The organism is Heliorestis acidaminivorans, assembly GCF_008933955.1.
Classification (GTDB): domain Bacteria; phylum Bacillota; class Desulfitobacteriia; order Heliobacteriales; family Heliobacteriaceae; genus Heliorestis; species Heliorestis acidaminivorans.
In genome coordinates, this window is the sequence record NZ_WBXO01000004.1 from 1 (window position 1) to 115,343 (window position 115,343).

General features: G+C 40.1%; 118 protein-coding genes, 4 tRNA genes, 1 rRNA gene and 1 other annotated feature (1 of these 124 running past the window's edge). Of the genes, 91 read left to right on the forward strand and 32 right to left on the reverse strand.

Going from position 1 to position 115,343, the window contains the following annotated elements:
• The 34 genes from F9B85_RS06180 to F9B85_RS06340 all read left to right on the forward strand — a co-directional run.
• Positions 1-126: ribosomal RNA gene (locus tag F9B85_RS06180) — 23S ribosomal RNA — on the forward strand; the annotation flags it as partial.
• Positions 127-449: 323 nt separating this feature from the next.
• Complete coding sequence (pxpB, locus tag F9B85_RS06185; RefSeq protein WP_207707059.1) at positions 450-1,199, forward strand: 5-oxoprolinase subunit PxpB; 750 nt, start codon at positions 450-452, stop codon at positions 1,197-1,199.
• Positions 1,189-2,319: a 5-oxoprolinase subunit C family protein gene (locus F9B85_RS06190; RefSeq protein WP_151619527.1), complete on the forward strand. Its 1,131-nt coding sequence runs from the start codon at positions 1,189-1,191 to the stop codon at positions 2,317-2,319. The genes pxpB and F9B85_RS06190 overlap by 11 nt, the downstream gene beginning before the upstream one ends.
• Positions 2,320-2,346: 27 nt before the next feature.
• The gene (locus F9B85_RS06195; RefSeq protein ID WP_151619528.1) at positions 2,347-3,105 is read left to right on the forward strand and encodes a LamB/YcsF family protein; all 759 of its coding nucleotides are present in this window, start codon (positions 2,347-2,349) and stop codon (positions 3,103-3,105) included.
• A 108-nt stretch (positions 3,106-3,213) separates the two neighbouring features.
• A complete protein-coding gene (locus tag F9B85_RS06200) occupies positions 3,214-3,705 on the forward strand; it encodes a hypothetical protein (protein WP_151619529.1) in 492 nt (163 codons plus the stop codon).
• Between the two features lie 280 nt (positions 3,706-3,985).
• Entirely contained in the window at positions 3,986-4,630 is a 645-nt protein-coding gene (locus tag F9B85_RS06205) for a DUF3793 family protein (protein WP_170270237.1), read from the forward strand.
• A 225-nt stretch (positions 4,631-4,855) separates the two neighbouring features.
• Positions 4,856-5,752: a pyridoxal 5'-phosphate synthase lyase subunit PdxS gene (pdxS, locus tag F9B85_RS06210; RefSeq protein WP_151619531.1), complete on the forward strand. Its 897-nt coding sequence runs from the start codon at positions 4,856-4,858 to the stop codon at positions 5,750-5,752.
• Between the two features lie 5 nt (positions 5,753-5,757).
• Positions 5,758-6,339 (forward strand): pyridoxal 5'-phosphate synthase glutaminase subunit PdxT, encoded by a 582-nt coding sequence (gene pdxT / locus F9B85_RS06215; protein WP_151619532.1) that lies wholly within the window; start codon positions 5,758-5,760, stop codon positions 6,337-6,339.
• A 105-nt stretch (positions 6,340-6,444) separates the two neighbouring features.
• Entirely contained in the window at positions 6,445-7,377 is a 933-nt protein-coding gene (locus tag F9B85_RS06220; RefSeq protein ID WP_151619533.1) for an alpha/beta fold hydrolase, read from the forward strand.
• Between the two features lie 55 nt (positions 7,378-7,432).
• Positions 7,433-7,637: a binding site (T-box leader), on the forward strand.
• Between the two features lie 107 nt (positions 7,638-7,744).
• Positions 7,745-8,908, forward strand: coding sequence for a pyridoxal-phosphate-dependent aminotransferase family protein (locus F9B85_RS06225; protein WP_151619534.1), 1,164 nt, complete (start codon positions 7,745-7,747; stop codon positions 8,906-8,908).
• Positions 8,909-8,912: 4 nt separating this feature from the next.
• Positions 8,913-10,493 carry a phosphoglycerate dehydrogenase gene (serA, locus tag F9B85_RS06230; protein ID WP_151619535.1) on the forward strand — a complete coding sequence of 527 codons (1,581 nt, stop codon included), beginning with the start codon at positions 8,913-8,915 and terminating at the stop codon, positions 10,491-10,493.
• A 111-nt stretch (positions 10,494-10,604) separates the two neighbouring features.
• Positions 10,605-11,879, forward strand: coding sequence for a serine--tRNA ligase (serS, locus tag F9B85_RS06235; RefSeq protein ID WP_151619536.1), 1,275 nt, complete (start codon positions 10,605-10,607; stop codon positions 11,877-11,879).
• Positions 11,880-12,076: 197 nt separating this feature from the next.
• Positions 12,077-13,219, forward strand: a complete 1,143-nt coding sequence (locus F9B85_RS06240; protein WP_170270238.1) for a PAS domain-containing sensor histidine kinase — start codon at positions 12,077-12,079, stop codon at positions 13,217-13,219.
• A gap of 141 nt (positions 13,220-13,360) precedes the next feature.
• Positions 13,361-13,450 (forward strand) — tRNA-Ser (locus tag F9B85_RS06245).
• A 230-nt stretch (positions 13,451-13,680) separates the two neighbouring features.
• Positions 13,681-14,037, forward strand: a complete 357-nt coding sequence (locus tag F9B85_RS06250; protein WP_151619538.1) for a hypothetical protein — start codon at positions 13,681-13,683, stop codon at positions 14,035-14,037.
• A 151-nt stretch (positions 14,038-14,188) separates the two neighbouring features.
• Positions 14,189-14,608, forward strand: coding sequence for an Hpt domain-containing protein (locus tag F9B85_RS06255; protein WP_151619539.1), 420 nt, complete (start codon positions 14,189-14,191; stop codon positions 14,606-14,608).
• 60 nt (positions 14,609-14,668) lie between these two features.
• On the forward strand, positions 14,669-15,655 hold the full coding sequence (locus tag F9B85_RS06260; RefSeq protein WP_151619540.1) for a diguanylate cyclase domain-containing protein: 987 nt from the start codon (positions 14,669-14,671) through the stop codon (positions 15,653-15,655).
• 233 nt (positions 15,656-15,888) lie between these two features.
• The gene (locus F9B85_RS14335; protein WP_170270240.1) at positions 15,889-16,029 is read left to right on the forward strand and encodes a hypothetical protein; all 141 of its coding nucleotides are present in this window, start codon (positions 15,889-15,891) and stop codon (positions 16,027-16,029) included.
• A gap of 224 nt (positions 16,030-16,253) precedes the next feature.
• Complete coding sequence (locus F9B85_RS06265; RefSeq protein ID WP_151619541.1) at positions 16,254-16,697, forward strand: HutP family protein; 444 nt, start codon at positions 16,254-16,256, stop codon at positions 16,695-16,697.
• A 224-nt stretch (positions 16,698-16,921) separates the two neighbouring features.
• On the forward strand, positions 16,922-17,239 hold the full coding sequence (locus F9B85_RS06270) for a P-II family nitrogen regulator (protein WP_151619542.1): 318 nt from the start codon (positions 16,922-16,924) through the stop codon (positions 17,237-17,239).
• A gap of 1 nt (position 17,240) precedes the next feature.
• Positions 17,241-17,624 (forward strand): P-II family nitrogen regulator, encoded by a 384-nt coding sequence (locus F9B85_RS06275; protein WP_151619543.1) that lies wholly within the window; start codon positions 17,241-17,243, stop codon positions 17,622-17,624.
• Positions 17,625-17,655: 31 nt separating this feature from the next.
• Positions 17,656-18,510, forward strand: a complete 855-nt coding sequence (nifH, locus tag F9B85_RS06280; RefSeq protein WP_151619544.1) for a nitrogenase iron protein — start codon at positions 17,656-17,658, stop codon at positions 18,508-18,510.
• Between the two features lie 78 nt (positions 18,511-18,588).
• Positions 18,589-20,001: a nitrogenase molybdenum-iron protein alpha chain gene (nifD, locus tag F9B85_RS06285; protein ID WP_170270306.1), complete on the forward strand. Its 1,413-nt coding sequence runs from the start codon at positions 18,589-18,591 to the stop codon at positions 19,999-20,001.
• A 3-nt stretch (positions 20,002-20,004) separates the two neighbouring features.
• Complete coding sequence (gene nifK / locus F9B85_RS06290; RefSeq protein ID WP_151619546.1) at positions 20,005-21,453, forward strand: nitrogenase molybdenum-iron protein subunit beta; 1,449 nt, start codon at positions 20,005-20,007, stop codon at positions 21,451-21,453.
• Between the two features lie 149 nt (positions 21,454-21,602).
• Positions 21,603-22,961 carry a nitrogenase iron-molybdenum cofactor biosynthesis protein NifE gene (gene nifE, locus F9B85_RS06295; protein ID WP_151619547.1) on the forward strand — a complete coding sequence of 453 codons (1,359 nt, stop codon included), beginning with the start codon at positions 21,603-21,605 and terminating at the stop codon, positions 22,959-22,961.
• Positions 22,958-24,247 (forward strand): nitrogenase iron-molybdenum cofactor biosynthesis protein NifN, encoded by a 1,290-nt coding sequence (gene nifN, locus F9B85_RS06300; RefSeq protein WP_243138096.1) that lies wholly within the window; start codon positions 22,958-22,960, stop codon positions 24,245-24,247. Before nifE ends, nifN begins: the two co-directional genes overlap by 4 nt.
• 20 nt (positions 24,248-24,267) lie before the next feature.
• Positions 24,268-24,651, forward strand: a complete 384-nt coding sequence (nifX, locus tag F9B85_RS06305) for a nitrogen fixation protein NifX (protein WP_151619548.1) — start codon at positions 24,268-24,270, stop codon at positions 24,649-24,651.
• Complete coding sequence (fdxB, locus tag F9B85_RS06310; protein ID WP_151619549.1) at positions 24,648-24,917, forward strand: ferredoxin III, nif-specific; 270 nt, start codon at positions 24,648-24,650, stop codon at positions 24,915-24,917. The genes nifX and fdxB overlap by 4 nt, the downstream gene beginning before the upstream one ends.
• 95 nt (positions 24,918-25,012) lie before the next feature.
• Positions 25,013-25,849, forward strand: coding sequence for a radical SAM protein (locus tag F9B85_RS06315; RefSeq protein ID WP_151619550.1), 837 nt, complete (start codon positions 25,013-25,015; stop codon positions 25,847-25,849).
• Positions 25,850-25,866: 17 nt separating this feature from the next.
• A complete protein-coding gene (locus F9B85_RS06320) occupies positions 25,867-27,048 on the forward strand; it encodes a homocitrate synthase/isopropylmalate synthase family protein (protein ID WP_243138097.1) in 1,182 nt (393 codons plus the stop codon).
• Between the two features lie 286 nt (positions 27,049-27,334).
• Complete coding sequence (locus tag F9B85_RS06325; protein ID WP_207707060.1) at positions 27,335-28,057, forward strand: Crp/Fnr family transcriptional regulator; 723 nt, start codon at positions 27,335-27,337, stop codon at positions 28,055-28,057.
• 111 nt (positions 28,058-28,168) lie between these two features.
• Complete coding sequence (gene cooS / locus F9B85_RS06330) at positions 28,169-30,094, forward strand: anaerobic carbon-monoxide dehydrogenase catalytic subunit (protein ID WP_151619551.1); 1,926 nt, start codon at positions 28,169-28,171, stop codon at positions 30,092-30,094.
• Positions 30,095-30,135: 41 nt separating this feature from the next.
• Positions 30,136-30,933: an ATP-binding protein gene (locus F9B85_RS06335; protein WP_151619552.1), complete on the forward strand. Its 798-nt coding sequence runs from the start codon at positions 30,136-30,138 to the stop codon at positions 30,931-30,933.
• A gap of 226 nt (positions 30,934-31,159) precedes the next feature.
• Positions 31,160-31,236: transfer RNA gene (locus tag F9B85_RS06340), tRNA-Arg, on the forward strand.
• Between the two features lie 96 nt (positions 31,237-31,332).
• On the opposite strand, the gene F9B85_RS06345 is transcribed toward F9B85_RS06340, so the two are convergent.
• Positions 31,333-33,504, reverse strand: coding sequence for an ATP-binding protein (locus F9B85_RS06345; RefSeq protein WP_170270242.1), 2,172 nt, complete (start codon positions 33,502-33,504; stop codon positions 31,333-31,335).
• A 215-nt stretch (positions 33,505-33,719) separates the two neighbouring features.
• On the opposite strand from F9B85_RS06345, the gene F9B85_RS06350 reads away from it, so the two are divergent.
• The 3 genes from F9B85_RS06350 (at position 33,720) to F9B85_RS06360 (ending at position 34,465) form a co-directional block, all read left to right on the forward strand.
• A tRNA-Arg gene (locus F9B85_RS06350) sits at positions 33,720-33,796 on the forward strand.
• A 63-nt stretch (positions 33,797-33,859) separates the two neighbouring features.
• Entirely contained in the window at positions 33,860-34,339 is a 480-nt protein-coding gene (gene tadA, locus F9B85_RS06355; protein ID WP_207707061.1) for a tRNA adenosine(34) deaminase TadA, read from the forward strand.
• A gap of 34 nt (positions 34,340-34,373) precedes the next feature.
• Positions 34,374-34,465 (forward strand) — tRNA-Ser (locus tag F9B85_RS06360).
• Positions 34,466-34,913: 448 nt separating this feature from the next.
• Here the strand turns inward: F9B85_RS06360 and F9B85_RS06365 are convergent.
• Positions 34,914-35,738: a hypothetical protein gene (locus F9B85_RS06365; RefSeq protein WP_151619554.1), complete on the reverse strand. Its 825-nt coding sequence runs from the start codon at positions 35,736-35,738 to the stop codon at positions 34,914-34,916.
• Between the two features lie 362 nt (positions 35,739-36,100).
• Here F9B85_RS06365 and F9B85_RS14340 point away from each other — a divergent pair, with 362 nt between their 5' ends.
• A complete protein-coding gene (locus F9B85_RS14340; RefSeq protein ID WP_170270244.1) occupies positions 36,101-36,241 on the forward strand; it encodes a hypothetical protein in 141 nt (46 codons plus the stop codon).
• Positions 36,242-36,353: 112 nt separating this feature from the next.
• Entirely contained in the window at positions 36,354-36,521 is a 168-nt protein-coding gene (locus F9B85_RS14345) for a hypothetical protein (RefSeq protein ID WP_170270246.1), read from the forward strand.
• Positions 36,522-36,639: 118 nt separating this feature from the next.
• Here the strand turns inward: F9B85_RS14345 and F9B85_RS14350 are convergent, their stop codons facing one another.
• On the reverse strand, positions 36,640-36,927 hold the full coding sequence (locus tag F9B85_RS14350; RefSeq protein ID WP_170270248.1) for a hypothetical protein: 288 nt from the start codon (positions 36,925-36,927) through the stop codon (positions 36,640-36,642).
• On the opposite strand from F9B85_RS14350, the gene F9B85_RS14355 reads away from it, so the two are divergent.
• Positions 36,914-37,054, forward strand: a complete 141-nt coding sequence (locus F9B85_RS14355; protein WP_170270250.1) for a hypothetical protein — start codon at positions 36,914-36,916, stop codon at positions 37,052-37,054. The genes F9B85_RS14350 and F9B85_RS14355 overlap by 14 nt on opposite strands.
• 178 nt (positions 37,055-37,232) lie before the next feature.
• Here the strand turns inward: F9B85_RS14355 and uvsE are convergent, their stop codons facing one another.
• Positions 37,233-38,096, reverse strand: a complete 864-nt coding sequence (gene uvsE, locus F9B85_RS06375) for a UV DNA damage repair endonuclease UvsE (RefSeq protein WP_170270252.1) — start codon at positions 38,094-38,096, stop codon at positions 37,233-37,235.
• A gap of 320 nt (positions 38,097-38,416) precedes the next feature.
• On the opposite strand from uvsE, the gene F9B85_RS14360 reads away from it, so the two are divergent.
• The 3 genes from F9B85_RS14360 (at position 38,417) to F9B85_RS06390 (ending at position 39,628) form a co-directional block, all read left to right on the forward strand.
• A complete protein-coding gene (locus F9B85_RS14360; protein ID WP_170270253.1) occupies positions 38,417-38,557 on the forward strand; it encodes a hypothetical protein in 141 nt (46 codons plus the stop codon).
• 391 nt (positions 38,558-38,948) lie between these two features.
• Positions 38,949-39,236 (forward strand): AbrB/MazE/SpoVT family DNA-binding domain-containing protein, encoded by a 288-nt coding sequence (locus F9B85_RS06385; protein WP_243138098.1) that lies wholly within the window; start codon positions 38,949-38,951, stop codon positions 39,234-39,236.
• The gene (locus F9B85_RS06390) at positions 39,236-39,628 is read left to right on the forward strand and encodes a type II toxin-antitoxin system PemK/MazF family toxin (RefSeq protein WP_151619556.1); all 393 of its coding nucleotides are present in this window, start codon (positions 39,236-39,238) and stop codon (positions 39,626-39,628) included. The genes F9B85_RS06385 and F9B85_RS06390 overlap by 1 nt, the downstream gene beginning before the upstream one ends.
• Positions 39,629-39,897: 269 nt before the next feature.
• Here the strand turns inward: F9B85_RS06390 and F9B85_RS06395 are convergent, their stop codons facing one another.
• The 5 genes from F9B85_RS06395 to F9B85_RS06410 all read right to left on the reverse strand — a co-directional run bounded on the left by F9B85_RS06395 (position 39,898) and on the right by F9B85_RS06410 (position 42,613).
• Positions 39,898-40,152, reverse strand: coding sequence for a hypothetical protein (locus tag F9B85_RS06395; protein ID WP_151619557.1), 255 nt, complete (start codon positions 40,150-40,152; stop codon positions 39,898-39,900).
• A 9-nt stretch (positions 40,153-40,161) separates the two neighbouring features.
• Entirely contained in the window at positions 40,162-40,314 is a 153-nt protein-coding gene (locus F9B85_RS14365) for a hypothetical protein (RefSeq protein ID WP_170270255.1), read from the reverse strand.
• The gene (locus F9B85_RS06400) at positions 40,311-41,102 is read right to left on the reverse strand and encodes a copper amine oxidase N-terminal domain-containing protein (RefSeq protein WP_151619558.1); all 792 of its coding nucleotides are present in this window, start codon (positions 41,100-41,102) and stop codon (positions 40,311-40,313) included. The genes F9B85_RS14365 and F9B85_RS06400 overlap by 4 nt, the downstream gene beginning before the upstream one ends.
• Before the next feature lie 296 nt (positions 41,103-41,398).
• Positions 41,399-41,662, reverse strand: a complete 264-nt coding sequence (locus F9B85_RS06405; RefSeq protein ID WP_151619559.1) for a hypothetical protein — start codon at positions 41,660-41,662, stop codon at positions 41,399-41,401.
• 9 nt (positions 41,663-41,671) lie between these two features.
• Complete coding sequence (locus tag F9B85_RS06410; protein ID WP_170270257.1) at positions 41,672-42,613, reverse strand: copper amine oxidase N-terminal domain-containing protein; 942 nt, start codon at positions 42,611-42,613, stop codon at positions 41,672-41,674.
• Positions 42,614-42,960: 347 nt separating this feature from the next.
• Between F9B85_RS06410 and F9B85_RS06415 the strand changes: the two genes are divergently transcribed.
• The 5 genes from F9B85_RS06415 to F9B85_RS06435 all read left to right on the forward strand — a co-directional run bounded on the left by F9B85_RS06415 (position 42,961) and on the right by F9B85_RS06435 (position 48,089).
• A complete protein-coding gene (locus tag F9B85_RS06415; RefSeq protein ID WP_151619561.1) occupies positions 42,961-43,134 on the forward strand; it encodes a helix-turn-helix domain-containing protein in 174 nt (57 codons plus the stop codon).
• Between the two features lie 1,183 nt (positions 43,135-44,317).
• Positions 44,318-45,064: a hypothetical protein gene (locus F9B85_RS06420; protein WP_151619562.1), complete on the forward strand. Its 747-nt coding sequence runs from the start codon at positions 44,318-44,320 to the stop codon at positions 45,062-45,064.
• 87 nt (positions 45,065-45,151) lie between these two features.
• Positions 45,152-45,859 (forward strand): WG repeat-containing protein, encoded by a 708-nt coding sequence (locus tag F9B85_RS06425; protein ID WP_170270259.1) that lies wholly within the window; start codon positions 45,152-45,154, stop codon positions 45,857-45,859.
• 38 nt (positions 45,860-45,897) lie between these two features.
• A complete protein-coding gene (locus F9B85_RS06430; protein ID WP_151619564.1) occupies positions 45,898-46,320 on the forward strand; it encodes a WG repeat-containing protein in 423 nt (140 codons plus the stop codon).
• A 536-nt stretch (positions 46,321-46,856) separates the two neighbouring features.
• Entirely contained in the window at positions 46,857-48,089 is a 1,233-nt protein-coding gene (locus tag F9B85_RS06435; RefSeq protein WP_151619565.1) for a type I restriction enzyme HsdR N-terminal domain-containing protein, read from the forward strand.
• Positions 48,090-48,193: 104 nt separating this feature from the next.
• Here F9B85_RS06435 and F9B85_RS06440 read toward each other — a convergent pair whose 3' ends face one another.
• Positions 48,194-48,724 carry an apurinic/apyrimidinic endonuclease family protein gene (locus tag F9B85_RS06440; protein WP_151619566.1) on the reverse strand — a complete coding sequence of 177 codons (531 nt, stop codon included), beginning with the start codon at positions 48,722-48,724 and terminating at the stop codon, positions 48,194-48,196.
• Between the two features lie 77 nt (positions 48,725-48,801).
• Between F9B85_RS06440 and F9B85_RS06445 the strand changes: the two genes are divergently transcribed.
• Complete coding sequence (locus F9B85_RS06445) at positions 48,802-49,020, forward strand: hypothetical protein (protein WP_151619567.1); 219 nt, start codon at positions 48,802-48,804, stop codon at positions 49,018-49,020.
• A 219-nt stretch (positions 49,021-49,239) separates the two neighbouring features.
• On the forward strand, positions 49,240-50,079 hold the full coding sequence (locus F9B85_RS06450; RefSeq protein ID WP_151619568.1) for an SH3 domain-containing protein: 840 nt from the start codon (positions 49,240-49,242) through the stop codon (positions 50,077-50,079).
• A 68-nt stretch (positions 50,080-50,147) separates the two neighbouring features.
• Here F9B85_RS06450 and F9B85_RS06455 read toward each other — a convergent pair whose 3' ends face one another.
• Positions 50,148-50,570 (reverse strand): Rossmann-fold NAD(P)-binding domain-containing protein, encoded by a 423-nt coding sequence (locus F9B85_RS06455; RefSeq protein WP_151619569.1) that lies wholly within the window; start codon positions 50,568-50,570, stop codon positions 50,148-50,150.
• Between the two features lie 70 nt (positions 50,571-50,640).
• Between F9B85_RS06455 and F9B85_RS06460 the strand changes: the two genes are divergently transcribed.
• Positions 50,641-51,606, forward strand: a complete 966-nt coding sequence (locus F9B85_RS06460) for a hypothetical protein (protein WP_151619570.1) — start codon at positions 50,641-50,643, stop codon at positions 51,604-51,606.
• 101 nt (positions 51,607-51,707) lie between these two features.
• Here F9B85_RS06460 and ppc read toward each other — a convergent pair whose 3' ends face one another.
• Positions 51,708-54,449 (reverse strand): phosphoenolpyruvate carboxylase, encoded by a 2,742-nt coding sequence (gene ppc / locus F9B85_RS06465; RefSeq protein ID WP_151619571.1) that lies wholly within the window; start codon positions 54,447-54,449, stop codon positions 51,708-51,710.
• Positions 54,450-54,658: 209 nt separating this feature from the next.
• Between ppc and F9B85_RS06470 the strand changes: the two genes are divergently transcribed.
• Positions 54,659-56,404 (forward strand): ABC transporter ATP-binding protein, encoded by a 1,746-nt coding sequence (locus F9B85_RS06470; RefSeq protein WP_151619572.1) that lies wholly within the window; start codon positions 54,659-54,661, stop codon positions 56,402-56,404.
• 96 nt (positions 56,405-56,500) lie between these two features.
• Here F9B85_RS06470 and gdhA read toward each other — a convergent pair whose 3' ends face one another.
• Positions 56,501-57,847: an NADP-specific glutamate dehydrogenase gene (gdhA, locus tag F9B85_RS06475; RefSeq protein WP_207707071.1), complete on the reverse strand. Its 1,347-nt coding sequence runs from the start codon at positions 57,845-57,847 to the stop codon at positions 56,501-56,503.
• A gap of 225 nt (positions 57,848-58,072) precedes the next feature.
• Between gdhA and F9B85_RS06480 the strand changes: the two genes are divergently transcribed.
• Complete coding sequence (locus tag F9B85_RS06480) at positions 58,073-59,149, forward strand: LysM peptidoglycan-binding domain-containing protein (protein ID WP_151619574.1); 1,077 nt, start codon at positions 58,073-58,075, stop codon at positions 59,147-59,149.
• Positions 59,150-59,252: 103 nt separating this feature from the next.
• Positions 59,253-59,498, forward strand: coding sequence for a DUF2642 domain-containing protein (locus F9B85_RS06485; RefSeq protein ID WP_151619575.1), 246 nt, complete (start codon positions 59,253-59,255; stop codon positions 59,496-59,498).
• A 120-nt stretch (positions 59,499-59,618) separates the two neighbouring features.
• Here F9B85_RS06485 and F9B85_RS06490 read toward each other — a convergent pair whose 3' ends face one another.
• The 3 genes from F9B85_RS06490 to F9B85_RS06500 form a co-directional block, all read right to left on the reverse strand.
• Positions 59,619-61,694: a methyl-accepting chemotaxis protein gene (locus F9B85_RS06490; RefSeq protein WP_151619576.1), complete on the reverse strand. Its 2,076-nt coding sequence runs from the start codon at positions 61,692-61,694 to the stop codon at positions 59,619-59,621.
• Between the two features lie 181 nt (positions 61,695-61,875).
• Complete coding sequence (locus tag F9B85_RS06495; RefSeq protein WP_151619577.1) at positions 61,876-63,108, reverse strand: LL-diaminopimelate aminotransferase; 1,233 nt, start codon at positions 63,106-63,108, stop codon at positions 61,876-61,878.
• A gap of 191 nt (positions 63,109-63,299) precedes the next feature.
• The gene (locus F9B85_RS06500; protein ID WP_170270261.1) at positions 63,300-64,556 is read right to left on the reverse strand and encodes a threonine/serine exporter family protein; all 1,257 of its coding nucleotides are present in this window, start codon (positions 64,554-64,556) and stop codon (positions 63,300-63,302) included.
• A 280-nt stretch (positions 64,557-64,836) separates the two neighbouring features.
• On the opposite strand from F9B85_RS06500, the gene F9B85_RS06505 reads away from it, so the two are divergent.
• The 3 genes from F9B85_RS06505 to F9B85_RS06515 all read left to right on the forward strand — a co-directional run bounded on the left by F9B85_RS06505 (position 64,837) and on the right by F9B85_RS06515 (position 70,564).
• Complete coding sequence (locus F9B85_RS06505; protein ID WP_151619579.1) at positions 64,837-65,340, forward strand: cation:proton antiporter regulatory subunit; 504 nt, start codon at positions 64,837-64,839, stop codon at positions 65,338-65,340.
• Positions 65,341-65,343: 3 nt separating this feature from the next.
• On the forward strand, positions 65,344-66,522 hold the full coding sequence (locus F9B85_RS06510; RefSeq protein WP_151619770.1) for a cation:proton antiporter: 1,179 nt from the start codon (positions 65,344-65,346) through the stop codon (positions 66,520-66,522).
• Between the two features lie 211 nt (positions 66,523-66,733).
• A complete protein-coding gene (locus tag F9B85_RS06515; RefSeq protein ID WP_151619580.1) occupies positions 66,734-70,564 on the forward strand; it encodes a dynamin family protein in 3,831 nt (1,276 codons plus the stop codon).
• Between the two features lie 246 nt (positions 70,565-70,810).
• On the opposite strand, the gene F9B85_RS06525 is transcribed toward F9B85_RS06515, so the two are convergent.
• The 4 genes from F9B85_RS06525 to F9B85_RS06540 all read right to left on the reverse strand — a co-directional run bounded on the left by F9B85_RS06525 (position 70,811) and on the right by F9B85_RS06540 (position 76,544).
• Positions 70,811-71,614, reverse strand: coding sequence for a flagellin N-terminal helical domain-containing protein (locus tag F9B85_RS06525; RefSeq protein WP_151619581.1), 804 nt, complete (start codon positions 71,612-71,614; stop codon positions 70,811-70,813).
• Positions 71,615-71,751: 137 nt separating this feature from the next.
• The gene (locus tag F9B85_RS06530) at positions 71,752-73,749 is read right to left on the reverse strand and encodes an NADH-dependent [FeFe] hydrogenase, group A6 (RefSeq protein ID WP_243138100.1); all 1,998 of its coding nucleotides are present in this window, start codon (positions 73,747-73,749) and stop codon (positions 71,752-71,754) included.
• Positions 73,750-73,909: 160 nt separating this feature from the next.
• Positions 73,910-75,832, reverse strand: a complete 1,923-nt coding sequence (locus F9B85_RS06535; protein WP_423245052.1) for an NADH-ubiquinone oxidoreductase-F iron-sulfur binding region domain-containing protein — start codon at positions 75,830-75,832, stop codon at positions 73,910-73,912.
• 31 nt (positions 75,833-75,863) lie between these two features.
• On the reverse strand, positions 75,864-76,544 hold the full coding sequence (locus F9B85_RS06540; protein WP_151619583.1) for an NADH-quinone oxidoreductase subunit NuoE family protein: 681 nt from the start codon (positions 76,542-76,544) through the stop codon (positions 75,864-75,866).
• 351 nt (positions 76,545-76,895) lie between these two features.
• Between F9B85_RS06540 and F9B85_RS06545 the strand changes: the two genes are divergently transcribed.
• Positions 76,896-77,294, forward strand: a complete 399-nt coding sequence (locus tag F9B85_RS06545) for a hypothetical protein (protein WP_151619584.1) — start codon at positions 76,896-76,898, stop codon at positions 77,292-77,294.
• Positions 77,295-77,413: 119 nt separating this feature from the next.
• Here F9B85_RS06545 and F9B85_RS06550 read toward each other — a convergent pair whose 3' ends face one another.
• Positions 77,414-77,635: a DUF1540 domain-containing protein gene (locus F9B85_RS06550; RefSeq protein WP_341474382.1), complete on the reverse strand. Its 222-nt coding sequence runs from the start codon at positions 77,633-77,635 to the stop codon at positions 77,414-77,416.
• Positions 77,636-77,855: 220 nt separating this feature from the next.
• On the opposite strand from F9B85_RS06550, the gene F9B85_RS06555 reads away from it, so the two are divergent.
• Together F9B85_RS06555 and F9B85_RS06560 are read left to right on the forward strand one after the other, a co-directional pair.
• Positions 77,856-79,022 carry a DNA-methyltransferase gene (locus F9B85_RS06555; RefSeq protein WP_151619586.1) on the forward strand — a complete coding sequence of 389 codons (1,167 nt, stop codon included), beginning with the start codon at positions 77,856-77,858 and terminating at the stop codon, positions 79,020-79,022.
• A gap of 193 nt (positions 79,023-79,215) precedes the next feature.
• Positions 79,216-80,976: an RNA-binding domain-containing protein gene (locus F9B85_RS06560; RefSeq protein ID WP_151619587.1), complete on the forward strand. Its 1,761-nt coding sequence runs from the start codon at positions 79,216-79,218 to the stop codon at positions 80,974-80,976.
• A 267-nt stretch (positions 80,977-81,243) separates the two neighbouring features.
• On the opposite strand, the gene F9B85_RS06565 is transcribed toward F9B85_RS06560, so the two are convergent.
• The 3 genes from F9B85_RS06565 to F9B85_RS06575 all read right to left on the reverse strand — a co-directional run bounded on the left by F9B85_RS06565 (position 81,244) and on the right by F9B85_RS06575 (position 82,701).
• Positions 81,244-81,927, reverse strand: coding sequence for a hypothetical protein (locus F9B85_RS06565; protein WP_151619588.1), 684 nt, complete (start codon positions 81,925-81,927; stop codon positions 81,244-81,246).
• 103 nt (positions 81,928-82,030) lie between these two features.
• Positions 82,031-82,264: a hypothetical protein gene (locus F9B85_RS06570; RefSeq protein WP_151619589.1), complete on the reverse strand. Its 234-nt coding sequence runs from the start codon at positions 82,262-82,264 to the stop codon at positions 82,031-82,033.
• Positions 82,261-82,701, reverse strand: coding sequence for a cache domain-containing protein (locus tag F9B85_RS06575; RefSeq protein WP_151619590.1), 441 nt, complete (start codon positions 82,699-82,701; stop codon positions 82,261-82,263). Before F9B85_RS06575 ends, F9B85_RS06570 begins: the two co-directional genes overlap by 4 nt.
• A gap of 298 nt (positions 82,702-82,999) precedes the next feature.
• Between F9B85_RS06575 and F9B85_RS06580 the strand changes: the two genes are divergently transcribed.
• From F9B85_RS06580 to F9B85_RS14890, 20 genes are all read left to right on the forward strand, one after another.
• A complete protein-coding gene (locus tag F9B85_RS06580; RefSeq protein ID WP_151619591.1) occupies positions 83,000-83,977 on the forward strand; it encodes an arsenic resistance protein in 978 nt (325 codons plus the stop codon).
• 107 nt (positions 83,978-84,084) lie between these two features.
• Complete coding sequence (locus F9B85_RS06585; RefSeq protein ID WP_151619592.1) at positions 84,085-84,990, forward strand: exopolyphosphatase; 906 nt, start codon at positions 84,085-84,087, stop codon at positions 84,988-84,990.
• A gap of 104 nt (positions 84,991-85,094) precedes the next feature.
• Positions 85,095-85,556: a hypothetical protein gene (locus tag F9B85_RS06590; RefSeq protein WP_243138101.1), complete on the forward strand. Its 462-nt coding sequence runs from the start codon at positions 85,095-85,097 to the stop codon at positions 85,554-85,556.
• Between the two features lie 412 nt (positions 85,557-85,968).
• Positions 85,969-87,765 (forward strand): flagellin N-terminal helical domain-containing protein, encoded by a 1,797-nt coding sequence (locus F9B85_RS06595; RefSeq protein ID WP_151619593.1) that lies wholly within the window; start codon positions 85,969-85,971, stop codon positions 87,763-87,765.
• Between the two features lie 103 nt (positions 87,766-87,868).
• Positions 87,869-89,806 carry a motility associated factor glycosyltransferase family protein gene (locus tag F9B85_RS06600; protein WP_170270263.1) on the forward strand — a complete coding sequence of 646 codons (1,938 nt, stop codon included), beginning with the start codon at positions 87,869-87,871 and terminating at the stop codon, positions 89,804-89,806.
• Between the two features lie 171 nt (positions 89,807-89,977).
• Positions 89,978-90,967, forward strand: coding sequence for a UDP-N-acetylglucosamine 4,6-dehydratase (inverting) (pseB, locus tag F9B85_RS06605; protein WP_151619595.1), 990 nt, complete (start codon positions 89,978-89,980; stop codon positions 90,965-90,967).
• An 83-nt stretch (positions 90,968-91,050) separates the two neighbouring features.
• Positions 91,051-91,236, forward strand: a complete 186-nt coding sequence (locus F9B85_RS15025) for a hypothetical protein (RefSeq protein WP_207707073.1) — start codon at positions 91,051-91,053, stop codon at positions 91,234-91,236.
• Positions 91,237-91,407: 171 nt separating this feature from the next.
• Complete coding sequence (gene pseC, locus F9B85_RS06615; RefSeq protein ID WP_151619596.1) at positions 91,408-92,562, forward strand: UDP-4-amino-4,6-dideoxy-N-acetyl-beta-L-altrosamine transaminase; 1,155 nt, start codon at positions 91,408-91,410, stop codon at positions 92,560-92,562.
• 50 nt (positions 92,563-92,612) lie between these two features.
• On the forward strand, positions 92,613-93,323 hold the full coding sequence (locus F9B85_RS06620) for a cytidylyltransferase domain-containing protein (protein WP_279237741.1): 711 nt from the start codon (positions 92,613-92,615) through the stop codon (positions 93,321-93,323).
• 20 nt (positions 93,324-93,343) lie between these two features.
• Positions 93,344-93,967 carry a pseudaminic acid biosynthesis-associated methylase gene (locus F9B85_RS06625; protein ID WP_151619598.1) on the forward strand — a complete coding sequence of 208 codons (624 nt, stop codon included), beginning with the start codon at positions 93,344-93,346 and terminating at the stop codon, positions 93,965-93,967.
• Positions 93,968-93,980: 13 nt separating this feature from the next.
• Positions 93,981-95,129, forward strand: coding sequence for an N-acetyl sugar amidotransferase (locus tag F9B85_RS06630; protein ID WP_151619599.1), 1,149 nt, complete (start codon positions 93,981-93,983; stop codon positions 95,127-95,129).
• 110 nt (positions 95,130-95,239) lie between these two features.
• Positions 95,240-95,728, forward strand: coding sequence for a class I SAM-dependent methyltransferase (locus tag F9B85_RS06635; RefSeq protein ID WP_151619600.1), 489 nt, complete (start codon positions 95,240-95,242; stop codon positions 95,726-95,728).
• Between the two features lie 16 nt (positions 95,729-95,744).
• Complete coding sequence (locus F9B85_RS06640) at positions 95,745-95,924, forward strand: hypothetical protein (RefSeq protein ID WP_151619601.1); 180 nt, start codon at positions 95,745-95,747, stop codon at positions 95,922-95,924.
• A gap of 68 nt (positions 95,925-95,992) precedes the next feature.
• Positions 95,993-96,607, forward strand: coding sequence for an imidazole glycerol phosphate synthase subunit HisH (gene hisH, locus F9B85_RS06645; RefSeq protein WP_243138103.1), 615 nt, complete (start codon positions 95,993-95,995; stop codon positions 96,605-96,607).
• An 8-nt stretch (positions 96,608-96,615) separates the two neighbouring features.
• Entirely contained in the window at positions 96,616-97,392 is a 777-nt protein-coding gene (gene wbuZ, locus F9B85_RS06650; RefSeq protein WP_151619602.1) for a glycosyl amidation-associated protein WbuZ, read from the forward strand.
• Positions 97,393-97,406: 14 nt separating this feature from the next.
• Positions 97,407-98,516: a UDP-2,4-diacetamido-2,4,6-trideoxy-beta-L-altropyranose hydrolase gene (pseG, locus tag F9B85_RS06655; protein WP_151619603.1), complete on the forward strand. Its 1,110-nt coding sequence runs from the start codon at positions 97,407-97,409 to the stop codon at positions 98,514-98,516.
• Positions 98,517-98,553: 37 nt separating this feature from the next.
• Entirely contained in the window at positions 98,554-99,111 is a 558-nt protein-coding gene (gene pseH / locus F9B85_RS06660; RefSeq protein WP_151619604.1) for a UDP-4-amino-4,6-dideoxy-N-acetyl-beta-L-altrosamine N-acetyltransferase, read from the forward strand.
• Between the two features lie 90 nt (positions 99,112-99,201).
• Complete coding sequence (pseI, locus tag F9B85_RS06665) at positions 99,202-100,242, forward strand: pseudaminic acid synthase (RefSeq protein ID WP_151619605.1); 1,041 nt, start codon at positions 99,202-99,204, stop codon at positions 100,240-100,242.
• 462 nt (positions 100,243-100,704) lie between these two features.
• Positions 100,705-100,902, forward strand: coding sequence for a flagellar export chaperone FliS (locus tag F9B85_RS14885; RefSeq protein ID WP_207707063.1), 198 nt, complete (start codon positions 100,705-100,707; stop codon positions 100,900-100,902).
• A 37-nt stretch (positions 100,903-100,939) separates the two neighbouring features.
• Positions 100,940-101,071 carry a flagellar export chaperone FliS gene (locus F9B85_RS14890; RefSeq protein ID WP_279237736.1) on the forward strand — a complete coding sequence of 44 codons (132 nt, stop codon included), beginning with the start codon at positions 100,940-100,942 and terminating at the stop codon, positions 101,069-101,071.
• Between the two features lie 370 nt (positions 101,072-101,441).
• On the opposite strand, the gene F9B85_RS06675 is transcribed toward F9B85_RS14890, so the two are convergent.
• Positions 101,442-101,852, reverse strand: a complete 411-nt coding sequence (locus tag F9B85_RS06675; protein WP_151619606.1) for a hypothetical protein — start codon at positions 101,850-101,852, stop codon at positions 101,442-101,444.
• Positions 101,853-102,689: 837 nt separating this feature from the next.
• On the opposite strand from F9B85_RS06675, the gene F9B85_RS06680 reads away from it, so the two are divergent.
• From F9B85_RS06680 to F9B85_RS06690, 3 genes are all read left to right on the forward strand, one after another.
• On the forward strand, positions 102,690-102,971 hold the full coding sequence (locus tag F9B85_RS06680; protein ID WP_151619607.1) for a flagellar export chaperone FliS: 282 nt from the start codon (positions 102,690-102,692) through the stop codon (positions 102,969-102,971).
• Positions 102,972-103,168: 197 nt separating this feature from the next.
• Positions 103,169-104,044 carry a HipA domain-containing protein gene (locus tag F9B85_RS06685; protein ID WP_151619608.1) on the forward strand — a complete coding sequence of 292 codons (876 nt, stop codon included), beginning with the start codon at positions 103,169-103,171 and terminating at the stop codon, positions 104,042-104,044.
• 8 nt (positions 104,045-104,052) lie between these two features.
• Positions 104,053-104,814: an HIRAN domain-containing protein gene (locus F9B85_RS06690; RefSeq protein ID WP_170270266.1), complete on the forward strand. Its 762-nt coding sequence runs from the start codon at positions 104,053-104,055 to the stop codon at positions 104,812-104,814.
• 354 nt (positions 104,815-105,168) lie between these two features.
• Here F9B85_RS06690 and F9B85_RS06695 read toward each other — a convergent pair whose 3' ends face one another.
• Positions 105,169-106,077 (reverse strand): DUF4351 domain-containing protein, encoded by a 909-nt coding sequence (locus F9B85_RS06695; protein WP_151619610.1) that lies wholly within the window; start codon positions 106,075-106,077, stop codon positions 105,169-105,171.
• A gap of 30 nt (positions 106,078-106,107) precedes the next feature.
• Positions 106,108-106,344 (reverse strand): DUF4351 domain-containing protein, encoded by a 237-nt coding sequence (locus tag F9B85_RS06700; protein ID WP_151619611.1) that lies wholly within the window; start codon positions 106,342-106,344, stop codon positions 106,108-106,110.
• 297 nt (positions 106,345-106,641) lie between these two features.
• On the opposite strand from F9B85_RS06700, the gene F9B85_RS06705 reads away from it, so the two are divergent.
• Positions 106,642-107,982 (forward strand): ATP-binding protein, encoded by a 1,341-nt coding sequence (locus F9B85_RS06705; RefSeq protein ID WP_151619612.1) that lies wholly within the window; start codon positions 106,642-106,644, stop codon positions 107,980-107,982.
• A gap of 49 nt (positions 107,983-108,031) precedes the next feature.
• Here the strand turns inward: F9B85_RS06705 and F9B85_RS06710 are convergent, their stop codons facing one another.
• Positions 108,032-108,532 carry a nitroreductase family protein gene (locus F9B85_RS06710; RefSeq protein WP_151619613.1) on the reverse strand — a complete coding sequence of 167 codons (501 nt, stop codon included), beginning with the start codon at positions 108,530-108,532 and terminating at the stop codon, positions 108,032-108,034.
• Between the two features lie 397 nt (positions 108,533-108,929).
• On the opposite strand from F9B85_RS06710, the gene F9B85_RS06715 reads away from it, so the two are divergent.
• Positions 108,930-109,322, forward strand: coding sequence for a flagellar protein FlaG (locus tag F9B85_RS06715; protein ID WP_170270268.1), 393 nt, complete (start codon positions 108,930-108,932; stop codon positions 109,320-109,322).
• 12 nt (positions 109,323-109,334) lie between these two features.
• Here F9B85_RS06715 and msrB read toward each other — a convergent pair whose 3' ends face one another.
• On the reverse strand, positions 109,335-109,784 hold the full coding sequence (gene msrB / locus F9B85_RS06720) for a peptide-methionine (R)-S-oxide reductase MsrB (RefSeq protein ID WP_151619615.1): 450 nt from the start codon (positions 109,782-109,784) through the stop codon (positions 109,335-109,337).
• A gap of 259 nt (positions 109,785-110,043) precedes the next feature.
• On the opposite strand from msrB, the gene F9B85_RS06725 reads away from it, so the two are divergent.
• From F9B85_RS06725 to F9B85_RS06735, 3 genes are all read left to right on the forward strand, one after another.
• A complete protein-coding gene (locus F9B85_RS06725; RefSeq protein WP_151619616.1) occupies positions 110,044-110,400 on the forward strand; it encodes a hypothetical protein in 357 nt (118 codons plus the stop codon).
• Positions 110,351-111,877 (forward strand): DEAD/DEAH box helicase, encoded by a 1,527-nt coding sequence (locus F9B85_RS06730; protein WP_151619617.1) that lies wholly within the window; start codon positions 110,351-110,353, stop codon positions 111,875-111,877. The genes F9B85_RS06725 and F9B85_RS06730 overlap by 50 nt, the downstream gene beginning before the upstream one ends.
• Positions 111,878-111,962: 85 nt before the next feature.
• Positions 111,963-112,490, forward strand: a complete 528-nt coding sequence (locus F9B85_RS06735) for an NERD domain-containing protein (protein ID WP_170270270.1) — start codon at positions 111,963-111,965, stop codon at positions 112,488-112,490.
• A gap of 161 nt (positions 112,491-112,651) precedes the next feature.
• Here F9B85_RS06735 and hepT read toward each other — a convergent pair whose 3' ends face one another.
• Together hepT and mntA are read right to left on the reverse strand one after the other, a co-directional pair.
• Positions 112,652-113,080 (reverse strand): type VII toxin-antitoxin system HepT family RNase toxin, encoded by a 429-nt coding sequence (gene hepT / locus F9B85_RS06740; protein WP_151619619.1) that lies wholly within the window; start codon positions 113,078-113,080, stop codon positions 112,652-112,654.
• A 5-nt stretch (positions 113,081-113,085) separates the two neighbouring features.
• Positions 113,086-113,499, reverse strand: a complete 414-nt coding sequence (mntA, locus tag F9B85_RS06745) for a type VII toxin-antitoxin system MntA family adenylyltransferase antitoxin (RefSeq protein ID WP_151619620.1) — start codon at positions 113,497-113,499, stop codon at positions 113,086-113,088.
• A gap of 151 nt (positions 113,500-113,650) precedes the next feature.
• Here mntA and F9B85_RS06750 point away from each other — a divergent pair, with 151 nt between their 5' ends.
• The 3 genes from F9B85_RS06750 (at position 113,651) to F9B85_RS06760 (ending at position 115,025) form a co-directional block, all read left to right on the forward strand.
• Entirely contained in the window at positions 113,651-114,190 is a 540-nt protein-coding gene (locus tag F9B85_RS06750) for a nucleotidyltransferase substrate binding protein (RefSeq protein ID WP_243138104.1), read from the forward strand.
• A complete protein-coding gene (locus tag F9B85_RS06755; RefSeq protein WP_151619621.1) occupies positions 114,187-114,489 on the forward strand; it encodes a nucleotidyltransferase domain-containing protein in 303 nt (100 codons plus the stop codon). The genes F9B85_RS06750 and F9B85_RS06755 overlap by 4 nt, the downstream gene beginning before the upstream one ends.
• Before the next feature lie 179 nt (positions 114,490-114,668).
• Positions 114,669-115,025 carry a GlpM family protein gene (locus F9B85_RS06760; protein WP_170270272.1) on the forward strand — a complete coding sequence of 119 codons (357 nt, stop codon included), beginning with the start codon at positions 114,669-114,671 and terminating at the stop codon, positions 115,023-115,025.
• A 212-nt stretch (positions 115,026-115,237) separates the two neighbouring features.
• Here F9B85_RS06760 and F9B85_RS06765 read toward each other — a convergent pair whose 3' ends face one another.
• Positions 115,238-115,343: the 3' end of a hypothetical protein gene (locus tag F9B85_RS06765; protein ID WP_151619623.1), read on the reverse strand. It continues 635 nt past the right edge of the window; the window shows 106 of its 741 coding nt (coding positions 636-741); the start codon falls outside the window, past its right edge — the gene reads right to left on this strand; the stop codon is at positions 115,238-115,240.

Sequence of the window (115,343 nt, forward strand, 5' to 3'; positions counted from 1 at the left end):
AAAGATGAGACTTCCCACTACGTAAGTAGGTAAGACCCCAGGAAGATGACCTGGTTGATCGGCTCGAGATGGAAGCGCTGTGAGGCGTGTAGTTGACGAGTACGAATCGGTCGAGGACTTAACCTACTCTATTACATCGCAATATTGTGCAGGAATTGTGTGGGGGTCAGACCCCAAGACAATTTCCAAACAATTGACAGGAAACTGTCTAACAATTCTCTGTGTAGTTTTCAGGGTGCAAACCTGCTAGAAACTTCTTTTACATGACTTTTTAGATTATGCTATAATTGAATTTAATAACCTAAAGAATCAAAAGACCTTACAGCTTAATAAGCGCTGTAAGGTCTTTTCTATCTGTAAGGTCTTTTTTTTATATAAACAGAGCATAACCATAAATAGCTATGAACAGCTGTTTATAGCCTTGGTATGACTGGCAAAAGGAAAGAAAAATGAGCTATAAAGAAGATAGTAAAGAAAAAGAAAAACCTAAAATAGTAGCTATGGGCGATAGTGCTTGGGTTGTACAATGGACAGAAAAAATATCACCACAAATCAACAGGGAAGTACAAAAAGCAGGAGAAAAAATAAAAAAACTAAATCCTCCTTGGCTAATTGAAGTTGTTCCAACCTTTGCTTCTCTCACTGTCTATTATGATTTTCTTGAGGTTGACAGTGAACATGTAAAAGTTTTTTTAGAAGAGCAGATAAAAAATCTTGGAAAAAGCCAAATAAAAGAAAGGCAAGAATGGATCATTCCTGTTTGTTACGGTGGTCTCTATGGACCTGAACTAAAGAATATAAGTAGAGAAAAAAAGCTTACAGTAGAAGAAGTTATAGAACTGCATAGTCAAAAGCTTTACACCGTTTATATGCTAGGCTTTATTCCAGGATTTTGCTATCTTGGAGATGTAGATGATGCTATCGCTTCACCTCGCCTAGCAGTTCCGCGCACTACAGTACCTGCAGGATCTGTAGGAATTGCAGGAAAGCAAACTGGTGTTTATCCCCTAAAGGCACCAGGCGGGTGGCAAATCATTGGACAGACGCCTGTCGAACTTTACAACCCAGAAAAAAAAGATCCTGTATCTATAAAAGCTGGAGACTTGGTCCGCTTTCAAGCTATATCAGAAGAGGATTTTATCAAGATGCTTAAAGATAAAAGTGGACCCTATAAGGTGAGTAAAAAAAATGACAATTGAAGTGCTACGAGCTGGAATTTTTACAACCATACAAGATAAAGGTCGCTACGGTTACCAAGGAGCAGGAATACCTGTAGCAGGTGCTATGGATCTTTTTGCTTTACAAGTGGCTAATCGACTTGTGGGTAATGATCTTAATAAAGGTGCTTTAGAAATGACCTTGCAAGGACCGACATTGAAATTTCACAAAACAACTATGATCGCCATAACTGGTGCTGATATGACAGCCACTATAGAAGGTAAACCTTTGCCGCAATGGGTTAATATCCCCATCCCAAAAGGAAGTATTATTAATTTTGGCCCTGTACAAAAAGGTTGCCGAACTTATCTTGCTATATCAAATGGTTTTAACTTACCTTCAAAAATGGGCAGTACATCAACTTATGTTCGAGGTGCTATTGGCGGCTTTCAAGGTAGAGCTCTAAAAAAAGGAGATATCCTGCCACTTCATGACTATAGTGATATTAAAGGAATAGGTCTTCGAGCTCTTGATCCAAGAGAGACACCACAGTATACATCTAATCTAGAAATTGAAGTAATTGAGGGACCACAAAAAGAATACTTTACTGACGAGGCTTGGCAAATATTTTTATCTCAACCATATAGCCTAACTACAGAAGCTAACCGAATGGGTTACCCCTTAGAACCTCTAAACCATAAAGCATTAACCAGAAAAATAAAAAAAGAAATGCTTTCAGATGCCACCGCCTTAGGTGCAATTCAAGTACCGCCTCATGGAAAACCTATCATATTGATGGCCGATCGCCAAACCACAGGTGGCTATCCTAAGATAGCTACTGTTATTTCTGCACATATGACTAGATTAGCCCAAGCTCAACCTCAACCTAACCATATAATTACCTTCATCAAAAGTGACCTAAAAAGAGCTCATCAATTAGCACGAGAACAGCAGAAAGTAATTGAAGAAAAAATATTAACTGGTGAAAAAGGCAAAAATGCTTGGCTAGAACAAGCTTTATTACAACGAGGACAAGTAAAGGCACAATTTAAGCAAATAAAAGATTCTGTGGAAGATATTTATGAAGTTTCTTGGACAAAAGAAAGAGTCATATCTAAGGAAGCTGTCTCTTATCCAGAACAATTTATATTCATGAATTAAGCAAAAGAAAGGATGAGCAAAAAGCATATGCAGATTGATTTAAACTGCGATCTAGGAGAAAGCTATGGCATCTACAAAATAGGCTCTGATCAAGCTATGATGCCACTCGTATCATCAGTCAACATTGCTTGTGGTTTTCACGGTGGTGACCCTAACACAATGGCCGAAACTGTTGAAATAGCTCTACAGTACGGCAAAGCTATGGGAGCTCATCCTGGCTATCAGGATCTCAATGGTTTTGGAAGACGTAATATGGATATAAAAGCAACGGAAGTATCGAATCTGATCACCTATCAAGTAGGGGCCTTAGAAGCATTTGTACGTTCTGCTGGTGGTAAATTGCGTCATGTAAAGCCCCATGGAGCTTTATACAATCAGGCGGCTGTAGACTTTACACTAGCTGATGCTATTGTCAGAGCAATCAAAAAGTTAAATCCTCAACTAATTCTTTACGGTCTTTCGGGTTCTGAACTTTGCAAAGCAGGAAAACAACAGGGCCTAAAAGTAGTGCAAGAAGCTTTTATCGATCGAAGATATAAGGAAGACGGTACTTTAACACCGAGAGATCACGATCAAGCAGTCATTCATGATCCAGAAGAAGCGCTACAACAGGCACTTTCCATTATCGAAAACAAAGCAGTACAAACTATAGAAGGGATCTGGATTCCTTTAGAAGCCGAAAGCTTATGTCTTCATGGCGACAATATAAAAGCTGTAGATCTAGCAGAATTTTTGCATAGAAAATTATTAGAAAAAAATATTATGATTTTGCCTCCTTCTATATAAGGTAGGCTTTTTTTATGACAAAAAACTCTGAGCCAAGCACCTTTAAGCTTTATTAGGAATACATTACCACTGAAATGAAACCCAAGTCTTGGTAAGGAGTGAAGTACATTGGATTGGTGGATGACACCTGCGTACCGTCCTATGATGTGTGATCACTTACGGAACATGATTGGTGAAACCATGCGTGCTGAAGTGAGACATCCAGGAGGTATGCGCACCTACACAGGTCGCCTAGTCTCAGTTGGTGACGATTTTATTGAATTAGAAATGGATGATGTGGCAGACGATAGACCTAGGGCTTATGATGTAGAAGCATCAGCAGTAGAAAGTGAGCCAGAGCAGATTTATCCAATGGAATCAGGAGAATATGATGATACAACCGGTTCTGTTGGGCAAATGGGACTAACCCCTTTAGATGAAAGATCTTATGGCTCTGTTGAATCATACGGTCAAGAAGATACAGTAGAAGGTCAACAATTTTATGGCGCTGGTCCCTTTTCACGTCTTCTCGTACCTCTAGCTTTGTTATCAACACTTTATACTTTTCCACGTCGCCGCCCTTATCCACGTCCACGTCGTCCTCGCCGCTATTACTGGTAAGAAAAAAAGTAAAAAAATAATAAAAAAATAATGTAATTGAGCACACCGCTTTAACGCCTTTTATGGCCAAAGGCGGTGTTTTTATTATTTGTATAGTTAAACAGTTAAACATTAGGCTTACCAAATAATTCATTAAATCGAATCCTGATAGGTTGTATAACTTTTCCTTGCTTGCAGAATCCTGAAAAAAAGTTTGTTGACAAGAAGAAAGGATCGACATACAATAAAAATGAAAGTGATATTCAATATCAACAAAATTCACAGTGAGGAGGTAGGCGAGATGGCTCCTACTGTTATAAATTGGAGAGAAAGCCTCCGTGATAAAAAATCAGCACAAGCAAGATTTGAAAAGTGGCTATTTGTGAATCTATCTAAAGTATTAATAGGAGGAAAAACAGGTGAATTGATTCGGTTCAAAGCACCTTTTTTTCAAAAAACTTTAGCGGAAACTTTGCGAGACGGACAGAGCTTAGCTGACCAATGGGGAATACAAATGATGGTGCTTAGACAATGTAACAACTGCGCTCACGTCATTTTTTACAGTGAAGATCGTTTAGAAGAAGCTTTAGAAGAAGCAAGAAAAACACCTCTACTAGAGAGACTTAATTATCATGCAGACATTAAGGGGAAAAATTTTTTAGAACAATTAAGTTTAAAATGGCAGATAGAAGGTACTATTCCTCACGAGATTGGAATTGCTGCTGGCTATCCACTTAAAGATATTCTTGGTTTTATGGGTCTTCTATCTTTGCCGCTAAAAAAAGTATGTGGTTGGCAGATTTACGGTGATGTAGAAACTTCGATGAAAATAAAAACACGATATGATCAAGCTCAGAAGCTGGCTATGGATTACCTAGGTGTAGATCACTCTGTTTTTCAGCGAGATGAATTTTGCAATCATGAAGGAACGTGCTTACCACAATAAAGAAATAGATCAATAAAATATATATTGAGGACAAAAAATAGAAGAGCCTTCAACTAGAAGGCTCTTTTTATAATACCTTGACAGACCTTGTTACCTTATGAAGGTTAGTGTAGAATATCTAGGTAGTCGTGGATAGACTATTATGTAAAGTATCATAAGGGCATCCCCGGGCGCGGGAGGCCAGATGGGAGCCCAAACACTCGCACGGGGAGGAAGGAATAAAAAATGACAAACTCACAAGCTGAAAAAGGAACTTGGACTGTAAAGAAAGGTCTCGCTGACATGTTAAAAGGTGGCGTGATCATGGATGTAACGACACCAGAACAAGCAAAAATCGCTGAAGAAGCAGGCGCTTGCGCTGTTATGGCTTTAGAAAGAGTACCTGCCGATATACGTGCCGCTGGTGGCGTTGCTCGTATGGCAGATCCTACTGTTGTATTGCGTATTATGGATGCAGTAACTATTCCAGTTATGGCTAAAGCACGTATTGGTCATTTTGTAGAAGCACAAGTGTTGGAGTCACTAGGTGCAGACTACATTGACGAATCTGAAGTGCTCACACCTGCTGATGATCTCTTCCATATCAACAAAAACGACTTCAAAGTTCCTTTTGTTTGTGGAGCTCGTAACCTTGGAGAAGCACTGCGTCGTATTGGCGAAGGCGCCGCTATGATCAGAACTAAAGGTGAACCTGGTACAGGCAATGTGGTCGAAGCTGTTCGCCACGCACGTCAAGTACTCAGTGATATTCGCAAGCTCGTTAACATGCCAGAAGAAGAAATGATGTCTTTTGCTAGAGACATTGGTGCACCTTTCGAGCTCGTACGTCAAGTAGCCAAAGAAGGTAAACTGCCTGTAGTAAACTTTGCTGCTGGTGGTATTGCTACTCCTGCTGATGCCGCACTCATGATGCAAATCGGTGTAGACGGTGTCTTCGTTGGATCTGGTATTTTCAAATCAGGTGACCCTGTACGTCGCGCCAAAGCCATTGTAGCGGCTACAACGCACTACAATGATCCTAAAGTGATTGCTGAAGTTTCTAGAGACTTAGGCGAGCCTATGGTTGGTATTGAGATTCCAACTATTCCTGCTGAACAACGGATGCAAGAGCGAGGCTGGTAAAAGCCATGAAGGTAAAAATTGGCGTATTAGCCATGCAAGGTGCATTTGTAGACCATGAAAAAGCTCTACAAATGCTCGATTGCGAAACGATGCAAATTCGTACTGTTGAACAGTTAAATCAAGTTCAAGGCTTAATCATTCCTGGTGGTGAAAGTACTACTATTGGCAAACTAATGGATCAATTTGGATTGATCGACGCAATTCAAGAACGATCTAGTCAAGGCATGCCGATCTGGGGAACTTGTGCCGGAATGATTCTATTAGCCAAAGAAATTGAAGCTTCTGATCAGTTAAGACTTGGACTAATGGATATAAAAGTTCGACGCAATGCTTTTGGCCGTCAAGTAGACTCTTTTGAAGTACCTCTTGATATGAAAGAAATTGGCGACGAACCTTTTCCAGCAGTCTTTATCAGAGCACCTTATATCTCAGAAAAAAATGATCAAGTAAAAGTACTAGCTACTCATGAAGAAAAAACGGTTGCTGTCCGTCAGGGACATTTACTAGCCGCCGCTTTTCACCCTGAGTTAACGGACGATAGTCGCATGCACCAGTACTTTCTTGACATGGTACAGCGAAGTCTGTAAAATTCTGAGAAAGGTCATAGTTTTTCAATAATTACGATATCATTGTTGTGACAGCTTTCCAGTCTAAAGACAAGAGCAAATGTGTCGACTTGGTGGTGGGAACTTATGGGCATATATAGAGGAAATGGTGTAGAGCTATATTACGAACTCCATGGATCTCATGATGGCCCTGTCCTTGTTTTTACGCATGGAGCAGGATGGGATCATGAGCAATGGACTCCGCAGATCGAAGAATTTTCTAAGGACTTTCGTGTCCTGGTCTGGGATGTTCGCAGTCATGGTCGATCTTCTTGCTCTATCGAACCACTAGATGGGAAAGTCTTTAGCCAAGATCTAATCAACTTGTTAGATCATCTAGAGATCGACAAAGCTATATTAATAGGCTGTTCTATGGGTGGTCATATTTCATTACGCACAGCTGTAGAGCGGCCTGACAAAGTAGCGGCTGTTGTTGCTATGGGAACGCCTGTGACTAGTGCTTTCAACTGGCACAATCGGTTAAATCGCTGTGTCAAAGAACGATGCCTTCGCAAACTGACCATGGAATTTATCGATATGTCACTCCAATCTTTTTCCTTTTTTGCTTATGGCTTATCGATGCGTCTGCTCTCTATGGATACGCTGGCCAAAATGCATGCTAAAGGTTTAAGTATCATTAGTCCTCAATTGAGGGAATACTTTTACCGAGTAACAGTAAAGCATGAGAAAGAACAATGGATTCGTATTTTTAATGCTGTATCGCGCATGGAACTACTCGAAGATCTTCCTAAGGTCTCCTGTCCCACCATGGTGATCGAAGGAGATGCTGAGTGGATGATGCGCAGACAACATCGCTTTATATGCGATTGTATAGAAGGAACAGTTCATCGCCTAGTGAGCAGTGCAGGTCATGCGGCTAATCTAGATAATCCAGAGAAAGTTAACTACTTTCTTCGGGAATTCTTTACGCACTGTGCTTTTTCACCGACAGACAAGGCTGATGAGTGCCCTGTAACAGATACTTTACCAAGAGTAAACTGGCGTACCTGTCAGACTTAGATAGGTCTTGCCAAGCATATAAAGCTATGGTAGAATTCACACAAATCTAAAAATTTTAGTAGTGATGAAGGGGAAAAGTAATCAGGTCAAGGGTACAGAAAGTTGGCGGTTATGATGCGAGCCAAACCTGTAACTGATGAATTTCCGCCCTGGATGCTGACGATGACGAATCGTCCGGTCATGTCCGTTACGCATGGATGAGTGGACTTTCGAGAGGAAGTCAAGCAGGGTGGTAACGCGGGTAGCCTCTCGTCCCTGACCAAAGTGTCAGTGACGGGAGGTTTTTATGTTTCAGCCCATATTGTATACAAAGACTGTATACAATGTATTCAGGACCGCTGGATATCCTAAGGAGGAGAAAAGACGTATGTATGAAAAAGAATACCTCATGTTACCGGGGCCTACTCCTGTACCGCCTCGCGTATTGAGGGCCTTATCGGAGCCTCTAATCAACCACAGAGGTCCTTCCTTCAAAAAGTTAATTGAAGATGTGACAGAAGGCATCAGGTATGTCTACCAGACAAAACATGATGTGCTTATCCTCCCTGCTTCCGGCACAGGTGGTATGGAAGCCTCTATTGTTAACTTCCTTTCACCAGGTGATAAAGTTTTAGCACTCTCCATCGGCGCTTTTGGCGATCGCTATGCAACAATTGCTAAAAACTACGGTTGTATCGTTGATAAAGTAGATTTTGAATGGGGAACGGCTATTGACTTAGACGTAGTCAAAGCACAGCTTGATGCTGACGTCAATCAAGAATATAAAGCTATTTTAGTAACCCACAATGAAACATCAACAGGCGTTTGCAACGATTTGGAAGGTCTCGGTAATATTCGAGGCGATCACCCTGCCTTACTGCTCGTTGACTCTGTATCTGGTCTAGGTGTAATGGATGTAAGACCTGATGAGTGGGGTCTAGATGTAGTAGTAACAGCGGCACAAAAAGGCTTCATGATACCTCCAGGTCTCGCCTTCATCTCTGTTAGTCCTAAAGCTTGGGAAGCTTATGCAGAATCGAAAGCTCCTAAGTTTTACTGGGATCTCGGTTCAGCTAAGAAATTCTTAGAAAAAGGCCAGACACCAGTAACACCAGCTCTTCCTCAATATACAGGCCTTCGTGAAGCTCTTAAGATTTTCCAAGAAAAAGGCATGGATTACATGTTTGCCAAACAGTTATATCTTCGTGATATGACTCGTGCGGCAGTTAAAGCATTAGGTCTCAAGCCACTAGCTGAAGATGCCATCTCCTCTGCCGCAGTTACAGCAGTCTGGGCACCAGATGGTATTGAAGCTAAAGCTATCAATAAAAAAATGCGCGAAGAGTACAATGTCGTTCTTGCCGGTGGACAAAAGCAACTAGAGAACAAAATCTTCCGCATCGGTCACCTCGGTTATGTACAGCACCTGGACATTCTTGCTACCATCGGAGCCTTAGAAATGTGCCTCCAAGAGCTCGGTTATCCTGTAGTACTTGGTCAAGGTACAAAAGCTGTTCAAGAAGTCATCATGTCTAGAAAGGGGATCATTTAATTATATGCGCGTACTTGTTTGCGATCCAATTTCACAGCTAGGAATCGACGTTTTTCAAGCTGCAGGCAACATTGAAGTCGATGTCAAACTTAAGCAGACTGAAGACGAAATAGTCAACATAGTAGCAGATTACGAAGCGATTATCGTTCGTTCAGAAACAAAAATCACCAAAAAAATCATTGAAGCGGCCGACAAATTGAAAGTAATCGGTCGAGCTGGCGTCGGTGTAGACAACATTGACGTAGAAGCGGCCACACAAAAAGGTGTAGTTGTTGTCAATGCACCAGAAGGCAACACTATTGCGGCGGCAGAACTAACGATCGGTCACATCGTCGCTTTGGCCCGTAACATTGCACCAGCTAATGATGCCCTCAAAGGTGGAGCTTGGGCGCGTAGCAAATACACCGGCATGGAATTAAAAGGTAAAAAACTGGGCATCCTTGGAATGGGTAAGATCGGTTCGGAAGTAGCCAAAAGAGCAAGAGCTTTTGATATGATCGTTTATGCCTATGACCCCTATGTTTCGGAAGAACGTGCTCGTAACATTGGCGTACAAGTTAAAGATCTTGATACAGTCATTCGAGAATCAGACATCATCTCCATTCATATGCCCAAAACAAAAGACACTTATCGTCTTCTAAATGCCGAAAAAATTGCCATGATGAAAGACGGTGTCTATCTCGTTAACTGTGCTCGCGGCGGTATTATTGATGAAGAAGCGCTATACGAAGCATTAGTATCAGGAAAAGTAGCTAAAGCTGGTCTTGATGTCTTTGAAAAAGAACCAATGACAGAAAGCCCTCTTTTTGGCTTAGAGAATGTTCTCGTAACACCACACCTTGGCGCTTCCACCAAAGAAGCACAAGTGAACGTAGCTGTAGACGTAGCCCATGATATAGTTAGAGTACTTCGTGGCGAAGCTGTCAGTGCGGCAGTTAACATTCCAGCAGTAAAGCCTGAATTGATGGATATCTTCAGACCTTATCTTGACTTGGTAGAAAGACTAGGTCGTTTCTTAGGTCAAGTTACAGCAGGTAGCGTTGAGAAAATCACCATTGCTTATGCTGGAGATTTAGCTCAATACAATGTGAACCCACTTACTACAACCATCTTAAAAGGACTATTACGTCCTACCTTACAAGATGCTGTAAACTATGTAAATGCACCTTTTGTAGCCAAAGCTAGAGGCATCAAAGTTACAGAAACGAAGACTGTCGACATGGACGACTACGCCAACCTTATTACTGTTGAAGTAGTTACTAGCCAGGGATCGAAAAAAGTTTCTGGTACAATCATGCAGAAAGAACCTCGTTTTGTACGCATCGACGACTTTAGTCTAGACATGGCACCAATCGGCCATATGCTCGTAATGCCTCACATTGATAAGCCTCGCATCATTGGTAGAACAGGTACTATCATTGGAGAGCATAACGTGAACATTGCAGGTATGCACTTAGGTCGTAAAGAGCTAGGTGGACCAGCTATCGCGATCTTAAACATCGATGGCAACGTTCCCGAAGAAGCTGTTAGTGAGCTCAAAAAGATTGATGGCGTCCAAGACGTAAAGTACGTCAATCTAAAATAACTTATTATCTACATCACTATTTACAGGGGTGCTTAGGCACCCCTGATTGCTACCCTACGATGGGTCGATCTACCTTTTAACCCTTATTGTGAAAGGGGGCCCCACTCTCCATTGCTCGATCTAAAATACGTACGTTCCCATCCTGAAACTGTTCAAGAGGCACTGAACCGAAGAGGAACTGATCTATCACTAGAGGGCTTTTTGGACTTGGACAAGCAACGTCGCACAATGCTTGTAGAAGTAGAAGCACTGAAAGCGAAGCGCAATCAGGTATCAGAAGAAATTGCTCGCAAGAAAAAAGCAAAAGAAGATGCCGAAGAGATGATTCTGGCCATGCGCCAGGTCGGTGACCAAATCAAAGAACTGGACGAAAAAGTTAATTCCATTGAAGAGGAAATGAAAAAAACCCTCTACTTCATCCCCAATATTCCTCATGGCTCTGTTCCAACAGGTACATCAGAAGCAGAAAACGTTACTGTAAGAACTTGGGGAACACCTAGAAGCTTTGATTTTCCCGTGCAAGCTCACTGGGATTTAGGTGAAGCACTGAATATCCTAGACTTTCAGCGAGGTGCCAAAATAACAGGAGCTCGTTTTACAGTTTACAAAGGTTTAGGTGCACGGCTAGAGCGGTCTTTGATTAGCTTTATGCTCGATCAGCACAATAAGGAAGGTTATGAAGAAATCCTTCCACCTGTAATTGTTAACAAGCAATCCATGTTAGGGACAGGCCAACTTCCCAAATTTGAAGAAGATATGTTTCATCTAGAGAATACGGACTACTACTTAATTCCAACAGCAGAAGTACCCGTTACAAATCTCTATATGAATGATATTCTCAGCATGGAACAGCTACCTATACATCATTGTGCCTACTCAGCCTGTTTCCGAGCCGAAGCTGGTGCCGCAGGTCGTGACACAAGAGGATTAATTCGTCAGCACCAATTTAACAAAGTAGAGTTAGTTAAGTTTACAGCACCTGATAGCTCTTACGAAGAACTAGAAAAACTGACGCAGAATGCAGAGAAAATTCTACAGCTTTTACAACTCCCCTACCGCGTAGTTTCACTCTGCACTGGCGATCTTGGTTTTTCTGCCGCAAAAACCTATGATATAGAAGTCTGGCTTCCAGGCTATGAAACTTATCGAGAAATATCTTCTTGCTCTAACTTCGAAGACTTCCAAGCACGGAGAGCTAACATTCGTTTTCGTGCCACACCCAAAAGCAAGCCCGAATATGTTCATACCTTAAATGGTTCAGGTCTTGCTATTGGACGCACAGTCGCCGCAATTTTAGAAAACTATCAGCAAGCGGATGGATCTATTGTGATTCCAGAAGTATTGCGTCCTTATATGGGTGTCGACAAAATCAGTCTCGCAAAATAATATAAAAAAAAGAGCCAGCTACATGCCTACAGGCATGGCTCTTTTTTTTATAGAGCAGGAAAAGTTAACATAAACAGAGAAGTTATATTTAAAATATATCATATAAATAGAAGAGTCATATCCTATTACTGATGAATAAAATAGATATCTGTAAGACAAGAAGAAAGATTTCAAAGCATTCAACGAGGTGTGATGAAATGAAGGATGAGACTAAAAACGATAGTACCAAAAAGCACGTACCTTTTGAACTTTTCAAACACAGCCAAAAACGTTTTTACTCTGTAATAGAGAAAATACCTGTTGGCGTTTGTATTACTAACGAAAAAGGTTTTTTCGAATACGTGAATTCTGCTTATTGCAAGATTTACGGATACGAAAAAGAGGAGCTTTTATGGAAGCACTTTACTATCGTTGTGCCCGAAGAGCGGCAGTCCTTATTAAATGAGCTTCATGACAAGTTTCTTACGTTAGGAAGCGAAGTGCGCAATGAATGGCAAGTAAGGCGCAAAAACGGAGAACTAATAACCATCTTAGCCGATGCCACTTTGTACACAGATATTGACAATCGTCCTCGCAAAGCAACTTTTGTGATCGATATTACAGAACGCAAAGAAATGGAAGAGAACTTACGAATTGCCAAGGAAGCGGCGGAGAAAGCGAGTCGTTTCAAGTCAACTTTTATCTCTTTTATGAGTCACGAGTTGCGTACACCTCTTAATGCTATCTTAGGCTATGCCCAAATGATGGAAGAAGATGCCGAGAGTGAAGAACAAAAAAGAAATAGCCAAGAGATTGTAAAAGCAGGCTGGCACTTACTTGAATTGATTAATGATATTCTTGATCTAGCCAGCATTGAATCAGGTAAAATCGATCTTAATCAAGAAAAAGTTATTTTAGATAATATCGTTATGGAAAGCATACAGCTCATCTTACCAATGGCTGATAAGCGAGGCCTTAAAATTCATTATCTTGACCCTAATTGCATAGAAATAATAGTTGACCCTATTCGTCTCAAACAAGCACTAGTTAATTTTCTATCTAATGCTGTCAAATATAATAAAGAAGAGGGCACTATAACCATACAGTGTAAACAAAAAGAGAAAACAGTTTGGATTGCTGTTAGTGATACAGGAATTGGTATTGAAGAAAAGGAAAAAGAAAATATCTTTGATTCTTTTTATCGTCTTAGTACAAAAAATACCCATATAGAAGGAACAGGCATAGGTTTATCTATTGTAAAATCTCTCGTAGAAACGATGGGTGGTACAGTTGGTGTGGAAAGTAAATTAGGCGAGGGAAGTACCTTTTGGATTGAAATACCAAGAATTCCAGAATGCTAAAAGCTTTGGTAGGAAGATGAATCATTGCCATTGAAATCAGAAAAAAGGGCTAGATAAAGACTTGCAAAGAACAATTGATTGTATTATAATTATCAAGTCTTAGCGAGATAGAGTAGTCTAGTAGCTCTCGCTATTTATTCTGGAGAGGTGTCCGAGCGGTTGAAGGAGGCGGTCTTGAAAACCGTTGAGCCTTTGCGGGTTCCGTGGGTTCGAATCCCACCCTCTCCGCCACTTAAAAACCTTGAACTAGCAGGGTTTTTTGACTGAAAAATAGAACTGAGCAATCACATAATATACGTAGAATATTAACAAACCGTTGGTCATAAAAAGGCTGTAAAATACCTTTTTAAGTCCAACGGTTTTTTGCTTTTCTATTGAATTACCTCACCTCATCCTGATAAAAAGTTATAACAAGGATATGTAAGAAAGTGAAGAAAAAAGAGACTTAATGAGCTCACGGAGTGAAGACAGCATGGGTAACACAGATGGCACTGTACGGGGACATAGCCAGTCCCTTCGGTTTAGGAATTAAAACAGAAGAGCCATCCAATAGTAAGTTGCAAATCGAAATAGCGCCTAGTTTAGAAATAACTATTCAAAGTGCTCATGGTATAAAATGGAAGGATGTACAAGGCTACGAGATTATCCAAGTATCTCGACAAGGAAAAACAACAAGCACCCATCTAAATAATCAAGAATTCGATCTTCTTACAACTACTAAGCAAGAAGAAACAGAACTTGCTAATGATCAAATAGCACCAGAACTACACGAGCAGAGCAATCAAGAAAGAACCTTAGAAGAAATAGCACACTTCTAAGGTTCTTTCGACTATTTATACATGGAACATAAAAAAGCACCTTATCATATTAAGAGCAGGATTTTCCTGACCCTAAGAGAAATATCTAAATACCTAATAAAAAGAACTTTTGGATAGTCTCGAAAAGGTTTCAAAAAGATGGTGAGAATAAATGACTGACAAGAACAAATTGCCAATCAAGGCCATAGATTTGCAGGTCTTGTTAAAAATCGTAGATGATATGGATGAAGAAAGCGCTACTCACCTACTCTTACGCTTATTTGAAATTTACTTACAAGAAACACCTCGCAGAATCAACAGCATGAAAGAAGCGATCAAGCACTCAGATAAAGATCAATTAAGAAACTCAGCTCATGTTCTGAAATCGAGCAGTGCCATGTTAGGAGCAATTGAAGCATCCACTTACAGTTCGGAACTAGAAAAAATAGGACGAAACGTTGGTTCTACAGAAAAGGCAACAGAGTTACTCTTACTACTAGAAAAAGAGTGCGAACAAGTCATGGCAGAACTAAGAGCATTGATGCATAAAAATTCAAATGTCCTTTACAGCATAGAGCAAAGAAAAGATTAAAAAAACTAGAGAAAAATAGATATGAGGCTTCGAAGGATATAGGGGAAGGGGAATGCTCTAATGCAAAAAACAGAGAATGCAATCCTCATTATCGATGACGCTGAAGATATTCGATTTTTATTACAAGAACTATTAAAACGCGAAAACTACAAAACTATAGTAGTCCACTCTGCACAAGAAGGGATCTCCATATTGGAAGAAAAGGCTCAGAAAATTAATTTAATACTAATGGACGTGCTTATGCCTGATATGAACGGCATAGAAGCATGTCAAAAGATTAAGTCTCAACGGAAATGGCGAGATATACCTGTCATCATGGTGACGGCCCTTAACGATATGGAGGAACTAGACCGTGCTTTTTCTGTTGGCGCTATTGATTACATTACCAAGCCTATCAAGAAACGAGAACTTCTAGCACGCATACGCTCAGCTTTAGCCTTAAAAAAAGAAATGGATCAACGAAAAGCCCGTGAAATAGAGCTTTTATCTGTCAACGGTTTATTAGAAGATGCAGTAGAAAAGCTAAAGTCACTCTCTTCCCTTGACGGTTTAACAGAACTACCAAACCGGCGCAGATTTGACGAATATCTTGAAAAAGAATGGAAAAGAGCTGTTCGTAACGGTACAAAGATATCGCTTATTATGTTAGATATCGATTATTTTAAAGCTTATAATGACAGCAAAGGACATTTATCTGGTGATGAATGCCTTAAAAAAATAGCTCATGCCCTAAAGCAAACAGTACAGCGCTCCGCAGATCTAGTCTGTCGTTATGGCGGAGAAGAATTTGCCGTCATCTTACCAGAAACAGAATTAGCCGGTGCTGAACAACTAGCCGAAAAAATGCGAAAACATATCGAGCATTTGCAAATCGAGCACAGCTCATCACCGCTAGGAGAAGTAGTTACAATTAGCGTAGGAGTAGCAACCGAGAAACCAGAAACATACCTTACCTGGGAAGAACTAATCTTTCGGGCTGACCAAGCTTTATATAAAGCAAAGGGAGCAGGGCGCAACACAGTGATTACTGCTACTGAAATCAATTAGTCTTGATGAGCTTTTTTTTATTTGGGGAAAGCTAAGTCAACCTAGCGCGTCTGAAGGAGGGAGAGGCTATAGAACTACTAGGACAGATCTTATCACTACTCATTGTCTTAGCCACTGTCTTTTGGCTCTTACTATTTACCACAGATCGATCTTCAAGAGTTATTTTAGCGTTTTCCTGCGGTTTCCTCCTCGCTCTCGGGACGACGGAACCTTATATCTACCAGCTTTGGGGCATGCAAATCATTGCACCTCTCTTTGCTGGATGGGCTGTTGCTTATGCTTGGATTTTTCCTAAAACCATCTTCTTTGGAGCGTTATTCTACTATCTTACCGTAGCCATAGAAAAAAGCATTGAAGGGCAGAGAGATAAATAATTTGAAAATGTAAGAGAAAAAGAGATAATAGCCATAAGATGGCATAAAATCCACAATAATCAACCCATATTGCCTTATTGGGGAAGTGACCGCAAGGGCACCCATGATGTATCGTAAGAGCATAACAAGTGAGACAAATGAGCTAGATGGCAAAGACGCCATCTTGAAGCGAAAGGTGCTTCAAGATGGCGTTTTTTTATATTTGCGCAGAGGGAGGGAGAAGCATGGTGGAGCACCAGCGCGAGATCAACAAAATACCCTCTATAGAGCGCGCGGCCTTGATTCTAGCCATGACAGAGACAAGAGATAAAGAAAAGAAACTGAGACACCACTACGTTGAAAGATACGGCTTCTCCTGTGTAGTAACAGAAGTTGGCGGTATCGTAACAACACTACAGAACACGGGAAAGCTAGTTAACTCTGTTTTAGCCGCCGCAATTAATGGTAAAGTCATTGAGAACATACCAGAGCAAATTAACGCTCTACTTCATGCCACCTCAAATGCTTGCAAATGTGTTTGCATGGATTCAACACACAATGCAAGCTTAGCCTTAAAAATAAGCGTAATCTCCGATGGTCGGTGGGTTGCAGTAGCTATCTTCGGAAAGCTTTCGCAACATCACATGACGGAGCACCTTCGAGTAGGCATGGGCTATATGCACTTATAAGTAAAAGGGACTCTTAGATGGCAATGCTGCCATCACGCCTTTACGAAAGAAAGCCTTCGTAAAAAGTGTGAACAACAGCAGTGTGCGTTCTGGGGAGTCCTTTTTTTAGTACCTTGGAAAGGGGGTGATGCCCAGTAAAACTATCCCAGACGTCGGACTCGTCAGAAGAACGAGCAAGTTCACTCAAAAAAATGATGAGAGATTAAAAGGAGGAGTAGGGTCTTATGAAAATGATTCGTGCAATCATCAGGCCTGAACGGGCAGAAGCAGTAGCTGAGGCACTTTCAGAAGAGGGTCTGAACTCTCTCACGAAAATGCACGTCTTCGGACGGGGTAAGACAAAAGGCATGCGCATCGGAGACGTTGTTTATGATGAGTTCCCCAAAGTATTGCTACTCATGGTCGTTGAAGACGAGGTAGTCGAGAAAGCAGTTGACACCATCGTCAAAACATCTAAGACAGGCGCCATGGGCGACGGCAAAATCTTTGTCACTTCCGTTGACGAGGCTTACACCGTAAGAACGGGGGAAAGGGGGCTCTAGTATGAAGGAAATAACTGCTTTCATCAGGCGCCACCAGGTACCTGCAACAAAGAAGGCTTTAGAAGAAGCCGGTTTTGCCGCTCTAACCATACAGAGTGTTGAGGGTCGCGGTAAGCAAAAAGGAATCGGCGGCTGGGCCGCTGAGGTAGACCCCGAGCTCAACACTTTAGAAGCAACCATGCAAGCGATGGAACCGGAAATAAAATGGATTCCCAAAAGAATGATTTCCCTTATCGTACAAGACGACCAAGTTGCAAGCGCCGTTGATGCGATTATTGTAGCTAACAAAACAGGTCACATCGGAGACGGTAAGATTTTCGTATCAACCATAGAAGAAGCTCTTCGTGTACGGACAGAAGAAAAAGGTGCTGCAGCAGTCAGCTAAGGACTAAGAAGGACATAAAGGAGGATTGGCCATGCGTCAAATAGCCATTTACGGAAAAGGTGGAATTGGTAAATCCACTACAACCCAAAACACGGTTTCTGCATTGGCAGAGATGGGTAAGAAAGTGATGATCGTCGGTTGTGACCCCAAGGCAGATTCGACGAGGCTAATCCTTAACGCTAAAGCTCAGGCAACGGTTATGGATCTCGCTCGTGAAAAAGGTACTGTCGAAGACCTAGAGCTAGAAGATGTATTGCTCACTGGTTACGCCGACATTCGCTGTGCTGAATCTGGCGGTCCTGAACCTGGTGTAGGTTGTGCCGGTCGTGGTGTTATCACCGCCATTAACTTCCTCGAAGAAAACGGTGCTTACACACCTGACTTAGACTACGTTTTCTATGACGTCTTAGGCGACGTTGTTTGCGGTGGCTTTGCTATGCCAATTCGTGAAAACAAAGCCCAAGAAATCTATATCGTTACCTCCGGTGAAATGATGGCCATGTACGCGGCCAACAACATCGCCAAAGGTATCTTAAAGTATGCAACTTCCGGCAAAGTTCGCTTAGCAGGTCTCATCTGTAACAGCCGCAAAACAGATAAAGAATATGAACTTATCGATGAGCTCGCCAAACGTCTAGGCACTCAGATGATTCACTTTATTCCTCGTGACAATCAGGTTCAAAGAGCGGAACTTCGTCGTCAAACAGTCATTGAGTACTCGGCAGATCACCCACAAGCTGATGAGTACAGAGCATTGGCTAAGAAAATCGACGAAAACAAAAACCTGGTTATCCCAACGCCACTTACTGTCGACGAGCTCGAAGAACTACTTCTTGCTTACGGCATCTTAGAAGACGAAGAAACAGCGGCAGCCAAATTGGCTTAAGGCTAAGAAAAGCCTAAGTAATTTTTATAGAGAAATGGGGTGTGGCCTGTGAGTGAACAACCAAAAGTCAGTCGGGAGATGGTCGATGATGTACTATCGGCTTACCCGGAAAAAGCAAAAAAAATGAGGGCCAAACACATTGTCGTCAAGGATGAAGGCTGCACCACCTGTGCGATAAAGTCTAACTCCAAGTCGATTCCCGGTGTTATGACAGCCCGCGGTTGCGCTTATGCCGGATCAAAAGGTGTTGTCTTTGGTCCAGTAAAAGATATGATTCATATCTCCCATGGTCCAGTTGGTTGCGGTTACTATTCCTGGTCCACCCGACGGAACCTGGCTACTGGTGAAAGAGGGGTCGACAACTTCGTCCCCTTCCAATTCACCTCTGATTTCACCGAAAATGACATCGTCTATGGCGGTGACAAAAAGCTAGAAACACTAATCAGAGAGATCAAAGAACTTTTCCCTAAAGTGAAAGGTATCTCCATTCAGTCAGAGTGTCCAGTCGGTTTGATCGGTGACGACATTGAATCGGTCGCAAGAAAGATGAGCAAAGAGTTTGACATGCCTGTCGTACCTGTGCGCTGTGAAGGCTTCCGTGGGATTAGCCAATCTTTAGGTCACCACATTGCCAACGACGCCATCCGCGACCACATGATCGGAAAAGTAGAAAGAAAAGATGTCGGTCCCTACGATATCGCCTTAATTGGTGACTACAACATCGGTGGTGACGCTTGGGCATCGAAAAAAATTCTAGAAGAAATGGGCCTCAACGTAACAAACATCTGGACTGGTGACGGTACAGCAGAAATGTTACAAACAGCCCATCAAGTTAAGATGAACCTAATTCACTGCTACCGCAGTATGAACTATATCTGCAAACACCTCGAAGAAGAGTACGGCATCCCTTGGATGGAGTTTAACTTCTTTGGACCATCTAAAATCGAAGAGTCCATCCTAGCAATTGCTGAACGCTTCGACGAAAAGATTATGAAAAACGCCAGAGCCGTTATAGCTAAGTACAAACCAGAGATGGAAAAAGTAGTTGAACAATACCGTCCACGCTTAGAAGGCAAGAAAGTTATGCTCTACGTCGGTGGTTTAAGACCTCGACACATCATTGGAGCATACGAAGACTTAGGCATGGAAGTTATCGGCACAGGCTATGAATTTGCCCACAAAGATGACTACGAACGTACAATTCCAGAGATGGGCAACGCCACAGTCATTTACGATGACGTAACAGCCTACGAATTCGAAGAATTCGTCAAACGCCTCAAGCCAGACTTGATTGGTTCAGGTATCAAAGAAAAATATGTCTTTGAGAAAATGGCCGTACCTTTCCGTCAGATGCATTCTTGGGATTATTCCGGTCCCTACCACGGATACGATGGCTTCCCCATCTTTGCTCGTGACATGGATATGGCTATCAACAGTCCAACCTGGGCTTTATCGAAAGCGCCCTGGAAAAAAAGTGCAAAGGAGGTGTAGCCCATGAGCATTGAATCCGCTTGCTGTAACAACAGCTGTGATAACAATACTATTTCCGAATGGATAAAATCGGATGAGTACAAAGAGAAAAACTTTAGCCGCGAAGCATTGACGATTAACCCCGCCAAAGCTTGCCAGCCTCTAGGCGCGATGCTCTGTGCCCTTGGCATTGAAGGCTGCCTTCCCTTTGTACATGGCTCTCAAGGTTGTGCCGCTTACTTCCGTAACAACTTGAGCCGCCACCTCCGCGAACCCGTACCAACTGTCTCTGACTCCATGACTGAAGATGCCGCCGTATTTGGTGGGCAAGCCAACATGATTGATGGTCTGAAAAATGCCCATGCCCTTTACCATCCAGCCATGATGGCAGTTTTCACCACCTGCATGGCCGAAGTTATCGGTGATGACCTAAAAGCCTTCATCACTAATGCCCGCAGCCAAGGTGCTATACCTGAAGACTTTCCCATCGCATTTGCCCACACGCCTAGCTTCGTAGGCTCTCATATTACAGGCTGGGATAACATGTTCAAAGGATTACTTCAATCCTTAGCAGATCCTCGCCACGGTAAATGGACAAACGGACGCCTCTATATCGTACCTGGCTTTGATGCCTATCCAGCTAACTTACGTGAATATCGTCGTCTCGTAAACGCCATGGGCATACCAGTAACCATTCTTCCTGATGCTAGTGAACCCATGGATGCTCCTCACACAGGAGAATATGAACTTTATCCAGGCGGCACGCCCATGTCCGAACTTGCTGATGCCTTGAACGCTTCTGGCTTCATCTTCATGCAGAAGTATTCAACGCTCAACAGCTTCAAGTTCGTTAAGAATGTTCAGAAGATCAACACTGAAGTCGTCACTATGCCTATTGGCATTAAGAACACAGATAACTTCTTGATGGCGCTCACCGAAATGACAGGAAAAGCCATCCCAGCTGAGCTTGAAAGAGAGCGCGGTCGTGCAGTTGACGCCGCTACTGACGCTCATCAATATATTCACGGTCGCCGCTTTGCCCTCTTTGGCGATCCTGACTTGCTCCTTGGTGTTACAGGATTCTTGCTCGAAATGGGTGGTATCCCTGTACACATCGTCTGTACCAACGGCAATGCCAAATTCCAGAAAGAAATGCAAGCACTCTTAGCAACCAGTCCTTTTGGAACAGAAGGCAAAGTTTACATTGGTAAAGACCTCTGGCACTTACACTCTCTCCTCATGACAGAGCCTGTTGACATGCTCATTGGAGATTCCCACGGCAAATACTTGGCCAAAGATGCCGGCATCCCCTTGGCCCGCGTAGGATTCCCACTTACAGACCGTGTCAACTTACACCGCTCTCCAATCGTTGGCTACCAAGGTGCTATCAACTTAATCAGCTTGATTGCCAACACCTTCATTGAAGAGCTAGATAGAACTTGCCCTGACGAAAGATTCGAACTGCTCCGCTAAAAAAGCCACTCACTCATCATTTCGATACAGGGACCTTACTCGACCTCGCTGTTTCTCCCTATAAGGGAACCCGGCACCCTCATAAGGAGAACAGCGGGTCACCCGGTCCCCCAACCATAAAGAGTAGAAGAGAAAAAGGGGGGATACCGATGTTTGTCAATTTATCAAAACTACATCTCAAAGAAGAATGTCCCCTAGAAGACAAAGGGGCACCAAAGCTTTGCATGAAAGCACTGCCTGGCGAAGGAGCTGAAAGAAGCTGTGCCTTCGACGGAGCTAGAGTGGTACTAATGCCTATTACTGATGCGGCTCACATCGTTCATGGTCCCATAGCTTGTGCCGGAAACTCTTGGGACAACAGAGGTGCTCGTTCTTCCGGTCCTCAGCTCTATCGTCGAGGACTTACGACAGACCTGAACGAGATGGACGTCGTTTACGGTGGTGAGAAAAAACTCACCCAGGCCATCATTGAAGTTGCTTATACACACCAACCCAAAGCCATCTTCGTCTATGCTACCTGCGTATCGGCGCTCATCGGTGATGACATTGATGTAGCTTGTCAAGAAGCGCAAAAAGAAGTTTCCGTACCCGTAATTGCCGTCAATGCTCCCGGTTTTATGGGCGACAAAAATATTGGTAACCGAGTATCGGGAGAAGTACTGCTCCAACAAATTATCGGAAAAGAAGAGCCTGAAGAAGACCACCCCTTCGCCATCAACTTTATTGGTGAATACAACATCGCTGGAGACTTATGGGGGATATTACCTTCCTTAGATGCGCTAGGCATCAAACTTCTCTCTTCTATCAGCGGCGACGCTCGCTTTGATGATATTAAAAAAGCTCATCGAGCTAAACTTAACGTCTTAGTTTGTTCCAAAAGCTTAACCAACCTAGTCAAAAAAATGGAAGACAAATGGGGGATGCCTTACATAGAAGGATCTTTCTATGGCATCCACGACACCAGCGCAACATTAAGAGCTATTGCCCAAAAGCTAGGAGACCAAGACCTTATCGAAAGAACAGAACAGCATATTCAAGAACAGGAAGAAAAGACTCGTCAACTGATTGATAGATACAAGCAAAAACTTGCCGGAAAACAAGCCGTTTTATTTACAGGCGGCGTCAAAACCTGGTCTATGGTTACAACTTTGAAAGAATTGGGTATTGAAGTTCTTGCCGGTGGGACACAGAACTCTACGCCAGAAGACTTCCTGCGCATGAAAGCCCTCATGAATCCAGAAGCAGATATCATTGAGGACACCAGCGCCGCTGGCTTTTTAACACTTATTGCAGAGAAAAAGCCTGACTTAATCGTCGCTGGCGGAAAAACCAAATATCTGGCCCATAAGACAAGAACACCCTTTTTAGATATTAATCACGGCCGTAGCTTGCCCTATGCAGGTTACCGAGGCATGGTCACTTTTGCAGAAGCCGTTCACCGTACCGTATTCAGCCCCGTCTGGGAAAAGCTCCGTCAATCTTTTCCACCAGGAGGTGAAGCAAGGTGAAAGCTCCGATCAAGATAAAACAGCGCCATTATAGTGGCAATCCCCAGAAAAACAGTCCTGCACTCGGTGCCACCATCGCCTACATGGGCGTTGACGGCCTGCTAGCACTTTTGCACGGCTCACAAGGTTGCTCCACCTTTATAAGGTTACAACTCTCCCGTCACTTCAAAGAGCCTATTCCGCTAAACTCCACCGCTCTTTTGGAAGATACAGCCATCTTCGGTGGTTGGGATCATCTTAAGAAAGGCATTGCCAAAGGGGCCGATAAATTTAAGCCAAGAATTATTGGCGTCATGAGCTCTGGTCTAACGGAAACATTTGGTGATGACATGGTCAGTGCTTTATCTGCCATGAGACAAGAAAGAACAGACCTAGCTAAACTACCGGTTGTACTAACACGAACAGCCGACTATGTAGGCTCACTGCAGGAAGGCTACCAGCTAGCAACTTTATCACTACTTAATACCTTGTCTGTACAAAAAGTACCAGAAGAAGCCCAGACAGTCGCACTTTTCCCAGGAGCTCACTTCAGTCCAGCCGATGTAGAAGAACTGAAAGAAATCTTAGCACTCTTCGGCTTAAAAGCCTTAGTATTGCCAGATATCTCAACATCTCTAGACGGTCACTCTGAATTAGAGCCAGCCCCTGTAGTCCAAGGTGGCATTACACTAGAAGAGATTCAATTGATTCCAAGCGCTGTAGCCGCATTCTCTTTTGGCAAGAGCATGAATGTTGTCGGTGAAAAGCTGAAAGAAATGCACGGAATCGAGCACTTCAATATTACAACCCTAACAGGAATAGAAGCAGTTGATTCTTTCTACCTCAAACTTTCGCAAATATCTGGCAAAGCCATACCAACACAGCTTCTTCGTCAGCGCAGTCGTCTTCTAGACACCTTAGCAGACTATCACGATCAACTAGCTGAAAAGCGAGTCTCTGTTGCTTTAGAATCAGATCACCTTCTCGCCCTGACTTCCTGCCTGACAGAAGTAGGTTCTCATATCAACATAGCCTTATCAGCTACACCATTGCCAGAAAAGCACATTCCAGAAGGTCTCCCCTTTGCCGTCGGAGACTTAGAACACCTCGAAGAAAGAGCGGCTGGCAGTCACTTGATTATTGCTAACTCTAATGCACGTCAAGTAGCCGGTCCTTGGAAAATACCACACCTGCGAGCAGGTTTGCCTGTATTTGATCGGGCTGGTGTTCCTCAGAAAGTGTGGATTGGTTATCGAGGAACGCAACGATTCATTTTTGATGTTCTGAACACCATGACGACTCATTAACGAGTGGAGGTGTACTTAATATGCGCGTAGCATTTGCATCGAGCAACCTAAAAAGCGTAGATGCCCACTTTGGCCTGGCAGAATCTTTCATCATCTATGATGTAACAGCCGACAAGATAGAGCAACTTGGTGTAACCGTTTGCCCTCCAGGAGAGGCTGGCGATGAAGACAAAGTGGAAAGCAAACTTAACCTGATCAAAGACTGTTCAGTCGTCTATTGCACACAAATCGGTGGCCCTGCCGCCGCCAGACTAGTACAAAAAAGTATTCACCCTCTTAAAGTACCTGAAGGAAGACCAATCCAAGAGGAACTAGAGCGTCTGCAGATTTTACTAGCTACCAACCCACCACCTTGGTTAGCCAAAAAAATGAAGAAAGAGCAGAAGGAGGCCTCAGCTCAATGAGCAAGTACGTAACAGGTTTAACTTATGGAGGCCAAGAATGGACCCCAAAATTTGTTCAAGAAATAGACCCCATGAAATGCATGGGCTGTGGGCGATGTGTAAAAGTTTGTGCCCAAGAATCCTTAGGAATTGAAATGTTTGAAGATGAAGATGACATGCAACGTATGGTTGCCATTATCTCCAATAAAGACGCTTGCTCAGGCTGTCAGGCTTGTGGCCGTGTCTGTGTCAAGCGCTGTCATACCTTTGAGCCAAAGTTAGCATAGAGCTTTGCGTTGTAATTAGTTTGCTTAGAAAAATTTTCTACCTAAAAAATTACAGATTTAATTTATAGATTTGACTAGAAAGAGAGGTGAAAAACATGGGATGTCAAGGTGGATCCTGTGATTCGAAAAAAAATCAATCCTTAGAGAATCATCCCTGTTTTTCCCCTCAGGGGCATGGAAAAACAGGTCGAATCCACTTACCAGTAGCACCGGGTTGTAATATTTCCTGTGGTTACTGTGTACGCAAGTTCGACTGTGCCAATGAATCTAGACCAGGTGTAACGAGCCGAGTTATCAATCCAGAACAAGCGCTTTGGCGTGTAGAAAAAGCACTATCTGGTCCTCTCGGAGATGCTCTAGCCGTGGTAGGTATTGCAGGGCCCGGAGAGCCTTTAGCTAATCCCCATACTTATGAGACTCTGCGGCTAGTAAAAGAAAAATATCCCCATATGATGCTCTGTGTTAGTTCTAATGGCCTCTTGCTATCAGAAAAAGTAGAAGAACTAAAAGAAATCGGCATTAGCCATATAACAGTAACGCTTAACAGCTTGCGTGCTGAAACGGGAGAGCAAATCTACCCTTACGTCTTCTGGCAAGGTAAGAAATTAACAGGTCAAGAAGGAGCAGGTCTGCTCATCGAAAAGCAACTACAAGGCATCGAAGAAGCCTCCAAATTAGGCTTGCTCGTCAAAGTAAATACCGTTGTCATACCTGGTATCAATGACGGACAAATAGAGGAAATTGCATTAAAAGTAAAAAGTCTAGGAGCGGCCGTACTTAACTTAATGCCCCTCATTAATCAAGGAATTTTTGCCGACTTAGAACCACCGTCGGTGCTGGAAATGACCAAACATCGTCACAAAGTGTCAGCAATTTTACCGCAAATTGCGCACTGTCGCCAGTGTAGAGCCGATGCCATAGGACTTATCTAAGAGTGGAGGTGAAGGCGGTGCATCGCCTTAATAATAATAAGATTGCTTTAATGGATACAACACTACGTGATGGCGATCAAGCCGCAGGTGTTGCCTTTCGCAGAAAAGAAAAAGAAATTATCGCCAGAGCTCTAGCCGAAGTGGGTGCTCAAGAAATTGAAGTAGGCATCCCGGCGATGGGACCTGAAGAAGTAGAATCTATCAAAGCACTTGTAAAATTGAACCTCCCTCTACGAGTGTCTACCTGGAATCGCTCTGTAATCAGTGATCTAGAAGCAAGTTTGCGCAGTGGCGTAACGGCTGTAGCTATTTCCATCCCTGCTTCAGATCAACAAATTGCTCGCAAGCTCTGTCAATCCAGAGAGTGGGCACTTGAGAAGCTAGGGCAAGCCATCTACTGGGCTAAAGCTAGAGGACTTTATGTAACAGTAGGTCTAGAAGATGCTAGTCGAGCCGACCTTGATCATCTGCTAGCCATTGGAAAAGAAGCAGAACGGTTAAAAGTAGATCGCCTACGCTTTGCCGATACCCTAGGCATCTTAGAACCGATAGGAACTTATAAAATCTTCTCACAACTAGCTAAGGAAATAGCCATACCTCTAGAAATACACGGGCATAACGATCTAGGCATGGCAACAGCTAACTCCGTCGCCGCTATACAAGGTGGCGCTGTAGCGGCAAGCGTAACACTCTGTGGTCTTGGCGAGCGAACAGGCAACGCTCCTCTTGAAGAAGTGGCTATTGCATTAGCTCAAAGCTGTCACATCGATTGTGGCATCAACTTTGAAAAGCTACCTTCGCTTTGTAGGCTAGTCAGCAAAATAACTCGTCGTCCCATTGCCTATCACAAACCAGTCATTGGACGCTATGCCTTTACCCATTCCTCTTCTATTCACGTTGATGGTTTTCAAAAAGATCGAGCTAATTACGAAAGCTATCCACCGGAAAAAGTAGGACGCCGTCATCGCATCGCCCTAGGTAAATATAGCGGTCGCAAAGCTTTAGAGTCAGTCCTCGCCGAAGAAGGAATCAAAGTGTCAGAAAGAGAGCTTGATCTTCTACTACTGCAGGTTAGAGAGGCAAGCGAAGAGATAAAAAGGCCACTGCGACGCAGTGATATACTTGCTCTTTTGCCCTCTTCTGCCCTTGCTTTTAGCAAGTCAACAGATACAAGAGGAAATGAGCCTTGCTTTAATTAACAGGAGTCTTGCAGTTATATAATGGCAATAGGGTTGTAATGACGCCGTTCGCTAAGGGCTTCATGGCTGTTCGCTCACTATGTCATTACAACCAGCTTATGCCTTCAAGTGCAAGAGTCGTCCTATAATTAATTGAAGATAAATTAATAAAAAACCATGAAAAGAACCCTAGCTAGCTAAGCTAAAGAATCAGCTTAGCTAGCTAGGGTTCTTTTATTTTTTTCGTAAAAGTTATAGACTACAGAAAATAAAAGCTAAACTAGGTACGTACCAAGAGGTGATGAAGATGGGCAAAGAAGCAAAATATGAGAAAAAAGAAGAAAAAAAAGATGAGAAAAAAGAGCAGTCAGTAACGAAAATGCATAGCTTACCTCTATTTGAGCAACTGCCAGAAGAGATTCTGACAAAGTACCTGAAGCAGTGGAATCGCCAAAAGGTAAGCAAAAAAGAAGTTCTCTTCTCCCCAGATAATGAAAATGACTTAATCTATCTTATCTTACAAGGTCGCCTTCGCGTCTACCTCAGTTACCCTAACGGCAAAGAATTTACCCTTACCATCTTAGAGCAAGGAGATATCTACAGCGGCCATACGCGCGCCTTCGGATTAGCTCTAGAAGATACAGAAGTTGCTTTAATCCCTAGAAAAGCCTTTCGCAAGCTATTGATGGAAGTGCCCGCTTTTTCTCTAGTACTTCTATCTGTCCTTGGAGACTCCCTCAAAAATGCTTTTAATATAATTGAGGATCTGGCTTTTCGAGATGTACAGACTCGTCTATTAAAATTTCTAATCAACGAAGGCGAACGAAAAGGTGTCCAAACCTTAGAAGGCATAGAAGTGTCTTTCGACTTAACACACGAAGAAATAGCTTCATTAATAGGAACAACACGTCAAACAGTAAGTCTTCTTTTTAACAGTCTACAAAAAGAAGGTCTCCTTCATCACGGCAAAGGCAAGGTATTAATAAAAGACCTTGAGCAATTAAAGCACCTTACCACAAAGATAGAATAAGTAATAGTATTCACAACGTCGGCTTGCTGACATAAAAAAGCCTCTATTTATGGTAAATTTTCAGACAAATAAATGTTATTGAGTTTATCATAAATAAGGGAGGGCTTTGAAATGTCTAAATTGCGTGACATTCAAGACGTATCGATCGATCAGGGCGTACAAGAGTTACTAGAAAAAGCACGCCGAGAAGGAGTGGACACAGCTTTTGACAGAGCCGATCAGATGTCTACCTGTGGTTTTGGCTCTACAGGCGTCTGCTGTCGTCACTGTTTAGAAGGACCTTGTCGCATTGCACCGAATGGCAAAGGTCCGCAACGTGGTATCTGTGGTGCTGACGTACACACTATTGTAGCTCGGAATTTTCTCAGCCATCTCACAGAAGGTGCTGCTGGTCACGCGGAACACGGTCGAGAAGTAGCCTTAACACTATTAGAAGCGGCAGAAGGAACAGCACCCTACGAGATAAAAGACCAAGGCAAGTTACTCAAAGTAGCACAAGATCTAAAAATCGATATCACAAACAAAGAACCTAAGGAAATTGCCAAAGAAGTAGCACTCAAAGCCTTAGAAGACTTCTCCAAGCAAAAAGGAATCATGAACTGGGTAGAGCTAAGAGCCCACAAAGACTCCTTAGCGACTTGGAATGAACTAGGCGTCACTCCTGTCAATGCCCACTTAGAAATCTCCAAATCAGTAGCTCGTTCTGCCATGGGCTGTGATGCCGATCCCCTCAACCTCGTCTTAGGCGGAATCACCATGGGGCTAGTCGATGGTTATGCTGGCTTGCACCTCTCTACAGACTTACAAGATATTCTTTTTGGCACTCCGAAAGCTGTCAAAGCTCAGTACGCCATGGGTGTACTGAAAGAAGATATGATCAACATTGCTGTTCACGGTCACGTTCCCATGCTTTCAGAAAAAGTAGTAGAATGGGCGCGCAAGCTAAACAGCGAAGCCAAAGAAGTAGGAGCAAAAGGAATTAATATTGTGGGAGTTTGTTGTACCGGTAACGAACTGCTCATGCGCCAGGGCGTCTCTGTCGCTTCTAGCTTTTCCAGTCAAGAGCTAGTAATTGTTTCAGGCGTCTTAGAAGCAATGGTTGTCGATATTCAATGCGTCATGCCTGGCATTCAAGCAGTAGCAGAATGTTATCACACCGATATTATTACAACCTTGCCCTATGTAAAAATTCCTGGAGCTAGCCATATAGAATTCCATCCTGAAGATGCTGATGAAGCGGCGCAAGCAATCGTGCGCAAAGCTATTGGCAACTTCACCAAAAGAGATCCAGCCAAAATAGCTATCCCCCAGGAAACAGTAGAAGCTTACGCAGGCTTTTCAACAGAACAAGTAGTAGAAGCCTTAGCTCTTATCAATCAAGAAGATCCACTACAACCACTCATCGAAGCAATTACAAGCGGCAAAATCCGTGGCGTCGCCGCTATTGTCGGTTGTACTAACCCGAAGGAAAAGCAGGATATTGGCAACGTAACAGTAGCCAAAGAATTGCTAAAAAACAATGTCCTCGTTGTAGCTACAGGCTGTGCCGCTCACTCACTAGCTAAACATAATTTGATGAATCCTCAAGGTTTAGCTTATTGTGGAGAAGAATTGCGCCAAGTCTTAGAAGGCATTGGACAAGCGGCAGGCTTACCGAGCTTACCACCAGTTTTACACATGGGAAGCTGTGTCGATAACTCTCGCCCAGCTGACTTATTAACAGCAATAGCTAACAAATTAGGCCTGCCTATTCGTAGCCTACCAGTAGTAGGTAGCTGTCCCGAGACCCACAGCCCCAAAGCACTTTCAATCGGAACTTTCTTCATTGCCCATGGTGTTGACGTTCATGTAGGCGTAAGCCCTCAGGTATCTGGTTCTTCTGTAGTTACAGAAATGCTTTGCGGTGACAAGGTATCAGAAGGCGTTACAGCGGAAAAAGTATTTGGAGGAAAACTAATCTACGAAACTGATCCAGTCAAAGGAGCGCAACTTCTGCTCGAGCGCATCGATAGCAAGCGAGCGGCCTTAGGGATCTAAGGACTGAATAAGGATCTGGAAGCTTTAAGGTGGTTGAGAAGATGGGCAAAAAAGGCTTAAAAATTGCCATCTCTGGCAAAGGTGGCGTAGGAAAAACGACAGTAGCATCCCTGCTCTGTCATCTTTTTGCCAGAGATGGTCGCAAAGTACTAGCAGTTGATGCCGATCCTGATGCGAACCTAGGCATGGCTTTGGGCTTTAGCCCTCAAGCTTTAGCCGGTACAAGAACAATTGCGCAGGACAAGGCGCTAATCAAAGAAAGAACAGGCGCTGAACCAGGCAGTTCTGGACAATGGTTTAGCCTAAATCCTACGGTTGAAGACATTCCTGAAAATTATGTAACAACGGAACGAGGCATTAAGCTTTTGCAGATGGGAGCAATTGTAAGTGGCGGTTCTGGTTGTGTCTGCCCGGAAAGCAATTTTCTACGCACATTGCTAAGCCATCTAGTCTTAGAAGATGAAGATACTTTAGTAGTAGATATGGAAGCAGGGCTAGAACATCTAGGACGAGGAACAGCTCGCGGTGTAGAAGCTTTTATCGTCGTAGTTGAACCAGGTCAGAGAAGCTTTGCGACAGCCAAAACAGTAGTCAAACTAGCAGAAGATCTAGGAGTAAAAGAAGTCTATGCTGTAGCAAGCAAAGCTCGGGAAGAAGATCGCAATATTATTAAGGAAGCTTTAGGTGATATTCCTGTTCTTGGCTTTATCCCCTATTCACCTAAAGCTATCGATGCAGACTTGAAGGGCATTCCGCTTTTTGATAGTGCGCCGGAAATAGTAGCAGAGGCAGAAAAGATTGTTAAAGAGTTAGAAGCGAGAATTGGCAAAGAGATCTGAATTAGAATTAGATAAGATAGTAACAAGATTCTTGCAGTTGCTGTTATATAATGGGGTTGTAATGACGCCGTTCGCTAAGGGGCGAGAAGGAGTAGCTACACTCCTTCTCTTGCCCATTAGTTGCTTCAATTACCATGAATCTATAGCATTTTTATAGTTGCAATTAAGAGCAAAGTAAGCTATAATAACATTTGTCGTTGAAAAAGACAGAACAAATTTTCACAATGCGCCCGTAGCTCAGCTGGATAGAGTAACTGACTACGAATCAGCAGGTCGGGAGTTCGAATCTCTCCGGGCGCGCCATCTAAAACAATGTAAGCCTCGCAAGTTCTTGCGAGGCTTTTTTGCGACCTTTTATCTTTCCTTTATATTATTGAAGTATAACTTTTCTTTTACACACTAGGATTCTTTAGCAAAATGCTCTGTTGGATAGTCGATTGTTAACCACTTAGAAAGCATTTCTTGTAACTTCTGTAGACTTACAGGCTTGCTTAGATAATCATCCATGCCAGCTTGAAGACATTTTTCGCGGTCGCCAGGCATAGCTAGCGCTGTTAAAGCAATGATGGGAATACTTTTTCTATCTTTTATTTCTCTTGCGCGAATGACTTTAGAGGCAGTAAAACCGTCCATTTCAGGCATTTGACAATCCATAAGAATAATAGAAAAATGATTAGACTGTAAAGCTTTTATAGCTTCTAAGCCGTTATTTACTAGCTGGACATTCAGATAGCCTAGTTTTTTCAATTGAGAAAGGATAACTAGCTGATTTACGGCATTATCTTCTACCAATAAAATTGAAGCATTTTTGCGTACTTCTGATTGAGTCATAGGCAAGGGGTTTATTACCAATTGTAATGAAGAAGAAGTGCAAGCTTTTTGGTCAGAACAGAGAAAAGGAATAGCAACCCAGAAGCAAGAACCTTTGCCCACTCTGCTTTCAAAGCCAATAGTACCGCCCATTAGTTCAACTAATCTTTGCACAATAGATAAACCAAGACCAGTGCCTTCAAACTTTCGTGAGTTGGTACTGTCGACTTGACTGAAAGGCTTAAAGAGACGCTCCTTCGATTCCTCTGCAATACCTATACCTGTATCAATAACTTCAAAACGAGCAAGTACTTCTTTGGAATTTATTTTCTCGATGGATAGTGTAGTAGTTACAGCTCCCTGGTTAGTGAACTTAACAGCATTACCCACAAGATTGAGTAAGATCTGGCTCAAGCGAGCGGCATCGCCTTCAACAACAATATGGGCCTCTTGATCATACTCTGTACGCAAAGCAATACCTTTTTGGACAGCAGAGCTATCTAAAATTTTTACAACCTGGATCAAGGGCATGGGAAGAGCAAAAGCATGGCTTTCTAACTGAAGCACACCTGCTTCCATTTTGGAAAAGTCGAGGATGTCTTTGATGACGTTTAAGAGAACATGGGCAGAGTCACGAATTGTATCTACATAGACTTGTTGCTCAGCTTGCAAAGAAGTAGTTAACAGCAAATCAGTCATGCCCACAATACCATTTAAAGGCGTTCGAATCTCATGGCTCATATTAGCTAGAAAATGACTTTTGGCTTCATTAGCTACTTCGGCGGCTTCCTTGGCTCGCAATAATTCATCTTTACTGCGCCTGCGTGTCTGCTCCCGTCTAATATCGTTAATAGCAAGCGTTAGCATATCTGTTACAGCTTTTAGAGTTTCAACTTCATGCTCTGTCCATTTATAAGGTTTGGGTGCATCAAAACAGACTAAGCCTAGCAAGTTTTTAGAGTAGATCATAGGTGCATCTAAAAGAGCTCGCGTCTGTCCGGCTTTCATTTGCTCTCTTAGAGGGTTCATGCGTTCATCTTGAGTGATATCATCAATATAAAGAGGCATACATTGACGAAGAGCTTCCAAATATGCTGTAGCTTTTTTCAAATCAGCATGTAAGCCTTCGAGGTTAATCATATTAGGTGGGGGAAACGATTTTATGACTCTTAATATTCCTGATTCGTCAATTGTTGAGTAAGATACTCGAAAGTCAGGAAAAGCATTATGGAGATGCTCTAAGACATGATCGATGACTTCCTTTTCCGAGGTCTGGCTACTCAAGTTTTTAGAGATGTTATAGAGCAGTTTCCAGCGACTGCGAGATTGAAGTAATTCCTTTTCTTCTTTTTTTTGTGCTGTTACATCCCGATACTGCCACATGTGGCCTCTATAATCATTCTGAACAAAAACAGGTATATAATCTCTTTCTAAAATTCTACCGTCCAGAAAATAGAGTTCCTCACAGGTAACAGTTTTCTGATTCAACAACAACTCTTCGATCCGCTTAGAAAAAGCAGTAGCATCGATAAGCAGATCTTTCACAAACTCAATTGCTTGGGCACAATCAAAGCCTATTAATTGCTCGGGCGGGACAGAAATACGAAAAATATCGCAAAAAGCTTGATTTACAAGGGATATTTTTCGGTGTTCATCTTCTACTAAAACGGCAGATTGGAGGTTTTCAATTAAACTGCTCAAACGTGACGCATTAGTTTGGAAATCATCACTCGAGTAAAGTGAGGGTGCTTTGTAGGACATAAAGATCACCTGCAGTAAAAAAAATTTCCACACTATTGCAAAAAGGTCTATTAGAAACATTATATTTACTTTTCGCTTTTTTTGAACAGTATCCCTGCAAAAAAAAGATAACATTTGCTAAGATGCCAAATTTTCACTAATTGACTTATACCATTCTTTTTGCTATACTAGCTTTTGCGATTGAGCCATATTCTTAGGCTCTTAGCAATAATAATGCGCCCGTAGCTCAGCTGGATAGAGTAACTGACTACGAATCAGCAGGTCGGGAGTTCGAATCTCTCCGGGCGCGCCATATTTTTTACTAGATCTTCTAATAGGGTGTCATAGGATGCTCGGAGCTTGAGGAAGTCGAATTATGGATTATATCACTGACGATTATAAGTTTATGGGCCTAGCCATTGAAGAAGGAAAGATAGCACAGTCCAAAGGTGAAGTTCCTATTGGTGCTATACTTGTGCAAGATGGTCAGGTAATCGGTCGTGGTCATAATCTTAGGGAGACTGATCTTAACCCTGTAGCTCACGCGGAGATTCTGGCTATCCAAGATGGCGCTACTAGGCTTAAGAAGTGGCGACTGACAGGTAGTACGCTCTATGTAACAGTTGAACCTTGCCCTATGTGTGCCGGAGCTATAGTTTTGGCTCGCATATCAAGAGTTGTTTTTGCTGTTATGGATCCTAAGGGTGGCGCAGGTGGTACTTGCTTCAACATTCTCGAAAGCCCCTGGACGAATCATCGTGTAGAAGTTACTTCCGGTGTGCGAGAAGATGAAGTGCGAGAGTTGATGCAGACTTTTTTTCGCGATTTGCGAGAGAAGCGTGGTAGGAAGAAGTAAGGGCTAGGTTTTAAGGTTATTTTTTGCTTATAATGGAGAGATGGCTGAGCTGGTCGAAGGCGCTCGACTCGAAATCGAGTAGGCGGTAACCCCGTCTCCAGGGTTCGAATCCCTGTCTCTCCGCCATACATATAATAATATCAGGGGTTAGACGTCTTGCGTCTAACCCTTTTGTTTTATCACGAAAGGCGAGAAAATCTTTTCTGATAACAAAATGAAAACAATATTTTGGCTGTTTTCATGCCTAAAAGTTAATTGTAAAAAGTTTTTCTGGGGATACGAATCATTTTTCCGATTCTTACAGTAGGAAGACGAAGATGTAGTTACAGTGCAATTTTCAATGCAAGAGAATAAGGCTGACAAAGTAATCGCTGAATTATTAACGATCTAAAAAAAGTATACTAGTGACAAATAGCTATACTTAGGACTGAATGATAGAAGCCCTACTTATTGTGCAGGGCTTCTTTTTTGTTGCGTAGGTATACCAAAGTAAGCAGGTATACCTGTTTTTCTTTACCGTCAGAACAAACCACAATAAAAAAAGTAAGGGAGGAAAATCCTCCCTGAAATCGGTCTAAGGGTGTTCGAACTCATATTCCTTTTCTCCATCATGCTCATACCAATAATGACTTCCTGTGAATTCCTCGCCTTCAATAACGTGTACCGCGAGCACTACTGTAAAATAGTCATATAGTTCATTTTTAGCAAAACCCTCTTCCCACATCAATTTCTGTAACTTCATCCAGTAGCTATATTCAACTTCTTCGATTGTTGGGGAGAATGGATCTTTGCGTTTATTGTCCACGTTGTATACCAGATTAGTTAGCAAGTAGTGGCGATCAGGGACGTATGAAACTATAGTCTGTGCATCTGTTACTGCATTGTTAGATGACATCTTATCAGATAATACATCTAGGTGCCATTGACTAAATGTTTGAAACAGCTCGCCACTTCTTAGTGTAATATGCGTGACGATAGGATCATCATGGTTTTCGATTACTACTCCACTTGGCGATTCCCAGCTTTCATAGAAATGCCTGTAGAATGGGAAGCCTTGCCATCTCGGAATGTGTGCTGGAAGTGTATTGAGTATTGGCTCTTCTAAATACTCTGCTTTTTCCAGTATTTCAACCAATCGTAAATATTCTTGCCAATACGAGTCTCCATCTTCAGACCATGCTGTTACCGCAGGTACTATAACGTGAGTTGGTACTTCCATCTCGATACTTCCGTCAGCATTCCTTATTACCCTTTCCATTAGAAAGTCATAGGGTGGTGCGTCTGATTCTAAATGCATTGCTGTTGCGTAAGCAGTGTTAGTGATTGTAAATGATGTTGTCAATAGTAAAGCTATCGCCAGTAAAAGAGATAAGCCCCTACGTTTAATTTTTTTACTCATAAAATTTTCCCCCTTTCTAATAAAAGTAGGATTAACTAGCTCCTCAGGTGCTCCTCTATGTACTCTTCATTTTTCTCGCTTTTTTTCCTGCACCCTACGTTCTGCCTAGTGGTGATTAACACAACATAGAAATTTATAGCTCCGTATGCTTTCTTTATTATCTTTTAGGTATCATCTGAATTGATGGGGAAAGTACTTTCTTTTTACTTCTTAATTATTAGTACACTACATGACTTTTATTGCCCTAAAAAAGATTATGTAAAAAAAGCACATGCAAATGGTTTTGTCGTAAACTTTACGATATGGTGTATAGAAAATAAGTGGTTGTAATAAGATTAAATAGGAAGAGGGGGTGGAAAATTATGACTATAAATCTTCGCTCAATTTACGAAAGATATTGGGATGACTTAAGCAAACGATTAAGCGACTACTCAAAAGAAGAGCTTGAAGCTGATTCGGAGACCACCTTTTATGGGGTGGTCTTTCTTTTTTTGAATGAATGAGCAACAGGAAATAACAAGGTAAAATGTTATAGTGGGGATATTGGCTAAAAGAATAATCAAGAAACTCCCCAACATTGACTATCCTAAAAGGGAAGAGGGTGCAATCCGATATTTGCACATTCCTTTTTGGGGAGAAGAGAATCGAGACTACTACGTCTGGGAGTTAAGACCTGAACTAAAGGAAGCTATAGAACTACTTAATGATAAGAAACCAGAAAAAATATATACATATACGAAACTGCCTCAGGAAATTGGCTGCAATCGCTATAATAAAAATTGACCATTAGAAGAAAAAACGCTAGAAAAAAGTTTACCACCCTGACCATCTAACCTGCCAAGCTGGAGTTGACGAGACAACTCCAGCGCGATAGGCTACTGTTTACATCATTGGAGATTATTTATAGAGGTAGGATCACGTTGATTGACAATATGGTTATAGACACAGGTGCAGCCAAAACAGTTATTTCCAGAATGCCGTTGATGACATTGATCTTCGAGTAGAGATGGGAGATCATATATTTACTTACTATGGAATTGGTGGCAAAGAACATGCTTTCAGGAAGCAAATCGAGTTCATTAATGTAGGCTCTCATCAACGGAAAGACTATGAGGTTGACTTTAGTGGGAATATGAAGGCATTTAGGGTTTATTGGGGATAAGGAGGCGATTTCAATGGCAGTTTCCAAGAAAAGTCCTCCTGAACTAAAAGGAGAAGTAGCTAAAAAACTGTCCGATTATCTTAAGAAGCCGAGTAAGAAAAAAGAACTTATCGAAAAGTACAGTAAATACTCTGATGCATTTACTAAAAAATAGAGCTCGTTGACAGCCAAGTAAATCATCAGCTTTGGCTGTTTGTTTTATAAAAAGATATGATAGATAGTGGTGCTATGACAGATAGTAAGGTAGTTATGACAATCTAAAGAAGTTTGCAATGATACTAGAGTTTGCTAGATTATCGATGAGATACATTATCACAACGGCATAGACAAGCTTACTGCGACCGTAGCCGCAAAAGAGCCTGCTCTTTTTCTTTTGCTTCAATCATAACATCGACATCTACATTAGCGAACAAAGTCAGGACTTCTTGCCAATCTTCTAACGTAATGAAGTCAGCATGTTTTCGATCCCTGTTATGGTCACGACCAGAACTTATATGTATTTTTGGTCTTTTTGTTCCCCAGGTTGCCAATAGGTCCGGCAAAAGCTTTTCCAGAGCTACCGATGAAGGATTGCAGTGTTCGTGGTGCAAATCGACAACAACAGGGATACCTGTTCTTTTGGAAATCAACAGGACATCTTCTGCCGTATATACCTTGTCATCATTTTCAATACGAAGATAAGAGAGTATCTCTGGAGAAAGCTTCTTGGCCCTTTCTACAAAGCGGTCCATAGAAGCTTTTTTGTCTCCATAAACACCTCCAAGATGAATGATCATGTCAGTGCCACCACACAATTTAAGCAAGGTAGCATGGTAGGACAAGTCAGCTATGGCATCTTCAACGACAGTACTTCTAGGAGAATTTAAGATTGTATACTGGCCTGGATGCATGGACAAGCGCATACCGGAGTCAAGCACTTCCTTGCGGATTGCTTCTGTAAGCTGTAAAAGCCTTTCTTCCTCATACCAGCTCCAAGTGAGTTCTCGCTTAGAAGCAAAGGGAATGAGATCAGAAGACATGCGAAAGACCAAGATATCTCTTTCTATATTCCAGCGAATCATGGTCAAAGTGGTGCTTAAATTGTGCAATGCCAATTCCCGCAGATAAGCGATCCCTTTGCTTTGGTAGGTTGCCCAGCGACATGTTTTTAGAGCAGGTAGTTGAGTATTCAAGCAAGCATAGCCAAGTCGAATCAATTGTATCAGTCCTTTGTTTTGTCTGCGATTGTCTCGTCATCTCCTGCTTAGCAGGTTTGATGGTCAGGGTGGTCAATTTTTATTATAGCGATTGCAGGCTATGGTGATATGATGATTATGAGTATGGAAACCTATAAAAGAAAGCTTGCCCAGGCTGAGCTTTATCAAAAGCTTGTCGGAGGCAGAAAGACAGAATAGCTATATCTCTAAGGAGCTATACGCTGAAAAAACAGCTAGTAATCTGCTAGCAAGAATAGAAATATCAAGGGCTCTGGGGTTTTCACCTCAGAGCCCTTTTTTTAATTTAGTGTTCAAACAGGATGGTAGGCCCAGTCGGCCTTGCCATGGAAGTTCGCCCACGATTCGCCCATTGCCCACAAATAGGTGTCGTTCTTGTCTTTGAATGCTACAACTGTGGGGATGTAGCCGTTGAGGAAGCCTTGGCCGGTGATGGGGGATGAGAGGTCTGTTTCTCCTTCGCCTTCTCACTCTGCGAATACGCTATTAGGAAAAAGTAGGACAAGGGCCGGCTGAACTTCCACTTCCGGTCCTCCCTTTCGCCGGTTACATCCGGTCAATGTGATTTGACCATGGTCTTCTGCTTCCTGTGCTAAAGATTCAGCATGTTGGGCAACAGAAGGTAGAGGTGGGATGCCTATATTAGAAGTAGTTAAAAATACAGGATTAACAGAAGAAGAGAAACTAAAATAGACACAGACAAAAAACGTGCGAACTGGAGTAAACAACAAAAAAAGCCAGTTTGCACGTTTTCTTTTGAAAAAATCAGAATCTGCCTACGAACGGCGTATATACTATGTATATACGAGAATCCGAAAGGGTGGTATACTAAACATGGAAGAATCGAATCCGAAAAAGGGAGTGAAGACGATGACAACAACAACAACCGTTCAAAAATGGGGAAACAGCTTGGCCGTTCGTATTCCTAGAGACGTTGCTGATAGAATTGAAATTAAACAAGGCACTGAATTAGAATTGACTGTTTTTGATGATAAAGAGTTAATATTGGTTCCGATAAAGCGACGCAAGAAGTATTCTTTGGAAGAATTGGTATCAAAAATTACACCTGAGAATCGTCATAATTATATTGACTCTGATAGAGAGGGACGTGAATTGATTTAATGGGGCAAACACCAGAAAGAGGGGATCTTGTCCTAATTAATCTAAACCCACAGGCTGGTCATGAACAGATGGGTAGGCGAGCCGCGATTGTTCTTTCTCCAAAAATGTTTAATGATGCAACGGGATTCGCAGTAATTTGCCCAATTACAAATCAAAAAAAAGGTTATCCCTATGAAGTCGATTTGCCAACGCACGGCATACCTGTTCCTGGTGGAGAGCCTGTAACTGGCACGATACTCGTGGATCAAGAACGAACATTAGATTGGCAAGCCCGACGAATTAGAATTCTGCGTTCCATCGAATCTGACCCAATTAAGCAAGATGAGTACGATAAAATTATGATTGAAATTGTGGATGATTGCCTTGCTAAAATAGCAACGTTTTTATCCTAAATCTTTTAAAACGAGAAATACATAATGTAGAAGCATCTAGGCTCGTGTAAAATGACCACCCTGGGGCTAGCATTCTATGATGTAGCAAGTGCTGTGTCTCTAACTGCGTAAACATTTAGTTTAGGTAATCATCAAAAATGCGATTCCCCATATAGCTATATATCTAAGGAGCAATACACTGAAAAAACAGCTAGTAATCTGCTAGCAAGAATAGAAATATTAAGGGCTCTGGGGTTTTTTGCCACAGAGCCCTTTTTGCATTTTAGTGTTCAAACAGGACGGTAGGTCCAGTCGGCCCCGCCGTGGAAGTTCATCCACGATTCGCCTATTGCCCAATGGTAGGTGTTGTTTTTATCGCCGTATGATGTAATTGTCGGGATGTAGCCGTTGAGGTAGGGTTGGCCGGTGATGGGGGATGTGAGGTCTAAATCATAATCATCGTCGCCCTCTGCAAAGCATAAAGTTGGTAACGTGAGAAGCAATAGCAAAAATATAAATAAAGCAGTAACTGAATATTTCTTCATTCTGTACACCTACTTAAAAGTAACCGTATATGTGCCATCTCTAAAAGAAACAGAAATACTTCCATTATATAATGAGCCTACAAGATCAGAGCTTGCAGTACCTGAAAACATTTTACCATCATAAATAAAATTATTTTCACGAGTATCTCTTGCGGGGCTCATCCCCGTCCTGCCCACCACACAAACTTCTCACCAGTGTACATGATCATGAAGGTTGAACCTTCCGCCCATTCAAAACCTCGTACAATCAAGGCTGCCTGTTGAGTTGCTGGTTCTACATAGTAAAGAATATTTTCTTGAGGGATACCCCATAGTTGTATATATTTGGCTACGTCTACCATATGACCGCCATTTGGACTCTCCATGATAACATCGGGATGTGTATGCTTACTGATAGTTAGTGACGTCGGTTGCGGCGATGGCTTTTTGGTTTTTGCAGGCACATCTTTCCAAGTGACAATGGTTACTTCTTGGGTGTTAGGATTGAAGAAAGCCGCTCCCCCAAGTGCTTGGGCTACGGTACGCATGGGAACGAAGATCCGATTGTTTCTGTTTTCTGGTGCAACTCGGTCTTCGGTAAAAATCCCTGCCGACTGAACAATTTTACTTCCCACCTTAAAATAAACCCCGTCTTTTCCTCCACCAGAATCTGTCCTGTTAATGGTAGCTCCTTGTCCATCTCTGTCTGCTCGAATACCTGATTCATCTACGTTCATCGCATAGGCCGTAAACCTTACAGGCATCATAGTGCGACCATTTTCAATGTAGGGAGCAACATCCATTGTCCTCTTTTCACCGTTGATGGTGTACTCTGTGCTACCGATTTTGAACTTGCTGACTATGAGCTGATTAGAAGGCGTTTGTCCAGCCATAGCCGCTACGTTGCTATAAGAGATTGAAAAAATAGTTAGCATAAGACCCAGGAGCACGACAACAATAAGTTTTTTCAAAACAATAAACCTCCATATTTTTAATCATCTCGAAAAGTAAGTAAAGTTAAATTCTAGAAAAGCGTTGACGAATCCTACTTTTTGCATGTTTCTTGCTGGTAGTTTTATTCCTTTGTTAAAAAGTACAAACCAAAAAATCTCGGGGCTAAAGAGTGTATTTTATTTTTCTACATTGCAAATCAGTATATTTTTCCTTAGTAAAACACCCCGTCTCTACTCAACTTTTTGATAACATTGAAAAAACCTCCCTTTTTGCGGGGAGGTTTTTCTGTATCTTATGCTTTTAGATTTTCTTGTTACCGAAGATAAAGGAGTTGATTGTAATCCGAACTTCCGTACCAATCTGCCCATGCTTCTGCCATTAGGTAATACTGGGTATTGTTAATATCCCCAAACTTGAAGGATGTAGGGATGTAACCGTTGAGGTACTCACGGCCGTTGATGGGGGAGCCTGTTCCCGTGTCGTTATCTTGATCTCCTTCGGCAAAGCATAAGCTAGGAAACACGATAAACGAAATTAACAACAATAAAGCTAAAAATATTATCTTTCTTTTTTTCATACACATTACCTACTTTTCAGTAAGAGTGTAAGTGCCACTTTTAAAGGAATAGTGGTACTGTTTGTTAAAAACTCCTGAGATCAGCTCTGCTGTTGCTGTACCGGCAAACATTTTGCCATTATAGATAAAATTATTTTCACGTACGTCCTGTGAAGGGCTCATCCCCGGTCCTGCAAACCACACAAACTTCTCCCCAGTGTACATAATCATGAAAGTTGAACCTTCCGCCCCATGAAAACCACGTACAATCAATGCTGCCTGCTGGGTTGCCGGTTCTACATAGTAAAGAATATTTTCTTGAGGAATACCCCATAGTTGTAGATATTTGGCTACGTCTACCATATGACCGCCATTTGGACTCTCCATGATAACATCAGGATGTGTATGCTTACTGATAGTTAGTGAAGTCGGTTGTGGCGTTGGCTTTTTGGTTTTCTCAGGAATTTCTTTCCAAGTGACGATGGTTACTTCTTGAGTGTTAGGATTGAAGAAAGCTGCTCCCCCAAGTGCTTGAGCTACGGTACGCATGGGAACGAAGATCCGATTGTTTCTGTTTTCTGGTGCAACTCGGTCTTCGGTACCAATGTTAGAGGAAACTACCATTTTGCTCCCAACAGTAAACCTTACACCCTCTAGACCTCCCGCCTTGTCATAGCGCTGAATAACGGCCCCCTTTCCATCGTTAAGTGGTCTAATACCCGATTCGTCTACGTTCATCGCATAGGCCGTAAACCTTACAGGCATCATAGTGCGACCATTTTCAATGTAGGGAACAACATCCATTGTCCTCTTTTCACCGTTGATGGTGTACTCTGTGCTACCGATTTTGAACTTGCTAACGATGAGCTGATTAGAAGGGGTTTGCCCAGCCATAGCCGTTACATTGCTATAAGAGATTGAAAAAATAGTTAGCATAAGACCCAAGAATAAGACAAGAATATGTTTTTTCAAAATATTAAACCTCCATATTTTTAATCCTCTCAAAAAGTAAGTAAAGTTAAATTCTAGAAAAGCGTTGACGAATCCTACTTTTTGCATATTTTTCGCTGGTATTTTTAATCTTTTATTAAAAAGTACAAACCAAAAAAGTTTGGGGCTGAAGAGTGTATTTTATTTTTCTACATTGCAAATCAATATATTTTTCCTTAGTAAAACACCCGTCTCTACCCAACTTTATGATAACATTGAAAAAACTGTTTATGATAATTTAAAAATAGGCCAGCGTGGTCATTGAAAAACCGGCCAACAATGATAACCTACTTGAGGATTGATTATGTCATCAAGTGGGGGTCTGGAGAATGATCATGATAGATATGATGCAAAAGATTTTAATGATGTACACTCACGAAGGTAAGTCGTACAGAGAAATATCCAGAATAACAGGTGTGCATCGAGAAACAGTTGGCAAATACATACGGCAATATGAAGAAAGAAGACAGCAAATTCCAAATGATATATTTATTCAAACATAATCCATGGATCTAATAACCTTTTGCGGTTAACATTCGGATCGATGGCTTCGGCAAGAAAAGCACCTGTTAACGGATTGTATCCTCTGGGATTGATCCCTTGGTAAACAAATACAGCATTAAGGATGTTATGGGCTGATGCAGCAAAAATCCTCGTTCATCGCAGTGTTGTAATACGTTTTGATTGTATCGGTTATTGTTATTTTAACACTTGAAGGATTTGACGGCTTACTATCAACGTTAGAATAGCGGTGTAAACCAATGCTTCTACGACTTCTTCTTTTGCTGATGAGATGGTATAGGAACTCTTTAATTCTTTCATAACCCAATTCAATAGTCATCTGGCGTTGTAAAGTTGTGCTGTATCTTCTGCCGTTATACACTCTATAGGAATATTGGTTACATAGAAGTGATACTCTTTTGTTTCATCATTTCGAATGCCGATTAAACGCATCGGTTGCGCTGATTCTTTTAGTTTTTTGGCATCTTTGCTTGCTTTCTGCGGCTCACCTCTGGGGAAAGAAAATATGCAATCTGATAAAAAAGTTCAGAACCTTACAATATTCGACAGGATTTTCTATTTGGAAATGGTATAATTTTATATACACTGAATGAGAAAACCAGCCTGTGGTTGTTCCTAGCAACCATACGGCTGGTTTATACTTTTTATGCAAGAGATCCGCGCAACAAGAGGATGCTTTATATGAGCTTATACCTTGGGTTTTTGTAAAGACATCTACTTTAGAAAATCTTATTTATGCCTGCCATGAGTGTAATAGCACTAAACTCCATCGATTACCTAAAATAGTCTACTTCAACAAACTTTTACAACGGGATGCTTCTAACAGAGAATTTATATCGAGTTATCCTGAGCAGATACCTAACTGGACAGAACGTGTGGAGAGATGGGTGAAGAACTATCACCAGGCATCGGAGCAGTTGAGTACGGGTTGGGGGCCATGATGAAAGGTAATAGTGGTAACTTCATATTTTACACTAGTAGTTTCGTTTAAATAGGTGGAGCTAGTTGCATGGGCCTAAAAATGATGGCAAAAAATCGTCTATTCTCTAAATATTTGTTGAATAAAGTAAAATATACATAATCAAAGTTCACCTTGTTCCTATTGGTTTAGAGCTTTTATATTTTTGTTTCTATTCACTGTCTAAAAGATTAAGGAGAAGTTGTATGACTCAAAAAATAAGGATACTTACTATTATTGTTGTCATGGTTTTAATTACAACTGGATGCTCTGAAAAAAAAGATATATTCAATGATGAAGAGGATAGAGTTATTACCACTGAAAGTGACAATAGAAATGAATTAGAAGATAAAACACTGCCAGAAGAAAAAACAATAACCGCTAAAGATGATTCAAACACTTTGCCATATGATTATTACTATGACGATGATGCTATGCAAGGAGATTCATATGATATTCTAATGGGTAATTTCAATTATCCAATGCCCGCCTATAGTGATAAAGAAATTTCCGCGTACGTTTCAGCTAGAGACCAATACATTATTCGAATAAATGGTACAACAGATGTAATTAAGCTTTATGAAAGTTTTATTAATAGTAATCCAAATCATATTCAGCCTTATGAAGCAAAAGCTTATGGTGAACGAGCGATAGAGTTTTTAAATATTAGAAGGTATGGTCCATCAGGCTATGAATGGTTTATTAATGATTATTATGTAGCGATGGGTTCTTATCATTTGGAACCAAGACTAAATGACTTAGCAGAATTAGGGCAACACTATTTAAATGCTATGTCTAATTATTTTTCGAATCACTCAGAAGGATTGGCTAAAAATGATCAATCCCTAATAAATCGTGGTTTAGCATCCAAACAAGAAGCATTAAATTATCTCAATCAAATTACTGATTATATTGATATGTTGAATGAAGAATATGGTGTCAAAGATAATTAAAGAAAGTAAAAAACTATTTCTCTACGGTTTGTTATCAATCAAGTGTATTATGCATAGCTGTCTGAATACTGGATGGAGGTGTTTGTGTTGAGAGATTGTAGCAATAGAGTTTTCTCTAATAAGATAAACAGATTAAAGGTATGTAAATCTACTGAAATAAAAAGAAAACGCACTACTTGGGCTAATAGTTTTAAATTTTTTGCATATGTAAGCCTTCTTGCACTTTTAGCTATTTTAATGGTTGGCTGTGGTTCTGATACAACCATCGGTAAAGAGGAAAGCCACGACCAAAAAAAAATCACCTTAATTCCTTATTATATAGATGGCAAATGGGGTTATATAAATAAAAACGGTGAGTTTGTTATTAAACCTCAATTTGACTATGCTGCTTATTTCTCAGAAGGTACTGCTCTAATAGAATCTGATGGCAAATGGGGCTTTATAGATGAAAGTGGTAAAGTTATTGTTACGCCACAGTATGATAAACCGGTAACAGTTAATGATGGCATTGTTGGTTTTTCTGAGGGGCTAGCCAAGGTGAGACAGGGCGATAAACATGGCTTTATAAACAAAAACGGTGATATTGTAATACCTTTACAATATCGTAAAGCCTATAATTTTGCTGATGGCCTAGCACTTGTTGAAGTTAATGATAAGTGGGGTTTTATTGATAAAAGTGGTGACTTTGTTATACAACCAAAATATTTAAGAGCAAGTTCATTTTCCGAAGGGTTAGCATTAGTTAATGAAGATGGTAAAAGGTTTTATATTAACACCAAAGGGGAAAAAAATTAACAGTTGCAAAATATCTATCCTTAGGAGGTCGTGTTGGTATGAACTCGGGTAGTTTTCACGATGGTCTTGCTTACGCTTACATACAAGGTTATTTTAATGAAGAATATGGATACATAGACAAAAATGGAAAAATGGTTATAACAGTAAATAAAATAAGTGCTAGGGAAGCATATAAGAATTTTGATTTTCTTAAAGATTTTAATGAAGGATTAGCGGCTGTAAAGACAAATGCCCAGGTGGGAGAAAATGTAGAAAGCACTGCCGATGAGTATGGTGAACACTGGGGATATATTGACAAAAATGGAGTTGTCGTTATTGCTCCAATTTTTGATTTAGCAAAAAACTTTAGAAATGGTATAGCAGAAGTTAAAATCGGTCGAGAGTTTAAGTACATTGATACCGAAGGGAACTTTATCGACTTTGATAACTTAGTTAAAGCTAACTTAAATCGAGGATCTTAAGGAGAAGATCGAAAGTGAGGTTTTTCGCAAAGGAATAACCCAAACTTTTTTCTTTGATACATACATATCTATGTTAGTAGAACACCCAAAACGAATGAGCAAACGAGGTGTCGGGACTTGCAACAACAAAAAATATTACTGTCAGCTACATGCAGGATACATTCTAGACTGTGTAAAAGAGCAGTTTGACAATATGACCTATAGTCCCGAAGAAATAGAGATTAAATGGGAATAGATCTTTAGAGCAAATTCCTGCTTTGAAGTCATATCATCAAGGCCATTAGCAGATATAAAAAGTGATCCAATAGTTTCTGTAGCAGAAAACATTGTATCTCGCGGTTATCCGACTCGTGCCCCATACTCTTTAGAAAAGTATTTTGCCAAGAGAAATCTCTTCATTTCGATAAAAAAGATAATCAAAACGAGTCAGCCAGAGTAATTTGATAGAACGACGAAGAAGGCACACTAACGGCACGTTACGTATAATTGCCTTAGTATAACACTGACCAAATAGAGATTACTGAGAGGAAGAAGACATGCTTATTGACATAGACAAAGACCTATATGAGAAGCCTAAACTGTACCTAAGAAATGGTCAAGAATGCCTATTGGACCCTATTAGACAGAAATTTATTCAAGCGAACCCAGAAGAAATAGTGAGGCAACGAGTTATTCAGTTTCTGATAAACGAAATGAGCGTTCCCTTAAATATGATCGATACAGAGGTTCAATTAAGCAAATATAAAAAAGGTGCAAAAGGGCGAATGGATATTGTTGTTTATGGTGTAACGGAGTCAAACTTAGTTGAGCCTGTTCTAATAGTCGAATGTAAAGCAGAAGATGTACCATTAACAGATAAAGTGTTTAGCCAAGTATTTAATTATGATGAAATAGTTCTTGCCGATACGGTAGCGGTAACAGATGGAAATTACATAGTATTTAGCTCATGGGATCATGAAGATAAAAAATATAAAGGATTAGAAAAGCTTCTTCAATATCAAGACTTACTTAAAAAAGGCTCTATTCCATTGGCTAAAATAGAGCAAGTACCATGGGAAAGACCAAAATTTGAAGATTTACAAACGGACGAAGTAATCGAAGATTTTTATATGCAAGGATACATTGGAGAAGATACGGATCAAGAATTATATAGTTTCATCATTAACTTAGCATGTTGCCTACAAGATGATTCGGAACGACTAGAAGATTTGAATATTAATGGCATAAAGTTCATTCAAGATGGAGGATTAAGATATACAAGTTATGGAGATGCCAGTGGAGGAAACTTTCCAGGAATTTACCGATTCTTCATACTGGAACAAAACGGTAGTAACCAAATAGTAAGCATTAACATTTTTGCAGTTGGAAAATTTGAAAAAGATCCGACTTATGGAACCAGAAAAGGACAAACAGTTCTTTTTGTAGCCATAGATGATTTTGAAAAAAGCCATGCATCTTTACATTTAAGCATTGATAGGCATGTTGAGGTGAATGGTCACAAATATAAAATATATCATGATGGAAGTTTGACAGCAGGAAGATTAGGTCGGGCCAAAAATAGAGACGTTATAGAATATGTGAAGAAGCATGCCCCATGGCTTCTAGACATTGAAAATAGAATATATTTGGGAGAGATAGATAATTCAAAAGAAATCAGAATTAACAATGGAGATATTAAAAAATTTCTAGGAAGAATCATTGAATATTCTTTTATTAGAGATGATTTTAGAAAAAGCATGATAAAGAAAAATAAGGGACTATATCCTTAGAAAACATAGAGTGCGTGGTTGTTACAGATAGTAAGGTAGTAATGACAATCTAAAGAAGTTTGCAATAATAATAGAGTTTGCTAGATTATCGATGAGATACATTATCACAACGGCATAGACAAGCTTACTGAGACCGTAGCCGCAAAAGAGAGTATCTCTGGAGAAAGCTTCTTGGCCCTTTCTACAAAGCGGTCCATAGAAGCTTTTTTGTCTCCATAAACACCTCCAATATGAATGATCATGTCAGTGCCACCACACAACTTAAGCAAGGTAGCATGGTAGGACAAGTCAGCTATGGCATCTTCAACGACAGTACTTCTAGGAGAATTTAAGACTGTATACTGGCCTGGATGCATGGACAAGCGCATACCGGAGTCAAGCACTTCCTTGCGAATTGCTTCTGTAAGCTGTAAAAGCCTTTCTTCCTCATACAAGCTCCAAGTGAGTTCTCGCTTAGAAGCAAAGGGAATGAGATCAGAAGACATGCGAAAGACCAAGATATCTCTTTCTATATTCCAGCGAATCATGGTCAAAGTGGTGCTTAAATTGTGCAATGCCAATTCCCGCAGATAGGCGATCCCTTTGCTTTGGTAAATTGTATCAGTCCTTTGTTTTGTATGCTGTTGTCTTGTCATCTCCAGCTTAGCAGGTTTGATGGTCAGGGTGGTCAATTTTTATTATAGCGATTGCAGGCTATGGTGATATGATAATTATGAGTATGGAAACGAAACCTATAAAAGAAAGTTTGCCCAGGCTGAGCTTTATCAAAAGCTTGCGGAGGAAGAAAATGAAAAAATTTGAGTATAAGTGTGTTTTTATACTTGGACTAGGTGAAAGAACAACCAGAATATTAAATGAATATGGTCAAAGTGGTTGGGAATTAGTTGCAACAAGTTGGGTATGGCATTATTTCAAAAGAGAAATAAATTAACAACATACTTAACAGAAGGCAGTCATGCGCAACATACCTGACTATGTAAAAAGAGACGTTAGTGTTCGAACAGTGTTCAACTGTGGCAAGGTTGAAAGATTCAGGTACAACCTCTATACTGAAAACAGAATTATGCATTATAGACTCTAGAAAAAGAGCTTGATGAAAAAAGTTACAAAGTAGTGCTGTTAGAATTCTACAAAAAAGAGGGGAACTATTGTGATACCGAAACAAAGGCTTACTACTATCAACAGACCGTGGGTTTACTCAGTCATTCTTTTCTTTATTCTTACTTTTGTAATGTCCGGATGTTCATCTTCGGAAACGGTAAAAGAAGAATCTACAGAAGCATCTCCTGTTGAAGTGGTTGAAACAACAAATTCAGCGCAGGCAGGTGATAGTTCGGCCGGAGAAGAAAAAATAATTTCTAAGCCTGCCGTAATCGTAGCAGGTGTCGTCAACCTGCGTACCCAACCTGAGAAAGAATCTCCAGCATTAGGTCAATTGGTTATCGGAGATCCCCTTACTGTTCAAGCTAGTGTTCAAAATGAAGCAGGGGAGACTTGGTATCGAGTGACCCATGCTTCTCAAGAAGCCTTTGTTCGCAGTGACTTGATTAATCTTTTGGAAGAGCTGTCAACAATCAAGTGGAGCAATGAACAGTTTATCGCATTTGCGAAAGAAGCAGATAAGCGAATTCACATCATTGAATATCGCGATTTCCCTGATTACCTACGGGATGCAAAAATGGTACCGAAAAAGTTTAGGACTCGCGAATCAGTCGAACAGCATATGGGCCACCACTGGAAAGACTCTATTGTTCAAGCCTACTGGCAAGATGTCCAACAGAATCCTGATGGAAGTGGTTATGGACGTGGAGGTGTGATTTCTATTTTGGATGTCCCCAACAATGAACTGAAGGTAAAACACTTGAATGATCAAGAAGTTCAGATCACTTGGGAATACTATTGGTATGACACAGAGCGTGAAACCATGGAACGACGCTTGCTTTTGACAGATAAGGGGTGGCGAGTGACAGGAGTTGTTCAATTCCAATAAAATGACTCTAACTCGTTCGAGGCACTTTTCTCATAGGCACTAGCCTAGAACATCTTGATTAAAGTCAACTATCGATCCAAGCCTTGCTCTGCAATAGCTTGAATCTGCTCACTCCCGTATATCTCAATCCCCGAAGTATCCTTTTGCGCAATTCTATACATAGCTGTAGCAACTGCCTTAGCTTCAATGGCCCATTTGTTCAAGAAAGAGCTTTTGTTTGGTGATAAGAGCCTCTGGAATACAATACCGGCCATTCGCTCACCCAATCGAAATTCCTTACGCTTTCCTAACAGCAATGCAGGCTGTAGAATGGAGATTTTGGCGTAAGGAATTTTTTTTAATTGTTCTTCAAGATCGGCTTTCATTCTGGAATACCAGAAAAGAGACTGCTGATTAGCATTCATGGAGCTGACGACCAAGAAGTGATTTGCGCCTTTTTCCAAAGCTAATCTAGCGAATGTCAAAGGATACTCTACATCGATTCTATACATAGCCTCTTTGGTTAGCCATATATTTGTCATCCTTTTCTTACAGAGTTTCATACATAGGAGGTTATTAGCCATGAGACTAAGGGAGCAAAGAAAGTTTTTGCCTTTCTTAGGGCGCTTTACAACAATCCATCTGATCACCTATGGTGTAATCGGTGCGTTGTTTCTACTTGTACAAGGACTCATGCCAGAGGCCAAGCGGGTGGTACTAGACTTTTTTATGCCCTATAGATCTTTAGATCTGATAGTTCTAGCATCTCAAATCTTGCGTGGCGCTATAATGGCGCTCGTCTTATATCCCTTTTATGATCTTATCGTAAAAAATGAACATCGTGGACTTATACTCTTTAGTGTACTCTGGGGGCTGGCTATATTGGGATCTCTTGAACCTTTGCCTGGTTCGATAGAAGGCTTCATCTATACAAAAACTACCTTCTTAGAGCACTTTGTCGTACTAGTTGTCACGGCTTTGCAGTTTATTCTTTTTACTTGGCTTTTTCTTCGCTGGGAGGATAAAAGTGAAGGTCTAAGTTCAAGAGTTGCTTTTCGTGGAAATGGTATAGGGGGCTATATAAGACGTTATACGCTAGTACATGTTACGATATACTGGATCGTTGGTATGCTTTTTTATCAGATCGCAGGTTATGAAGAGTTAATGTCTCAGATGGACGTTTTCCAACATTATCGGTCCCTTGATAATTTCATTATGGTTTTTGTCGTCTTTTTTGGACAGATTGCTCGAGGTGCATTGATTGCTTTCTTGCTCTATCCGTTTTATAAGGTCTTTGTGAGAAAAGAGCATGGTTGGTTACTGCTTTTTGGATTGCTTTTCGGTTTGAAAGTGTTGGGTTCACCAATATTTATCATTGAAAGCATAGAGTTTTTCACAGCGGTAGACTCCTTGTCAGAAGTTATGGAAATGCTGACGATTGGTGTTCCTGAAATCTTGGCCCAGAGTTTTTTTATCTCGATTTTATTTTTTTGGTGGGAGAGAAAGCGGCTTAGAAATGGAGGTGTCTTTTTCAGCAAGCTTAGTTAGGTCAAAACACAAGGGGGGACGGTTCTTCTAAGCACTAAAAGTGCACAGAAGAACCGTCCCCATTGTGTTCTTGCGAAGATCCGTCCCCATTGTGTCATCTGTCAACCTGTATTACCGACTCCTGCCGCAATACCACTTATGGTGAGCAAGACATCTGTAAAGAGGTCGTCGTCATCTTCTACGTGTTCACGCATTTCTTTGATCAATTCTACTTGAATGAAGTTTAAGGGATAGATATAGCTGTTTCTTCTTTCGACCCATTCAACAATATTCGGAGAATGTTCAGGGCATTTCTCTTTCGTAATTTTCGCTACAATTTCTTGGGTTAGTTTAAACTCCGTTATAATATCGTTAAAAACTTCATCAGCAATCTTTTCGTCTTTTACTAATTTCTTATATTCCATCGCTGTGGTTAAGTCTGCTTTGGTTAGTGCAATTTGTAAATTTTGAATCACTGCACGGAAAAAAGGCCACTTTTCATACATCTCTTCTAACAGTTTCATGTTGGCTTCTGATTCTTTTGCAAAGCTTGCTAATCCCGTTCCTGCGGCATACCAAGCGGCGAAAAATTGCCGTGTTTGCGTCCAAGCAAAAACCCAAGGAATAGCCCGTAAATCTTCAAAGCGAGCGCTGTTTTTACGAGCCATGGGACGAGAGCCGATCTTTAATTCACCTAGCTCCATTAAGGGAGTTGCTTGCTTAAAGTACTTTAAAAAGTTTTTATTATGGAAAACGAGGGATTGATATTTTTTTAAGGACTTCCTCGTTATTTGCTCCATCGCTTTTTCCCATACTTCTGATTGCTGACTGCTATTTTGCTGATCTTTAGTGATCGCACCCTTCAATAAGGCAGTAACAGCTTGTTCTAAGTTTAAGTAAGCTATATCGGGTTTCAAATAACGGGAAGAAAGCACTTCTCCCTGCTCTGTAATCTTCACGCTCTTTCCTAAGATTTCTGGTGGCTGAGACATAATGCTTTTATTCAAAGGCAAAGCGCCTCGACCTATAGTTCCGCCTCGACCATGGAAAAATTTAAGAGAAATAGACTGTTCTTTGGCAATTCGATAAATTTCTTGCTGTGCTTTGTACAGTCGCCAATGGGCCGTTAATGTACCACCATCTTTACTACCGTCAGAATAGCCCAGCATGATTTCTTGGTGATTGTTGCGCGCTTGCAATTGCTTGCGATAAATATCCATCTCAAAAAGACTTTTCATCATCGCTGGTCCAGCAAGTAAATCATCGATCGTTTCTAAGAGCGGTGCAACGTTGATATCGCTTTCCACTTCGCCGCTTGGTAAAAGGCGATAAATACCCGCTTCCTTAGCAAGCACTAACACTTCAAGTACATCACTAACCGATTGGGCTTTACTAATTAGATATACTTCAATTGCCCGTTTCCCATACTCCTGATGTGCTCTACGTATCAAGCGAAAAACATTCAACATTTCTTCTGTTGCCTCTGAATAACTAGCATGTATGATTACTAAAGATCTAGGATCACTTAAAACTTTTTTTAATAATTCGATTTTTTCATGCTCCTCAAGGTCTGCGTAATTTTCTTTAACAGCCACTCTTTGGAGCAATTCTGTAATAGCCGCTTCATGTTCGCCGCTATGATTGCGCACATCTAGCGATAGGAGGTGGAAACCAAATAACTGAACTTGACGAATGATTTTGGATAACATTTTCATTTCATATTCCACTGGATGATGCTGTTTCACACTTTCCCTAATGGACAATAAGTCATCTAGCATTTCTTCTGGCGATTGATAACCAATGCTTGGTTCTCCAATATTTCTAAGCCTTTCAAGTATAATGGCTAATTTCCGGCGATATATTTCCGGTTGCACGGGCCATTTTTTCTTGTCCTTTAAATATAAGGCTTCTTCTTTTTTTACCTTCTCTTGAAACTCATTGCTGACTTCCACACGGTTCGTCGAATGACTGAACCTTCTCATTAACTCTACTAAGGCTTTGTCGTATTTTTTTAACACTAGTTCTCTTTGTTTTAATAAGGTTCGAGCTGTAATAGTTGACGTTACATTGGGATTTCCATCGCGGTCGCCGCCAATCCAGGAACCGAAGCGTAAAAAGTTAGGAACTCTTACCTCTTGTCGCCCGTAAATGGCTTCTAGCTCTTTTTCTAAATCCTGATGAACGTCAGGTATAATATCGAATAAAGTTTCTTCAAAATAACGAAGACCCTGTCTTACTTCATCCATTACTGTAGGTTTCATGTAATGAAGTTCGTCTGTTTGCCATAAAGCGGCTATTTCGTTAAACAAACTCTGATCTAGTTTCCTTAAATCTTTCGCCGGGATCATAGGTTGATCTAAAGATTGAAGGAGCGATAATATCCTTTTTTTAATATCGAGCACTGTTCGTCTTGATGCTTCTGTCGGATGGGCTGTAATTACTAATTCGAAAGATAAACGATTTAATACTTGTTGAATAGTATCTTTAGAGATTTTATTTTCCTTAATCGTATGAATAGCGCTCTCGATCGTGTCAGGATGTTTTTCAAGTTCTTCATTAAGTCTCAGTTCTCGGTTTTTGCGAATGAGATGGTATTCTTCGGCTATATTGATTAGACGCAAATGGATCGAAAAAGCACGAATCACCTGCTGTCGTAAGGGAGGCTTTAGTTGACTAACTTCCTCTTTTAATGCTTTATATAAGCTTTCAGAGTAATTGCTTTCTAATGTTGCAGTTATTTCTCTAATTTTATTTATCTGTTGCAATAAAGATTTACCGCCATGATGTTCTAAGATTTGGTCCAGCACTCGCCTTAGTTTTTCTAAGTCCTGTTGTAACTGCATAGAACAAGTATTCATCTCCATTATGACCACCTATCTTTCGTGCAAATAGTGTCCATGATAGAACAAGGACAAGAGCTCGACTATATCATTCGACGCGAAGTAGGCCACTCCTCTAAATGTGCGAAATTGTAAAGTCTAATGCTTTTATCATTCAGTTACTTCCAAAATGAAACTCCTGTATAATTGAACTACATTCTCTTTTACATAGAGTACGAATATAGGAGCAACCCATGGAAATAATAAAAAAACTTAACGACTTATTAGATAGGCAAGAAAAAAAGCAATACATACTGTTATTTCTGCTCATGCTTATCTCTGCAGGGCTTGAAGTATTTGGGCTTAGCATGATCATTCCCTTTATCAATCTTGTCATCAATCCTTCCTATATGGAAGAACAGCCTTTTGTATATCAGCTTTATGAGCTTCTTAACTTTGAATCTTACCAAGCCTTTTTAATTACAGCCACTTTTGCTTTGTTAAGCATTTTTATCTTCAAAAACTTTTTTCTCTATTCCATGTACTCTTTCAAGTACCGATTGACCAACAATCAGCAGGCCATCATAGCCAGTCGCTTATATAGCACCTATCTTAAGCGACCTTATACTTTTTTCTTAAATCGAAATTCGGCTGAGTTATTACGTAATACGAACGAAGAAGTGGGCTTAGCTTTCACAAGAGTCATTCAACCTTTTCTAATTCTTGCTACAGAAACACTAGTCTTACTGGCCATTGCCTTTCTACTGCTTACTATCGAACCGGCTATCACAGCGACGGCCATACTTGTGCTTGGCACTTTTGTATTCCTTTTCTTTACCTTTCAACGTAAGAAAATGAATCAATTAGCGCAAGAACAACGGAATTTAAGAAAAGAAAAAGTAAAGTGGCTCAAGCAAGGCTTTGAAGGTGGCAAAGAAATTAAAGTAAATGGCAAGGAGAAGTTCTTTATTGAAGCATTTCAGAACCAGGCCATCCCATTTGCGCAGATTAATCGCTATTTCCAAGTAATTCGAGAAGTGCCCAAACTATTCATTGAGTCACTTGTTGTAGTCACCATCTTGCTAATTACTGCTCTAGTTATTCTCCAAGGCGATACTTCGCAAAGTCTCTTACCGACGCTAGCTCTTTACAGCATGGCCGCTTTTCGACTGATGCCTTCGATACAAAAAATTGCCGGTTCTATGACTCAAATAAAAAACGGTATGCCTTCCCTAGAAACGATACATAGTGAGCTAGTGGAGTTAGAAGATGAAAAAAAGGAAAAAAGCGAAAGCAACTTATCTATAGCCAAGGCCAAAAAGCCTACTAATAATAAATTCTGCCAGGCTATTGAATTAAAAAATATTTACTTCCGCTATCCTAATGTAAAGGAATATAACATTAATAATGTGAGTCTTACCATTCCCCTTGGTAAATCGGTGGCTTTTATTGGTCCTTCCGGTGCAGGAAAAACAACACTAGTAGATATCATCCTTGGCCTACTCCAACCTGAAAAAGGCCAAGTAAGGATTGATGGGATGGATATTCATCAAAATCTAGCACAATGGCAACAAAAGATTGGCTATATACCGCAATCTATCTATCTTTCCGATGATACAATTCGTAACAACGTTGCTTTTGGCTTTGAAGTGGAGCAAATTGATGATGAAGCCCTTTGGCAAGCTTTAGATGGGGCTCAACTAAAAAGTTTCGTGGAAAAATTACCACTGGGACTAGACACCATAGTAGGTGAAAGAGGTGTCCGTTTATCAGGTGGGCAGAGGCAACGTATTGGCATCGCCAGAGCGCTCTATCACAATCCAGAGATTCTTTTTCTCGATGAAGCTACTTCTTCTTTGGATTCGGAGACAGAAAAAGGTGTTATGGAAGCCATTGAAGGTTTGCGAGGAGAAAAAACTTTGATCATCATTGCCCACCGCTTGAGCACCATTGAGCATTGCGATCTTGTCTATGAGATTCGGGATGGGCAGTTGGTTTAACTGGTGAGTTTAAGGGTAAAAACACAAAGGGACGGTGTTTTCTGTGTTCGTTAGTGAACACGGAGGAACCGTCCCTTTGTGTTATCTTTGTGTTATTTATACCACACCTTGAGCCAGCATGGCATTGGCAACTTTTTTGAAGCCTGCAATATTGGATCCCACAACCAAATTGTCAGGGTAGCCGTATTCTTCAGCCGCTTTTACACTGTCCTTGTAGATATTTTTCATGATCATCTGAAGCTTTAGATCTACTTCTTCAAAAGTCCAAGCATAGCGCATACCGTTTTGAGCCATTTCTAGAGCCGATACGGCAACACCACCAGCGTTAGCCGCTTTGGCTGGTCCGTAAAGGATGTTGTTCTCGAGATATACTGCCATGGCCTCTAGTGTAGAAGGCATATTAGCTCCTTCCCCAAGAGCTTTCATGCCCTTTGCTACTAAGAGCTTGGCTGATTCTTCATCAATTTCATTTTGTGTAGCACAAGGTAGGGCAATGTCGCAAGGAATAGACCAGATACCTTTCCAATCTTCTTGGTATTGAGCATGGGGGTGTTCATTGACGTATTCGCTGATGCGCTTTTTCTCAACTTCTTTAATTCTTTTGACGGTCTCGAGCTTGATACCTTCAGGATCATAGATATAACCGCCAGAATCACTACAAGCAACAACCTTGGCGCCTTTTTCCATAGCTTTTTCTATGGCATAGATAGCCACGTTACCGGAGCCAGAGACGATGACGGTACTACCTTTGAAGCTGAGTCCTTTGGCTCTAAGCATTTCTTCCATAAAGTATACAGTGCCGTAGCCGGTCGCTTCTTTGCGGCCTAAGCTTCCGCCATAGCCAATACCTTTTCCAGTAAGCACACCGGCTTCGTAAGCGCCGCGAATGCGCTTATATTGGCCGAACATATAACCAACTTCTTGAGCACCTACACCAATATCTCCTGCAGGGACATCTATATCAGGGCCAAGATATTTGTAAAGCTCTGTCATAAAGCTTTGTACAAAGCGCATGATTTCCAAGTCTGATTTGCCTTTTGGGTCGAAGTCGGAACCGCCTTTACCGCCACCAATAGGTTGTCCAGTCAAAGCGTTTTTGAAAATTTGTTCAAAGCCTAAGAACTTAATAATACTACTGTTGACAGAAGGATGAAAACGGATGCCACCTTTATAAGGGCCAATGGCGCTGTTAAACTGAACGCGAAAACCGCGGTTTACTTGTACCTGCCCTTGATCATCAACCCAAGGAACACGGAAGATGATAAGTCTTTCCGGCTCTACAATTCTTTCTAGAATGCCTGCTTTTATGTATTCAGGGTGTTTGTCAAGGACAGGGACAAGGGAATGCAATAATTCTTTTACAGCTTGCTGAAACTCTGGTTCATGAGCGTTGTTTTTTTTCACTTTTTCAAAAACGAGTTCTACATAAGCTTTTGCTTCCAATTGCACTTTCAAAGGGACCTCCTTTAATGTGAGCGTATTTCATATAGTAGTGAGGAAAGTGAGCGCAAGCTCATTGTGTACATTATACTGTATATTTAATTTTTTTCCCCTATAAAATTATCCGATAGATGCCACATCATATCTAAAGCTCAAGGTGCTAGTAAAAAAGTTAGAACCCCTTTTCTCCTCCTCTGAATAATATAGAGCCGTAAGGAGGAGAAGTGGATGCCTATTGCCCAAGGAACTTATTTCTTATATACGGTCCTACCTGGTGATACTCTTTATTCCATTGGCTTGAGATTCGGCAGTTCTGTAGGCCCGTTGGAACAGTTAAATGCAATTTACCCGCCTTTTACAGATCCGGGGCTGATATTTCCTGGTCAATTGTTGATTGTACCTTATGGTTATAATCCTGCCTCACAGACTTTTCTTTTTGTTAGGCCTGGCGATAGCCTCTATCGCATCGCCAATCAATTCTCTACTTCCGTAGAAAACTTAGTTTCATTAAATCCTCAGATTGATAATCCTGCCTTAATATATCCTAATGAATTAGTAAAGCTCCCTGCTCAGATATATATTGTATCTCCTAGTGATTCTCTATTTAATATCGGAAGACAACTTGGTGTCTCCATAGATGCATTGATTCGAGCAAACCGAGGCCGTCCAGGGTTCTCAGCAGATGTACTCTATCCTGGCTATGGGTTGATTATCCCACGATTTGAGCCCGTAATAGAACCTCAGAGTCCCTTGGATCAACTGGCAGACTTGTTGCCCAATCAAGTTGGCTTTACCTGGTACTACAGTGGCTTCGCTGAATATGGCCATGTCATGACTTTGCAGGCTATTGAGAGAGAAGAAAATCAGTACATTTATCGTGTAACAGGAGAAGTCGATGATCCTTCTGGCGGTGAAGTTGTGGGACGGGATTTTAGTTTGTCCCTTCAATATGTAATTAATGGGGAGTCATTATTACAGATCAAGAGGGAAGAAGCGATGTTGGACTCGCCCTTTGATCGCTTAGAACTGATTCGGCTTCCCCTTCAGCAGGGAAATCGTTGGAGACAAGAAGTGACAGATCGTCTAGGTCAGACATTCATTCTAGACTCAATCATTGAAGACGTTCGAGAGGATCGAGGGGCTAGGGTTTATACTGTTCGATACAATCAGATCGGTAGCGATTACTATGAGTTGCGGGAGATTAAAGAGGGAATTGGAGTTCTGTCTTTTGAGAAGTTGCTTACCTTGGGTGACCAACAGTTTCCAGTAGGGTATTTTCTCTATGAAGATATGTCGGGGCTGTGATTACCCTTTGCGTTTTACATTACAAGCACCTATACACACAATGTGCCATATATTGAACTTGTGAATCAAGATAAGGAGTCTTTTGGGGGAGTGGGTAAAAGAAATGCATAACCATGGCATAAATCAGCATAAAGAATCAAAGAGACCTATGCAAGTTGTAGTGGTAGAGCCTTATGTATATAGAGCTCTTCATAGCTTTATGTCCAAAAGAATACTCGTGGAAACGTCACGGGGCACAGTAAATGGAATTGTTGTTGATATAAAGCCCGATCATGTTGTAGTGCAAGATCGTGATTCTACGTTTTTTGTTCGTTTGCGTGAAGTTATTTGGGTTATGCCCATAGAGTGAACAGGGATAGCAACATTATAGTTGTTAGCGAAGACGGTATGTAAGGGTTAGGCAGAATCTGTCTAACCCTTTTTGTTGCATTATAATGGTTTTTTAGAACTTGGCTTTCTGTCTTTTTTATCAATACTTAAATTGGGATAAGAAGGCTTTCAGCTCACTTGCCGTTAGTACATTTTGTTTCGTCTTTTTAGCAATTTCTCTCGTCGAAATTGTGGTAGTGTTGCTTTTGTCCACGATTTTTTCAATACCTGCCATGCCAGTGCTTGAGGTTTGAGCAATTTCGTTCATTGCTTGGGCAATGTTGTGTATGGCAAGATTGATCTCTTCAACAGTACCATTGAATTCTTCCATCAGGGAATTATTTCGTTCCGATTCTTCGCTGTATTGCTCACTTACATCAATGAGGCGTTGGTAATCGGCAAAAACTTTTTCATCCATGAATTGGATTAACTGTGCTGAGCTTTGGGATAGCTCTTTGACCGAGCCATTGGCTGTCTCTACAATTCGTTGAATATCTGTAGCTGTATTGGAAGATTCTTCTGCAAGCTTGCGTATCTCATCAGCAACGACAGCAAAACCTCTCCCAGCTTCTCCCGCTCTCGCCGCTTCGATAGCCGCATTAAGGGCTAATAAATTGGTTTGTGCAGTGATCTGCAAGATTGCCTCGGTTAGTCTGTTTATCTGTGCAACCTTTTGCGCTTCTACCATGGCTGATTCCACTTGTTTCTTAACAGTGCTGTGGATTAGTCGAGCCTCTTTCGTGGCAATTTCCGTTTCTTGCTGTATAAGTTCTGCATTTTTTCGAATTTCCTGCGACAACTGGGCGCTTTCACCAACTCTGTTTTTCACGGTCCTTACCGTATTCTCTATTTCTTGAACTGATGCTGTAACTTCTTCTGTTGCCGCCGCCGATGCTTCCATCATTGCTGAAAGATCTTCTGTTGTTGTGGAAGTTTCTTCTGTATGCTCTTTAATTGTGCAGAGCAATTCATTGACGGTGCCTGCATTCGAAACAACGCTTTCTGATAAGTCTTTAAGTTGAACGGTCATGCCTTTAAGCTGTTGCTGTGTAGTGAGTATGGCTCTAGCAATAGAACCGACTTCATCGTTCCGTTCGCTAACTTTTTCAATTTCCTTATCTTCTCTTAGATCAAACTGGGCCATGCGCTCGATCATTGCAGTAACTTTCACAATCGGTGTTGAAATTCTCTGCCCTACAACATAAGCAATGAAAATACTAATGCCTATTCCTGCGAGAGTTAGGAAAATCAAGAAATAGGTCAAGCTATTCAGAGAAGAAAAAACTTCCCCTTTAGGTGTTGTAATAACTAGAATGCTTCCATTAGAAGAAAGATGCGAAAAGCTGGCTATTTTTGTAACATCATCAAAGTGCCATTCTACCATGCCAGCACTTTCATCACGAAAAGTATCACAGACAAAGGCAAAATAACCATCGGCAATTTCTTCAAAATTGTCATCGAGTGTAAAATGTTCACTTACTGCGAAATCTAGATTTTTGTTTAATAAGAAAGCATCGCCTGTCTCATAAACGCGAATGGCAAGAACGTGATTCCGTATTCGTTCAAAGTCCATCTCAATGGCTACTATTGCAACTAATTTATCATCTACATAAATAGGTTTTGTAAATTGAATGACTTCGGTGTCAACCAGTTCATCGATATAAGAATCTGACCACTGACCTTCTTTACCCAGTTTATGTAAGTTATCTGTGAGTAAAGAAACCGTTTCTTTTCGCTCATCAAGAAAATTTCGTACCGTTAAATGCTCGCCCATTCGTGCATAACCTATGCCATGAATAGCATCACCTGGTGTAAACTCAGGTGAGAAAAAGATGTAGGCGTTTCGAAATCCTTCTATATTCATGGTTCTTTCACGAATCATTCCGTCAAGAAGAGACAATCGTTCCGTTAGATAATCTGGCTCTGTACTTAGACTTGATAAGTTAAGATTGACCAAAGCAATGTTAACAAGGTCGCTAGCACCTTTTTCTACTTCAAGAAAAAGGGAATTGAGGGCGTTACTGTGATGGTCTGTTAGGTAGAACATTTTTTCTTCTGCTTCTGCGTATATCACGTCTATGCTCTTAAGGATAGCAATGGCTCCCACGAGAAGAGCAATGATAGTTACACATGCAGTAATTGCTACAATAATTTTATGACCTATACTTCTTAGCAAGCAAATCCCCCTTTTTTTTCGCTAATACTCACTGGAGCTAGTTATATATTACAACAAAAGACGCTTTAATTACATTAATTTTTTTTGTATTTTTATGGATATGCTTGGAAAAAAGGGACGGTTCTCTGTGTTCGCTATCGACACAGAAGAACCGTCCCTTTGTGTTGGCTTTGTGTTGTTGTTACATTTTTGTGCGGATTCTCTCTAAGGCTTTTTCTGTATTTTCTCTTGTTCCAAAGGCTGTCAGGCGGAAGTAGCCTTCGCCACTAGCACCAAAGCCTGCGCCAGGTGTACCGACTACATTGGCTTGATTCAAGAGTTTATCGAAGAAGTCCCAAGAGCTTAGTTGATCAGGCGTTTTGAGCCAGATATAGGGAGCATTGACACCGCCAAAGACTTTATAGCCAGCGTTAATCAGACCTTCGCGAATGAGCTTAGCATTGTCCATGTAGTAGCGGACGTTGGCCTGAATTTCTTTTTTCCCTGCTTCTGAGTAAATGGCGGCAGCGGCCGCTTGTACTGGATAGGACACACCATTGAATTTCGTCGTCTGTCTTCTCAGCCAGAGACTGTTCAAGCTGTGGGCATTGCCTTGAGAATCGTAAGCTTTTACTTCTTTGGGCACTATTGTGTAGGCGCAACGAGTACCTGTAAAGCCAGCTGTCTTGGAGTAACTGCGGAACTCGACAGCCACTTCGCGAGCACCTTCCACTTCGTAGATACTGCGAGGGATATTGTCTTCTTGGATAAACGCTTCATAGGCGGCGTCATAAAGAATGAGCGCTTTATTTTCTCGAGCATAATCTACCCATTGCTTTAACTCATCCTTCGTCAAGGTCATGCCTGTTGGGTTGTTCGGGAAGCAGAGATAGATCATGTCTACTTTAGTTGTTGGCAACTGAGGCTTCATGCCGTTTTCTTCTGTGCAAGGCAGATAGACGATGCCATCGAATTGGCCTTTGTTATCATTGAAAAGACCTGTACGGCCAGCCATGACGTTGCTATCTACATAAACAGGATAGACAGGGTCTGTCACAGCAATTATATTGTTAACGCCTAGAATATCAGGGAAGTTAGCTGTGTCTGTTTTGGCACCGTCGCTGATGAACACTTCGTCAGCCGTTAATTCTACACCGAGCGGTTTAAAATCATTTTCAATAATTTTTTCGCTGAGAAACTCGTAGCCTTGCTCAGGGCCATAGCCTCTGAACGTTTGGGCGTGCCCCATTTCATCGACAGCAGTTTTCATTGCTTCCACAACTGCAGGTGATAGAGGACGGGTCACGTCACCAATGCCTAAGCGAATGATATCAGCCTCTGGGTTGTCTGTTTTAAACTGATTGACTCTGCGAGCAATCTCCGAAAAAAGGTAACTGCCAGGCAGTTTCAAGTAATTCTCGTTAATCAATGCCATGTCTTTTCAAAACCCCTTCTCTAAAGAATTTGTCTCCACTATGATATATTTTCCAAGAATGAATGTCGAGTATGTATGGGTAAGTATACATGGATACTTTGTACATACTTACCGCTTTGTTTACAGGAACTTTTCTCTAAGAAAAAAGGACCTCGCCCAAAATACTTGGCGAGGTCGCTTCAATAATTCACCTAAAAAGACTTACTTTGCTTATCAACAACAGGACAGTCTTTCTTGGGCTTGAAAAATAAATTATTCACGAACTTTCTAAAAAAGATGGTGGCAATAGCGGCAGAAAAGCCGATAGCTAATATGATCGCGATACCTTGCGTCAAAGGCTCAATATAGCCTGCAAGATCACCAACAACAAGCAGGCTCATAGATTTATAAAACCACAGACCTGGTAATAAAGGCACAAAACCAGCAACAATGAAAGCTGTAGTAGGTATTTTGCAGATGCGAGCCGATAATTCACTGGTAATGGCGACGGCTAAAGCGCCAAAGAAGACAGAAGCAGTAAGGCTAAAGCCAATTTTACTAAAGAACAAAAAGGTGACCAGTCCAAAAAGGGAAGCAAAGGCCGTAAAAACAAGTGATTTCATCGGTGATTTCAAAAAGATATTAAAAAGTAGAGCAATCATAATGGCTAGAACAGCCGCTTTCAAGGGATTCACGGCCATCAAGGATGAATAGCCTTCTTGAAAAGGCACTTTAGAAAACGATAAGACAATGCCGACACCGCTAAAAAGTGCGGCCGTTAAGCCAGCGGCCTCTAAGCCTCGTAAAGCACCACTCGTTAAATCACCAGATGAAAGATCTCGTACAGCGTTGACCATTTGAATACTGGGAATGGCAATGAGCATTAATCCGACGATAACTGGTGCAATATTAAAAGGTATTACCTTGTAGAGCAAAACGGCTAGGGTCGCCCCAATCATACCGATTGCCATCTCTTTGAAAAAAAGCACTTGCTCTACTTTGATGGCCCGAATGATAAGAAAAGTTATAACAACGACTATAAAAGCCATGATAGCCTCTAAAGCGCCACTATTGTTTAATAAAGCAATCAACCCGCCATTAATCCCTGCAATAATCGTAGTGAGGCCATAAGAAATAGTGCTAGAGCTTCCCTCAATTTGCCTTAACTGTTTATTGGCTTCTTCGAGGGAAACTTGTTTGTGGCTAACTTTTCTAGATAGATCATTTAATGAAGTGATTTTCTCAAGATCTAGATCTCTTTCTCTAATTCTTCTAAAGTGGCTTTTTTGTTCCTCTTCGTCATCATAGTAAGTTAACATAACGACAGAAGTAGTTGCATAAGCTTCTAGCTTTTTCATACCAAAAGCACAACCGCAACGTTCCATACTTTCTTCAATGCGGTATGTTTCAGCACCTGATTGCAAGAGAAGTCGCCCAAGCTCCATAACAAATTCAACTTTTTTATTCATGACCATCAGTCTTTCTTTTTCAATACTCTTCTCTTTATAACATAGGGAGAAGAAAAAAACATCCTATCAAGTGATAAGTAATTGATGGCTTTAGGACCAGTTTTTGCTTTCATGAGAAAAAGCATTTTAGTAGGGGTTTTTTTATCAAGAAACAGTGAAAAAAGGACTTTTCACTTCCAAGAAATTTCCAATGAAGAAGTGCTCAATAATGATATAATAAAGCTAGAAGAGAATTTGGATTCTATGCATTTTTCAAATCAGAGAAAATGGAGGAATTTATATGCAAGTGAATATAACAGACTTGCCGGGAGTTGGAAAGAAGATATCCTTTGTCAATGCTAATAACAAAAAGATGGTGTTGATTATTCACCATACAGGAAAAAGAGAGTTATATTTCTTTGAAGATGATGATGACGATGCAATTTTTTGTTTTGAATTAACATCAGAAGAAACAAAACTACTAGCATCACAGCTTCTAGGGGCAACCTTCGAGCCCTTAGAGACCGAAAAGCTAGAACGGGTCAATATGGCTCGCAACCAATATCTCGTTGAGTGGATTGATGTAGCGAAGCATTCCAGACTTGCTGGTATGAAGGTAAGTGATTTTAGAAAAAGAATCCCTGAAGGTGTTACGTTGATTGGTATTTTCCGTCATGATGATTTAATGGTTCATCCTGAACCAGATGCGATATTGGAAACTACCGATACAATTATGGTCGTAGGTAAAAGAGAATCTATGCAAAATTTTGTTGGGCAATGCAAAGGGAAGGGTAAGGTAAATTAGTTGATGGTGCTTCCTGAATTATTATCGGCTGGTCTTATTCTTTTGCTCTTATTCATATCGGGATTTGTAGGGCTAAGGATGAAAATTCCCAATGTCGTTTTTTTTATCTTAATAGGCATTCTCCTTGGCGGCTTGATTACAGATAGTCACTTGATTCACTTTGCTGGTGAGATAGGAATTGTTCTGTTATTTTTTATGTTGGGAATGGAATTTCCTATTAAGCAACTCATGTCTGTAGCGAAAAAAGTGTTAAAAGCAGGTGTGCTAGATGTAATGTTAAGCTTTGGAGTCACTACAGGAATTTGCTTATTCATGGGCCTAGATCTAATAGCTTCCTTGATTATTGGTGGTGTAGCTTATGCTACAAGCTCATCAATTACGGCAAAATTACTAGAAAGTTCTAAGCGAATGGCGAACCCTGAGTCGGAATTTATGTTAGGATTGCTAATCTTTGAAGATCTAGTAGCGCCGATTTTAGTAGCTGTATTAGTTGGATTAACACTGGGAACGGCTATTACTGTTTCTTCTATGTCTTTGTTAGTTCTAAAAGTGGTAGCTCTAATCGCTGGAGCAATACTATTAGGGGTATTTGTATTTAGTAAGCTAGGTTCGTTTTTTGACCGCTATATGCAAGAAGATATTTTTCTTCTTTTTGTCATTGGTCTGGCCTTGGCTTACGGCGGATTAGCTCTTTACTTAGATCTTTCTGAAGTACTGGGAGCTTTTTTAGCTGGCATTATGCTGGCTGAAGTACGGAGAACTCATGAGTTAGAAGAGATGGTTGTTCGTACTAGAGATTTATTGTTGCCACTGTTTTTCTTGTACTTCGGCACAATAATTAATTTCAACGAAGGAGTTCCCATGGTTTCTCTCTTACTTATTCTGCTCGCTTGGTCAATTGTAGCAAAAATAGTAGTAGGCTTTTGGGGTGGACAATGGTATGGTCTATCAAAAAAAGTTTCCCTTAGAGCAGGTCTTTCCTTTACGCAACGAGGAGAATTCTCCATTATTATTGCGGCATTAGCAGTTGGTACGATACAAGCTTTTAGTAGTATCTTTATCTTGATATCTGCAATGATTGGAATCATATTGTTCCAAATGGCACCGATGCTCGCCAATAAAGTATATGGCCGCCCAAAAGGTAAAGGCAAAATAAGTATCCCTAGTGGTAGTGCTTCATAATGCCTGTGTCTATGCTTTACACAATTAATAAGCTAACCCTAATAGGCCAAAGCAACTCGTTCAATCAAGAGCGAGGTGCTGGGCCTTTTTATGTAATGTTAAATTTTTACTGCTTTTTAATATGACTGTTATGGTATGATTAATATGGTTTTAGAAAAAACCTGCTTCAAGCTTGGTTGTTCACAATAATAGTTAAGTAGGTGTTCGTAAAATGTCTGCTTCCCACCAATCATCCCTTCAAGAGTTAAAAGCTACTCTTCTTGAATTAACAGATAAGTTTAAGCAAGCTGGTGACGAAACTGGAGTCTACAGAATGAAGGGGCTAACTAATAAGCTCCAAGAAAAGCAGATGAATATTGCTTTCTGTGGACACATATCTAGTGGCAAGTCAGCTTTACTTAACAAATTATTAGGCTACGATTGGTTACCTACTAGCCCGATTCCTTCAAGTGCTAACATTGTTACGATTCATAGAGGAAAAGCAGGAGCTATGATCAATAGCTCCATAGAGCTCAATCCCGAAAAGGAACTTCCTCTCATCCATCAATATTGTCTAGATAATCAAAAAGCTCAGTCCATAGAATTGACACTTCCCCATCAACTAGAGGCACCAGGTCTTGTTCTTATTGATACACCAGGCATTGACTCAGCAGAAAAAGCCAAAAAGTTAGCAGAAGAAGAGGCGATTGTTACTGCTGATGTAGTCGTCTATGTAATGGACTACAACCATGTACAATCAGAAATTAACTTTACTTTCGCTAAGAAGATGAAAGAGCAAGGGAAAATACTCCTGCTCCTAGTCCATCAGATAGACAAGCATTGCGATTTTGAATTAGATTTTTCCTACTTTAAAAGTTCCTCACGAGCCGGTTTTGCCGCCTGGGACGTCCATCCCGAAGGAATTTTCTACACTACCTTAAATGATGACCAGCATGAAGAAAACCAAGTGCCCCTCTTGCAATCAGCTTTGATATCCTTTTCTCAAAATAGAGAAACCTTATTGCCCACAACTATCTACAATTCAGCTAAGCAACTGGTTGGTGAGCACTGCGCCCGTCAAGGGGCTAAGCAAGCACAGTTACGTCAAAAATGGCAAGAAATAATTGAGGAAACAGAAGACTTAGAAGAGGCTTTAGCTAGTTATAATACATTGCAAGAACAGTATGTAAAACTGCAAAGCCGCACAGAAGGTTTGCAAGCAGAACTAGAGCGCGAAATAATTCAAGTTATCGAAAACGCGCGCATCACTCCCTATACAACGACCGAGTTAGCCCAAGAGTACCTAGTTAGTCGCCAGCCGGGCTTTAAGGTAGGTTTCTTATTTACAGCAGAAAAAACCAAAAAAGAAATAGAGCGGCGCTTAGAAGCTTTAACTGCCGACTTTGCTCAGCATGTATCGACGCAGTTAGAATGGCATCTCCGCGGTCTGCTTGTTAAAGTGCCTGAAAACTACGGCATTTCTGATAGCGATTATCTGCAAGAAGCTAATGCTTTTGCTATTGCTTGGGATAGTAACTTAATTGCTAGTGCCGTAAAAGCAGGTGCTCTAGCTAACAGCGAATACATCCATAACTTCACCCATGATGTAGCTGGAGAAATAAAAAGACTCTATCGGCGAGAAGCTTTAGCCCTAGCGGAAAAGGCTGTCAATCTAACGAAAAAAGAAAGTGAGCAAGAACTTGCTCAGTTGCAGGACCGCCTGCAACCACTTACGTCTTTAGTTGAAGCATTGCGCAGTCTAGAAAAAATGGATCAAAACGAACGGCATTATCAGACCCAATTAATTAAGCTTATAGAAGATAAGCTAGCTTCTGCTGTTGAACTTCAGGAACTGATTCCTGCGCTTAAAGATAATAAGCAAGAAGCTGAGAATGCTTCAATAAGTTTAGGCCAAGCCATTAGTAAATCAGCTCAAGCTCTTGAAGATAGAAAGGCTGATAAGTCAACCAACGCCTCAGCAGTAGCTGTTAGCGCAGAATCAGTTGCCCAGATACCTGCTGAATCAGCACAAACTTCTTCTTACGCTTCATCTATTGCCGCACCTGCCCCCACAGCATTACAGCAGATGGGAGCAAAACTGCGTAGCTTTGCGCAGTCTATTGAAAACTTGTCGGGCTTTGCCCATATGGCTCAGGCTATGGGACAAAGAGCAGAGCGTTTAGAAGAAAATATTTTTACAGTGGCTTTATTCGGTGCTTTCAGTGCTGGCAAATCTTCTGTAGCTAACGCTTTGCTAGGACAATTTGTATTACCTGTATCACCAAACCCTACGACAGCGGCAATTAACAAGATTCTTCCTCCCACTAAGTCTTATCCTCACGGCACAGTGCGCGTTCAACTAAAAACAAAAGCCGACATGGAAAGCGATGTACTCCATTCCCTGCGAGCCTGTGGCTTAGAAGCGACAACTTTGGAAGAAGCCTTAGAGTTACTTACTCAATTATCACCTAGTCAAGTTCACCCTACGGCCAAGCCTCATTATTCTTTCTTACAAGCCCTTGCTAAAGGGTTACCTCATGTAGAAGGACACCTAGGTAGCATTCAAACTATTAAGTTAGTAGACTTTAACGACTATGTAGCTAGTGAAGAAAAAGCTTGTTTTGTTGAATGGATTGAGCTTTACTACAGTTGCCCTTTGACAGATCGAGGTATTATGCTAGTCGATACACCAGGAGCAGACTCTATCAATGCTCGTCATACGGGAGTGGCTTTTGAGTATATCAAAAACGCTGATGCCCTACTTTTTGTCACTTACTATAACAGCGCTTTTTCCCATGCCGATCGGGATTTTCTCTTTCAGCTAGGTCGTGTAAAAGATACCTTTGCCTTAGACAAGATGTTTTTCCTCGTCAACGCCGTTGATCTAGCTAAGACAGAAGAGGAACTTAATGAAGTATTAAGGCATGTAGAAGATCGAGTGAGCGAATGTGGTATTAAAGAACCGCGCATTTTCCCTATTTCCAGCCAGACTGCTTTACTTGCCCGCTTAGAATATCTAGATGCATTAACAGCAACATTAGAGAAAACTTATCGACAGAGAATAAGTTCTCTGCGTAGTGCCCAAAAAGCCACTGCAAGAGAAGGTGAGCCCAGCTATCAGGAAGGGTTGAGACTATCAGGCTTTGAGGCCTTTGAGGAAGCTTTTTTCCACTTTACATTAGAAGAGCTTACAGCAGTAGCTGTGCAAGCAGGCGAAAACGACTTGGCTCGCTGTCTCAGTGCATTAGATGAAGTTATTGCTACAGCTCACACCGACGCTTCTTCTAGGCGTATCAAAAAAGCGACTTATGAAGCTTCACGAACTCAATTACATCGTCTGATTCAAGGAATAGAGAGCAAAGCCGAAAGTAACTTCTTACAGCAGGAGCTAGAAGAGCTTGTCTATTACTTGAAGCAACGCCTTTTCTTCCGTTTTGGCGATCTTTTTAACCGTTACTTTAATCCAGCAGTATTGCAAAATGACAGTGGAGCAATTACCAAAGGGGCAATGCACCATTCTCTAGAAAGTTTGATCAAGACAATAGAACAAGAACTAGCCCAAGAATTACGAGCTACTTCTTTGCGCTTAGAAAAATTTCTCAACGGGCGAGCAGAACATCTACAGAGCAAACTTGCTGAATTAGTGCGTCAGGAAGCTCACCAACTACAGCTGTCGCAAAGAGAAGTTGCCACTATAACTACACCAGAATTCCCACTTAACAGGCTCAGTACCAGCAGTAACTCGCTTGTCCCTCTCCTTTCTATGATCAAAAGCCCCAAAGATTTTTTTGAAGGATCTGGTCGTGCTCGGTTACGAGAGGCCTTAGAAAAGCAACTACAAGCGCCAGTAGACGACTACTTAAGGGAAGGGCGAGATTTACTTTACAGTATCTATGAACCCGCCTTAGAGAGAAGTCTCAATAAAATAAGTACAGAAGCTTTGCAAGCTGTAGATGATTATTATGAAAGCCTCACAGCGGCTTTAGAATTAACTTTCGATCTAGAAGAAGTAGAAGCCCTGCGTACTAAACTAGGCAGAATTCAGCTTGAACAAGCTAATTAAATCTATAGCTTATAGAGCTCTATAATGAAAAAAAATAAACCGGCAAAGCCTTTTTTCTAGGCCATTCTGAATCTATGAGCCGTATTACGGAAGACTTTGTACAACGTAAGTTTAAGGAAGTAATTATCTATCAAAAGCCAGAATGAGCAGAGCAAAGCCCATCTCACAAAAAAATGAGATGGGCTTTTTGGTTCTGTAATACTATTCGATTCTACTATCGGAGGCTTAAGTCTTAGGGGAAAAGGACTAAACGAGGAGAGATAAATTTGACCCCATCGTCTTACTCTTTGTCGCCATGGTCATGATGGCAGAATAGAGAGTAATACCGCTTTGCTTAAAAAGCATAATCTCTTTAGCCATGTCGGCATCGCGAATTCTAGACTCGCTTGCTTGCTGTTGATAAGCCGCATTTTGACTGTTTTGCTGAGCCTGTTCTAGACGGTTTTCCAAAGCTCCTACGTCAGAACGAGTCGAGGAAAGGTTACGGATGGCTTGATCCATATCAGCAATAGCAGAACTAGCGTTAGCTTGAGTCGATACATCAATATTAGCACCAAGACCTGCTACGGAAGTATCGGAAATAGTTATATCTATAGTTTGCCCACTGTTGGCACCAGCTTGGATTTGACTATTTTGTAAAGTGCCATCGTTAGTAGGAATAGTGTTAAATTGAGTCTGATTAGCGTTAGTATTAAGTTGGTCTTTTAATTGATTTATCTCGTTTTGTATGTTCGAGCGATCAGAGTCAGATAGTGTGCCGTTAGAAGCTTGAATAGATAGCTCCCGCATACGTTGCATTATAGAATGACTACTATCCATAGCACCCTCAGAGGTACGCAACATAGATATGCCATCTTGAATATTACTGCTTGCTTGATTTAACCCGCGAACTTGGCCAGAGATTTTTTCGGCAATCGCTAAGCCCGCGGGATTATCACCTGCTCTGTTGATCTGCAATGCAGAGCTTAAGCGTTCTTGTGAATTTCCCATTGACTGTAAAGATTTGTAGTAAGAGCTTGTTACATTATTAGAGATTCCGCCAATTGCCATCAAAATCACCACCTGTTCAGATTAATCTATAGTTACATTTTACGCAAAGTGGTAAAAAAGTACAATAGACTTAGGTCCTAAGTATTCAAAAAAATACTCTCCGATCCGACAGCGTCAGTCACTCCTAAAAAATATTCCTAACTCCACCGATTCCTAGCCCTATAAGCAGTATGCAAAACTTTATGAGCTTTCTCACTGCCGGGGTGGTCAAGATAGGTTTTGTAGAGATTCTGTATCGTAGCGTTCTCATGGCTGTTGCGTAGTTTTTTGCTGTAATCAATATTGTAAAGGGCATCGGAACGGTTATGGCGATAATCAAGAGAAATCTTGCGGTGGTCGCGACCACCTAAGACAGGTTGACCGCCGCCGCCGACACAACCGCCAGGGCAGGCCATGATTTCTACGTAGTCGATTTTTTCTCCGGCGATGATAGCTTCTAAGATTTGACGAGCATTACCGGTGCCGTGAGCGACAGCAACTTTGATCTCATGATCGCCTAAGCGCACCTTAGATATCTTCAAGCCTGATTGTCCGCGAATCTCGCGAAACTCTACAGTCTGCTCGCGCACTTCTTCTTGTGGTGAATTTTCTACCTTTTTGCCACCTGTCATAGCCCAGTAAGCGGTGCGCAGTGCCGCTTCCATAACGCCACCTGTAGCACCGAAAATTGTACCAGCGCCAGTGTATTCTCCGAGGGGCGAATCATATTCACTGTCTGGCAGTTTAGCAAAATCGATACCAGCTTGGCGAATCATCATAGCTAATTCACGAGTCGTTAGAACATAGTCAATATGAGGCCTTTTACCATCGCTATGTTCGGGCCTAGCGGCTTCATACTTTTTGGCTGTGCAAGGCATGATGGCTACAGAAAAGAGCCTTTCTGGATCGATGTCGCGCTTTTTCCCATGATAGAAGCGAGTTAAAGCTCCGAACATGGACATTGGTGATTTACATGTGGACAAATTGGGGATAAATTGTGGATAAAAATGCTCGCAAAACTTAATCCAGCCAGGGCAACAGGAAGTAAGAAAAGGCAAGCGACCTTCTTCAAAGCGTCCAATGAATTCATGGGCCTCTTCCATAATTGTTAAGTCAGCGGCAAAGTCCGTAGCAAAGACTTGATCAAAACCGAGCCTGCGCAGGGCAGTAACCATTTTACCTGTTACGACAGTACCGACAGGTAGGCCAAATTCTTCACCTAAAGTAACTTGAATAGATGGTGCTGTCTGTACAACTACGTGATTGCGAGGGTCTTCTAAGATTTCCCAGATAGGGCTCATGCTTTCTTTGTCTGTCAGAGAACCGACAGGGCAGGCGATAACACATTGACCGCACATGATGCAGGCTACTTCACCAAGATCACGCATAAAAGCAGGGGCGATGACAGTTTCAAAGCCTCTGTTTTGTGCTGAATAGACGTGACATTGTTGCATTTTCGAGCAAATTGCTTCACAGCGGCGACAGTGAATGCATTTGTTGTAGTCACGCTGAATAGCTGGATTGTTGTCGTGAATCTCGTAGCGCCGCACTTCGCCAGTAGGCTCAATATCGCGAATGGCCAGATCGTCGGCCACATTTTGCAGTTCGCAGTTTAAGTTGCGGTTACAAGTCGTGCATTCCCGATGATGATTAGAGAGAAGCAATTCTACTGTTCTTTTACGAGCTTTGCGCACTCGTGCTGTGTTGGTGCGCACAATTAAGCCATCGACTGAAGGGTAGACGCAGGATGCTTGCAAAGTTCTTTGTCCTTCGATCTCCACCAGACAGACGCGACAAGCGCCAATTTCGTTAATATCTTTAAGGTAACAAAGGCTAGGGATATTGATGCCAATGTTCCGTGCCGCTTCTAGCAAGGAAAGGCCTTTTTCTACTTCTACTGTGATGCCATCGATTTGGAGAGTTACCATTTCTTTGGGCTCAGCAGGCTCTTTACTTTGCTCTGCTGTGCCTGGTAGAGTCTGTGCTCTTTTTGACGCACTTTCCTTAGAGTTAGCTGATATACTACCATCCGAGGCAGTTGCCATACTCGCCTCCATACCGGCCTGCTCTTTTTCCCTTCTTGCTTGAACAGTTGAATTGTTTTGCCTTTCCTCGTCTGAAGTCGTTATAAGAGCATTTTTATTGCGTTTCTGCATTTTTTGCCTCCTTTGACATAGGAACTTGAACGAACTTACGAACTTAAAAGGGTGAACTTAAGGGGCGAACTTAGTTATTAAGTCAGCGATTAAGTCCCTCGATTAACTTAGCAATTAAGTCAGTACTTAAGTCAGCACTTAACTTAACTTATCTACTAAATTAGCGACGTAAAATCGCTTTGGGAGGACATTTTTCCACACATATACCGCAGTTAGTGCAGATATCAGGATCGATTAGGAAAGGCTTAACTTTTCGTTCACCGGAGATAGCTTTTACAGGGCAATGCTTGGTGCAGATGCTACAACTAATACATTTTTCTTGATCGATTTCATGACGACTTAAAGCTTTGCAGACACCAGCGGGGCAACGTTTATCTTGAATATGAGTGATAAATTCTTCACGAAAATAATGGAGCGTACTTAAGACAGGGTTAGGCGCTGTTTGCCCAAGACCACAGAGAGAGGCTTCTTGTATATCGTGACCAAGTTCTTCTAAGATCTCTAAATCTTCTAGCTTACCATTACCTTCTGTAATCCTATTAACAATCTCCAAAAGACGCTTCGTGCCAATGCGGCAAGGTGTACATTTGCCACAAGATTCATCTTGCGTAAACTCTAGATAAAAACGGGCAATATCGACCATGCAGTCGCTTTCGTCCATGACGATCAGACCGCCCGAACCCATCATAGAACCTATCTCCGTTAGACTCTCGTAGTCGATTGGTTTATCGAGATGCTCTGCAGGGAGGCAACCACCAGAAGGACCGCCTGTTTGAATAGCTTTAAAAGACTTTCCTTGGGGAATACCGCCGCCGATCTCGTAGACAATAGTGCGTAAAGTAGTACCCATAGGCACTTCAATTAAGCCAGTGTTATTGATTTTGCCAGCAAGCGAAAAAATCTTCGTACCTTTACTACCTTCTGTGCCTATGCTAGCGTACCACTGAGGACCTTGCAAAATAATCTGCGGAATGTTGGCGTAAGTTTCCACGTTATTCAAAAGCGTTGGCTTGTCCCAAAGTCCCTGCACTGCTGGGTAGGGAGGACGTGATCTAGGTTCGCCACGCTGTCCTGTGACCGAACGAAGTAAGGCTGTTTCTTCGCCGCAGACAAAAGCGCCAGCTCCGAGGCGAATCTCCACAGTAAAGTTAAAGCCTGAGCCTAAAATATTTTCCCCCAGCAGTCCTTTTTGCGTAGCTTCTTCGATAGCTTTTTCTAATCTAGCCACGGCAATAGGGTACTCTGCGCGCACATAGATATAGCCTTCACTAGCCCCGACAGCATAACCAGCAATAGCCATTGCTTCTAAGACCGCGTGAGGGTCGCCTTCTAAGATACTGCGATCCATAAAAGCGCCAGGATCGCCTTCATCAGCATTACAGACTACGTATTTGTAATCTTGTTTTACAGCCGCTGTAAAAGCCCACTTACGTCCCGTAAGGAAGCCAGCGCCGCCACGACCACGCAGTTCGGAGTCGCGAACAGTTTTGACAACTTCAGAGGGCGTCATTTCCATAAGCACTTTCGCCAGAGCACGATAGCCATCGCGAGCAATGTATTCATCCATTTTTTCAGGATTGATTATGCCGCAATTGCGAAGGGCAATGCGAGTCTGGGGATGAAAGAATTTGTTTTCATCCATTGTTTCCGTTATTTCATGAGTAGTTGGGTTTTTGTAGAGCAGTCTTTGTACGGCCTGGCCTTTTTCGATATGGTTATCAAAAATATCCTGCACATCTTCAGGTTGAATGCGACAATAGAAGTAAGCGCCAGGATGGATAACTACAACAGGGCCAAGTTCACAAAAGCCAAAACAGCCTGTTTTGACGATTTCTACTTTATCTGCCAAGTGGCGCTTGTTTATTTCTTCGAGAAGTTGCTCTTTTACTTTTTGGCTGTTACTAGATAAGCAACCAGTGCCAGCACAGACCATGATGCTGTGGTTATAAGGCGAGGAGGCAAGAGCTTCTGCTTTTTCTTGAGAAGTTCTATCATCACCAAAAGCACCAAGGCGCAAAGATAGGTAAGGCATGGTTTTTTCTTTAATGCTATTCAAATCTTCGAGAGATTGGATTTTTTGCAAAGTCATCGGCACACCCCTTTGCTATAGAATCTTAGACTTTTGTTTCCTGCTTTTTGGCTAGCAAGGTAACAGACTCATCTTCTAACTTAGCAACTTCTAAATCCTTTGCTGGCTCTGAGTCTTTTAGATTGACTTGTTGAGAGTCTTTTTGATTGTCCTGTTGTGGAGTCTGATCTAAGCTTTTATAAGAAGCCAATATGGCAGGTATATCTTCTTTTTTTACACGACCGAAAATTTTATCGTTAATGGCTAGGACGGGTGCTAAGCCGCATGCGCCAATACAGCGACTACCGTCTAAGGTAAAAAGGCCGTCTTCCGTTGTTTCCTTCACATCAATGGAGAGCTCTTTTTTGATGACATCGACAATATCTTGAGCGCCTTTGACGTAACAGGCTGTGCCAAGGCAGACTGAGATGGTGTATTTGCCTTTGGGCTCTGTAGAAAAAAGACTGTAGAAGCTAACGACACCGGCAACTTCGCTGACAGGAAGGTCTAGGCGAACAGCTATATAGCGTTGAACTTCTTCAGGTAGATAGCCGACGATCTCCTGACTTCGTTGTAAAACCCGAATTAACTGGCCTGGTTGATCTCCGTATTCATCGATAACTTCATCGATTTGCGCTTTTTGCTTTTTGTCGCTGATGAGGCCGTCTAAGTCCTGGGGAAGTGCTATTTCCACATCAGCTACTTCGAGTTCTTTGGAAAGACCCATGAGCATACCTCCTTAGTGCGTGGTTAGGTATTGTTCATCTTATGATTATTTAAGGGCTACTTATTGATGAATAGCAAATATAGGTAGTGAGAATAAAAAAGTAATTAATCGCTTGTAAGATCTTTTCGCTATATGGTCAACTTTTCCTCTTGATTAAAAGAATATTCCCGCAAGGGCATGGGTGGGGAGGAAAAAAAGAGGCTAGAAGAGAGTCTGCTGACAAATAGCTAGACTATAATCTGAATATAACACTTGTCTATTAGCATGGAGAAGCTTAGAATAAAAAGTAGAATATTGAGCATTATTTTCTCATTTGAGCTCCTAGAGATTTTTTAAGAAGAAGGTGATAAGGTGGAATCATTACTTAAAGAACTTCTAGAAGTCGTAAAATCTATAGACAAGCGTGTAGGTTCTATAGAAAATCGTTTGGATTCTATGGAGAAGAGAATGGACTCCATGGAGAAACGAATGGACTCCATGGAGAAACGAATGGACTCCATGGAGAAACGAATGGACTCCATGGAAAAGCGAATGGACTCCATAGAGAAGCGCCAAGAGGAAATGTATCAAGTCTTAAGAGCTGTAGAAGATAATGGCAAGGTAAATGGTGCTGAAATCAAGAAAATATCCGAACGACTTGACCGCATAGAAGGTAAAGTAAGCAAACAAGATCGTATGATTACAACATTAGGAATTCGCTCTATAGAACATGAAAGTGAAATCTTTGAGCTTCGCACTAAGCAGTCATAACATATCATATCGCCACGAATATAAACTAAGAAGATGAGAACTCCCAATTCGCATATTTTTTGCGATATTGGGAGTTTTTTAAAACTCTAAAAGGAGAGTCAGAGGCTTAAAAAGCTCATTCACCTAATTGAAACCTTGGGAACGAAAGTTTCACAAGCTGTATCGTCGGAAACACTAGTTATATAATTAGGAAACTGCGACCGTACCTGAACCGTAGAGGCCTTGCAGTGTTCCTTTTCATTATAATAGCACTCTTCGACGTTGCATTTAATCGTAGACAAGGCTGGACCTCCTACCATATTATTGCTAAGCCTATTTTGACCTATCGTAAAACTTTTCATGTCTTCTTTTCCATGCCGTTGTATGCTTTAGAATGTCCTAAGTTGTTACAGATAATCTAATATAGGTTGGATTAGGATAAGGCGTCTATATAAAATAGTCCTAGCCTCAAAAATACCAACCGTCCGAGAATATGTTAAAATAAATACAATAAAGCTACAAAGCTACTAAGACTATAGAAGCAAGAATATACAAAGAGCGACGGAAGAGGTAGGGCTAGACATGGAAGCTAAGACGGGAGCTACAACAGAAGCTACGATAGAAGCAACGACGGAAACTACAACGCAGGAAGAAAAATCAAAAAAAAGAGCCCGTAGAAACAGAACCCTCTTCCTAACAGAAGAGGATAGAATACGACTTAAGCCTAAGCTGATTACGGACAAGCCAGAGGAAAAGCTCAGTGCAGATCTGCCACAAGGCACTATCAATGGCGATTGCCTAGAATGGGCAGAAGTGTTGCCGAGCAAATCGGTGGACTTGCTTTTTTTAGATCCTCCTTATAATTTAAGCAAAAACTTTAATGGCAGAAACTTTGCCAAGACTGATGTGAATACATATTCAAAATGGCTAGACAACGTTGTTAGAACTCTTAATCATTTACTTAAAGACTCTGCCTCCATCTACATCTGTGGAGATTGGTACTCCTCAACATCGATTTACGAAGTAGCTTCCGAACATTTTTATGTACAAAATCGAATCACCTGGGAGCGGGAAAAAGGCAGAGGTGCTTTAGGTAACTGGAAAAACTCCAGCGAAGACATCTGGTTTTGCACCAAGTCCAAAAACTACACTTTTAATGTAGATAAAGTTAAACTTCGCCGTAAAGTCATTGCTCCTTATAAAGAAAACGGCAAGCCAAAGGACTGGCAAGATACAGAGACAGGCAAGTTTCGTGATACGCACCCTTCCAACCTGTGGACTGATATAACTATACCTTTCTGGTCCATGCCGGAAAACACCGATCATCCAACACAAAAAAGCGAAAAACTGCTGGCCAAAATCATTCTAGCCAGCAGTAATCAGGGTGACTTCGTTCTAGACCCTTTTGTAGGCAGTGGCACTACATCAGTGGTAGCAAAAAAGCTTGGCAGGCGCTATCTTGGCATTGAGCTTGACGCAGAGTATGCCATGCTAACCGAGCGCAGGCTAGAACTAGCCGAGTTAGACCAAGAAATCCAAGGCTATCAAGAGGGCGTCTTCTGGGAGCGCAATAGCTTGTCTTTGCAAGGTAAAGGCGATAAAGAGAAAAGTAAGAGAATAAAGAGTAGCGACGATAATAGTAATAACAGCGATAGCGATGATAAGGTCAGAGATAATAGCAATAAAAATAACAGCAAAGGTAAGCGTAACAGCAAAACTAAAAGAGTAGAGCTAGCCTTATTCGAATAAATCTGCTTGGTGATTTTATTTGTAGTCCTTTGGTGAAAGAGCTTTCTTCAAGGGACTATTTTTTTCAGGATTTAATACCATGCTCTTACTGTTATTTAATTCTGAATAGGTAAGGGATAAAAGAGTCTTACAGTTGTCAAGAAAGCTATCTTAATGTTAAAATATACCAAAAAACATAAAAAGGGGTGATAAAGTGAAGCTTGAAGAACTTCAAAAATTACTAGATGGAGAAGAATGGACAAACTTGGAGTTTAAAGAAGCGAAGAACCAAGTGCCTAACGATGTTTGGAAAACTGTAAGTGCTTTTTCAAATACAGAGGGCGGTCATATCATTTTTGGCGTAAAAGAGATAGATAATAAATTCGAAATAACAGGCGTACAAAATTTAGAAAAAATACAAAATGACTTTCTATCAACATTACGAGGGAAAAAATTTAACATAGCATTATCAGCTAAGCCAGAACGTTTAGAATATGAAGGTAAAAAAATATTGGTTTTTTATGTTCCACCTATGCCAAGACAGACAAAACCAATTTATTATGGCGATAATCCTAACAATACTTATTTGCGCTTAGCAAGTGGAGACTATCGTTGTTCTGATGAAGAAATTAAACGCATGATGAGAGAAGCATCAGAGCAGTCAAGTGATACAATAATCCTAGAAGGTTACGATATTAATGATATAGATGAATCTACGGTCCTTAAGTACCGTAATTATCTTTCTTCATACGATGCTACTTCACCATTACTCGGTCTGTCACTAGATGCTTTTTATAGAAGATTGGGAATTTGGAGAAAAGATCGTATCAATAGTCAAGAAGGGCTCACCTTAGCAGGACTATTGCTATTTGGAAAGTCCGAAGCCATACAAGAAAAACTTCCTTCTTATGAAATACAGTATTACTATCAAAAAGCGCCCCGTTGGGGAGATGAGCCCCGTTGGGATGATAGACTGATATGTCAAGAAAACTTAATTGAAACATTTCTGTCACTGATGGAGCGAATTAAGCGACATCATGACTCTCCTTTTTATATGCCCACAATGCAAAGGCAAGCAGAAACACCGGTGATTGTTGCGATACGTGAAGCTTTGGTAAATCTAATCATCCATCAAGATTACTTTGAACGTAAAATTGCACAGATACGCCACTCACCCCAGTCTATAGAGCTAATAAATCCTGGCGCTTCACAAATAACAGATACAGACGATCTTTATGAAGGTAACCTTACAGCTCCAAGGAATCCAATAATCGCAAAAGTTTTTCGTATTGTTGGCTGGGCTGAGCTAGCCGGAACTGGATTATTAAAGATATTTCGAAATTGGCAACAAATGAACTTTGAACTTCCCAAAATAGAAAATGATCTTAGACGCCATCAATTTAGAATTACATTAAACCAACAACACCTAATAGACGAAGAGGATAAATTGTGGGTCTCTCGATTTGCTGAACTGAATGACCAAGAGAAACTTATACTTGTAGCAACCAGAAAATATGGCTTTGTTACGAACAGCCAAATTCGTATACTATTAGGCATTCAAGATACACTATCAGTTAGCCAAATGCTTTCTAAGCTAAGCACGCCAGAGAAACCTTATCTTACAAAAATAGGAACAAAAGGACCTACTGTTAGATATGAGCTTAGCAATGGTATCGACACAATGGACAATGTTTTGAAAGAAAGTACAACGAGTAAGATAGATGGTTACGCAATAAACCATCAATTAGATTCAAAACACATTCAAATATTAAGATTTTGTACAGAACCTAAATCTCGTTCTGAGATTATGAATTGGCTCGGCCATAAAGACAGAAGTTCTTTTGTTGGGAAATATCTAAAAATTTTATTGGAAAAAGAATTATTAAAAATGACACATCCAGAAAGTCCAAAGCATAGTAGTCAAAAATACTATACTAACCCTGGAAGTTTATCAGATATATTAGAGATGAAGTAGCAAGCAACCCTACAAGCAACCCTACAAGCAACCCTACAAGCAACCCTACAAGCAACCCTATAAGAAACTCTTCAGCAATCGACTAGTAATAAAAGAAACCTTCACTCACAAATCTAACAAATAAGCGAGGAACTGCCTAGACTCTTCCGGATTGATCTTAGCTCCGTATTCAAGAGATAAGACGAGCTCATAACCGGCAGAGAGTTGGGCAGTTCCTCTTGTATTTCTGCTAACACAATGATGTTGGATGCGCCTATATTGTAGTAGTTACAACGGCAAGGGCCTTCTCAAGTTGATATTAACTTCAGCTGTACTACCTATGCTTTGTAAGTAAGCTTTTGCTTGTGCTTCTTGTTGGAGGTCTAAGTAAAGATAATTTACTTGGCTAGTGAACAGCAACTCTTGCAGATCTTCGGGGAACATTTTTTTGATGGATGCTGCATAGTTAGAGCCATCTTCGGGCTCTCGGTAAGTGAGCAGTTCGTAAGCTCCCAGATTATTTTCAGCAAAAGTCATCACTGTCGGAACAGCGCCTGTACCACTAATCTTAGTGAAGAAGCCATTTTCAAAACTAAACCAACCGACACTAGCGACAGTGTAAACGGTTACCTTCTTGTTGTTGTCCTTTTTCTCTATGCCAAGAATCATATGTCCTTCTGTAAGATAGTCACCAGCGAAATAATTTTTTCCCTGCTCTTTGATAGCATTGCTGATAGCAGATTCAAGGGCTTCAGGATTTTCGATAGAGAAGTGCTTATAGACTTTCCCAGCATTGTAAGGGATAAGTAAGGCTGGATTATTTGTAGCAGAGTGATTGATAGGGCTTCTTAAATTGTCATTCATAAAGAAACTGCCGACTATAAGCAAAAGCAAGATGCCTAGAAAAGGTAGGGTCGTTCTTTTTCTAAATTTCGCAACAATCTCTCTGTGACTTTCTCTCTGATTATCCATGCTGTAGTTCCTTTCGAAAAAAAGTGGAATAGCCGATAGGTCGAACTCTGCTCTTATTATATCCCTATCAGAAGCTGAAACCAAGTTTTCAATCGAAAAGGCTTTAAACCTTAAACTTACTTACCATACTACTTAACTCATCAGCAATTTTGGCTTGTGCTAGAGCGGCTTCGCTTATTTGGATGCTTGCTTGTGTAGTGTGATCAACACCTTTAGCAATTTCGGAAGTACCGATAGTTGCTTGTTCTGTCATAGTAGCTACTGAGTCTATGTTTTTTGATATTTTTTGAATTGCTGTTAATACTTCAGCGCTCTTATTGCTCGTATGGTCAGTCATTTTTGATAATTTGTCCCTGCTACATTAGCTTTGTCTAAAAAAATACTTCCCTGGTTAATGACAGTATCAACAACTGCAGGAGATGCTGTAGTGCCAGTAGCTCGTTGACCATCACGAATTACGTTAGTAGTTACTCTAGTAGCTTCTTGAAAAATTGTTACAGTGCCGCCGCTAAGTTCGGCAATAGCGTCGACCATTTCTTCGTTGCCGTTAACGAGGTAGTCGCCTTTGTAGAGCCCGTCTTCTCGAATGGCCCAAGGTCCAGGCCAGCGCTGATCCAAATAAGCATAGCCTAACTGCAAATTAGATTTTGCTTTTTCCAGAAAAGCTTCTTCGCCTTCAGCCTTCATAAAGATAATAGAAATAGTGCCGACAAGGGATAAACTTACAAACAATAATAGCACCGTAAAAAGTATTAACTTGCCCTTCAGTTTCATTGCTTTAACCTTCTCTTTCGTAAGAAAATGGATATAGTTCTTTCTCTTGCTAACTTAGTGATGAGGAAAAAATGAATAAATATTCCGATAAGTATATCATTTAGTTTCGAAAAAAACACTATAAATTTTCTTTAACAATACTGAGAAGAAGGATAAGCGTAAAAACTATTTTCCTATGTGTAATAAATTCTATTTGTTATAATTTAAGGAGCATAAGGAGCATAAGGAGCATTAACGTTATTACTTACTATGTAACATTAAGCTGGTAAAAAGAAAATATAGAAGCAGGGTATAAAAAATGTCCATTTTCGAAAAACTGCAACCTTTATTTATCTTGTTAGCCATTATGGCAGGCCTTATCCTTGGGGAATTGACAACTATAGCCTTGCCTTTAGAACAAATCATCTTGGCTTTACTGCTTTCGCTTATCTATAGCATCTTTTTGCAGATTCCCATCAAAGAAATAGGTCAGGCTTTTAAGAACATAACTTTTACCGGCACAAGCTTAGCTATTAACTTTATCGTCACGCCTCTCCTAGCCTTTACACTAGGCTATCTATTCTTGCTAGATTCCTTAGAGTTACGCATTGGCTTACTTATGCTACTTGTTACGCCTTGTACAGACTGGTATCTGCTGTTTACAGCCTTAGCGCGTGGCAATCTTGCTTTAGCGGCTTCTATCTTGCCCTTGAATCTGATTCTGCAGTTATTGCTCTTGCCTTTTTACCTACTACTTTTTGTCGGAGAATTGCAAGCTATAGATAGTGCTATTTTGTTGCAGAACATATTATTAACCTTGTTGCTTCCTTTAATAGGCGCTTTTTTGACGCAAAAGGTTATAGCTTCCTTGAAGAAGCAAGAGTGGTTTGCGGAGACGATTAAGCCTAAGCTAGGTTATAGTCAACTGGCTTTACTTGCTTTAGCTGTTTTGGCAATGTTCATGCATCAAGGGAATCTGCTCCTAGAGAACTATGCACTAATTCTTCAACTGCTCTGGCCTTTGTTGCTCTTCTTCGTAATTATCTTTTTGTTAGGTCAAGTAGTCGGTAAGGCGATGAAATTTTCCTATCCTGATCGAGTGAGTTTGAATATGACAACCTTAGCTAGGAACTCGCCTGTCGCTTTGGCTATTGCACTTACTGCTTTTGCTGACATGCCCTTGATAGCTCTAACTCTGGTTATCGCGCCCTTGATCGAAATTCCTGTCCTAGCGGCGGTGTCGCAGGTTTTGTTATGGATGAAAAAGAAAGAAGAAAGTGCATATTATCAAGAATAGTGCTACAGTAGGGTTCAAAAAGTTACCATTTTTGCAGTATAATTAACTCCAAAGAAAGCATAAAAATTAGCAATACTGTGAGTCGGTATAAGAAAGGTGGAGCTTTTATGAGATTACTAACCCGCTCTGATTTTGACGGACTGGCCTGCGCTGTCTTATTGAAGCAAGCTGGCATTATCACATCCCGTAAGTTTGTCCATCCTAAAGACATGCAAGACGGTATTATTGAAGTAAACGAGAACGATGTAATTGCCAACGTCCCTTACGTACCAGGTTGCGGCCTCTGGTTCGATCACCATGTGAGCGAAGCTTATCGCGGTTCTTTAGACTATGAATTCGAAGGCGCTTCAGAGCCTGAAAAAAGTTGTGCCCGTGTCATCTACAACTACTACGGCGGTGCTGAGAAGTTTCCTAACTTAGGGGAGTTTGTTGCCGCTGTCGACAAGGCAGATAGTGCTGATTTTACAATTGATGAGATTCTTAACCCCACAGGCTGGACCCTTCTATCCTTTATAATGGATCCTCGCACAGGGCTAGGACGTTTTAAGGACTATAGAATTAGTAACTATCAATTAATGGATGACCTCATTGAATACTGCCAGACTATGACTATTGACGAAATCATGGCTGTGCCAGATATTCAGGAAAGAATCGTTCGATATAATGAACAGGTGGAACTTTTCAAGCAGATGCTGTTAGACAGTTCCACAACATACAATAATGTGCTGATTACAGACACGCGCAATGTAGAAGTGATTTTCGCTGGCAACCGCTTTATCCCTTACGCTCTTTTCCCCAAACAAAATGTTTCCATCTGGATTACACCAGGCAAGCTAGGTAATACAGTCTTCGCTGTAGGTTATAGCATTATCAACAAATCTTGCAACCACGACATCGGCAAGCTTATGCTAGAGCACGGTGGCGGTGGTCATCATAAGGTAGGTACTTGCCAAGTGCCTAATGAGATTGCGGAAGAGACTTTGGAGAAGATTAAAGCGGCTTTGGCTGGTTGAGAGTAAAAGAAAGACTCCTCTATCCACTGAAAAAGATGGAGGAGTCTTATTTTTAATATAGGAAAGCATAAGCAAAGGTAGTAAGAAACGAGGTGCATCTTCTGTTGTCTCTACTCTTTTTGATTCTCTTACCTATTGCACTATTTATCATCATTGCTTTAGTCATTGCAGGAGTGAAAGCAAAAACAGAAGAAGGAGGAGACGAATTGATTAAGAAAGTCTATATCTATGTAGTACTCTTTGCCACACTGATGATGACAATTGGAGGAAGCGTCGGAACTTTCATGGCTCTAGCTGATCTTATATCACCACAGCCCTACCACCAATCTTATGAAGACTTCTTGCGCTGGGGCAATGAAAAAAGGTATGTCGGTGATGAATTTATTGAAGAACCAAAACTTACAGAAGAAGAACTGCGTGCACGTTATGAAGCTATGGTTATCCATGAACAAGAGCGGCAAATGGCCAGGGCCAAAAATTCTTTGATTAAGAGCTTGGGTTGGATTGTGATCCCATTGCCGATCTTTTTATATTTTCAACGGCGATTGGCTCAGGAGAAGAATTAAAGTAGGCATCTACGGTTAGTACTTTCAGTAGAAAAGTAAAATCCGCTAGGAGCATATCAATATCACAATCAATGTGATTGATATGATGCCCTAGCGGGTTTTTTAGATCATAGCGACAAGTTCGCAGAAGGCAAAGCTTTCAACAAAGTATACACAAAGCTTAAAAAGTGAGCATGGTGTAGATTGGGCTACATAAAGAGATTTAATCGCCTTTAAAGAGCTTTTTTCTATTTAAGATGCACTATTAATTCCTCGATAAATTATACAAGGGTTAAACAAAGTTTTTGCAAAAGCTTGATCACCTTTTGTGTAAAAAGTTTGACCTTCCCCTTCGAAAGTCCCGGGACTTTGGGGGAACGACAGGTTGGCAAGGATGCTGGCCTAGTTAATTTATCAAGGAGGACGATTACTTATGATTATTAACAACAACATTCCAGCGTTGAACACCTATCGTCAGATGGGGATCAACCAAAACGCTGGAGCAAACTCTATGGAGAAGCTCTCTTCAGGTCTTCGCATTAACCGTGCAGGTGATGATGCAGCGGGTCTATCCATCAGTGAGAAAATGAGAGCACAAATTCGTGGACTTGATCAAGCATCACGTAACGCTCAAGATGGTATTTCTATGATTCAAACAGCTGAAGGTGCTTTGCAAGAAACTCATGCTATTCTACAAAGGATGAGAGAATTAGCTGTGCAGTCTGCCAACGATACTAACGTAGATGTAGATCGAACTGCAATCCAAAACGAAATGAATCAGTTAACATCAGAAATCAATAGAATTGGCAATACTACGGAGTTTAACACGCAGCAACTCTTAAACGGTGGAGTAGGAAAAACAAGTGATGTTGGTATGACTAGGGCTACTGCTGCTAAAGTTGAAACCACAACAGCTTTGACACTTGCCTTAGCATCAGCTGGATCCACCGCTAGTTCTTTCTCTTTTGGAGAGGGAGATAGATTCATTGTTGATGATAAGGTGTTTAACTTACAAGGCAGTGCCTTTGAAGATGCAATTAAAAACGGTGATTTTGTAGGTAACACTGATGCAAACAAAGTACTTAATGCATTAAGAAATCTTACTGACGGAGCTGGAACTAAATTAAGTGATGTAGCAGATCTTTCATTAAATGCTAATGATGGTTTGGTTGTCACAGCAAAGTCAACTGGTGCTGGTAGTAAAGCAGCTTTTCAATTAACAGGAACTTCGGCAACTGACGGTCTAGTATCAGCAACCGCAACTCATATGGTAGTTGGAGAATCAGCAACCTATAAACAAAAAGGCTATCAGATGACGAATGCTGTAACGACTAGTGCTATGATAACTATTGAAAAAGGTGACGGTTTTGATATTTATGTTGGAGAAAAATCAGAAGCTAATAAAGTGGAAGTGAAGTTTCTAGCAGACAGATCATATTCCTTTAGTGCTACTATGACAGATACAGAAAAGCGAGAGTTGCTGAATGCTCTTGTTAGTGATTTGAACGCTGCATTACAAGATGCGGGTTTAGGTGGTAAAGTAACAGCCCAATTATCACCCAACCAAAAGATAGATGGTATTACGAATTTAACAAATGCTTTTGAAGAGTATAAGATACAACTTGTGTCAAACACTGGGGCAGATTTACTAGTGGAAAATACAGACACAAGCTTAAGTGGCAGTAATATCATTGCTGATTTTACACAGGCTAAAATGTCTATGATTGATACAGTTACTGGCTCAAGTATAGAAGGAAGAGGCTTTGAAGTTACATTTCAAACAGGTGCTAATGAAGGTCAGGCAATGGCCCTGCGCATTGGAGATATGAGAGCCTCTGCTCTAGGTGTGACAGGTACTATGGGGCAAAGTGGTTTCACGAAGGAAAATGTTGTAACTAAAGGGACGGATAATATAGCAGTTGAAGCAGCTCTTGACGTATCGACACATGAAAAAGCAGCTAGTGCAGTTACTATCATAAATCAAGCGATTGAAAAAGTATCTGCAGAAAGATCGAATCTTGGAGCTGTTCAAAACAGGCTAGAGCATACAATTAAGAATTTAGATACTTCTGCAGAAAACTTACAAGCTTCGGAATCAAGAATAAGAGATGTAGATATGGCTAGAGAAATGATGAACTTTACTAAGAATAACATTCTTCAACAAGCAGCAAATGCCATGTTAGCCCAAGCAAACATGGCACCGCAATCAGTACTACAACTGCTTGGATAGTTTTAGAAACTTGCTATTAGTTACAAAAGACCAGAGATTTTCTCTGGTCTTTTGTAACTTCGGTATAATAGATATATTAATTTTAACAATGGAAGTGATTGTTTTGTCTAAAAAAAAGAAAAAAAAAATAAAACAAAATATAATTAAAAATGAAATATACGAAAACAATTTAATTTTATTAAAAAAATATTATCCTAAGATAGCAGAAAAACTAGAAAAAACAGTAATTAAGAAATTCAAAATAGTTTTTTCGAGATCGGATAAATTGCCCAATATTTACACAAAAGCTACCAAATCATATTATTATAAAACCGAAGGGCCATTGGAAGACGCAATAGCTCAAGTAAAAAATTTGAAATTAAAAAATGCAAAAATTGCATTTTTTCTTGGGTTAGGTTTAGGTTATGAATTTTTTTATTTTGCTGAGTATATGGCAAAAGATATTGAAACAAAGTATATTTTTATTGTAGAAAAAGAAATAGAGATATTTAAGTTAGCAATGGAAAACATAGACTTAAGGTTAATTATTATAAATCCACAACTTAAATTAATTGTAGGTGCCGAGGAAAGTGAATTGTTTCATGAATATAGAGAATTTTTTGATCATATAAGTAGAAGTATACTATACATAAAAACTGTGAAGCCAATATATCATATTTCAGCATTAAAACTAAGTAAAAATTATTATCTTGAAGCACTTCGTAAATTTAAAGAAGCGGGATTATATCGATTAGATTTGATAGGTAATGCTCCTCATGATTCTTTAATAGGAATTCAAAATATGTTCAATAATATAAATGAAATATTAAACAATCCGGGAATTAATCTTTTATTTAACAAATTTGAAAACAGACCGGCAGTTGTTGTATCTACGGGTCCTTCGTTAAATAAAAACAAACATTTGCTGAAAGGATTAGAAGAAAAAGCATTAATTATTTGTCCTGATGCGTCCCTAAAAATTTTGATTGAAATGGGAGTTAAACCACATTTAGTAACATCGTTAGAAAGGGTTCCGGAGACTGTTAATCTTCTAAAAGGATTTGAAGAAAATGATGTAGAAAATGTTTACTTTGCAGGATGTCCTGTTATTCCAAATGAATGCTATCGAGTTTATACAGGACCAAAGGTAATTGTATATCGTCAATTTGATCATTTTAAATGGACGAAAATTGAAAGAGGAATGTTAGGTATTAAGAGCTCGGCAGGCAATATGGCTTTTAATATTGCAGAAGCTTTAGGGTGTAACCCAATTGTCTTGATTGGTCAGGATTTGGCGTATAGTAGAGATGGTAAAACCCATGCAACAGGAACTTTTTATGGAGATAATCAAGAATCACAACGTAAATCAGGGGACATAGAAGTATTGGGGAATGATGGACAACCGATTACTACAAATAATTTATGGTATTCCTTTTTAAAATCTTATGAAACAGACGTAGCATCTTATAGTGGTCTGTGCATCAACAGTACAGAAGGAGGTGCCTATATAAAAGGGACACAAGTAATGTCTTTTAAAGAAGCGATAGACAAACATATACAGGAAAAATTTTATCCGCTTGAAAAGATAAAAAAATTTTTAGATGAATTTGCAGTTAATGAGGATGAAAAAAAGAATTTAATAAAAATAATTGATGAAACGATTAAGGATATAGAGGGTGTAGTATATTGGTGTAAAGAAGGTGAAAAAAAATATGAAAAGTATAAAGCAGAGTTAGAAGATTATATCAAAAACTATAAAGTTTCTACTAAAGCGATGAGGGATAGAGTAGCTTATTTACAAAATGAGCTGTTAGAACCAAAAGTAAAAGCACAAGAAAAAAATAAAAATTTTCAACTATTTCTTATGCATGTAGTACAACCTTATTATATAAATTTCGAAGTTAACATGAATGCGTTGCCAGATTACTATGAAGATTCTGCTATTGCAATGGCAGATATTTTGTACCATCATAATCAATGGTACAAAACCATAGGAGAGATAACGAAAATTTGCTTAAGCTTGCTTAAAGAAACGAAAAATCACATTACGTCTCCCAATTGAAGGCTTTGAATAGTTGTATCTTCTTCAAAAAGCATTTCTAACCTTATAAAGCCCATTATTTAAGGCTTTTTGACAGCGGTCGGCAGCCAAAAAGAAATGACCACGGCTAGTATTTTCTAATAGGCAGACATGACATGGAGAAAAGATCATGTAATCGAGGTAATTTAGCCTATGTTTAACAATAAATCAATTTTAGTAACAGGTGGAACAGGCTCTTTTGGAAAAGAATTTGTAAAGACAATGCTGAAAAAGTACAAGGCAAAAAGATTAGTTGTATATTCACGAGATGAGCTAAAACAATTCGAAATGCAACAAGAATTTAATGCCCTACCCATGCGCTACTTTATTGGTGACGTACGAGACAAAGAGCGCCTCATTCAAGCTATGAACGGTATAGATTACGTAGTCCACGCAGCAGCATTAAAGCAAGTACCCGCTGCCGAATACAATCCGATGGAATGTATTAAAACCAATATCCACGGCGCTCAAAATGTTATTGATGCAGCAATAGAAAACGATGTAGACAAAGTAATCGCCTTGTCAACAGACAAAGCAGCCGCGCCAATTAACCTGTATGGAGCAACAAAGTTAGCATCTGATAAGCTTTTTGTCGCTGCCAATAACGTTACGGGCGGTAAGAGAACCAAGTTTTCAGTTGTACGTTACGGCAATGTCGTTGGCTCTAGAGGCTCCGTCGTTCCATTTTTCAAGAAACTAATAGCTGATGGTGCAACAGAATTGCCTGTTACAGATGAACGTATGACTCGTTTTTGGATCACCCTTCTACAAGGTGTAGAATTCGTACTGAAGAACTTCAATCGCATGCAAGGCGGAGAAATTTTTATTCCCAAGATTCCATCAATGCGAATTACCGATTTATGCGAAGCCATGGCACCAGGGATGCCCACTAAAATCGTAGGCATCCGACCAGGTGAAAAGCTTCATGAAGTGATGTGTCCGTCCGACGACTCACATTTAACGTTAGAATTTGATGACCATTACGTAATTACACCAACCATTAACTTTGTCAAGCACCCTAAGTACACAGAAAACGCTATAGGTGAAAAAGGCAAGCAAGTACTACCTGGTTTTGAATACAGTTCAGGAACGAACGAGCGCTTTTTGACAATAGAAGAATTCCGGAAAATGAACGGTTTTTGATACGGTAAGCAAGACATTAATAAAAATGACATAGAAGCAGTTACTCAAGTCTTCCAATCAGGTAGGCTACACAAGGACCAAATATTGAACAGTTTGAAAAAGCAGTCGCTCAATATTGTGGGGACAAGCTAGCTTGCCTGTCATCTGATTTAGGACCTAGCGATTTGAACTGGACCTCTCCAAACATATTCGTTGCTTCTGCCAATTGTGCTCTTTATTGCGGAGCCAATGTTGATTTTGTAGATATCGGTCGCTTACGTACAACATGAGTATAGAAGCATTGGAAGAATCATTAAAAGAAGCTTCTAAAGTAGGTTAACTACCTACAGTTGTGGTATCCGTTCATTTTGCCGGTCAATCTTGTGACATGGATAGAATATACCAACTAAAAGTCATTATACAATCAATAACTTATCTAAAGTATATCTAAGGAGCAGTGAATGAGAGACACATTGTTACCTTATGGCAAACAGTGGTTAGATGAACAAGATATAGAAGCTGTTGTTGAAGTATTAAAAAGTGATTATTTAACAACAGGACCCACCATTGAACTCTTTGAAAAAGCTTTTGCAAGTTACGTTGGCGCAGAGTATGCGATTGCTTTTTCTAACGGCACGGCGGCCCTTCATGGAGCCTGTTTTGCAGCAGGAATAACAAAAGGTTATGAAGTAATAACAACACCTATGACCTTTGCAGCTACTGCCAATTGCATTTTATACCAAGGCGGAACTCCAATATTTGCCGATATCGACAAGCTTACATACAATATCGAACCAATGGAAATCGAAAGAAAAATATCAAAAAACACCAAAGCGATTATTCCGGTAGATTTTGCTGGCCAGCCTGCGAAGCTTGATGAAATAAAGGAACTTGCTAAAAAACATAATCTTATTGTTATAGAAGATGCGGCCCATGCCTTAGGTGCTATGTATAAAGGTAGAAAAGTAGGTTCTATTAGCGATATGTCCATGTTTAGCCTTCATCCTGTGAAGCATATAACGACTGGTGAGGGCGGGATTATTACAACAAACAATAAAGAATATTACAGTAAGCTAAGGCAGTTTCGTTCCCATGGGATTACAAGAGAAAAAGACCTTATAAAAAATCCTGATGAACCTTGGTACTATGAAATGCACTTTCTTGGTTACAATTATCGAATGACGGATATTCAAGCAGCTCTTGGTATTAGTCAATTAAAAAAAGCTGATAAATTCATTGAACTTCGAAGAAACTATGCTGCTATGTACAAAGAAGCTTTTACAGACATTGAACAATTAATTCTCCCCACACAAAATCGAGATACCAATTCAAGCTGGCATTTGTTTATTATTCAACTGAGACTAGAACAACTTTCTGCAAGTCGAAAACAGATCATTCAAGACTTGTTAGACAATAAAATCGGCGTAAATGTCCATTATATACCTGTATACTATCATCCTTATTACCAAGAGCTTGGATATACGAAGGGCTTATGCCCAAATGCGGAAGCTCTTTATGCATCTACTATTACTTTGCCGCTTTTTCCTAAAATGACAACACTAGATGTGAAAAATGTCATAGAAACAGTTAAAAAAACAATTAAAAATTATGTCTGATTATCTTAACGTAATGATAAGAAGGTGAACATATAAAAATAGGAATAATCATCCAGGCTAGAATGACTTCTACTAGGTTGCCGGGAAAAATACTTAGAGAGGTAAAAGGTAAACCTTTAATTCAATATCAACTAGAACGCCTAAATAAAGTAAAATTAAAAGACATACCAATTATTGCCACTACTACGAAGCAATCAGACGATATTTTAGTTGAATTTTGCAAAGAAAACAATATAGCATTCTTCAGAGGGTCTGAGGATGATGTACTTTCTAGATATTACAAAACGGCTAAAGAATTTAACGTAGATGTAATAGTTCGAATAACAGCTGATTGTCCTCTTATAGATCCAACTGTGGTTGATGAAGTCATAGATACTTTTCTAAAAGAAAAGAAATGTGACTACGTGTCAAATACAAATATAAGAACCTACCCTCGGGGTATGGATACAGAAGTTTTTACTTTTAAAGCTTTAGAACAGTCTTTTTATGAAGCGAAAACTTTATCAGAACGAGAGCACGTAACCCCATATATGTATACACATCCAGAACTTTTTAAGCTAAAAGCAGTAATAGCTCAAGAAGATAACAGTAGCCATCGCTGGACCGTAGATACCATTGAAGATTTTGAGCTCATAAAGTTAATTCTTGAATCTTTTTATCTATATAAGCCAGACTTTTCCCTTGAGGATTGCTTACAACTTTTAAAGAAAAATCCTGAATGGAAAAGAATTAATCAAGGTGTAGAGCAAAAAAAGATCTAATTTCATTTAGGAGGCTTCTGATGATTCATTATAAGACAGAGCAAGAACGTTTCTGGGCGTCTGATTTTGGAGATGAATATGTAGATCGAAACCAAAGTGAACAGTTATTTGCTAGCAACCTTCGATTATTTTCCAATATTATTAGTCATATGGGGAAAGTTGAGAGTTTGATAGAAATTGGTGCAAACGTAGGAATGAACCTGAATGCCTTGCAACTATTGCTTCCCAATGTAGACTTAGCCGGAATTGAGATTAATCAAAAAGCAGCCACAATTCTAAGCAAAAATAAAGAAATCCAGGTATATAATCAGTCAATTTTAGATTTTCAAGTGGATTATCAAAGAGATGTTGTGTTGTCAAAAGGTGTTCTTATCCATATAAGCCCCGATGCATTGACAGAGGTTTATAATAAGATGTATCAAATGTGTAAAAGGTACATAATAATTGCCGAATATTATAACCCTACCCCTGTAGAAATAAAGTATCGTGGACATGCTAACAAGTTATTTAAAAGAGATTTTGCTGGAGAATTACTAAAGCAACATCAAGATTTATCGCTTGTTGATTATGGATTCGTCTATCATAAGGACAATAATTTTCCGCAGGACGATATCACCTGGTTTTTGTTAGAAAAGAAAAAATAATGGAGGTGTAAAAGTGCTAAAATATTGCAACTGTTGTGTAATGCCAAATACAAAACCAGACTTATACCTAGATGAAGAAGGAATATGTAATGCATGTAGGAGTTATGAGCGTCGCAAAGAAATCAATTGGGTAGAACGAAAGCAGGAGTTACTAGCTTTGCTTGAAAAGTATCGTTCCAAGGATGGTACGAACTGGGATTGCATTGTGCCTGTTAGTGGTGGAAAAGACAGCACATACCAAGTAGTACGAATGTTGCAATTGGGCATGAATCCTTTATGTGTAACATCTACAACTTGCCATTTATCTGATATAGGCAGAAAAAATATTGAGAACATCAAGCGCCTTGGCGTTGATTACGTAGAGTTTACTCCCAATCCAATAATCAGAGCCAAGCTTAATCGAATTGGATTGGAGCAAGTAGGAGACATCTCTTGGCCAGAGCATGTTGGAATATTTACCATTCCAGTTAGAGCAGCTGTTCAATATGGAGTCAAGCTGATTGTATGGGGAGAAAACTCACAAAATGAGTATGGCGGTCCTGCTGCTGCAAGTGAAAATCATGTATTAAATCGTCGTTGGCTAGAGGAATTTGGTGGACTCTTAGGACTAAGAGTCACGGATTTAATCGGCCAAGATGGGATTGAAAGAAGGCATCTAATACCTTATACATATCCAACAGATGACGAATTAGCGCGCGTAGGAGTGACTGGAATCTTTCTAGGATACTACATTCCTTGGGATGGATATTCTAATGCATTGTTGTCTCAAGCTCATGGGTTTACAACCTATGATAGAACTGTTGAAGGGTCAATAGTTAACTATGAGAATCTAGATAATCACCAAACAGGAATCCATGATTACTTCAAATTCTTAAAATTTGGCTTTGGAAGAGCATCCGATATTGCATCATTACATATTAGACGTGAACGTATTACACGACAAGATGGAATAGAATTGATTAAAATTCATGACGGAAAGTTTCCATGGACCTATCTAGGCAAAAATATTGAAGAGATTCTAAAACCGCTAGATATTAGTTTAGAAAAGTTCATAAAAATCTGTGACAAATTTACCAATAAGAAAATATTCTGTAGCGATTTCAATGGGCAGCTTATTAAAGATAAATGCGGTAACTTACAGTTGAAATGGCCAAGAGAGTAGTTTATACGTGGCTTTTACGGATAGCACATTTATTCAACGCTTAGCACAGAGCAGCTAAGGATTTATTTAAGGTAGACTAGGTCTTTTGAAATTTTAGGAGGGATAACAATATGGAAAAATATCTAGAAAAAAACTTTGAGTATTGGCAACGCGGATACTTTGCAGATAATGTTGAAAGCTTTGTATTTCGACCATATGGAAGGATTTTAAAACAGCAATTTTCTATTGATGGTTCAAAACAGGAGAAGTTATTGGATTTTGGTTGTGGTCAAGGAGCTGCCTTAAGCTTTTTTTATTCGAAGGGCTTTGATGTATATGGGGTGGATATTAGTACGGTTGACATAGAACAATGTAGAAAAAGGATGCCTGAAATACATAATCATTTTGTCGTGATTGACCCTAAACCTAATGATTCAGATGTTTTTTTTGAAGGGAATTACGATGTTATTATCGCAATACAAAGCTTATATTACTACAACAACAAAGATTTACAGACACGATTAACATCATTGTATAAACAGCTAAAAAAAGGTGGGATAATATATGCAACAATGATGGGGACACAATGTTGGTATTATAATCACTCTGTTGAATATTAAAGATGGATTGCGTAAAGTGGATATTTCAACTCCCAGATTAAATGTAAAAGACTATTACGTTAATTTCACAGAAACAAAAGAAGAATTAATTGATAAGTTTAGTATGTTCAACAAAGTGCATGTTGGTTACTATGATGCGATGTACAGAGAAGACGAAGGAAGTGATTTTCATTGGACTTTTATTGGTCAAAAATAAAATATTAGATTCACTTAAAGTTACAGCTAAGAATTGAATGTTAAACGTACTCAAGGTGGTGGCTTTGATTGAATAAAATACTTGTAATTGATTATGGCATGGGCAACCTTAAATCCGTCAAAAGGGCTTTAGAAGAATGTGGTGCTAATGCAATTGTTTCATCTGATACCAATGAAATAAAAAACGTTTCAGCCATCATTCTTCCAGGAGTCGGGGCTTTTGCAGACGGTATGAGAAACTTAACTAATTTAGGTTGGACAGAGGCATTACTTGAGGTTAAGTCCAAAGGAATGCCTCTTCTTGGTATTTGTTTAGGAATGCAGCTTCTATCAGAAAAGGGCGAAGAAAGTGGTATAACAAAAGGTCTTGGTTTAATTCCAGGTAAAACAGAAAAATTAAAGCCAAGACATTATGAAAGAATTCCGCACGTAGGATGGAACGAAATAGTAATAAAAAAGAAAAACGCTATTTTTGATGACATACCAAATAACGCTGATTATTACTTTGTCCACAGCTTTTGCTTACAACCAAAAAATGAAGATGATATATTGGCAACAACACCGTACTGTGGCCAATTTACATCTATGGTTTGTAACAATAATATATACGGGGTACAATTCCATCCCGAGAAAAGTCAAAAATATGGTTTTCAACTATTAAAAAACTTTCTTCGTTTGAATTAGGTGATACTATGTTAAAGATTAGAATTATCCCAACATTGTTATGGAAGGACTTCGGGCTTGTAAAGGGCGTAGGCTTTGACAGCTGGCGAAGAGTGGGCTCTGTTTTACCTTCTATAAAAGTATACAACCTTAGGGAAGTTGACGAGCTTATACTTATGGATATTTCAGCTACTGAAGAAAATAGAGAACCTGATTACGAATCAATTGCTGAATTTTCTGAAGAATGCTTTGTTCCTTTTACAGTTGGGGGAGGCATCAAAAATTTAGACCACATCAAGCAGATACTTCGTTCTGGTGCAGATAAAATATCGATAAATACTGCTGCATACGAAAAACCCCGTCTAATTAAAGAAGCTTCAGAACGGTATGGATCTCAATGCATTGTAGTTAGCATAGATGTAAAGCGGGAGTTAGATGGGAATTATTATTGCTATAGTCATCGAGGTACGACATGTACGGGTAAAACCGTGGTAGAATGGGTACAACTCATGGAAGAAATGGGTGCTGGAGAGATATTAGTAACTTCAATCGAACGAGATGGTACCTTAAAAGGATATGACTTAGAGTTAATTAAACTGGTTAGCACCAATGTATCCATTCCAGTCATTGCATCTGGTGGGGCAGGTAATTATTTAGATATGCACGATGCTATATTAAAAGGGAATGCTTCAGCTGTTGCTGCTGCAAGCATGTTTCATTTCACCGAGCAGACTCCTTTAGAAGCAAAATATTATCTGAGAGAATCGGGGATTCCCGTAAGGAACAGTAATACAGCCAATACATAAAGGGTTGGTTAAGCATGTACATAGGTATAAGAGTAGATGCTTCTTATGAAATAGGCTCTGGTCATGTAATGCGTTGCGTAACACTAGCAAAGGCTTTTATGTTAAAAGGAGCAAAAGTACTGTTTATCTGTAGAAATCTACAGGGAAACATGAACTTTTATATTAGAGAACAGGGCCTTGAAGTATTAGAGTTACCCCAAGCATCACTACAAATATATAATAATATTGATGTTAACGACTCAGGGATACATTGTGAGATCCTAAGTACCACTCAAGAACAAGATGCATTACAGACTTGTGAAATAATTCTTAATAACATTTCGCAGGTTCCCATAGATTTAATGATTGTGGATCATTATGGATTAGATGGGATATGGCAAAAAAAGATTCGTTGTATTGCCAAGAAAGTAATGGTAATTGATGACTTGGCAAACCGTAAACATAATTGCAATTTCTTGCTAGATCAAAATTATTATGTAGATATACACAAACGTTATGTTGGCTTGGTGGATAAAGACAGCTTCCTCATGTTAGGTCCTCAATATGCTTTATTACGAGAAGAATTTTTTGAACAGCGAAATGCAGTTTCTATAGATGATATAGAGAACAAGAGGATACTAGTTTTTTTTGGAAGTAGCGATCCTACCAATGAGACTTACAAGGTTTTGTCTAGCATTCAATCTATGAATCTAAACGACTTAGCTATAGATGTCATAGTAGGGAAAATAAACATTAACAAAAATGATATTAAAACAATGGCAGACTCTATGAGGAACGTTAATTATTACTGTCAAATCTCGAACATGAATGAAGTACTGAGTAATGCAGATGTAGCAGTTTGTGCATCAGGTAGTTTTACGTGGGAAAGATACTGTCTTGGGATACCAGGTATTATTATATCGGTTGCTGATAATCAAAAACAGTTAGCAAGAGATCTTACAACACTTGAGATTGATACATATTTGGGTCATAGCAATGAAGTAACTACTCACTTAATAACGGTAGCTATTGAAGAAATTATTTCTAATCCTACGTCAATATTAAAAGCTAGAAATAAAGCTTATTCTATCGTCGATGGTAACGGAGTAAATCGTGTAATAGACGTAATTCTTCGAAAATTATAAAAGGTTAGGTGCACATCAGAGAAGGAGTTCGCAAATAATGAATTTTTATTTACGTCAAGCCGGCTTTGATGATTTAGAGTTGATTAGAGAGTGGAGAAATAAAGAACATGTTAGAAAAAATAGCTTTAATCAGCATTATGTAACTAAAGAAGAGCATAAAGATTGGTTTTCCAAATTAAATAAAGATAACACCAAACAATGTTTAATATTTATTCTTGAAGACGTCCCTTTAGGAATTTCCATTTTTAGTATAAATCATAAACACCAACGAGCTAATTGGAGTTTTTATTTAGGGGAAACAGGACTCCCTAAAGGAACAGGTACTAAACTTGGCTTTGCTTCTATGGATTATGCCTTTGATAACTTCAAAGTTCAGAAAATACATACTGAAGTATTATCCTATAATTTAGCGAGTCTAAAATTTCATGACAAGTTAGGTTTTGTTTTAGAAGGAAAGCATAAAAAACACTTCTTAATAGAAAGTGTTTTTTATGATGTTTATTTATTTTCAATTTTTCGCGAAGGATGGGAAGAAAAGAAAGACAACTTACTTATGATAATAGAAAAGGGAAATAACACTTCATTGCAAGGATGATGATAATTTAGGAACGACAATTTTCCCTCGTCTAACAAATGCTGGTGAAAGATGCCATTTGCATGCAAAAGGAAGAAAGGACTTTTTATTATGAGCTTAGAATGCACTCTGTTTTCTCAAGAAAAAGAACCCTTCATAATAGCAGAAATGTCAGGAAATCATAATCAGTCGCTAGAAAGAGCTTTGGAAATCGTAGATGCTGCTGCCGAAGCAGGAGCCCATGCTTTGAAAATTCAAACATATACAGCTGATACGATGACTTTAGACATTGACGAGAGAGAATTTTTTATCGAACAAAAAGATAGCCTCTGGAAAGGAAAATCTTTATACCAACTCTACCAAGAGGCATATACACCTTGGGAGTGGCACAAACCTATTTTTGAACGTTGTAAAGAACGAGGCATGATCGGCTTTAGTACCCCTTTTGATGAAACCTCTGTTGACTTTCTTGAATCCTTAGGTGTCCCTTTTTACAAAATAGCATCTTTCGAGAATATTGATTTACCCTTAATACGCAAAGTAGCCACTACAAAAAAGCCTATGATTATCTCAACTGGCATGGCTACGATTGCTGAACTAGATGAAACGGTGCGGGTTGCAAAAGAAGCTGGTTGTCCCCAAGTTGTTTTGCTTAAATGTACAAGTACCTATCCGGCTACTCCTGAAACTTCAAATATTCTAACCATACCTCACATGCGCGACTTGTTCGATGTCGAAGTCGGCCTATCGGACCATACACTTGGAATTGGCGCAACCATTGCCAGTATTTCTCTGGGTGCTACAGTAATTGAAAAACATTTTATTCTTTCAAGAGCAGAGGGCGGTGTCGATTCTGCTTTCTCACTAGAACCGCATGAGCTCAAAGCTCTTGTAGAAGAAAGTAAAAGAGCCTGGCAAGCTCTAGGAAAGATTACTTACGGACCTAGCGAAAAAGAAAAAGCATCTATGAAATATCGTCGTTCACTTTATGTAGTGGAAGACATGAAAGTGGGAGATGTTTTTACAAAAAATAATCTACGGGCGATACGACCAGGGTATGGTCTGCCGCCAAAATATATTGATGTTTTGTTGGGGAAGAAGGTTCGAAAAAACGTTAAGAAGGGTACGGCAGTAAATTGGGAGATGATTTAAGTAGAACAGAGTGCAATTCTAAAACCCACAATTGGCGAAACGTCCTGTACACTTAGGTTTAGAGAATCTTTTTCGGTATTATTTGTAGAGGGGTATAGTGATAATTGACTTCTATTATTGCTAGGTCTTTAGAATTTGCAGTCATAAAAAGAATATGGGATAAAGTGAAAGATGCTATGAAGCCAGTCTTGACGAACGGAATGCAGATTGAGCTATATTTAATTCTTCAACACGGTGCCGACGGAAATACCTTCTGCTTTTCGTCAGTGGCAAAATGATTAAGAAAAATTGCAGGATTTTTACAATTGCAATCGCTATGTTCGCCTGGAGAAAGCCAGGCCTAGCGGCCAGTCTTCCTCCAGCAGGGGTACGACCCCCAAACAATTCTGACAATTAACGACAATTTAGGACCTTAAAAACAGGTAGGAATTCTCTTGAGTTATATTAATAGGTATTTGTTGTTTGCTTAAGCCTAAACACATCATCATGACGGCCACACCGCAAGAACTGACCTTGCTCCTCTACCAAGGGGCCATCAAGTTCATGAATCAGGCCATACATAATACCAAAGAGAAGAACTACGCTGAAGCCAACCAAGCCTCTAAGCGAGCCCAAGATATCTTTGGCGAGCTGATGAGTACGTTTGGATATGAAGATTGAGATATCACAGGATCTGTATAGGCTCTATGAGTTTATATTGGATGGATTGATCCAAGCTAATATCAAGAAAGATCCTGAATTGCTATCTCAGATGGTTGAAATGACGACGGAGTTGAAGTATAACTGGCAGGAAGCGATGAAGTTGGCGAAGTTGGGGAAGGTAACGTAGATGAGGTAATGTAGTACTCAACTGTTCTCCAGTAGTTTTTGAAGGTATACAAGAAGCTTTAAAACCAAACTAGGGAAGCTTTTTTGATTGTTACGTCGATTATTGATCGTAATTAACCTATCAAGCCCTCTCTTAAAGGGTGTCAATCCGATACAACCAAATTGTTCGATACTAGCAGGCTAAAATATAACAATGCAAACTAAAATAGACCTCTTCGGAAAGGTCTATTTTAGTCGATTGTGATATTTTTCTATAAAGCTGATGCAAAAGTTGAAGTGTAACTACCTATAATTCCTGAAGCAATGAATAAAGAAAACGAGGCGTTTTCAAATAATGTAGCTATGCCGTTCTACTAATGATACTACGCCATTTACTTTTCAAAATCATCAATATGAAAAGTCCTACATTCAGTAGGCGAGTAGGAGCTATCCATCTTATCTATAACTTCTTGAAATTGCCTATTATTGTACAAATAAGTTAAAATCTTAATTGCCTGCCACCGATCAATACCTTGATTCTCTAAATCATGCTCTATATCATAAAAACCTTTAAATTTGCTTAGTTTTTCTTTATCTAAATGATAAGGATTTAATACATCTATTACAGCCTTTACTTGACCTTGGGTGATTGCTTCAACGGAAAAGAATTCATCAATAGCAGGTTCGATTCCATTCAGTAAACCGTAAATGGTTTTTTCGCTGTAACCACAAATCCCCAGTTTGTTTTGCAAACGCAGAATCTCACCAATTACTTTAGCTAGCATAAATTTATTGACATTCATGCTCGCACCCCCCTTCTTTGGAATTCATCCTATACCACTAATTATACAATAATAACAACAAATAACAAGGATATAAAAGAATAAGTGGAATTAATTATTCTTTGTTTAAACCAATTATTATGACGTTTTGAGAGTTTTTTCTAAACACTATCGCCTTCAAAAAATCCATTATTCGACCAAGAACACTGACCAATGAATCTACCGACTACCATAAGCCAACGTATACTGTAGAGTCTGTTGCAGTCTTACCCATCAAACCATCTCTCAAAAAGCCTTTGATAAACCGAACAAAGAGGTAAGGTCAAAACAAAGGCCTCTGAAATATTCAGAAAATAAAAACTTTTCATCGCAGAGGTAACCTTTTAGGTAAAAAAGTACTTATACCTTAATGAAGGCTATTTAATTGGATATCGAAGTTTGCTGTCTTAGTCTGTAGAGTAGAGGCGTGAAGCTGTTCCTTTAATTTGTGGTGTCTAAAGCCACCACGATTCAATAAAGGCCTGCTCGTCAGCATGTTGCGGGCTAGACGCCCGCTACTCCCATTACGGTAAAAAGTGCTCAGGCCTTTTTGTTTCAGGCTCTAAGAGAGAACTTCGGACCTGTAGGCAACGGTGTAAGCAGTAAAGCCCTCGACGGTCGCGAGACCGTCAACCTTTTAAGGTTTGAATGCTCGCCTGGAGGAAGCCAAGCCTAGCGGCCAGTCTCCCTCCAACAGGGGGTCTGACCCCCAAACAATTCTGACAATTCGCTACAATTTAGGACTTTAAAACCAAGAAGAAATTAACTTAAACGATATCAATAGGTTTCTGGTTTTATTTAAGCCTTAATCACATCATCATGACGGCCACACCGCAAGAATTGATCTTGCTCCTTTACCAAGGGGCTATTAAGTTTATGAATCAAGCTATACATAATACCAAAGAGAAGAACTACGCTGAAGCCAACCAAGCGAACAAGCGAGCACAAGACATCTTTGGCGAGCTAATGAGTACGTTGTATCCACCCTCACATAAATTAGGATCAATTATGAATATTCTGAAAATGAAGCCTGAATTTATATCCCAAGGCAATAGCTTTATTCCGTTAATAAAACATAATTATAAAACCAAAAAACCATAAAAAATAATGATCTTATATTTGAGAAGAAATTCATTGTTGACCAAGCGGAATCTTGTCCGCTTGGTTTTTGTATAGAAAGCAAACGTACCAATTTTCTGTCCTAAAGAAAATAACTTCATCAAAAGAAAAAACCTTTTACCAAACATAATATTCATGGTAAAATTTAGATGAAAAGTAGAGCGAAGAAGGCGTTGCTTTTGTTTAAAGATATTAGTAAATGGGAGCATATTGGATTCGCTGGGAAAAGTACTTTAGAAAAAGAAGAGCTTAGGTCTCCCGACCATTTGAAATACCTCATAAAATATCCAAGGTCATTCGCGGTAGGTGTTTCCTGGGAAGACGTAACAGAATTAATTTCAGCAAAAATCGGTAGAATATACGGACTAGAGACTATGACTGTTGAAATTGTGGTTCGCGATGAAAGAAGAGGTTGCCTTCTACGCAATTTCGTTGAGGAACAAGGTTGTGATATGGCGGAAGAAGGGGGCGCATTATTAAGTAGTTTGACTTCTGGTTACTCACCCTTACAAGAATCTTCATTAAGCAAAATGGATTTAATTAAAGCTGGATTTCAAATTGTAGAAGAATTTGATTATTGGAGTCAGATAAAAGAAGACTTCATATCAATGCTTTTTTTTGATATACTTATTGGCAATCAAGATCGCCATCCTTACAATTGGTCTTTGTTATTTTTTTCGTCCGGTCAAGTAAAGTTATCGCCCATTTATGATAATGGAGCATCTCTTGGATTTCGCTTTGATGACCAAAGTCTTCAAACATATCTCGCTAACCCTCAAAAATTTGATAAATATATAAAGAGCACAAAAGTGAAAGCGGGATTGTTTGAAAAGAAAAAAGTAAGTGCAATTGATTTACTGACGTATCTTTCGAAGTACTATCCCGTTGAGTATGCTCGGAATCTTATTAATATAGAAGGATTCGACATACCTTGTTATGAAGATTTCATTTGCTCACTGGAGTATATTACAAGGTATCAACGGGAATGGCTATTAGCGATAATTCCCTTTCGAATAAAGAAAATTATAGAGTGGGCTCGATTGTTAAAGGAGTGAGCTATATTTTGTCTAACTCAGAAGTACTCTGGTTGGCATGGCAAAACCCACGGAGTCGACAATACTATCACGTTGGAACACTAACATTAAAAAATGATCAATATACATTCACCTATACATGGTTTGAAAAGGAAGAGAATCGTAAGCTAGAGCATGCTTTACAAGATGGTTACTCACTCCACCCTAGTTTTCCAGACATACAACGATTATATATCTCTCATAAACTTTTCCCTGCTTTTGATCGTCGGTTGCCCTCGATTGATCGCGTAGATTTCGATTCCATTCTTACTGATTTAGGCTTGACGAATAACTGCAGTAAAATGGATTTGTTACGACGAACTCGTGGACGCATAGCGAATGACACTTATTCTTTTGAAGAACCGATCTTTATAGATGATAATGGCAATACACTTATTACTTGCTTTGCTCATGGTATGCGGCATCAGAAACTACCTTCCGATTGGCAAAAATACTTGTCTATAAATGATTCTGTATACTTAATGCAAGAACCAGAAAACCCCAAAGATCCTAAAGCTATAGCCATTTATACTCACTCAGGTCTATGTCTGGGATATGTACCTGCTTTTTACACTGTGGCATTGAATTCATTGTTAAATCAAGGAGCTAAAATAACGGCTTATATTGAATATGTAAATGAAAAAGCAACAGCCCATTGGTGGGTAAAAATTAAATGTATCAGTACACCTTTTAGTATTGAGGAAAATGCAAACCAAGAAACAAAACGAATGCTTTCATCAGTGCTATCATAAGCCCGTGCCCATACCTGTGCCCCCTGTCCCCTTCAAAAAGTCCATCCAAAGGGTAAAATGGCCTTTTTCCGACCAAAAGCATTGACCAAGGATTCTACGAGAAAGATAGCCTAAAATAATTATTGTATTTTTGCAAGGCTACGGTTTTACAAATTAGGGTAATTGGATTTAGACATGAAAAACAAAGACATGCCAAATAAGCCTTTTGTTAAAGGAATTTAATAAAAGGCTGAGATAATTAGCCTGGCGTAAAGTGCCGATTACCCTTTCAGCAAGACTCAATTATTTATCCAGAGGCCAAAGAAGTTATAAAAAGTGGCTTAAAAGTTGTTTAACTGTTCCTTAGGATTCTTTTTATAGGATTTGCGTTCCGTGACAGGAATAACCCACGAGATATTTCTCGATCTCTTCAACCTTTTCAAAATCGAAAATCCTATCAGCAAGTATCTGTAAAGTGTTATAATCTTGTTTTTCTATAAGCTCAGTAAAAGCTGGTACGAGCTTCCCAAATCTAATTGTTAGCTGGCGAAGTAGTGTTTCTGTTAGCGCTTTCTTTTGTCCTCGTTCTTCACCCAATTCTTCGCCTTTTTTCACAATTAGTTGATAGGTAAGAGATTCTTCTAATTTGATCAGTTCGTCCACCTCCGCAAGAAATTGTATAATTAATTCTGGATTATAAACGTATCCAGCTAACAAGAGAGTTTGTAGTAGAACCTCTCTTTTTTTATGAATTGGTAGTGAGCTGTGAATAATGGCGTCGGCACTTCTAGATAAATGCTCTATGGGGTTTTCTTTGTAGGAATGACGATCTACCACAGGAAGAAAAGCTAAGAGATTTGGATTATTATGTTGGAGGATTTCTTCTTGTTGCATTACTCCTAGATCAACGATTTGAAAAGCATAGTCTAGATGTTGACCAGTGGAGCCGAAGTAATTGATTTTACTTTCTATAGAAACTTCATTTTTGCCGAAATAAATTAGAAACTGCTTCAAAGGCTTTTTGGTTTGTTGATGAATCTTTATAGCATGACTTAGCATTTGATAAGTTATAGTGGAGTCATTTCTGTTTTGAAACTCAATGTGACAAGCCATGGTTCCCTCTGGTCCTTTCATTATAAAAGCGACAGTAGGTAGAGGGTTTTCTTGCTCAGAAAAGTCGAATGACAAATTGCTGATGTTCTGATAGTTTTGACCTGTCAGGTACTGGACAAGGGCTTCGGCATTGTCTATGAGAAGTTCAGATAAAAAAGAAATTGAAATCACCACCTCTGTCTAATTAAGGCTAGAAAAGCTCTAATATAAATACTTCTTTAACTCCTCGACTTTTTCTAAGTCGAAGATTCGGCCAATTAGAACATGTAGGGTTCTGTAATCTAGCTGTTCTATGCGAGTCGAGTAATTAGCTGGAAGTTTTCCAAGCTTAATGGTCAGTAGACGGATGAGCGTTTCTGTTAGAGCTTTTTTCTGTCCCAAGTCTTCTCCTTTTCTAAGGATTCGCTGATAGGTAGCAGACTCTTCTAGATTGATCATGCTATCATCTCCACAATGTTTCTAATATGTAAATTATCCAAAGATAGCGGAAGCCCCTATCCGAGTTGGTATCATCAGGTTTTTAAGTGGGATATTCTTACTAACCAAGCGGAAGTATTCTATCCGGTTGGTTTTTTTGCGTTCTTAAAATTCCTTTTTATTCGTGCGCTAACAGCTCAAATGCAAAATAACGCGATCAACTTGACTAATACTGGAAACAAGGTCATACTATTATACAAAAGTGTGATTAATTGACGTAAAATTCATATAATAACGTGATGCCTTGGAGGTGCTATTATGGAAAGACTGGTTATGCAAAAACTGCTGGACTGGAAAAACTCCAAGTATCGGAAACCCCTTATCTTAAAAGGAGTGCGTCAGGTAGGTAAGACTTGGCTACTCAAAGAATTTGCTAAGCGTCATTATAAAAATATGGCCTATTTTAACTTTGACGAGCACCCGGAATATAAGCAGTTTTTTGAAAGCACCAAAGATGTGGAACGTATTTTGCAAAACCTGATGATGGCAAGCGGTGAAATCATAAAACGGGATAACCCTGAGGATACACTTATCGTTTTTGATGAGATACAGGAATGCCCGAATGCTCTAAATACATTAAAGTATTTCTGCGAAAACACTCCTCATTATCATGTAGCCTGTGCAGGATCACTTTTGGGCATTGCTCTTTCCAAGCCAGCTTCTTTTCCAGTTGGCAAAGTGGATTTTATGGAAATCATGCCAATGACCTTTACTGAATTTTTGATGGCCAATGGTGATGGTAACTTCGCCGCCTACATGGACAGCATAGAAAGGATTGAGCCAATCCCAGAGGCATTTTTCAATCCATTATACGAAAAGCTTAAAATGTATTTTGTAACAGGTGGTATGCCAGAATCCCTTCGTTCTTGGGCAGAAGATCGAAATGTAGAACTTATGCAGAAGGTGTTAGCCAATATTCTGGGAGCATATGAACGGGATTTTGCCAAACACCCTGAACCAAAGGATTTTCCGAAGATCTCGCTGATATGGAAATCTATACCCTCACAACTGGCTAGGGAAAACAAGAAATTTATCTATAAAGCTGTAAGAGAAGGTGCACGAGCCAGAGAATATGAAGATGCCCTGCAATGGCTTTGTGATGCCAATCTAACCTATAAGATATACCGCAGTAACGCTCCGGGGTTGCCCATTTCGGCATATGATGATTTATCTGCCTTCAAGCTATATATGGTAGATGTAGGGCTGTTACGCCGCTTATCTCTGTTAGCCCCCTCTGCCTTTGGTGAGGGCAACAGGCTCTTTGTGGAGTTTAAAGGGGCTTTAAGCGAAAATTATGTCCTGCAGGCCTTACAAAACCAGTTTGAAGCCATGCCTCGTTATTGGACTATGGATAATCCACGGTACGAGGTTGACTTTCTTATCCAAAGAGAAAATGATATTTTGCCCGTAGAGGTTAAGTCAGAGAGCAATGTGGAAAGCAGAAGCTTGAAAAAATACAAGGAAAAGTACGGTGACAAGGTAAAGCTTCGTATTCGTTTTTCATTGAATAACCTGCGCCTTGATGATGATTTGCTAAATATTCCATTATTCATGGCCGATTATACGGATAAGCTTATTGGGATAGCACTGGATCAGTAGTGAGCAGTGGACTGAACCCGCGTTGGGCAGGGTCTCCTATTGCTTTAACTTACCAGCGATCGTACCTAACCCGTTCCGGATTAAAGCGATCGGCAGGAGGCTTTTTTTCAGCGCCATGACCTATTGCTATCATAGACAGAGGCGTTACATGTTCAGGAAGGCCAAAAAGTTTGCGGAAAGCAAGTACTCTATCTTCTGTTGGGTAGATTCCCAACCATACGGCGCCAAGACCGAGCTCTTCAGCCGCTAAGAGGGTATTTTGCGTTGCCGCCGAGCAGTCTTGTACCCAATATCCTTTGTGCTTTTCTAGGGTTTCATCGCCACAAACCAAGATGGCTACAGGCGCTTCTATGAGCATTTTAGCATAGGGATGAATCTTCGGTACTTGATCAAGAAGTTGACGATCACGAACCACAATAAAATGCCAAGGCTGTTGATTGCCAGCTGAGGGAGCGGCCATGGCCGCTTTTAATAACTCTTGCACCGTTGCATCATCGACAGGTTGATCTGTATAGCTCCGGATACTTCTGCGAGTGAAGATAGATTTCATAAGTGCTCACTCCTTAAATTCTAATGCCCAAGGGGACTGTCCCCTTGGCATATGTTCTTAAAACTACATGCAAAGAGTTCTTTTACTATTGTACCCTATGGATTGCCTTTATTACCTTCTATGAAGTTTTTGTTGCAAAAAAGAAAGCACAGTCAGTTAAGTGAAAGATATTCATTGTATCGATTTTTACTTATGTTAAAGAAAGCAAAAGATCAGCTCAGTGCGCCCAGTCTGCACTAGGAGGGTGTCCCCCCTTGTGCTCTCAAATTAAGGAAAATAGATTGATTCTTTTTGCAGGAATAAGAGCACCTTTGTTGAATGAAATAATTATCTTATGCGAGCAGAGTTGATCAGTTGATCTGGGAAAAATAAATGGTCGCAATGGAGTGTGATCGAATTGAGTATTAATCTATTGAATCAAGCAGGTGGATCAATAAGTACAGCAAAAGCGGCTACTTCTATAGTTCAAGGAAAGAACGTTACAGAGGTGGCAACTACAGCTAACAAAACTAAGGCCAAGTCGGCAGAGAAAAATGTTAACGATGAAGTTCAGGTACATAAGTTCTCAAAAGATACCATAACTCGCATGATGGAAGAGTCCAATACGTTCCTCCAATCTATCAATACTGATATTCGTCTGCGTTGGCATGATGGCACTAGTCAAATGATGGTTGAAGTTTTTGATCAACGTGATGAGCGAGTATTAAGAACTTTTCCAACGGAGGAGTTTTTAGACATGGTTTCTCGTCTCAGAGAATTCGTTGGTGCTTTAGTCGATAAAAGAGTGTGATGAAAGAATTATCTAAGTGAAAAGCTTAAGATATTCACCGTAGCCTTCTTTTTCTAGATCTTCTTTGAGAATAAAGCGTATAGCGGCAGAGTTAATACAGTAACGAAGACCAGTAGGGGCAGGCCCGTCGGAGAAGACGTGACCAAGATGAGAGTCTGCTGTCTTGCTACGCACTTCTGTCCGAATCATAAAGTGACTAAAGTCTTTTTTCTCTTTTATCTCTTCTGCTTTTAGAGCTCTAGTGAAACTAGGCCAGCCACAGCCTGAATCAAACTTATCTTTAGAAGAAAAGAGTGGCTCACCACTGATAATATCAACATAGATGCCTTCTGCTTTGTGATCCCAGAATTCATTGCGAAAAGGCGGTTCAGTTCCATTATTCTGTGTAACCTCATACTGCATAGGCGTCAACTTCTTCAGGGCTTCATCTCGATTGAAGCCCTTTTTTCTGTTTTCTTGCATGTTCAATTCACTCCTTTTTTGCTAACGTGCCATGTGCCATGTGCCATGTGCCATGTGTGCCAGGGGGACGCTACGTGTGCCACACAAAGGTGACAACTGGGACGTTTGGCCGCGCACCCATTGGAGTGCACAGAAGGACCGCCCTCTCCATTGGAAATTAAAGGTATTTGAAGTTTCTGCGAATTAAGCATAGATAAGCGCATACTTTGATGAATAACTAACAATTTCCAATTTGATTTCTCCTGAAGGAGGTAAGGTAATGACCTTTGAAGACTTTGAATTCCCCAAGCTAATAAAAGATGGAAAGTATTATGTCCAGATTATGCAATGGGAACGTGTTGAATTAAGAGATGGTCGCCGACCTGTCAAGTGGCACTTGAAGCTAGTCGGGGAGGGCGAAGGTACTACCGTAAGCAAATTCCATTGGATAGACAGTCAAGGGGGGCGTAAATTTTTCTTAAACGATCTAGGGCGTCTAGGAAAAAAACCGACCACAAGCGCAGAAATAGAGAGAGATCTTAACTCGCTAGTTGGTGCTTTAGTTGAAGTAGAAGTATTTACAGAAAATGAAGCGGAAGGACACCAAAGCATTACCTTTCTCCAAAAGGTTAGATAAACAAGTGCCTGAGTATGGAGAGCTAAAAATAGTAATCGCTGACGCGATCTATGTGCCTCAAGTATTGCCTCTTACAATACTTGAGCAAATAGAGAGTGAACTCACTTTTATCAATCCCAAGTACAAGGATGCATTAAAATACGGTCGTTCACTACAAGGTATACAACGAGAGATAAAACTTTTTGGTAAAATAGAAAGTGAAAAGCAAAACAAAAATCGTAGGAAGAACCAAAGCAAAAATCAAAGCAAAAATCAAACTAACGATCCAAGTGTAATTCAAACTGTAATTCGCTTACCTCGTGGATACAGCAATCGCCTACTTGAAATTTTCCATGAACAATCCATAAACTATACCCTAGAAGATCAACGACTATCTAAAAATAATATAACCTACAATAGTCAAATTGATCTATATGAATATCAGCTACCTATTGTTAAGGAAGCCTTTCAAAAAGAGCAAGGTGTCATTGAAAGCCCCTGTGGTTCGGGAAAAACGGTCATGGCCATTTACCTACTCAGCCTTTGCCAAGAAAAAACTCTTTGGGTTACTCATACCCTTGACTTGCTACGCCAAAGCACAAAGCAACTTGCAAAGAATCTAAATCTACAGCCCCATGATATAGGAACAATCGGAGCGGGGCAGTATCGAATTAGTGATACCGTGACCGTCGGTCTAGTGCAAAGTCTAATCAAACATAAAGAACAGTTAGTCCGAGAAGGCTTTGGAACAGTTATAGTTGATGAAGCTCATCGTGTCCCCAGTGAAACATTTCGCTCCGTTGTTGATCCTCTTCCCGCTAAATATCGCTTTGGCATTACTGCAACAGCACAGCGAAAAGATGGTCTTGAACCTATACTGTTCAACACTATAGGTCCTATGGTGGGAAAAATTGAAGAAAAAGATTTACTACAAGCAGAAAAGATTATCATCCCCAGAGCTGTCCCTATCTTTACAAACTTTTATACAAAAGTGCAAGAGCCTTACTCCACTTTGATGACGGCCTTAATTAAAGATGAAGAGCGCAATCACTTTCTTGCAGAAAAAGTATTACAACATCTAAAAGATCAAGACTGCGGCTTGCTTATCTCAGAAAGGATAGAGCATTGCTACATAATTGCGGATTTGCTAAAAACTATGCAGACTTCCTTGTCTGTAGTTGTGCTAACAGGAAAAACAGAGCGTTTGCAGAGAGAAGAGAATATTCAAAAAGCCCGGGATGGGAAAATTCAATTAATCGTGGCAACTAGAGTTGCTGACGAAGGCTTAGATATTCCAAGGCTCAACAAGCTTTTTCTTGCGACACCATCTAGAGCTGTCAGTAAAGTAAAGCAACAAGTAGGCCGCATAATGCGTACTCACCCTGACAAAAAAGAAGCCTTTGTTTTTGACTTTATCGATTATAGAATTCCGGTACTACAGAATCAAGTCAAAATAAGAAGCAAGCTATACCAGCAATTAGGATGTCCCATCAGTTAGGATAGCTTATAAGCTAGGATGCCCTGTCAGTTAAGATATCTCATAAGTAAGTCTATAAATGATGGCTATAAAAAGGAGGGAGCGCATGGCTGATTTTTTCATCTGTGAAAATTCGTCTAGTCGTAGCTCGGAAAATTCTCCTGGGGCGCAGAGTGAGTCTTTAGTATGGAACAAGATCATGAATGCCTTTCATAGTCGCGATGCTATAGCCTGCTGGCATTTTCCTTTATTTTCTCAGATAGGACAACACTTTAGAGAACCGGACATATTGATCTTTGATCGCCAGCTTGGTGCTATCGTTATCGAAGTCAAAGGAATCAGTATAGATAACATAAAATTTTGCCAAGGTCATCAATGGCACATGGAGGAATATTATCAAGAGGTTATTTCACCATACAATCAAGCCATGGATCAACTTGTTAACCTCTTATCTATCGTAGAGCGTGACAAACTGCTTTTTCGCAAAGTAGCAGGTCGAATTCTGATTGCCTTACTGCAGATCACGGAGCAGGAATGGGAACAAAGTGAGCTAGCTAATCAAGTTGCACCGACGCCTATAATTTTTGGAGATAAAAGAATTAATTTACAATCCACCACTCTACAAAAGCCGTAATGAAACAGAGTAACGAGCAGAGAGCACGGAGGGACGGTTCTTCTGTGCACTTTTCTGTACACTTCTGTGCTCTGTTACGCCATGGTCAGCAGACAAACAAGCAAAGCTAAAACCCCTGCTAGAAGGTTACTTTTCTTAGCAGGGGTTTTGCTATCTTGTCGCTACATACCAATATATTGATAAATATATCTTACATACTCTTTATAATAGGTCAACACATCTTGAATAGATCGGTACACGATATGATCATCAATTTTTTGGTACTCATGGACAATGATATTATGTAAACCTGTAGAAGGTGCTATTTTTGTTGCAAACTCAATAGGGAGGACTTTTGCTTCACCTAGCTCTATAAATGATGAGAAGTAACCAACGGTTGGTCCTTTTTTCATAGCTTTAAGAAGCATGTTGTTGATATCTGTTGCTACTTCTACGATCAATTGAATAATTCTCTCAACGGCTCTCTTATAGATGATGTTTTTTCTATAGTTTTCTTCCGAAAGTTGCTCGCTGATTGTTTGTAGTTCATCACAATAGCCTTTCAGGATTATTAACTTTTCAAAAATAATTTCTTTTTCAATAAGAGTCATTTTTTTCACCCTTCTAAGCGTGATTGAAGGTACTCTTTACGTTGGTCACGAAACTTCTTCGTGTCATAGTAATATCGTTGCGCATAGAGGCCGTATCGATAGAAATAGCCTCTTTCTTTTTCATAGAGAAGACGACCTTTGGTAGCAACCTCGAACTTCATAAGACCTGGCGATTTTTGCAAATCGATGAGATCGATCTTATTGGATTGGAAAAATAGAGCTAAGTCCATAATAAGCTGTAGCTGTTGTTCTGGGGTGAGAGTATCACCGCTTAGAAATGCAAGATCAATGTCACTAATGCCGGGTCGAAAGTGTGCTTGTCCATAACTTCCAATTAGAAGAAGTAGTTGCAGGTTGTATTTGTAAGCTATATTTTTTATTTGCGGCTCTATCTCATGTATATCAAAACCATTTATCATAAAAGATCCCCTTTACTCCTTCTTTTCTTATCATTTTACTAAAATTTCCACTAAAATAAAAGCTTTTGTGTACGACGATTAATCGAGCATGCCTATATCTCTACTGTGCAATTACAAAACGTATCTTGCCTGTGCAGGAATTACCCAATGATTGTTGAAAAAATTAAGTAACTATATATTCGATTTTTGTGAAATACTTATTGATAATGGAAAAAATGATCGCAATGGAGTTCTGTGTCCTGTGAAAGGAAGATTTCCTATGGAGCATAAAGATGTCCGTTGGATTCAAAGATTTAATAATTTTGCAAAAGCATTAAGCCAACTTCAAGTAGCAGTGGAATTGATGAATAAGAGAGAGCTTTCGAATCTGGAAAAACAAGGAATGATACAGGCCTTTGAATATACCCATGAACTAGCATGGAAGACCTTGAAGGACTTTCTTGAAAACAGAGGAAATACAGAGCTATATGGTTCAAGAGATGCGACAAGAGAAGCCTTCAAATTAGGTCTGCTAGAAAACGGAGAAGTATGGATGGAAATGATAAAAAGTCGGAACATAACGAGTCACACCTATAACGAAAAAACTGCCGAAGATGTAATAATGCTTATAAAAGAGCCATACTTTGAAGAGTTTCAAAAGCTAAGAATTAGGATGCTTGAAATTAAAAAGGAAGAGACTTGCGAAGCATGAAATATGGTCTAAAAGATAGTGTTCTGGAAAGTATGCTCAACATCTTTTCAAGACATCCCAATATTGAAAGAGTAGTGCTTTATGGTTCAAGAGCTAAAGGAAATTACAGAAATGGCTCAGATATAGATTTGACTTTGTTAGGAAAAAAGTTAGATATAAGAGAGTTGAATAGGATATCTTTAGAGTTAGATGAACTATATTTGCCATACGACATTGACTTATCTATATTTGAAAAAATAGAAAATCAAGATTTGGTTGAACATATCCAAAGGATTGGAATTACAATCTACAAGAAATGAACGACACAGAAGGACACAGAAGAGGAGGACAGGACACAGAAGAACCGTCCCTCTGTGCTCCAGTATTGGAAAAAATTAAGCATTTCCAAGAATAGCACTAGCTTGTACGATAAATAGGGAAAGTGATCGCCTTTAAGCAGTAGTTATAAAAAAAGGTACAAGCAAAAGAGGTGCTATTCTTGACTTATACAGAGGCTCTGCTTCGTTTCGTAGCTGGTGGCTCTCTGATTCTAACTGTAAGCTTACTAGGAAAAAGCAAGTTTGCGTACTTGGCTAGCATAGCCGTACTTTTTCCCGCTGTAACAGTAGCAGGCTATTACTTTTTATCTTTTGACGTTTCTACAGTACAGCTAAAATCAATTATCTTTAACAGTCTGTACTACGTTCCTACGACGATGGTTTTTCTCTATGCTCTTTACCGCTTCGTAGGTTCTATGCCTATGTACAAGTCGCTAATTATTGCTCTTGGCTTTTGGCTTATAGCGGCCTTAGGGACAACAGCACTGGGAAATTACTTTGATATCTGGAAGAGATAAGACTATAAAGCAAAGCAATTAAGTAAGCCAAAGAAAAAATAATGCCGAAGAAAAAAAGCCGAAGAAAAAACCACAGCAAAAAAGCCAAATAAAAAGCAATAACAAAACCCCTGCTAGAAGAGCGGACTCTTCACGGCAGGGGTTTTTGCTATGTTCATTTTTTTTGCTATGTTCATTAATGAAAGAAAGGTTTAAGAAAAATGAAGAAAACCTTACATTCTCTCTCCCATAACTTCTACATTCTCTTCTGTAACAGTAACGCCTTCTTCTACAATCAAGTTGCCGTTAATCGTTACGTTAGTAAGAGTAGTGTCTTTG

What these genes read in the sequence shown, in the direction of transcription:
- pxpB (WP_207707059.1), top strand. Translation starts at nt 450, where the DNA reads ATGAGCTATAAAGAAGATAGTAAAGAAAAAGAAAAACCTAAAATAGTA.
- F9B85_RS06190 (WP_151619527.1), top strand. Translation starts at nt 1,189, where the DNA reads ATGACAATTGAAGTGCTACGAGCTGGAATTTTTACAACCATACAAGAT.
- F9B85_RS06195 (WP_151619528.1), top strand. Translation starts at nt 2,347, where the DNA reads ATGCAGATTGATTTAAACTGCGATCTAGGAGAAAGCTATGGCATCTAC.
- F9B85_RS06205 (WP_170270237.1), top strand. Translation starts at nt 3,986, where the DNA reads ATGGCTCCTACTGTTATAAATTGGAGAGAAAGCCTCCGTGATAAAAAA.
- pdxS (WP_151619531.1), top strand. Translation starts at nt 4,856, where the DNA reads ATGACAAACTCACAAGCTGAAAAAGGAACTTGGACTGTAAAGAAAGGT.
- pdxT (WP_151619532.1), top strand. Translation starts at nt 5,758, where the DNA reads ATGAAGGTAAAAATTGGCGTATTAGCCATGCAAGGTGCATTTGTAGAC.
- F9B85_RS06220 (WP_151619533.1), top strand. Translation starts at nt 6,445, where the DNA reads ATGGGCATATATAGAGGAAATGGTGTAGAGCTATATTACGAACTCCAT.
- F9B85_RS06225 (WP_151619534.1), top strand. Translation starts at nt 7,745, where the DNA reads ATGTATGAAAAAGAATACCTCATGTTACCGGGGCCTACTCCTGTACCG.
- serA (WP_151619535.1), top strand. Translation starts at nt 8,913, where the DNA reads ATGCGCGTACTTGTTTGCGATCCAATTTCACAGCTAGGAATCGACGTT.
- F9B85_RS06240 (WP_170270238.1), top strand. Translation starts at nt 12,077, where the DNA reads ATGAAGGATGAGACTAAAAACGATAGTACCAAAAAGCACGTACCTTTT.
- F9B85_RS06255 (WP_151619539.1), top strand. Translation starts at nt 14,189, where the DNA reads ATGACTGACAAGAACAAATTGCCAATCAAGGCCATAGATTTGCAGGTC.
- F9B85_RS06260 (WP_151619540.1), top strand. Translation starts at nt 14,669, where the DNA reads ATGCAAAAAACAGAGAATGCAATCCTCATTATCGATGACGCTGAAGAT.
- F9B85_RS14335 (WP_170270240.1), top strand. Translation starts at nt 15,889, where the DNA reads ATGCAAATCATTGCACCTCTCTTTGCTGGATGGGCTGTTGCTTATGCT.
- F9B85_RS06265 (WP_151619541.1), top strand. Translation starts at nt 16,254, where the DNA reads ATGGTGGAGCACCAGCGCGAGATCAACAAAATACCCTCTATAGAGCGC.
- F9B85_RS06270 (WP_151619542.1), top strand. Translation starts at nt 16,922, where the DNA reads ATGAAAATGATTCGTGCAATCATCAGGCCTGAACGGGCAGAAGCAGTA.
- F9B85_RS06275 (WP_151619543.1), top strand. Translation starts at nt 17,241, where the DNA reads ATGAAGGAAATAACTGCTTTCATCAGGCGCCACCAGGTACCTGCAACA.
- nifH (WP_151619544.1), top strand. Translation starts at nt 17,656, where the DNA reads ATGCGTCAAATAGCCATTTACGGAAAAGGTGGAATTGGTAAATCCACT.
- nifD (WP_170270306.1), top strand. Translation starts at nt 18,589, where the DNA reads ATGGTCGATGATGTACTATCGGCTTACCCGGAAAAAGCAAAAAAAATG.
- nifK (WP_151619546.1), top strand. Translation starts at nt 20,005, where the DNA reads ATGAGCATTGAATCCGCTTGCTGTAACAACAGCTGTGATAACAATACT.
- nifE (WP_151619547.1), top strand. Translation starts at nt 21,603, where the DNA reads ATGTTTGTCAATTTATCAAAACTACATCTCAAAGAAGAATGTCCCCTA.
- nifX (WP_151619548.1), top strand. Translation starts at nt 24,268, where the DNA reads ATGCGCGTAGCATTTGCATCGAGCAACCTAAAAAGCGTAGATGCCCAC.
- fdxB (WP_151619549.1), top strand. Translation starts at nt 24,648, where the DNA reads ATGAGCAAGTACGTAACAGGTTTAACTTATGGAGGCCAAGAATGGACC.
- F9B85_RS06315 (WP_151619550.1), top strand. Translation starts at nt 25,013, where the DNA reads ATGGGATGTCAAGGTGGATCCTGTGATTCGAAAAAAAATCAATCCTTA.
- F9B85_RS06325 (WP_207707060.1), top strand. Translation starts at nt 27,335, where the DNA reads ATGGGCAAAGAAGCAAAATATGAGAAAAAAGAAGAAAAAAAAGATGAG.
- cooS (WP_151619551.1), top strand. Translation starts at nt 28,169, where the DNA reads ATGTCTAAATTGCGTGACATTCAAGACGTATCGATCGATCAGGGCGTA.
- F9B85_RS06335 (WP_151619552.1), top strand. Translation starts at nt 30,136, where the DNA reads ATGGGCAAAAAAGGCTTAAAAATTGCCATCTCTGGCAAAGGTGGCGTA.
- F9B85_RS06345 (WP_170270242.1), bottom strand. Translation starts at nt 33,504, where the DNA reads ATGTCCTACAAAGCACCCTCACTTTACTCGAGTGATGATTTCCAAACT.
- tadA (WP_207707061.1), top strand. Translation starts at nt 33,860, where the DNA reads ATGGATTATATCACTGACGATTATAAGTTTATGGGCCTAGCCATTGAA.
- F9B85_RS06365 (WP_151619554.1), bottom strand. Translation starts at nt 35,738, where the DNA reads ATGAGTAAAAAAATTAAACGTAGGGGCTTATCTCTTTTACTGGCGATA.
- F9B85_RS14340 (WP_170270244.1), top strand. Translation starts at nt 36,101, where the DNA reads ATGACTATAAATCTTCGCTCAATTTACGAAAGATATTGGGATGACTTA.
- F9B85_RS14355 (WP_170270250.1), top strand. Translation starts at nt 36,914, where the DNA reads ATGGCAGTTTCCAAGAAAAGTCCTCCTGAACTAAAAGGAGAAGTAGCT.
- F9B85_RS14360 (WP_170270253.1), top strand. Translation starts at nt 38,417, where the DNA reads ATGGTAGGCCCAGTCGGCCTTGCCATGGAAGTTCGCCCACGATTCGCC.
- F9B85_RS06385 (WP_243138098.1), top strand. Translation starts at nt 38,949, where the DNA reads ATGGAAGAATCGAATCCGAAAAAGGGAGTGAAGACGATGACAACAACA.
- F9B85_RS06390 (WP_151619556.1), top strand. Translation starts at nt 39,236, where the DNA reads ATGGGGCAAACACCAGAAAGAGGGGATCTTGTCCTAATTAATCTAAAC.
- F9B85_RS06395 (WP_151619557.1), bottom strand. Translation starts at nt 40,152, where the DNA reads ATGAAGAAATATTCAGTTACTGCTTTATTTATATTTTTGCTATTGCTT.
- F9B85_RS14365 (WP_170270255.1), bottom strand. Translation starts at nt 40,314, where the DNA reads ATGAGCCCCGCAAGAGATACTCGTGAAAATAATTTTATTTATGATGGT.
- F9B85_RS06405 (WP_151619559.1), bottom strand. Translation starts at nt 41,662, where the DNA reads ATGAAAAAAAGAAAGATAATATTTTTAGCTTTATTGTTGTTAATTTCG.
- F9B85_RS06415 (WP_151619561.1), top strand. Translation starts at nt 42,961, where the DNA reads ATGATCATGATAGATATGATGCAAAAGATTTTAATGATGTACACTCAC.
- F9B85_RS06420 (WP_151619562.1), top strand. Translation starts at nt 44,318, where the DNA reads ATGACTCAAAAAATAAGGATACTTACTATTATTGTTGTCATGGTTTTA.
- F9B85_RS06430 (WP_151619564.1), top strand. Translation starts at nt 45,898, where the DNA reads ATGAACTCGGGTAGTTTTCACGATGGTCTTGCTTACGCTTACATACAA.
- F9B85_RS06435 (WP_151619565.1), top strand. Translation starts at nt 46,857, where the DNA reads ATGCTTATTGACATAGACAAAGACCTATATGAGAAGCCTAAACTGTAC.
- F9B85_RS06440 (WP_151619566.1), bottom strand. Translation starts at nt 48,724, where the DNA reads ATGACAAGACAACAGCATACAAAACAAAGGACTGATACAATTTACCAA.
- F9B85_RS06445 (WP_151619567.1), top strand. Translation starts at nt 48,802, where the DNA reads ATGAGTATGGAAACGAAACCTATAAAAGAAAGTTTGCCCAGGCTGAGC.
- F9B85_RS06455 (WP_151619569.1), bottom strand. Translation starts at nt 50,570, where the DNA reads ATGTATAGAATCGATGTAGAGTATCCTTTGACATTCGCTAGATTAGCT.
- F9B85_RS06460 (WP_151619570.1), top strand. Translation starts at nt 50,641, where the DNA reads ATGAGACTAAGGGAGCAAAGAAAGTTTTTGCCTTTCTTAGGGCGCTTT.
- ppc (WP_151619571.1), bottom strand. Translation starts at nt 54,449, where the DNA reads ATGGAGATGAATACTTGTTCTATGCAGTTACAACAGGACTTAGAAAAA.
- F9B85_RS06470 (WP_151619572.1), top strand. Translation starts at nt 54,659, where the DNA reads ATGGAAATAATAAAAAAACTTAACGACTTATTAGATAGGCAAGAAAAA.
- F9B85_RS06480 (WP_151619574.1), top strand. Translation starts at nt 58,073, where the DNA reads ATGCCTATTGCCCAAGGAACTTATTTCTTATATACGGTCCTACCTGGT.
- F9B85_RS06485 (WP_151619575.1), top strand. Translation starts at nt 59,253, where the DNA reads ATGCATAACCATGGCATAAATCAGCATAAAGAATCAAAGAGACCTATG.
- F9B85_RS06495 (WP_151619577.1), bottom strand. Translation starts at nt 63,108, where the DNA reads ATGGCATTGATTAACGAGAATTACTTGAAACTGCCTGGCAGTTACCTT.
- F9B85_RS06500 (WP_170270261.1), bottom strand. Translation starts at nt 64,556, where the DNA reads ATGAATAAAAAAGTTGAATTTGTTATGGAGCTTGGGCGACTTCTCTTG.
- F9B85_RS06505 (WP_151619579.1), top strand. Translation starts at nt 64,837, where the DNA reads ATGCAAGTGAATATAACAGACTTGCCGGGAGTTGGAAAGAAGATATCC.
- F9B85_RS06510 (WP_151619770.1), top strand. Translation starts at nt 65,344, where the DNA reads ATGGTGCTTCCTGAATTATTATCGGCTGGTCTTATTCTTTTGCTCTTA.
- F9B85_RS06515 (WP_151619580.1), top strand. Translation starts at nt 66,734, where the DNA reads ATGTCTGCTTCCCACCAATCATCCCTTCAAGAGTTAAAAGCTACTCTT.
- F9B85_RS06525 (WP_151619581.1), bottom strand. Translation starts at nt 71,614, where the DNA reads ATGGCAATTGGCGGAATCTCTAATAATGTAACAAGCTCTTACTACAAA.
- F9B85_RS06530 (WP_243138100.1), bottom strand. Translation starts at nt 73,749, where the DNA reads ATGCAGAAACGCAATAAAAATGCTCTTATAACGACTTCAGACGAGGAA.
- F9B85_RS06540 (WP_151619583.1), bottom strand. Translation starts at nt 76,544, where the DNA reads ATGGGTCTTTCCAAAGAACTCGAAGTAGCTGATGTGGAAATAGCACTT.
- F9B85_RS06550 (WP_341474382.1), bottom strand. Translation starts at nt 77,635, where the DNA reads ATGAAAAGTTTTACGATAGGTCAAAATAGGCTTAGCAATAATATGGTA.
- F9B85_RS06555 (WP_151619586.1), top strand. Translation starts at nt 77,856, where the DNA reads ATGGAAGCTAAGACGGGAGCTACAACAGAAGCTACGATAGAAGCAACG.
- F9B85_RS06565 (WP_151619588.1), bottom strand. Translation starts at nt 81,927, where the DNA reads ATGGATAATCAGAGAGAAAGTCACAGAGAGATTGTTGCGAAATTTAGA.
- F9B85_RS06570 (WP_151619589.1), bottom strand. Translation starts at nt 82,264, where the DNA reads ATGACTGACCATACGAGCAATAAGAGCGCTGAAGTATTAACAGCAATT.
- F9B85_RS06575 (WP_151619590.1), bottom strand. Translation starts at nt 82,701, where the DNA reads ATGAAACTGAAGGGCAAGTTAATACTTTTTACGGTGCTATTATTGTTT.
- F9B85_RS06580 (WP_151619591.1), top strand. Translation starts at nt 83,000, where the DNA reads ATGTCCATTTTCGAAAAACTGCAACCTTTATTTATCTTGTTAGCCATT.
- F9B85_RS06585 (WP_151619592.1), top strand. Translation starts at nt 84,085, where the DNA reads ATGAGATTACTAACCCGCTCTGATTTTGACGGACTGGCCTGCGCTGTC.
- F9B85_RS06595 (WP_151619593.1), top strand. Translation starts at nt 85,969, where the DNA reads ATGATTATTAACAACAACATTCCAGCGTTGAACACCTATCGTCAGATG.
- pseB (WP_151619595.1), top strand. Translation starts at nt 89,978, where the DNA reads ATGTTTAACAATAAATCAATTTTAGTAACAGGTGGAACAGGCTCTTTT.
- pseC (WP_151619596.1), top strand. Translation starts at nt 91,408, where the DNA reads ATGAGAGACACATTGTTACCTTATGGCAAACAGTGGTTAGATGAACAA.
- F9B85_RS06625 (WP_151619598.1), top strand. Translation starts at nt 93,344, where the DNA reads ATGATTCATTATAAGACAGAGCAAGAACGTTTCTGGGCGTCTGATTTT.
- F9B85_RS06635 (WP_151619600.1), top strand. Translation starts at nt 95,240, where the DNA reads ATGGAAAAATATCTAGAAAAAAACTTTGAGTATTGGCAACGCGGATAC.
- wbuZ (WP_151619602.1), top strand. Translation starts at nt 96,616, where the DNA reads ATGTTAAAGATTAGAATTATCCCAACATTGTTATGGAAGGACTTCGGG.
- pseG (WP_151619603.1), top strand. Translation starts at nt 97,407, where the DNA reads ATGTACATAGGTATAAGAGTAGATGCTTCTTATGAAATAGGCTCTGGT.
- pseH (WP_151619604.1), top strand. Translation starts at nt 98,554, where the DNA reads ATGAATTTTTATTTACGTCAAGCCGGCTTTGATGATTTAGAGTTGATT.
- pseI (WP_151619605.1), top strand. Translation starts at nt 99,202, where the DNA reads ATGAGCTTAGAATGCACTCTGTTTTCTCAAGAAAAAGAACCCTTCATA.
- F9B85_RS06675 (WP_151619606.1), bottom strand. Translation starts at nt 101,852, where the DNA reads ATGAATGTCAATAAATTTATGCTAGCTAAAGTAATTGGTGAGATTCTG.
- F9B85_RS06680 (WP_151619607.1), top strand. Translation starts at nt 102,690, where the DNA reads ATGACGGCCACACCGCAAGAATTGATCTTGCTCCTTTACCAAGGGGCT.
- F9B85_RS06700 (WP_151619611.1), bottom strand. Translation starts at nt 106,344, where the DNA reads ATGATCAATCTAGAAGAGTCTGCTACCTATCAGCGAATCCTTAGAAAA.
- F9B85_RS06705 (WP_151619612.1), top strand. Translation starts at nt 106,642, where the DNA reads ATGGAAAGACTGGTTATGCAAAAACTGCTGGACTGGAAAAACTCCAAG.
- F9B85_RS06710 (WP_151619613.1), bottom strand. Translation starts at nt 108,532, where the DNA reads ATGAAATCTATCTTCACTCGCAGAAGTATCCGGAGCTATACAGATCAA.
- msrB (WP_151619615.1), bottom strand. Translation starts at nt 109,784, where the DNA reads ATGCAAGAAAACAGAAAAAAGGGCTTCAATCGAGATGAAGCCCTGAAG.
- F9B85_RS06725 (WP_151619616.1), top strand. Translation starts at nt 110,044, where the DNA reads ATGACCTTTGAAGACTTTGAATTCCCCAAGCTAATAAAAGATGGAAAG.
- F9B85_RS06730 (WP_151619617.1), top strand. Translation starts at nt 110,351, where the DNA reads ATGAAGCGGAAGGACACCAAAGCATTACCTTTCTCCAAAAGGTTAGAT.
- F9B85_RS06735 (WP_170270270.1), top strand. Translation starts at nt 111,963, where the DNA reads ATGGCTGATTTTTTCATCTGTGAAAATTCGTCTAGTCGTAGCTCGGAA.
- hepT (WP_151619619.1), bottom strand. Translation starts at nt 113,080, where the DNA reads ATGACTCTTATTGAAAAAGAAATTATTTTTGAAAAGTTAATAATCCTG.
- mntA (WP_151619620.1), bottom strand. Translation starts at nt 113,499, where the DNA reads ATGATAAATGGTTTTGATATACATGAGATAGAGCCGCAAATAAAAAAT.
- F9B85_RS06755 (WP_151619621.1), top strand. Translation starts at nt 114,187, where the DNA reads ATGAAATATGGTCTAAAAGATAGTGTTCTGGAAAGTATGCTCAACATC.